The following is a 115343-nucleotide window of genomic DNA, read 5'->3' as shown; positions in this document are numbered from 1 at the left end:
TTGCTTTTCTGGCAATCACTCCTGCTTCCTTAGCAGTGCTGTGCTTGGTTTTATCGCAAAGATGGTGGTGTTCTTCCAAAAAAGTGGATTCGTGGTACAAAACGGTTGCGTTTTCAATTTGTGGCACCATCTCAGGGTTATAGGCCGTGTCACTGCAAAAGGCATAAGATTTTGGCTGCGGCGGATCAAAAGTGATCTCTTTATTTGGAATCAGTTTTCCAGCCTTGTTTTCAACATCAAAACCTTGTTTAATTTTGTTGTAATAACTAAGATCGATATTTAGTTTTCGGGCGGCTTCCACATTTAGTTTGCGATCATCTGGTTTTTCTTTGAAAAGGAATCCGTTAGTATAAACCCTGTGATCTAGTGGGATTGTTTCCACAGAAACTTTATCATCTTCAAAAATGATTTGAGGTGAAGTTTCTTCCAGTTCGTGAAAATATAATGGATAATTGGTATACGTTTTTCCCAATTTTAGAAGCAGTAAAATAGCTTCTTTTATGCCTTTGGGGCCATAAACATGAAGTTCTGCCTCCCTTCCTAAAAGAAGAAACGTAGAAATAAGTCCTGGCAAGCCGAAGAAGTGGTCCCCGTGTAAATGTGAAATAAAAATATGCTTGATTCTGGAAAACTTGACTTTATATCTCCGCAACTGAACCTGTGTACCTTCGCCACAATCAATCAAAAACAAATGCCCCTTCATTTCCAAAACCTGCGCCGTTGGATGCGCAGAGGCTGTTGGTGTTGCGGAATGGCATCCTAGGATTGTTAGATTCAAGAGTTAAAATTTAAGATTCAAGATTACCCTTCGGCTCCGCTCAGGGTTCAGTCGTTGAGCGAAGCCGAAACGACAATTTATTTAATATAGATTCTAATTAAAATCCAAGATCTCTCTCAATTTCTTCCATTTCTACAATATCACCTGCTTCTTGCAGTGTGGGCACTACTATCATTTCAAATGGAACTTCGTCAATATCGATCGCATCGTTAACAATAACGAAAGACTGCTTGCTTTTTCGGTGAAGATTAGATGTTTTAAGAAACTGTAATACTTGTGGAAGATCTAATGAGTCGTATTTCAAAAGGTTTAAAACTACGTTTTGTCCTTTGTATTTTGAAGGAATCTGGCTCTCAATAAACGAGGCAAAGTCTATAATATCGTCCTTTTCATCTTCAAGGACCACGAAATTTGGATGATTCTCAATCTTCATGATGTTTAATTTTTGAAGCCAATAAATAGATTACCGCCATCCTTATGGCAACGCCGTTCTGTACTTGTTCCAAAATGATGGATTGTTTACTATCAGCAACATCGCTGGTTATTTCCACACCACGATTTATCGGGCCTGGGTGCATAACTACAATTTCTTTACTTAACGAATCAAGAATCGCTTTATTGAGTCCGAATTGTTGCGTGTATTCTCTCGTTGTTGGGAAATAGCTAATATCCATTCGTTCGTTTTGCACTCTTAACATATTTGCCACATCGCACCATTCTAAAGCTTTACGAAGATTTGTTTCAACTTCAACATTAAGTTTTTCTATATATTTCGGAATAAGTGTTTTAGGACCACAAACCTTAACCTTTGCTCCAAGTTTTTGAAGTGCGAATATATTTGATAAGGCAACTCGTGAATGAAGAATATCTCCAACAATCACGACTTTTTTACCAGCTACATCACCCAACTTTTCACGAATGGAATAGGCGTCGAGTAATGCTTGGGTTGGATGTTCATGCGCACCGTCGCCAGCGTTTATTATACTTGCATCAACGTGTTTTGAAAGAAATATGCCCGCTCCAGGATTGGGGTGGCGCATAACCACCATATCTACCTTCATTGAGAGGATGTTATTTACCGTATCAATAAGCGTTTCGCCTTTGGTTACCGAAGAACTTGACGAAGCAAAATTGATAACATCTGCCGAAAGTCGCTTTTCTGCAAGTTCAAAAGATAGCTTGGTTCGGGTACTATTTTCAAAGAAAAGATTGGCAATGGTTATATCGCGAAGCGAAGGAACTTTTTTGATGGGACGGTTGATCACCTCTTTAAAATGATCTGCCGTTTCGAAGATGAGTTGAATATCGGCTTCGGTGATGTATTTTATTCCCAGTAAGTGATTTACACTTAGTTCGCTCATAGTTTTTAATTCTTTACTAAATATACAGCGTCCTCCCCATCATTCTCTTTCCAGCAGACCTTTACTTTTTCACCGTTAATGGCATCTACCTGTCTTCCCCGATAATCTGGCTGAATTGGTAAATGACGGCTAAAACGTCGGTCAATTAATGTAAGTAGTTCAATTTCTGAAGGCCTTCCAAATGACTGCATTGCTGTCAATGCAGAACGAATGCTTCTTCCTGTGAAAAGAACATCGTCAATAAAAACAACCTTCTTATCTTCAACGATAAAATCAATTTTGGTTTTATTGGCCTCCAAGGGTTTTTCGCTTCTACGGAAGTCATCGCGATAAAAGGTAATATCCAAATAACCGAGTTTGATGTTTTTTATTTTGTATTCGGTTTCCAGTAAAGTTTTAAGCCTTTCAGCTAAAAATACACCTCGCGGCTGGATTCCGATAAGTACGGTTTTGGAAAAATCGTCGTGTTTTTCGATCAATTGGCAAGCCAAACGGTTAAGCGCAATGTTTATCTCGGTTGCGTTCAGTAACACTTTTTGGCTCATAGGAAAGTCTGAATTGGATTCAGAAAGCAAAAATACATCTTTTTTGGCTTTTAAAGAAGATGTATTTGAAATTGATGCAAAAATGCTATGCCATTGGGTATCATAGCTGATTGAAGAGTTACGTTAAGAACAAAAAAAAGCCCCCCGTTTCCGAAAGGCTTTTCATTATTTATAAATGCAACGATTATTTTTTACCGTCCATTTTGTCTTTAAGCTCTTGTAATTTTGAGTTAGCATCACCTAAAGTTGGTTTTGCTTCCGCATCAGCTGATTCTTGTTTTTTAACAGCTTCTTTTACAATCTTCGCTTCTTCTTCTTTGTGAAGTATCATATGTGAAGCAACTACTTTCTTGAATTCTTTGTTGAACTCAATAATTTGGAATTCTGCTTCATCACCTTTCTTCAACATAGAACCATCTTCTTTTTCAAGGTGACGGCCTGGCACGAAAGCTACGATATCATCATTGAAGTTTATTGTCGCTCCTTTGTCCACTACTTCAGCAATTGTTGCAGTGTGCTTAGTTCCAACAGCAAATTCACCTTCGTATTTATCCCAAGGATTTTCTTCAGTTTGTTTGTGACCTAAACTAAGTTTACGGCCTTCAACATCCAATTCCAATACAACCACTTCTAACTCATCACCAATGTTAGTGAATTCGCTTGGATGCTTGATTTTCTTAGTCCAAGAAAGATCGCTAATATAGATAAGACCATCGATACCTTCTTCAAGTTCAACAAAAACACCGAAATTGGTAAAGTTGCGAACAATACCTTTATGGCGTGAACCAACTGGGTATTTAGTAGTAATATCAGTCCATGGGTCTGGAGTCATTTGTTTGATACCAAGACTCATTTTGCGCTCTTCCTTATCCATTGTAAGGATTATAGCTTCAATCTCATCACCAACATTTACGAAATCCTGTGCGCTACGCAAGTGCGTGCTCCAAGACATTTCGCTAACGTGGATAAGACCTTCAACACCTTCAGCAACTTCAATAAACGCACCGTAATCTGCAATAACAACTACTTTACCTTTTACTTTGTCACCAACTTTCAACTCTTCTCCAAGAGCTTCCCATGGGTGAGGATTCAATTGCTTAAGACCTAATTGGATACGTGTTTTATCTTCATCGAAATCAAGAATTACAACGTTCAATTTCTGATCAAGTTCAACAATCTCATTTGGATGATTGATACGTGACCAAGAAAGGTCTGTAATGTGAACAAGTCCATCAACACCACCAAGATCAACAAATACTCCGTATGAAGTGATGTTTTTAACAACACCTTCAAGTACTTGTCCTTTTTCAAGTTGGCCAATGATTTCTTTTTTCTGCTCTTCAATATCCGCTTCAATAAGCGCTTTGTGCGAAACAACAACGTTTTTGAATTCGTGGTTAATCTTAACAACCTTGAATTCCATTGTTTTACCAACGTATACGTCGTAATCACGGATTGGTTTAACATCAATTTGAGAACCTGGCAAGAAAGCTTCGATACCGAAAACATCTACGATCATACCACCTTTTGTGCGGCATTTTACGTAACCGTTTACGATTGTAGCTTCATCGTGAGCCGCATTTACGCGATCCCAAGCCTTAATAGTTCTAGCTTTACGGTGGCTAAGAATTAATTGACCAGTGCTGTCCTCACGAACATCGATCAATACCTCCACTTTGTCACCAACTTTTAAATCTGGATTGTAACGGAATTCGTTCAATGAAACAACACCTTCACTCTTCGCGTTGATGTCGATGATTGCATCACGATCTGTGATGTAAATCACTTTTCCTTCAACAACTTCGTCATCCAAGGTGTCAACGAAATTCTCTGCTACTAGTTTTTCAAATTCCTCTAACTTACCATCGTCGATAGGATCAATTCCTTCTTCGTAGTTGTGCCAGTTAAAATCTGCAAGAAATTTTTCAGGATTGCTTTCTTTTAGAGAAACTTCCTTTGCTGGTTTTTTGGTTTCCTCAGTTTGAGTTTCTTCAGTTGCTACTTCTGCAACTGCAGTTTCCTCTTGTTTTGTTGCAGCTTTTTCTTCAGCTACTTCTTTGTTTGCTTTATCAGCCATTTGTTTGTAGAATTGATTTTTTTAAGCTCCGAAGTTTCGGGAAAACCTTTTAAAATCAATGTTTTGTATTCTGCGCTGTTACAAGATTTTAATGCGACTATCCCACAGAAGGGTTTGTTTTTGTTTTGTTTTAATTCCTCTTATTCTTGACTCGTCGCTAAGAGGGGCGCAAAAATAATGTTTTTCTTTTGAAAATCAAAAGGTTTGCTGATGGAAAGTAGAATTTTTAATAGTTTCTTGAAAAGAATTAAAACAACAGCCCCTGCCCGCCTTCGTCCGTTTTTGAATCGTTTTCTTCATCAGAATCATTTTCAGTCTGTGGGTTTTCCTCGTCTGAAGCCATATCCTCTTCATCCACAACGTCTATATCCTCAGGTTCTACTGGTGTTGGCGGCTCGTAAGGCAATGATTCCATCGTGTTTATTTCCAAGACCTTATCTTTGGTAAGTTGGTTACCCATGGCGGCAATACCTTTAACAGCAATAAACTCCTCCAGATTAAGCTCTAGGTTTTCTTCCCGCTCCTGCCCTCTTTTTTTGGCGAAAATCACTTCGGCCATGGGGCGATAATCTGTGAATATTTTCTCCAAATAGGAACTTGGGTGCTCAGTAATAATTGTCTCTTCGCGATCGGGATGTTCAATAAAGAAACGCTTCACGTAAAATAATTCCTTTTCCCCTTCCCAATAAATAGCGCACAGTGGTTTTTTGGGATCCCACTTTTCTAGAATAATCATGTCGTCATCAAAACGAAGCTGAATGTCTGGAATTACTGTTTTCACAGTTCCTTTCTGATTGACAATAAGCAATCGATCTTCTTTGCGAAATTCACCCAAAAGCTCGCCTCTTTCATCCACGTTCAAACGTTGTACCGAGCCGTCAAACCATATTTTTCTCGGCTTTAATGTTGAAAGCCCTTTTTCTTTCAATTCAATTTTCTTAATGGAGTACTTTGTAACGATATTCCCTTTTGAATTTCTTCCCTTTACCAATTGGTCCGCAAAATCCAGATCAAACTTCAGTTTTTTAATGCTTCCTGTTTGACGAAGAAAAATGGTTACCACTTCCGCCTCACCATTTGCGTTAGCTGTAAAATAAAGTACTTTGGAGCCTTTCGTCGCATTGCCCATATCATACTCTTTATCTCTTGTAGTAGATGTTACAGCAAAACGTTTCACATAATTGGCGCCACGCGGACCGTCACGATACACCATATTATAAATAGTGCGTTTGTCCTTTTTCTTGAAAACCGCCACGTGGATAATGCCTTTACCCACAAAAGTTTTTTGATCCACCTTGGTGACCATCATTTTTCCATCCTCAGTGAAAACAATAATGTCGTCAATATCACTGCAATCGGCTACGTATTCGTCACGTTTTAGGCTTGTTCCCACAAAACCTTCTTCGCGGTTTACGTAGAGTTTTGTGTTACGGATTATAACCTTTGTAGCTTCAATATCATCAAAGGTTCTGATTTCGGTTTTACGCTCCTTTCCTGCTCCGTAATCCTTTTTCAATCTCTTGAAATAGTCAATAGCATATTCAATCAAATTTGCTAAGTAATGCTTTATTTGAGCAATGCTATCTTCCAGTGCATCAATCTTTTGCTGTGCTTTATCGATGTCGAATTTTGAAATACGTTTGATTCGAATTTCTGTTAAACGCGCAATATCTTCTTCAGTAACGGCTCGTTTTAAATGTTGGATATGTGGTTGCAAACCTCTATCAATTGCAGCAATAACACCCTCCCAAGTTTCCTCTTCTTCAATATCGCGATAGATTCTGTTCTCGATAAAAATACGTTCCAAAGAAGCAAAATGCCATTGCTCTTCCAATTCATCCAATTGAATCTCCAGTTCACTTTTTAGCAATTCCACCGTGCGGTCTGTACTTACTCGCAGCATTTCTGAAACGCCTACAAACAAAGGTCTGTTGTCTTCAATCACACAACCCAAAGGCGAAATGGAGGTTTCACAAGCCGTGAAAGCATAAAGCGCATCAATGGTTTTATCGGGTGAAATCCCGCTGGGCAAATGGATTTGGATTTCTACTTCGGCCGCGGTATTGTCCTCTATTTTTTTAATCTTTATTTTCCCTTTATCATTAGCCTTCAGAATAGTGTCTATCAGCGATGAAGTATTGGTGCCAAAAGGAATTTCAGTAATTATAAGGGTATTTTTATCAAGTTGGTTGATGCGTGCCCGACTGCGAATTTTTCCACCGCGCAAACCATCGTTATAATTGGCAACGTCCATAATCCCACCCGTTGGAAAATCTGGAAAAATTTGAAATTTTTTGCCCTGTAAATGCTTGATGGAAGCATCAATCAATTCAAGAAAGTTATGCGGAAGTATTTTAGTTGAAAGCCCAACAGCAATCCCTTCGCCACCTTGGTTCAAAAGTAACGGAAACTTTACGGGAAGATTGATTGGTTCCTTTCGTCGCCCATCATAAGAAGCTTGCCACCTCGTTACTTTTGGATGGTAAACCACATCCAACGCGAACTTTGAAAGTCGCGCCTCAATATATCGCGAAGCCGCAGCGCTGTCGCCTGTTAGAATGTTTCCCCAGTTTCCCTGGGTATCTATCAATAAATCTTTTTGTCCAATCTGAACCATTGCATCCGCAATACTTGCGTCTCCGTGAGGGTGATACTGCATGGTGTGACCAACAATGTTTGCAACTTTGTTGTACCGCCCATCATCCAAATCTTTCATGGACTGCATAATACGGCGTTGCACCGGCTTAAAACCGTCTTCAATGGCTGGAACTGCACGTTCTAGTATTACATAGCTGGCGTAATCCAAAAACCAGTCGCGGTACATTCCGGTTACCTTTTTTATGGATTCACCAGACGTATCGTCGTTTAAGCCCAAATAGTCTGGACCTGTGTTTTGTTGTTCTTCGTTATTTTCGAGTTTGTCACTCATTTGTTATAGTTCCTAGTTCCAGGTTTCAAGCTCAAAGCTCTCAAAATATTTATTTTCGAATGATATATGAATACGAATTATTATCCAATTGAATTTCTTCACCATTTATAGAAAAGGATTCCATAGATAAAAAATCAAAGCATTCACCTTCTAGATTTTTCAACCTTAAGTTTAAAATATCGATTTCTTGATCATTTAGTTTTAATTGATAATCTTTTTCAGATTCCATTTCTGGATAATAAAGCTTTATATAAGTTTCTTCATTATATTCATTAAATATCAAAAAAATTTCTTGACTACCTCTAGATAGTGTTATTTCCGAAGGCTTGTAAATATTGTTTTCACCAATTAATGAATTCCCTGCAGTATCAACAATCCTAATGTTAATAGCAGGTTCACGAGGATCTGTTGCAGCACAATCGTCATTGGTGTCACAAGACAGCATAAATAATAAACTGAAAATTATTAAAAATGTATTTTTCATAACATTATAATTGTGACATGTAAAAAAATTTAAGCCAACTGCAACTGCCCACTGAAAACTTTTTTATTCCTCCACTCTATCCAACTCAACCTTCAAATTATCAATAATAAATTCCTGCCTGTCCGGCGTATTTTTTCCCATATAAAAAGAAAGCAACTCTTCAATGCTCATCGACTTATCAAGCATTACAGGATCCAGACGAATGTCATTCCCGATAAAATGCACAAACTCATCCGGTGAAATTTCACCTAAACCTTTAAAACGGGTTATTTCTGGCTTTGGCTTTAGTTTTTCAATAGCATCTTTCCGTTCTTCTTCGGAATAGCAATAAATGGTTTCCTTCTTATTTCTAACTCGGAACAATGGTGTTTGCAAAATATACAAATGCCCTTCCTTTATCAATTCAGGAAAAAACTGAAGGAAAAATGTAATCAACAACAACCGAATGTGCATTCCATCTACATCAGCATCGGTGGCAATTACGATATTGTTATACCGCAAATCCTCCATAGAATCCTCAATATTCAAAGCTGCCTGCAAAAGATTAAATTCTTCGTTTTCGTAAACAATTTTTTTACTCATCCCGTAAGTATTCAACGGTTTTCCACGAAGTGAAAAAACAGCTTGGGTGTTTACGTCACGGCTTTTTGTAATACTTCCACTCGCAGAATCCCCTTCGGTGATGAATAAAGTGGATTCTAAATTTCTTTCATTTTTAATATCTGCCAAATGCACACGGCAATCGCGCAGTTTTTTATTGTGAAGATTCGCTTTTTTAGCACGATCCTTAGCCAACTTTCTAATCCCACTCAATTCTTTGCGCTCCCGCTCCGCTTGTACTATTTTACGCTGAATTCCATCAGCCGCCTCCGGGTTTTTATGAAGGTAATTGTCGAGTTGTGTTTTTAAGAAGTCGTTTATAAATGTTCGCACCGTAGGAAGTCCCCCGCCCATATCAGTAGAACCGAGTTTGGTTTTTGTCTGACTTTCAAAAACAGGCTCTGTTACTTTGATACTGATTGCCGAAACGATGGACTTTCGCACATCGCTGGCGTCATAATTTTTATTGTAGAATTCCCGAATGGTTTTCACCAAGGCTTCCCGAAAGGCAGCCAAATGCGTTCCACCCTGTGTCGTGTTCTGTCCGTTTACAAAACTGTGGTATTCCTCGCTGTATTGGGTTTTGCTATGTGTTATGGCCACTTCAATATCTTCGCCTCGAAGGTGGATTATTGGATACGCCATATCTTCATCACTGATCGTTTCCATCAAAAGATCTTTCAACCCATTTTCGGAATAAAACTTTTCGCCGTTGAAATCTATTGTCAGTCCCGGGTTGAGATAAACGTAGTTTTTCAGCATTTTTTGCACATATTCCGTGCGGTACTTGAAGTTTTTAAAAATACCCTCGTCCGGAATAAAAATTACTTTGGTCCCTTTTCGCTTTGTAGATTCTTCAATCGCGAGGTCGTTAGTGAGTTCACCCATGGAAAATTCCGCAGCTTTCATTTGATTGTCGCGAATAGATTCCACTTTAAAAAACGAGGAAAGTGCATTCACCGCCTTGGTACCCACACCATTTAAACCAACAGATTTCTTAAAGGCACGACTGTCGTATTTTCCACCAGTGTTCATTTTTGAAACCACATCGATCACTTTCCCTAATGGAATGCCTCGGCCAAAATCGCGAACTTTCACTTCTTTTTCCTTGATGCGCACTTCAATGGTCTTACCGGCACCCATCACAAATTCATCAATACAGTTGTCGATGACTTCTTTCAGAAGAATATAAATACCGTCATCAGGCGAAGAACCGTCGCCCAGCTTCCCAATGTACATACCGGGACGCATACGGATATGCTCTTTCCAGTCCAGCGAGCGTATGTTGTCTTCGGTATATTGTGTTTCGGCCATAAAGATTTGGTGTAGGGCTGCTAATATAAATATACGCGAGCACTTGTGAAACCAATACCTCAGAAAGTAATTAACAATAAAATGGCAGTTATTGTTAGTAATTAATTTTAATTCGCAATTACTAAATTTTTGTGAAGAAATATCACTTTGGCCGCCTTGTTCTATTTTCTTTTCATAATTTCATACACAAATAAAATACCTGAATGGAATTTATAGACTACTACAAGGTTCTTGGGCTGGACAAAAGCGCAACGGCAGCCGATATTAAAAAAGCATATCGCAAACTTGCTAGAAAACATCACCCAGATTTAAACCCAAACGATAAAACAGCACAACAAAAATTTCAGCAGATAAATGAGGCAAACGAAGTTTTGAGCGATCCTGAAAATCGCAAAAAATATGACCAATATGGAAAAGATTGGCAACACGCCGATGCTTTTGAGAAAGCCAAACAACAGCAGGGCTCGCAAGGATTTGGTGGACAGAGAACTTATTCCGGCGGAGGACAAGGATTTGACGATAGCCAGTTTTCAGACTTTTTTGAATCTATGTTTGGCGGTGGCCATAGCCGTGGTGGTGGAAGTAGCAGGCAAACTGCACAGTTTAAAGGTCAGGACTTGAACGCAACACTTCGATTGAATTTGACCGATGTTCTTCAAAGCCAGAAACAAACCATCAGCTTAGGAGACAAAAAAATTAGAATAACAATTCCAGCTGGAGTTGAGGATGGGCAAACCCTAAAAATTAAAGGGTACGGTGGCGAAGGAATGAACGGCGGGCCAAAAGGCGATTTATTTATAACTTTTGAAATTTTCAACAACACCCGTTTTAAAAGGTTGGAAAGCGATATTTATTCAACTGAAGAAATTTCACTTTACACCGCACTTTTAGGTGGTGAAATTACGGTTGAAACGCTCACAGGAAAAGTGAAGCTGAACGTAAAACCTGAAACCCAAAACGACACAAAAGTAAAATTGAAAGGCAAAGGATTGCCCAAATACAAAAAGGAAGATCAACACGGCGATCTGTTTATCACATATAAAATTGTGCTCCCCAACAATCTTTCGGACAAAGAAAAAGAACTTTTTACTGAACTTTCAAAACTGAGATAATGGCAAGAGAAAAATATATATTGGTTAGGCACTACTGCAAACATGCACAGGTTGAAGATGCTTTTGTAAATCGGCTTCACGAATACGGATTGATTGCTTTTGAAGAAAAGGAAAACGACCTTTTTATTGATGAAAAAGATATTTCGGAAATTGAAAGGATGTTTCGACTTCACAACGATTTAGGCATCAATTTTGAAGGCTTAGACGCTATAAAACAGATGCTAAAGCGCTTAAATAAAATAGAAAAAGAAATGAGTTTATACAAAAAGAGACTAAAATTGTATGAATAGGCGTTTATATAACTTATTTAAACTTTTATAATTGATATTCTCCCTTTTTATATGATCAAAACAATTTTATTGTTCTTCTCTTTTTTTCCTGCTTTTATTTATTCACAGCAAATTGATACAATTAAAAAAAACAATTCGGCATTGCTTTCTTTTCAATCATTTACTCTAAATGAACCAACTCCTCAAAATTTTAGCTACAATTTAAAAAAAGAAAGCACATTTAGTGTTTTAAAAAACAATCCAACTTATGAATGGAAGTGGCTGCGCGATGGTATTTGGACTGGAGCAGGCATTAGCGTTAGCACAGCCGGGTTAATACTTTCAAGCAGCAAAAATGGATTGTCATTGGCAGACCAAGAAAAATTTTTAAATAATGCAAGTCTTCAAAAAGAAATTGACAAAATTTCGTCAATAGATAGATGGGCAGCTGGAAAACATTCAGAAAGCGCACGCTCTTTAAGTGATGCTATTTTATACACTTCTCTTACTGCTCCTATAGCACTGCTTTTCAATGACAATATTAACGCCCAAGCAGGAGAATACATTGCCATCTATATTGAAAGTTTGGCCACTTCTTCCGCTTTATACTCCTTAACAGCTAGATTTGTGGATAAAAGTCGCCCTTTTGTTTATGACAATAGCGGCGAGACTTCAAATTATAAACGGTTTAATAATAGTGGGCAGCGTTCATTCTATTCGGGACATGTTGCAGCTACTGCAACTGCAACCTTTTTTGCGGCAAAAGCATATTGTGATTTTAATCCAGATACTAATGGAAAAGGATTTATTTGGGCTGGAGCAGCAACAATACCAGCAGTTGTTGGGTATCTAAGGATAGAATCTGGACAACACTTTTTAACAGACGTGGCTTTAGGCTATGCCTTAGGCGCAGCTACTGGAATTTTAGTGCCGGAACTACATAAGAAAAAGTACGAAAACATAGAGATCTACCCAAGCTCCAGTACTAGCTTTAATGGGGAAAAACTTAATGGAATGACTTTTAGGTATACTTTTTAAAGAAATCTTTAAAAAGTAAGCTACACTAATTCAACTGCTGTTTTAAACATTAAATCTAAAGTGCATCACATCGCCATCTTTCACGATGTATTCCTTCCCTTCTACTCCCATCTTTCCAGCTTCTTTCACTTTTGCCTCGCTGCCATAGGTTACGAAGTCGTCATACTTTATAACTTCGGCACGAATGAAACCTTTTTCAAAATCTGTGTGAATTACACCTGCAGCTTGCGGTGCCGTAGCGCCAACAGGAATGGTCCAAGCGCGTACTTCCTTCACACCAGCGGTAAAATAGGTTTGAAGGTTCAATAATTTATAGGCGCTTCTAATCAATTTTGCGGAACCTGCCTCATCCAGCCCCAAATCTTCTAAGAACATCTGGCGTTCTTCAAAAGTTTCCAGTTCGGTAATATCAGCTTCGGTGCCTACTGCCAACACCAAAACTTCGGCGTTTTCGCCAGCAACTGCTGCTTTTACTTTTTCAACATAAGCATTTCCAGTTGCAGCTGATCCTTCATCTACATTACAAACATACATTACGGGTTTGTCTGTGATAAATTGAGCGTCCACTATAAATTCTTCTCTTTCACTTTCGGTTAAATCGATGGCTCGAACTGAAACTCCAGCTTCCAAACCAGCTTTTACTTTCAATAAAGCCGTTTCTTCTTTTTGAGCTTCCTTATTGCCTGTGCGTGCAGCGCGTTTTACTTTTTCTAGCTTTTTGTCCACGGTTTCCAAATCCTTCAACTGAAGTTCAATATCAATCGTCTCCTTATCGCGTATTGGGTTTATGTTTCCATCCACGTGAACAATATTATCATTATCAAAACAACGCAATACGTGTAGAATTGCATCGGTTTCGCGAATGTTGCTCAAAAACTGATTCCCTAAACCTTCGCCTTTGCTTGCACCTTTTACCAATCCGGCAATGTCAACTATTTCAACAGTTGCGGGTAATACACGTTCCGGATTTACCAATTCTTCTAATTTCAACAAACGTTTGTCAGGAACGTTCACCACGCCCACATTTGGCTCGATGGTACAAAAAGGGAAGTTAGCACTTTGTGCTTTTGCATTCGACAAACAATTAAATAGAGTGGATTTTCCTACGTTTGGCAATCCTACGATACCTGCTTTCATTTATTATATTTTTTTCAGGGTGCAAATATACATCTTCAAAGCAGACTTTTCATATTTGATTTGAAATGCTTTGCTGAAAAAGATTGGGTTTTATTTCACTAAAGATTCACAAGAATTTAACGATAATAGCACTATGTTTACCCTTTAAACCTTAAATAACCAATAATTATGAAAAAATTAATGATGAGCCTAGCTGTTGCAGTTTTAAGCATTGCAGGTATTCAAGCACAAGTAAATAAATCAATAAAAGAAGAATCTACCACGAAACGCGTGATTACAAGAGATGGTAGCGATGTGAAAGTAATGGAAACAAAAGACATCGATACTGAATCAGGAGCTCTTATTATAGAAGACAGTAATAAAATTGACAGAAATTTTAGTGAGGTTACCAAAGAAGATAGCGACAAGAAAGTTTTAGTAGATGAAGTATATGTAGACGCGCAAAATGAGGCAATGATTGCTGAAAAAAAGAAACAGCAACAAGCTCAACTTGAAGCCTCCAAAAAGGAACAGGCTGAAATAGCGGCCAAAAAGAAAATGGAATACGAAGCAAAACAAGCGCAAATGCAGAAAGAACTTGCCGAAAGAAGAGCCCAATTAGAATCAAGACCAAAAGGAATGTCTAAACTTAAAAAGGACTAAACTTTTATTTTAAATATTTAAAGAAAATCCATCGATGGTCTAACCTCGATGGATTTTTTTATTCTAAAGGATTTTATCGAGTGTTCTTTTATAAACTTCATGATTACCCAAATTATGGTGTGTCCCCTCGGGAATGCTTATGAAATTAAGTTTACCTTTTGTTGGGATTTTTGAAAGTTTCTCGCTGTTTTCATAGTTAACCACCAAATCATCGGTTCCGTGGAAAATTGTAACAGGGCACGACACTTCCTTTAAGTATTGATATGTGGGAAAATTAAACTTCAAAAACCAACTTACGGGATAGATCGGAAAACGCTCGCTCGCCAATTCATTTAAACTATAAAATGGTGCTTCGAGAATTAATTGTTTTGGATGGTTTTTGGCTGCCACATAAGTTGCAAAAGTAGTTCCCAAAGATCTACCGTAAACCACAATTTCGTCTTCCCGATAATTTTTCAGAAGTTCATCATAAAATAATTGGGCATCATTGTACAAAGCTTTTTGGCTTAGTTTTCCCGTACTTTTTCCATAAGTTCTATAATCCATAACCAGAACATCGTATTGGAGTTCAACGAATTTTTGAACTATCATACCCCATCGCGATAGCTCGCCGGCATTTCCGTGAAAATAAAGCACAACGCCTTTGGGATTTTCAGCTTTAAAATGAAGTGCATTCAGTATTGCACCATCTGGTGTTCTTAAATTGATTTCGTCAAAATTTTCCGGGAATGAATAGGAATAATCCTGCGGAAGCGATTCTGGCATAAAAATCATTTTTTCCTGCAAGAAATAGAGCCCAATAAATATGAGTGCATACAGCGAAGCAATTATTATTAGAAATTTCTTTAGTCGTCGAATCATTATCGTGAAGAATGTTTTACCCCTATGCTGGTAGTGGAAAGGTCTATTTCCATTGGTTTAGACTTGATGATTTCTGTCAATATTTTATGATAGGATTCAAAGTTGTTCAAATTTTTATGGCCTCCCCCTATTATTGGGTGCAATCGAGTGAGTTTTGCGTTTATCTGCGATAATTTCACACTACTACTAAAAGGTATCAACTTATCTTTTGTACCGTGGATTATGTGGATTGGACATTTTACGTATTTCAGCCATTTATAGGTTGGCATTGGGTATTTTAAAATAATTGAAAGCGGCATAAACGGCATATAACGTCCGGTTACTTTGGTTAAACTATAATACGGCGCATCGAGAATCAACATTTTTGGGCTGTTCATTGAAGCGAGTTTTGTAGCGAAGCCAGAACCCATAGAGCGCCCATAAATGATAATGTATTTTTCCCCCACCTTCTCCCGGATTTTGTTGTAAATAAACTGCAGATCATGCTTTATGGCTTTTTGCGAACGCTTGCCTGTGCTTTTCCCAAAGCCTCGATAATCTACCATAATTACATCATAATTGTTTCGGGTAAAATCCACAGCGAACTTCCCCCAACCCTTAATGCTTTTTGAGTTTCCTTTTAAATAAAGCACCACGCCTAGTGGTTTTTCAACACTAAAATGAAGCCCGTTAATAATGGCACCATCACGTGTTTCAATATTGTATTCTGAAACAGTTTGGTTTTCGTAATAAAAATTGAAGTCCTTCGGAAGTTTTTCAGGCTTGAACAAAAAATAGTCTTGAAGATAGTATAGCAATATACTTATGGCTGCGTAAGCCACAAGCACGATAACCAAAATATACAACCAAAGAGGCATAAATTTCATTTCTTATAAAAGTACAATATTATGATCTTCCCAATCAAATTTGATTGCTTATGTGCAAAACCTTGTTTATAAATTGTAAATAAAACCGACTAACGGATGAGTTAATGATTTAACTTTAACAAATAACTAACATTATAAACAACAAACCAATGAAAAAAATTACATTACTCTTGTTTTTTATCTGCGGAATTGCATTTTCGCAAATAAACGTTTCCGGAACAGTAACTGATGACTCCGGTGTTCCTCTTTCCTTCGTGAATGTAGTTGAAAAAGGAACTACAAACGGAACCACTACAACCATAGATGGTGATTTTACAATTGAAGTAAAAGACAATGCCACTTTAAGCTTTAGCTATGTTGGGTTTAATAACCTAGAAATTGAAGTGAATGGACAAACCAATATTCAAGTTACACTTTCTAATGGAGAATCCCTGGACGATGTTATGATAGTAGGTTCACGTAGTCCAAAAAGAACCGCCGTAAATTCTGCTTCTCCTATTGATGTGATAGATGTTGAATCCACAACATTGCAAGTAGGTAAAGTGGAAATAAACGAACTTTTGCAATATGCAGCACCTTCTTTTAATGCAAGCAAACAATCTGGGTCAGACGGAGCGGACCATATTGACCCTGCTTCACTGCGCGGTTTAGGACCAGACCAAACCTTGGTTTTAATAAATGGTAAAAGAAGACATCAGTCTTCATTAATAAACGTATTTGGAACCCGTGGACGTGGAAATACCGGTACCGACTTGAATGCAATTCCTGCAACCTCCATTAAACGAATAGAAATATTGCGTGATGGCGCTTCCGCACAATACGGTAGCGATGCTATTGCAGGTGTTATAAATATTGTTCTGAAAGACAATGTTGATGAATTATCGGGTAGCGTTTCCTACGGAGCCTATAGCAACAATGCAGATGTTGATACAAGCCCTTATACAGAGGACGCATATGGTCTTTGGAATACAGACGGTTACCGTCTAGACACCGAAAAAGATGGAAATGCAATTGGAAAGGATAAAAGTTTCGATGGAGGCTCTGTAAAATTCGGCGCTAACTACGGATTTGCTATTGGTGAAAAAGGTGGTTTCGCAAACTTTACTACTGAATACATCAATAAAAATAAGACTTTGCGACCTACTTTCGATTTCAGAAAAGGTTTTGGCGAAGCTGCCATTGAAGGTTTCAACTTAATGGGAAATGTTGGGATTCCGGTAGGCGAAAAAACTGAAATTTATGCTTTCGGAGGAAGAAATTACAGAGATACCGATGCGTATGCTTTCACTAGAAATGGTGGAAATCGCGTTGTTGACTCAATTTATCCAAATGGTTACACCCCAAGAATTACATCGATAATCACAGATAATTCAATAGTTGCAGGTGTTAAAACAGAAACTGATTCTGGATGGAAAGTGGATATAAGCAACGCCTATGGTATCAACAATTTTCATTACTATATAAAAGGTACATTGAATGCTTCCTTGGTAAATCTTTCCCCAACTGAATTTGATGCTGGAGGCCATACATTGTCACAAAACACGGTAAATTTAGATTTTTCAAAATATTACGATGATGTTTTGAGCGGAATGAACTTAGCCTTCGGGGCGGAATACAGAACGGAAAACTTTAAAATTTTCGCAGGCGAAGAGGGATCTTACGCAACATACGACGTTAATGGAGTACCCGTAAATGCAAATACCCCAGAAGAAGATATTGTAATTTATAGAGACAGGGACGGAAACCCGATTCTTGACGATGATGGCAAAATTCAGTTAAGGCCAGGTGGTTCTCAAGGTTTCCCTGGCTATGGCCCTGCAAACGAAGTAGACAGAAGCAGGTCAAACATTTCCGTATATGCCGACAGTGAATTTGATTTAAGCAAAGCCTTTTTAGTTAGCGTTGCCGGACGTTTTGAAAATTACAGCGACTTCGGAAGCACCATCAACGGAAAGCTTGCTATGCGTTTTAAAGCAACTGAAAATATTAATGTTAGAGGTTCTTTAAGCACTGGTTTTAGAGCACCTTCCTTAGCTCAGATTTATTATAATCTGCGTTTCACCAATTTTATTGGTGGCGTGGCTAGCGATCAATTATTATCACCCAACAATAGTCCCGTTACTGCTTCTTTTGGAATTGGTCCTTTAAAAGAAGAGAAATCCACAAATGCTGGTTTAGGCTTCACTACTAATTTCTCAAAATTTACCGCAACTGCAGATCTTTATTACATAGATGTAAGAGATAGGATTGTTTTGACGGGTAATTTTCCTGCCCCACAAATTGAAAATGTAGATTCTGCACAATTTTTCGCAAATGGTGTGAATACAGAAACTACAGGACTTGACCTTGTGCTGACGTATAAAGATAATTTTGATGACAATATTATTGGTGTCTCGGTTTTGGCGAATTTTAACAATATGGTAATCAAAGATGTGAAAAACGGAAATTTGGATGAGCAAACATTTTTTGGGGAAAGAGACAAAGCATTTTTATTGGCTTCTGCACCTGAAAGCAAATTGGTTGGAATCCTTACTTATGAAAGAAATTGGTTAAGTGCAGCATTAACTGTTACACGTTTTAGTGAGGTAGAACTTTTGGATTTCCAAATGTTTGAAGATCCTGCAGATTATGGTGGTTTTGAAAATCAAGTTATTGCAGCGACAGATACTTATTCAGCAAAATTTGTAACTGATTTAAATCTTGGTTTTGAGCTTTCAAAAAACATAAAACTGAACGTCGGTTCTAATAACCTTTTCAATATTTATCCTGACCAGCAAGATGACTGGACAGAAGGTGGTGGATATTGGGATTCAGTTCAAATGGGATTTAGCGGAGCATTTTATTATGCACGTATAAATTACAGCTTTTAGATTTAGAATTCCAGAACACTCTTAAAACCCCTCATAATCAAATTATTGAGGGGTTTTTAGATAAAGTTTGTGAAATGATTATCAAGGTTTTATGGCTTTTTAACATCTGCGATTCTTAACTTTGAGTCTAACAAATAAATACAACCATTATGAAAAAAGTATTGATGATTTTTGCATTAGCAGCATTTACAACTGCTTTTGCTCAAGATAATAAAAATAAAAGTGAACAAACCGAAACTGTTACCACCAAAGTAACCGTTAAGGACAGTAAAGGACTGCATACTGATGTGCAGGAGGTAACCAGAACAGAAAGTCAACCCATTAAACTAGATCCTAATGATGCTGGAAAAATGGATCAGGATTATAACCTTGGGGCTACAAAAGTGCAAACTGATGTAACCTATAATTCCAATAACCATAATTACATGTTTGAGAATGAAAAAAACGGTTATAAAATATATGACACTAAAGCAGGAGAAAAAATGAATGCTGCAATCTTGCGCCCTACTTCTAAAGAAGGATATTATATTATGTCACAAGCAGGAGATAATTCTTTTGGTTATTTTAACGAAGACGGAAATTTTGTAGTTGAAAGTTATAATCCTTCAACAGATGCGGTTGAAAAAACCATCTATAAGCTGGAGATTAAAAGTAAAACATCTATAAAGCAGAATAAAATGTAAATTTATTTACTATCCCCACAATGGAAATCGCCCCTCACACTTATGTTTGAGGGGCGATTTTTTTGATTTATATTTATGAAAAAAATAATCCAATGATTATCCTTTGTGCATAAATGCCTGCTTCGCCAATAGTGTTTCCTCGCTTTCTACATGGTCATCATCTGGTATACAGCAGTCAACAGGACATACAGCAGCACATTGTGGCTCATCGTGAAAGCCTTTGCACTCGGTACATTTATCGGGAACTATAAAGTATATTTCGTCGCTAACAGGCTCTTGGGCCTCGTTGGCATTTACTTGTTTTCCGCTTGGAAGCACTACTTTGCCATCTAAATCGGTGCCATCAGCATAGCGCCAATCATCCGCACCCTCATAGATTGCTGTATTAGGACATTCTGGCTCACAGGCACCACAGTTTATACATTCATCCGTTATAATAATTGCCATAGCTTTTACTTTTTCTAACTTTGCGCAAATTTAAACCCTATTAGGGTAACACCAAAATAAGTATGCAATTAAAACAAAGAATTAACGCTTTTATCAAATTAGGGAAATTTCTCCGTGAAACTGAGGTTGAAACTGAAGCTGAAAAAGTTCTGAAAAAAGCTCAAGCAGAAAACGGATGGTTTACTCAGGAAAATATAAAATTTGCTCTAAAAAGCTGGGCAGAGGCACTTTCCGAAGAAAACCTGCAACAATGGGTTTCAAATTATAAAATTGAAGAAACTACACCGAAAGCCATTGCAGTTGTTATGGCTGGAAACATTCCACTCGTGGGCTTTCACGATTTTATTTCGGTTCTGATTACAGGAAATAAAGTTCTAACAAAACTTTCTTCAACAGATAAGACGCTCCTTCCTTTTCTTGCAAACTATTTAATTTCCATTGAGCCAGAATTCAAAAATTATATAGAATTTACAGAAGGAAAGCTTGAAAATTTTGATGCAGTAATCGCCACAGGTAGCAATAATACGGCACGCTATTTTGATTATTATTTTGGAAAATATCCAAACATCATTCGCAAAAACAGAAACTCGGTTGCAGTCTTGACCGGAACTGAAACCGATGCAGATTTAAAGCTACTCGCCGATGATATTTTTACATATTTTGGTCTTGGTTGCCGCAATGTTTCAAAATTATATGTTTCCGAAAATTATGACTTTGAAAAATTTTTCAAGGCAATGTTCAGTTGGAAAGAAATAATCCACAACCACAAATACATCAACAATTACGACTACAACAAAGCCGTTTATTTAATGGACAGCTTCCCGTTGCTGGACAATGAGTTTATGTTACTTAAAGAAGACACTGGCTTCTCCTCTCCTATTTCCGTGGTTTTTTATGAAAAATATGGTTCTTTGGAAACCCTACAAAAAGAACTAAATGCACAATCTGAAAACATACAGTGTTTCGTTTCAAAAGCTGGTTTACCCAATGAAATATACTACGGAAAAGCACAAAACCCCCAATTATGGGATTATGCCGACGGCGTGGACACGGTTGATTTCCTGTTGAAACTTCCTTGATAAAATATTTGTTATTCACAAATTTTTAGTAGCATAATCCGCATCTTTGTAGTATAAATTTTCATGCGATGCAAAAACATAATTTTAGTGCAGGACCCTGCATTTTGCCACAATCCGTTTTGCAAAAATCTGCCGAAGCGGTTTTAAATTTCAACGACCTAAACCTTTCCCTGATCGAAATCTCCCACCGGAGCAAGGATTTTGTGGAAGTGATGGATAACGCTCGCAATCTTGCTTTGGAGCATTTGGGTCTTCAAAATAAAGGATACCAAGCCCTATTTCTGCAAGGCGGTGCAAGTCTTGAATTTTTAATGGTTGCTTACAACCTTTTGGAAAAGAAAGCAGCTTATTTAAACACAGGAACTTGGAGCGATAAAGCTATAAAAGAAGCTAAATTGTTAGGTGAAGTTGTAGAAGTTGCCACTTCAAAAAGTGAAAATTTCAACTTTATTCCTAAAAATTACACCGTGCCGAAAGATGCAGATTATTTTCACTGCACCAGCAACAACACCATTTTTGGGACGCAAATGCAAAGCTTCCCAGAAACCAAAATTCCAATGGTCTGCGATATGAGTAGCGATATTTTTTCACGCCAGCTCGATTTTTCAAAATTTAGTTTGATTTATGCGGGGGCACAGAAAAATATGGGCCCAGCGGGAACAACTTTGGTTGTGGTAAAAGAAGATATTCTCGGGAAGGTTTCACGTGTTATTCCTTCTATGCTGAACTATAAAATTCATATTGACAAAGAAAGCATGTTCAACACCCCAGCGGTTTTCCCAGTATATGTTTCCATGTTGACACTACAATGGCTGAAGGATTTGGGCGGTATTTCAGCAATAGAAAAAATAAACAACCAAAAAGCCGAACTTCTTTATAATGAAATAGATCGAAATCCGTTATTTGAAGGCTTCGTGACCAAAAAAGAAGACCGTTCAAAAATGAACGCTACCTTCAACTTAAGAAATGACCAATTAAAGGCAACCTTTGACGATCACTTAAAACAAACCGGCATCAACGGCCTGAATGGCCACCGAAGTGTTGGTGGTTATCGTGCTTCAATGTACAACGCCCTGCCGTTGGAAAGCGTACAGGTTTTGGTAGATATTATGCAATCAATTGAAAAAGGAGCATAGCCCTAAAAGGGAACAACTGACCGTAAAGATGTTGCTGTGCAACATTCAATAATAGAAAATAATAATAGTCAATAAAATATATGAAGGTATTAGCAAACGATGGAATTTCACAAAGCGGAATAGATGCATTGAAAGATGCTGGTTTTGAAGTAATAACAGTTCAAGTGGCGCAGGAACAGCTTCAAAATTACATCAACGAACATAAAATTGAAGTGCTTTTGGTGCGCAGTGCCACAAAGGTGCGTAAAGATATAATTGACAATTGCCCTTCGTTAAAAATCATCGGTCGTGGTGGTGTGGGAATGGATAATATTGATGTGGACTACGCCCTTGAAAACGGGATTAATATAATAAATACTCCCGCAGCTTCTTCAGAATCGGTAGCCGAACTTGTCTTTGCACATTTATTTGGTGGTGTAAGGTTTCTGCACGATTCCAACCGGAATATGCCTTTGGATGGCGACACTAAATTCAAAGAGCTAAAGAAAAATTATGGAGCAGGCCGCGAACTACGTGGAAAAACATTGGGAATTATAGGTTTTGGAAGAATAGGACGCCAAGTGGCAAAAATAGCCTTGGGCTGTGGTATGAATGTAATTGCCAGCGATCATAAAGTGGGAGAAGCAGACATCACACTTGATTTTTACGACGGACAAAAAATAACTTTAAAAATAAAGACCGAACCAGTAGATCAATTAATCAAGCACAGTGATTTTATAAGTTTGCATGTTCCTTCCCAATCTGGATACATAATAGGCAAAGAAGAAATTTCAAAAATGAAGGTCGGCGTGGGTATCGTTAACGCTGCACGTGGTGGGATACTTGATGAAAATGCACTGTTAGATGGTATTGAAGATGGAAAAATTTCGTTTGCGGCACTTGATGTTTTTGAAAATGAACCTACTCCGTCAATAAAAATTCTTATGTGCGATAAAATTTCACTTACGCCACACATTGGTGCGGCAACAGACGAAGCACAAGACAGGATTGGAACAGAACTGGCCAACCAGATTATTTCTATTTTGCGCAAGTAATGTAGTGTTTTCAAATTTTTTATCTCCACAGTTCTTGTTGATTTTGATTAACTTACGCTCTTAATTTTAACATAAAGCAAATGTCAGGAATTTTAGACTTATTGAACAGTGACCTCGGAAAACAAATTATTGGCGGCATAAGCCAAGAAACAAATCAACCCGCAGATAAAACCGCTTCGGTTGTATCCATGGCAATGCCAATACTTTTAGGCGCTATGAAGCGTAATGCAAGTAGTGAAGGTGGTGCAGCCAATTTAATGAATGCTTTAAACAACAAGCACGATGGCAGCATTCTGGACAATTTAGGTGGCCTTTTTGGAGGTGGCGTTAATGAAGACGTAAAACAAGATGGCCTAGGTATTTTAGGACACGTTTTGGGAGGCTCTCAAAACAATGCGGTTCAAGCGCTTTCTCAAAAATCTGGATTAGATACTAATAGTGTTATGCAGATTTTGCAAGTGGCAGCACCTATTCTATTAGGTTATTTAGGCAAACAAAAAAAGCAGCAAAACGTAAATTCAGATTCCGGAATTGGTGACTTACTCGGAGGCCTAATGGGTGGCGGCAGTAAGCAACCACAGCAGCAATCACTTATTGAATCTATGCTGGACGGCAATAACGACGGAAGTGTTATTGACGATATTGCTGGAATGGTACTCGGTGGAGGTAACAAGAAAAAAGGTGGTCTTGGCGGCCTTTTGGGTAGTTTTTTTGGAAAGTAAAATTTTTATTCAATTATAAAAAATACCGTTCATTTTTATCAAGAACGGTATTTTTTTTAAATGAAAGTAAAATCCCTTATGCTTTGTGCTACATTGCTTAACTTTGTAAAAATTAATTTTATGAAAAATATTCTTATCATAGCTGCATTTTGTGTTGCATTATACAGTTGCGGAACTGGAAATAAAGCCATGAATAATTCGTCTGCAGACAATACAGAAAAAGATACTATACGCATAGCAAACGATAGTCTCGAATATGAAATAATGATAATAGAGCCAGGATTTGAATCTTGGCTTGCTTCCCAACCACCCCGTGGATTTTACGGTCAATCCCTTTTGGAATCCAAAAACCGTTCGTTCGTTTCTGAATATAACAACCGTGTGCTTCAGCCAGCCCGATATTTCCCTAATTTATACACTGAGCAAATAAACTATGATCCCACTGTAGATTATGGCTATGAAGTAAATTATCTACTCTATAATTACTTTGTATATTTTCAGAATAAGTACAATCAAAAATTCATAGGCGGAAGAAATTGAAAAAGCTAAAAACACGTTGGAACATCAAAACCAACGGACAACTTTTTATTGTATTTCTTGTTTTTGCCATTACGGGAAGTTCCGCGGCAAAGCTTGCAGCACCAATCACAGATTTGCTCGAAATAAAGAGAGAAATGGGCTGGTACATTTATTGGCCGTTCAGAATTTTGATAATTTTCCCAATTTATCAGGTGCTTCTGGTTTTTTTCGGTTGGGTGTTTGGAGAGTTTGCTTTTTTTTGGAACTTTGTAAAGAAAATGCTACGCGGGATGGGTCTCGGGTTTTTATTTAATTAATGAAAAAAAATATAAAGGAAATATTACGGATTTTTACGGTTGCGATTTTTTCGTTGGCGCTACTACTTCCTACTGCCGTAAAATTTGCACATACTCTTGAGGGTCACGAACATCAGGCTTGTACCGATTTTTCTGTACATATTCACAAAAAACAACTGGATTGCTCAATATGTGATTTTCACTTTTCAATATTTGATTTTAAACCTCAAGAACTCCCTGAATTTTCAGTCCTAAATGGTTTTCAAAAAACGGAAACTGTTTATTTATTACCTAAATTCAATAAAAATACTTCTCATTATTTCCTAAGAGGACCTCCGCAATTTTCTTGATTTCTTAACACTCCAATTACTCTACAATTAATTTTTTAAAATCAAGAAAGCATGAAAAATATTCTATGCTTGCTAGCGGTGTTATTTATATATACCGCGGCGAGCTCTCAAAATTCCTTAGCGGGAACCATAACTTTAAAAAACAATAACGAAACAGTCTCGGCAACAGTTTACATTCCACAACTTGAAAAAGGCACGACGGTAGATTTTGACGGAAATTATGAATTGAAAAACATTCCAGATGGAAACTACAACGTGGTTTTTTCTTCTTTGGGATACGCTACTGTTTCGAAAAAAATAAACTTTTCGAACAATCAAACCGTTATCGAGAATCTTCAGATGAAAGAAAGCGCTGTTGAAATGGAAGAAGTGATTGTTTCCACACCATTCCACAAATTGCAGAGCGATAACGTAATGAAAGTGGAACGCGTTTCCACAGACGATTTAAATTCCTCCGGTGCTGTAACACTCGCAGATGGAATAAAAAACATTGCAGGAGTTGACCTTATTACCACCGGAACCGGTATCGGAAAACCGGTTATTCGCGGGCTGAGTTCCAACCGTGTTTTGACATATACACAAGGTGTGCGACTAGAAAACCAACAATTTGGGGATGAACACGGACTTGGAGTTAATGAAGCTGGTGTTGAAAGCGTAGAAGTTATAAAAGGCCCAGCTTCCCTCCTTTACGGCAGTGATGCTTTGGGCGGCGTATTATATTTGAATCCCGAAAGGTTTGCTAATTCAGGCGAAACACACGGCGATTTAAGTAGTATTTATTTCTCAAATACCTTTGGAACGTCAACAAATTTGGGCGTAAAAACTTCAGGTGAAAAGCTGAAATTTTTGGCGCGCGGCTCTTATTCTTCATTTAGTGATTATAAGACTGGGGCAGACTATCGGGTGACTAATTCCCGTTTCAATGAAAAAGATTTAAAGACGGGCGTACAATATTTGGGAACAAAATTTAAGTCAACAATTCGGTATAATTACAACCGTTCAAACATTGGCATTGCTGAGGAAATTGGCGAACAAACCCGTTCACAGGATTTGGAGCTTCCTTTTCAGGAAATTGACAACCATATTTTAAGTTTTGATAATACGCTGTTTTTCAACAAATCCAGTTTGGATGTTAAAGCTGGGTATTTGTTTAATGATCGTCGCGAATTTGAAGATGATCCGGCCACGGCCGCACTTCGCCTAAAATTGAACACGTTTAACTATGATGTGAAATACAATCTGCCAGAATTGGGGAAATTTGAAACCATTATTGGTTTGCAGGGAATGTTTCAAAGCAACAAAAACGAAGCTGAAGAAATATTAATTCCTGATGCAAATACCACAGATGTCGGGGTTTTAGCAACATCTCATTATCATTTGGAAAAAATAGATTTGCAGGCAGGAATCCGTTTTGATTCGCGGAAAATTGAAAGTGAAGCCACGCGGAATCCTTCGGATACAGATTTTATTCCTGCTCTAGAGAAAACTTTTACCAGTTTTACTGCGGCATTGGGAGCAAAAATGGATTTTGTTAAAAATATTTCGGCACGGGTAAATTTCGCTAGTGGTTTTCGAGCCCCGAATTTAGCAGAACTGACTTCCAACGGAATTCACGAAGGAACAAATAGATATGAAAAAGGAAACACAAATCTATCCAACGAACAGAATTTTCAAGCAGATGTTTCTTTGGAATACAGAAACAAACACATCGAATTTTTTGCTAACGGTTTTTACAATGCGGTGAACGATTATATTTTTATTTCACCCACCAATGAAATGATAGATGAAACGCCGGTTTTTGATTATCTTCAAAACGATGCTGCGCTGTATGGTGGCGAATTTGGTTTTCACTTGCACCCGCATCCATTAGATTGGTTGCACTTTGAAAGCAGTTTTGAAACCGTTACCGGAAAATTGAGCAATGACGAATATTTGCCTTTAATTCCTGCCAATTCACTTCGGAATACGTTCCGTGTGGAATTGCATGATGGTAAAACTCGTAAATTTAGTTCAGCCTTTATAACACTAGAAAATACTTTAAACCAAAAAAATGTAAATGATTTTGAAACTAGAACTGGTGGCTATTCGCTTTTGAGCGCCGGAATTGAAAGTAGTTTTCAACTTCAAAAAGCAGTGTTAAAATTAGGTGTAAACGGAACAAATCTTACCGATAAGCAATATATTTCGCACCTATCGCGATTTAAACCAGATGGTATTTTCAATATTGGGCGGAGTGTAAATGTGAATTTAAAAGTAGAAATCTAAAAAAAAAGCCCCGATTGGGGCTTTTTTTTTAATCGTTTATTCTAATTTGAATGGTTTGCGGTGTAGGTTGTTTTTTCCATACAAATGTGTAAAACCACATTAAAGTAAAAGTTGGAATTACATCAGTGAAGGGCAACAGTTCTTCTACGAATACTAGAACTGAAGCTATTTTTCCTTCAGTTCCCTTGTACATGTCACTCATTTTTTTTGCTGCGAACGGCGCCCAAACAATATCTAATACTGGTCCAACGATTGGAATTGCCATCGTAGCCATTCCTACTAAATCAAAAATGATTCCTTGGCGTAGTAATTTATATTTTTCGTTTTTCATCTTTTGCTGTGTTTGATTTTCAGTATTTAAATCAAAAAACATTCCAAAAATGGTTATGACAAATCGTTACTTATCAATTTTAGAAATTCACTTCGGGTTTCAATCGCTTCAAACTGGCCACGGAAACCAGAAGTTGTGGTAACGCTATTCTGCTTTTGCACGCCGCGCATCATCATACACATATGCGAAGCTTCAATAACCACGGCCACTCCTTTCGGTTTCAAAGTATCGTTTATACATTCCAAAATATCATGGGTAAGTCTTTCTTGAACTTGAAGTCTGCGTGCGAAAACATCAACAATTCGAGGTATTTTGCTCAAACCTACAATGTATCCATCAGGAATATAGGCTATATGGGCCTTTCCGAAGAATGGCAGGATATGGTGTTCGCATAAAGAATAAAGTTCAATATCCTTAATAATTACCATGTCGTGATAAGCCTCGGCGAACATGGCACTTTTCAAAATTTCAGCGGGATCTTGGCAGTTGCCTGATGTTAAAAACTGCATTGCTTTTGCAGCTCTTTCTGGGGTTTTAAGTATTCCTTCACGGGAAACATCCTCACCAATTGTGCTTAAGATATTGCTGTAATTATCAATTAAACTGTCGGTTACCGGTTGGTCATACTCTTCAAAGTATCTATATGATGACATTCTTTTCTGTTTAAGATGTGGAAAACAAAAATAAACACATAAGTCCGAATAAAAACAATATAACCCATCGGATTGCATTATAGCACTATAAATAGTACTTTCACACTTTAAATTTTTGCGATGATAAAGGCTCAAAACATTCACAAATATTACGATAATCTTCACGTTTTAAAAGGGGTTGACCTTCATATCAAAAAAAGTGAAATTGTTTCCATTGTGGGTGCTTCTGGTGCCGGAAAAACTACATTATTGCACATATTGGGAACTTTGGATGCTTTTGACACTTCTAAAAGTAAATTAATTATAAACGACGTGAACATTGGTTCACTTTCAGGGAAAAAGTTGGCGAAATTCCGAAATGAAAACCTTGGTTTTATTTTCCAGTTCCATCAACTTCTGCCCGAATTTACAGCTCTTGAAAACGTTTGCATTCCTGCTTTTATAAAAAACACAGCTAAAACGGAGGCTATTAAAAAAGCGAAGGAATTGCTTTCATTTTTGGGGCTTTCGCATCGTGAAGACCACAAACCCAATGAACTGTCAGGGGGCGAACAACAACGCGTTGCAGTGGCACGAGCTTTAATAAATAATCCTGCAATAATTCTTGCAGATGAGCCCAGCGGAAACCTAGATACCGAAAGTGCTGAAAACCTGCACAACCTGTTTTTTAAACTGCGGGATGAATTTGGACAAACTTTCGTGATTGTTACCCACAACACAGAGCTTGCAAATATGGCTGATAGAAAGCTAGTAATGCAGGATGGGGTAATTGTGAAATAGTAATCAGTTTTTTGCGGAGTATTTATAAAATGAATAGAATCCAACTAAAAGAATTTCTTGACGAAAAAGTCATCCTTTACAACAATCCAAGTTTTATAGAAAGCGATCCAATTCAAATTCCGCATTTATTTACCTTAAAGGAAGATATTGAAATTGCGGGGTTTCTCGTTGCCACAATTGCTTGGGGAAACCGAAAGAGCATTATAAACAACGGGCATAAGCTGATGGAAATGATGGGCAATTCGCCTTATGATTTTGTTATGGATTTTTCAGAAAAAGATACAGAATCGCTTTCAAGCTTTGTGCATCGAACTTTTAATAGCAACGATTTACTATACTTTTTAAAAGCACTTCAAAATATTTATAAAAATCACGGTGGGTTGGAAAGCGTTTTTGCTCAAAATTCCGAAAAAGATTCGATGCAAACTGCAATCCATCATTTCAAAAAAACATTTTTTGAACTTCCACATCTTCCAAGAACGCAAAAACACGTTAGTGATCCTTTAAAAAATTCTGCAGCAAAAAGATTAAACATGTTCCTACGGTGGATGGTTCGCAATGACAATATCGGTGTAGACTTTGGGATTTGGGAAAGTATATCCCCTTCCCAACTTTCGTGCCCTTTAGACGTTCACAGCGGAAACGTGGCCCGAAAACTAAAATTATTGAACAGGAAACCAAACGATAGCAAAGCCTTGACCGAATTGGATATTTCACTTCGTAAATTAGACCCAAAAGATCCTGTGAAATATGATTTTGCGCTCTTCGGATTAGGGGTTTTTGAACGATTTTGATTCAAAGATTAATCCATTTCGAATTATTTTTTTCACTTTAACAATTCATTATAAATTATTGTACATTTACGGTTAATCCTTGAACACCGATCTTTTGCGGGTTTAAAATAAATTGAAAAAAGTCTTGATTGCACCACAATTTCCAGTTGATGAAGAGCAACGTCTGGCCTCAGTTCGTTCATATAATTTGTTGGATACTTTGCCTGAAAAGGATTTTGATAATATTACTTCATTAGTTGCAAGTATTTGTGATGTGCCAATTTCTTTGGTAACCTTAGTTGATGCAGACCGAAATTTTTTAAAATCATATTACGGTTTAAATTTTAATGAATCGCCCCGGAACATTTCTTTTTGCGGGCATGCCATTTTGGAAGATTCAAGCATTTTTATCGTTGAAGATGCCAGAAAAGATCCGCGTTTTATGAACAATCCCCTTGTAAAGGATATGCAGGCTATTTTTTATGCAGGAGTGCGGTTAATTAATTCTGATGGCTATCCGCTGGGGACACTTTGCGTTTTTGATACCAAACCTCGGACACTTACAAAGTCACAGAAAAATGCACTCATTTCAATGGCCTACCAAGTTGTGAATCTATTTGAAGCAAGAAAGCGTAATAGAATGTTAATGGCTGTTCAACAAGAACTCGAAGATAAAAACGAAGAGCTTAAAAATTTTGCAGGTATTGTTTCTCATGATATGAAAATGCCGTTGGCAAATATGATTATAACCTCCGATATGCTCCGCAGTAAATACGCTTCTCTTTTGGATAAGCAGGGAAATGAATATTTGGAGTACATAAAGCAATCATCTTTTACCCTAAGCGAATATATCACTGGGCTTTTGGAACATTATGAAAGTGATAATACCGCTTCCCTAACCGATGAGATTTTTGACAGCAACGACCTTTTGGAAGAAATAATTGAACTACTGAACATCAATATTGACTGTGAAATAAACCTTCCGGAGCAAAATATTGAAATGCAAGCCAATAGAGCCGCATTGGAACAAATTATACTCAACCTGGTGGGCAACTGTTTAAAATACAATGACAAGGAAAGAATAAAAATAGACATTGAATGTACCGAAGAGCGTGGATTTTATCATTTCTCAATTTCCGACAATGGTATGGGTATTCAAAAAAATAAACTCTCAGCTATTTTTGATCTTTTTGTTACAACGGGCATTCTAGATAGGAACGGAAAAAAAGGCAATGGCATCGGGTTATCCACTGTTAAAAAACTTGTAACAAAACTTGGTGGTGAAATAGAAGTTTCTTCAAAATTGGGAAAAGGAACCACTTTTCAGTTTAGTATCAAAAAAAAATAACTCCTTTTTACTGTTATATCCTGTTAATTTATTCCTTCAATAATTTATATCCAACTATATTTACGGGCATTAAAAAATAATATTGAAATGTTTTTATGATTTTCCCAAAATTCCCCGACAATGAAAAAGAGCGAATTGCCGAATTAAAAAAATACAATTTACTCGATACCCTTTCTGAAAACGATTTTGATAATATTACCGCGCTCGTTGCTACAATTTGTAATGTACCCATTTCATTAATAACACTTCTGGACAGTGATCGAAATTTTTTCAAATCACATTTCGGCCTTGATTTTAACCAATCTCCCAGGAACATTTCGTTTTGTGGACACGCCATTTTGCAGGATGAAGAAATATTTATAGTTGAGGACGCAACAAAAGATGTACGTTTTAAGGATAATCCCTTAGTTACGGAAGCCAATGCTTTGTTTTACGCAGGTGTTCCTCTTGTGAACAGCAACGGTTTCAAGCTAGGCACCCTTTGTATTTTTGACCATAAACCTAGAAAACTTACCAACGTTCAAATTACAACTTTAAAAGCCTTGGGGAAACAAGTGGTAATCCTTTTTGAGCTTCGGAAGAAAAATAAATTATTGACAGAGTTTCAAAAAGAATTGCAACAGCGCAATGAAAGATTGGTGAATTTTGCACACCTAGTTTCACACGACTTGAAATCGCCTTTGGCAAATATTACTTCGCTTACCCGTATGCTTCGCGAAGAAAACATTCAAAACCTATCAGAAGATTCAGAAATTTATCTCAATTACATTGAAGAATCATCATCTACATTAAAAAACTACATCAACGGAATTTTGAAATTTTACAAAACCGATGAGTTATTGGAAGCTGAAAAACAAGATGTTGAACTTAAAAATCTTTTTGAAGAAATCAATGAGATTTTAATAACGGACGATATTGTTTTTGGGTTTCCAACCGAAGGTGTTTTGCGAAATGTGAACAAGGCCGCGCTTACCCAGATTTTCCTCAATTTGATTGACAATAGTTTGAAGTATAATTTAAATGAACAAAGAATGGTGGTGGTAACTTACACCGAAGAGTCTGATTTTCATAAATTTTCAATCAAAGACAATGGTATGGGCATTGACCTTGGTGTACAGGAAGAGATATTCAACCTTTTCAAGACTACGGGAATAAAAGACCGCAACGGGAGAGAAGGGACTGGCATTGGTTTGGCAACGGTAAAAAGCTTGGTTTCAAAGCTCGGCGGAAAAATTTATTTGGAATCGGAACTCGGAAAAGGAAGTATCTTCACGTTTACCTTTCAGAAATAGCTGTAATTACGTTCCATTTTTTATCTTTGGACAATATTTATAGGAATGCAGTTTAAACACCCAGAAATTCTTTACGCCCTTTTCCTGCTGCTCATCCCCATATTTATTCATCTTTTTCAACTTCGGCGTTTCCAAAAGGTAGATTTCACCAATGTCGCTTTTCTAAAAAAAGTGACTATTCAAACCCGCAAAAGTTCGCAACTCAAAAAATGGCTCACATTGTTGATGCGCTTGCTAGCGCTGGCTTGCATAATTATTGCTTTTGCACAACCTTTTACGGCTTTAAAAACTGCCTTAAATTCCAAAAAAGAAACCATTGTTTACATTGATAATTCCTTCAGTATGCAAGCCAAAGGTCCTAAAGGGCCAATATTGGAGCGCGCTTTGCAAGATTTATTCGATAAAACTAGCGGCACAGAAAAATTAAGCTGGTTCACAAACAATTCCGATCGTAAAAATGTCTCGCCCCAAGATTTTAAAAATGAAGTGCTTTCAATAACATATTCACAAAACCAACTTACGCCAAGCCAAGTTTTGCTAAAGGTCAACCAGCTTTTTTCCAATGAAAAAGATGTATTGAAACGCTTGGTCTATCTTTCAGATTTTCAGCAAAAAGAAGCTTTTCCAAAAATTCCGGAAGATTTAATTGTAGATGTCGTACAACTGAAACCCGTAAAAGCATCCAACATTGCCATTGACAGTGTTTACATAACTTCAAAAAATGCTTCAACTACGCAGCTGAAAGTCCAAGTTTCGATGAGTGGTAACGAAACTTCGGAAGTACCGATTTCCCTTTTCAACAATGAAAGACTGATCGCCAAATCAGTTTTGGAATTTTCAGAGAATGCAAATGGAACCGTAAATTTTGACATCGACAATTCCGAAGAATTTATAGGGAAACTAGAGCTCAACGAGCCCAATCTTCCTTTTGACAACTCACTATTTTTCAGTCTCAACAAACCTGAAAAAATTAAGGTTTTGGCCATCAATGAAGCCGATGGTAAATTCCTACAACGCCTTTTTCAAAAAGAGGAGTTCCAGTTTACCCAGCAAACTTTCAAAACGCTGAATTACAACGAAATTCCTGATCAAAATTTCATTGTGCTTAACGAGTTGAAAGAAATTCCCGCTTCGCTGGCAACTGCTCTAAAATCATTTAGCGACGATGGAGGAAGTGTACTTGTTATTCCAGCTTCGGAAGTGGATTTGAGCAGTTACAATAACTATCTATTAACAATAGCTTTGGGAACACTTTCTGAAGAAAAAATACAGGAAAAAAAGATTACGAAAATCGTTTTTTCACACCCACTTTTTAATGATGTTTTTGAAAAGGAAGTTGCAAATTTTCAATATCCGAAAGTTAATTCCTTTTACGGTATTTCAACAAATGCCACGTCTGCAATTGGTTTTGAGGACAACCAACCATTTTTGCTTCAAAAGAACAAGGCCTATTTGTTCACTGCGGCAATCAACAAAATGAATTCAAACTTTCAGAATTCGCCTTTGGTGGTGCCAGCTATTTACAATATGGCCTTGCAAAGCTTGCCTTTGTCGCGATTGTACTATACCATTGGGGAACAAAATTCAATCGCAATTCCTGTGAAATTAGGAGCCGATGAAATTCTAACTATAAAGGACAGTACTGCGCAGTTCATCCCGCTTCAGCAGACAAAAGCCAATTTCGTTTTAATGACAACAACGCACGAACCCAATAAAGCCGGTAATTATCACATTGCGAAGGAAAATGAATTTTTGGAAAATATAAGTTACAACTATTCCAGAAATGAAAGTAAATTGCAATATCTGAATCCCGAAGATTGGCAAGGCGCTCAAACCTATAAAACCGTGGATGACCTTTTTGATTCTATTAATGAAGCTAATTCCATTAACAGTTTTTGGAAATGGTTTGCTATTTTTGCATTACTCTTTTTACTTTTTGAAATGCTTATCTTAAAATTCTACAAATGAAACTGTTACTGAAATCCGCCACCATAGTTGATCCTACTGGGAAGTATTATTTAAAGAAACGGGATGTTTTGATAGAAAATGGTATAATTTCAAAGATTGCTGCAAGCATTCCTTCTTCAGAAAAGATAAAGGAAGTCTCGCTGAAAAACCTCCACATTTCCCAAGGTTGGTTTGACAGTAGTGTTTCTTTTGGTGAACCAGGATTTGAAGAGCGGGAAACTATTGAAAACGGTTTGAAAACAGCTGCTTATAGCGGTTTTACGAGCGTCGCCGTGAATGCCAACAGCTTTCCAGTAACGGACAGCAAAGGACATATCAAATTTTTGAAAAGCAAAGCCGAAGGAAATGCGGTGAACCTCTACCCTATTGGAGCACTAACGGTTGGCAGCAAAGGAACGGACTTGGCGGAACTGTATGATATGCAGAATGAAGGTGCTGTTTCTTTTTATGATTATAAAAACCCAATTGCGAATGCAAACTTGCTAAAAATAGCATTGCAGTACACACAAAATTTTGATGGATTAGTACAATCGTTTCCTTTTGAGAAATCTGTCGCACGTAATGGAATGGTGAACGAAGAAGTAAATAGCACCCGACTTGGTTTAAAAGGAATTCCAGCACTTTCTGAGGAACTTCAAATAATCCGCGATTTGTATATTTTGGAATACACTGGTGGAAAACTTCACATCCCGACCATTTCAACCAAAAAATCTGTTGAACTGATTAAAGATGCCAAGAAAAAAGGCTTGAATGTAAGCTGTAGTGTTGCAGTCTTCAATCTAATATTGACCGATGATGTTTTGGAAGGCTTTGACACGATTTATAAATTGCTTCCCCCTTTACGTACAAAAGATGATACCAAAGCTCTCTTGAAAGGCTTAAAAGACGGCACCATAGACGGTGTTACTAGCGACCACAACCCCATAGATGTGGAACACAAAAAAACTGAGTTTGAACACGCCCTTTTTGGAAGTATTGGACTCGAAGGCTGCTTTGGAACAGTAAATGCTTTATTGGGCACCGAAGAAGCCGTTAAAGTACTTACGGGCTTAAAAAATACTTTCGGAATTGCTTCAGAAAAAATTGAAGAAGGAAACAAAGCTGAACTTACCCTTTTTAATCCTGATGAAAATTGGGAGTTTTCTGAAAAAGACATTCTTTCCACTTCAAAAAATGCCGCGCTATTGGGTATCAAACTAAAAGGAAAACCTTACGGAATATTTTCAAATAACCAATTGGAAATCAATAAATAATGAATGCTACTCCTCCCGGAAAAACCACGGCTTTAATTGCCTACGCTCCGTTTGTGGGGTTCTTGATTGCTTTTTTTATAAATAAAGAAGAGAATCATGAATTCGCAACTTGGCATATCAAAAATATGTTCGGATTGTTCATTTTGTTCATTATCTCGCTCATTGTGCAGTCGCAAGTTGATGTAACCGCCGGTGATATTTTGTGGCTTGTTTGCTGCATGCTTTGGCTATACTGCTGGGCGATGGCCTATTTCAATAAAGAAAAAGGTATTCCATTCTTAAGTGAAAAATTTCAAGATTGGTTTACGTTTTTGAATTAGAATGAATTATCTTTAGGTACATTTTCACCTTGTATAAACCTTAAGAACAGCGCATTATGAAAAAAATGTTTCTTCCAGGCATTGTCCTGTTGATGGGATGTTTCGCATGCGGAGCGCAAGACGATTCCCTAACTCTAGGCGCCGCCCTATTATTTAAAAATGTAGGTGGCAATCTGACCAATTCAGAAAAAAATGAAATTTTTAATTTGAGCCAATTCGAAATCTCCAAAGATGGGACACAGTTTGGTTCAATAGGTGATGAAGGGACGGCAGAATATCCTTTCGATGTGCGTATTTACCCCTTGGACATAAATTTAGACGGAACCGCGGAAGTAATCATTATCTGGGGAAATACCTATACCTCTGGTGATTACGGCCATAACACCACTATTTTTATAAAAAACACCGCCGGAAACTATGAAGCAAATTTTGGATTTCCCTGCGATTTAATTCTTACCGCTCCAAAAAACCGGCGCTATCCAGATATACTCCTCGGAGATCCTGGATTCGAGCCTTATACCATTTATCGATGGAATGGTATAGTATATGACTTTACACCAGACAAAATAGCGCAGGACAAGGCAGAAAAACTTGGGCCAATCTATGATATTGAAGATGCCAGTAAAAAATATATCGCTTCTTTAAAAAATTAACGATAATGAGCAATTATTGACTATATTCATTTTTTAATAAAAACCCTATCAATTAATTTACACCCAAATAAAAACCTTGAAAATATGGAAACAACTACAGACAATGGCAAAACAGTTGCCATCATTGCTTATATTACGCTTATTGGTTGGATTATCGCCCTTATAATGAATAACGGAAACAAAACTGCTTTAGGCTCTTTCCACGTACGCCAATCCTTGGGAATTATGTGTGTGGGGGTAGTTTTAAGTATTGTTATAAGTTTTCTTGGCATCTCATTACTTAGTTGGATTGTTCAACTTGCTATACTTGTGTTTTGGATTTTGGGATTGATCAGTGCGGTACAAGGCGAAATGAAACCAGTTCCAGTATTGGGCGAACAATTTCAAGAATGGTTTAAAGGCATTTAATTTTTTAATAATTTTTAACGAGACCTTTTGGGCTGAAAGACCTTCAGTTTAAAAGGTCTTGTTTATTTTTGCAAGCTATGGAAAAACAAACCTTACTTTTAGAACACAATTATAGACCTGCTAAAAATCCTTCGGAAAATCCACCCGTAATAATAATGCTTCACGGTTATGGAAGCGATGAAAACGATTTGTTTTCCTTCGCCAGCGAACTACCAGAAAAATATGCAATCATTTCTTTGAAAGCGCCAATAAGATTGGAGCCATACGGAAATGCTTGGTATAACATATATTTTGATAATTCCCAAGGAAAATTTAGTGATGACGAGCAGGCAATCGCTTCGCGGGAAATAGTTTCAAAATGTATCGATGAAATTATAGCGAAATATAAAATTGACAGTGAAAATATTACACTTCTCGGCTTTAGTCAAGGTACCATTTTAAGTTTCGCCCTTGCCTTGAGCTATCCTAAAAAAGTGAAAAATATAATTGGTTTAAGCGGATATATTAATGAAGAAATTTTAAAAAAAGATTATGCTGAAAATGACTTCAGCAGACTTAAAGTTTATACCTCCCACGGAAGTGTGGATCAAGTAATCCCTGTTCAATGGGCCCGAAAAACCGAGCCTTTCCTTAAAAAACTAAATATTGATGTAACCTACTCAGAATTTCCAGTAGGTCACGGCGTGGCACCTCAGAATTTTTATGAATTAAAGAATTGGCTGGATAAGCAGTAATCAGTGGTCAATAAATCAATTTGGATAGAGAAGTGAAGCGATTGGAGTCAACGCAAGTTCTTTCTTTTCATTAAAGTAATATTCCAAAATCATTTCGCCCCAATATTGTCCATCGGTAAAATCTGCTTGTATCCACTTGTGGTTCAGGAATTTTAATTTGTTAATTTTCATATCCCCGTTCATTCCATCAAAAGGCACCAAGGGATTATTTCCTTTCGTCAAATTGAAGTCATAAATTTGGTCTGAAACCATAGCTTCAACATCCGCTGCTTCATAGCCCATTTTTTCCAAATAGGTCATTGCATTGTCATTTCCCAGTAGCGTAAAATAATTTAAATCGCGAACCTGATTCTGCAAACTATCAATAGAATCAAGTTCTGTTTGAATTTTTGCCTCAAGTTTTTCTATTCTGGCTTCCTGCGATTCATAAATTTTCTTCTCATTCATATATTGATAAAAAATGAGAAGCAATGCGAAAAGAAACAGGTACATAAAAATTTTATTCCTCATAATCAAATAGTTATAGTAAGTGTATCATACGCCAAATGAACATTGTTCGGGAGTTTTTTTTCAACTTCTTCGTGAAAACCCATCATGTGGCTAATGTGTGTGAAATATGTTTTTTCAGGCTTCACTTTTTCAACAAAATCAAGTGCTTCAGAAAGATTGAAGTGCGAATAGTGTGGCTCTTCCTTAAGAGCATTAATGACCAAAACCTTGGTGCCCTTCACTTTTTCAGTTTCTTCTTCCGAAATGGTTTTTACATCTGTCAAATAAGTAAAATCACCCACACGAAAACCCAAAACTGGCAGGGTATCGTGCATGGCTTCAATAGGAACTACCTTTTTTCCTCCAATAATAAAAGGAGTGTCTTTATCAATTTCAACTTCTTCAATACTTGGTGCTCCTGGATATTTATTTACAGTGGCAAAAATATAGGCAAACCGTTCCCGTAATGATTCAAAAACCCGTTTGTGAGTGTAAAAGGGCATATTGCCCTGCATAAAATTAAACGGGCGAATATCGTCTAATCCAGCTGTATGGTCGCTATGCTCGTGGGTCAACAGTATTCCATCCACTTTTAAAACATTTTCGCGCAACATTTGCTGTCTGAAATCTGGGCCGCAATCAATTACATAAGAAAAATTGCCCCAACGCAATAAAACAGATACCCGTAAACGTTTATCTTTTGGGTCGGTGCTTAAACAAACTGGGTGTTTACTGCCAATTACGGGTATTCCCTGCGAAGTTCCAGTGCCGAGAAATGTAACTGTAAATGTTGTATCCATTCCCGCAAAAATACTGGTATTTTTTTTGTTTACCTATTGTAATCGCTACCTTTGTTGTTTAAAAAATAGAACGCTGCTATGCCAGAAACCATAATAGGAGACAAGGAGTTTGAAAATATTCCTTCCATAAAAAGTAAGGCTTTACGAATAAACCTGAACGAAAACATTTATGGCACTTTTGCTGAAATTGGTGCCGGTCAAGAAACAGTTCGTAATTTTTTTAGGGCTGGTGGTGCTTCTGGAACCATTGCCAAAACAATGTCAGCCTATGATAAGGATTTTAGTGACGCTATTTACGGAATAGAAGAAGACGGCAGATATGTTACAGAATCAAGGCTTCAGAAAATGCTTTCACATGAGTTCAACTTAATTGAAGAACGCATAAATCGTGATAAGCATCCCAATAGACTTTTCTTTTCATACGCCAACACGGTAGCTACAATTGATTTTGCAAAGAAATACAAAGGCCACGGTTGGGTTGGGATTCGATATCAAATTGACCCCAAAGAACCGTATAACGAAATAACACTCCACATTCGTTTTCACGAGAATGATGCACAATTACAGCAAATCACTTTGGGAACTTTAGGGGTAAACCTAATTTATGGTGCATACTATAAATATGACCAACCCAATAAACTGCTGCGCTATCTTTACGATCATATCGATAAGGATAAGATTGAAATTGATACTATAAATTTTTCAGGGCCGCGTTTTACCGAAGTTGACAACAGATTGATGAGTCTTCAACTAATTAAAAATGGCATGACAGATGCGGTTATGTTTGATCCGCAAGGGCATAACATCCTTCCTGCAAGAATTCTATATAAGAAAAATATATTGGCACTTCGTGGAAGTTTTAGACCAGTAACGAAGGTTAACATAGATATGTTTGAGCGTTCCTATGAAATGTTCCTCAATGAAAATAGAGTAGAAAAAGATAGAACTGAAGTTATTTTTGAGATTACACTCTCAAATCTTCGGGCCGAAGGCGAAATTGACGAAGAAGATTTTATGGACCGCGCAAGATTGCTATGCTCTTTAGGCCATACGGTTATGATTTCAAACTTTCAAGAATATTATAAGCTGGTTGAGTATTTCTCAAGATACACCAAAATGCGTATGGGTCTGGCCATGGGCGTTAACAACTTAGTAGATATTTTTGATGAAAAATACTATCGCCATTTAAGTGGTGGTATTTTGGAAGCCTTTGGAAAACTATTCTTTAAGGATTTGAAGGTTTACCTCTACCCTATGAAAGATTCGGAAACTGGAGAATATACCAACAGCGAAAACCTTAAAGTACACCCACGAATGAAAGAATTGTACAAATTCTTCAAATACAACGGAAAGGTTGTTGACATTACAGATTACAATCCTGAAAACATGGAGATTTTTTCACGCGAAGTGTTGTCAATGATCGAAAATGGCGAGGAAGGTTGGGAAGAAATGTTACCACTCGGGGTTTCAGAAATTATAAAAGACAAGCGTCTTTTCAATTACAAATCAACTCCAGTAAAAATAAACAACTAATTTAAATTTAGTATTTGTGCGGTGTGGTCTTTGGTCTTTACCTTATCTATCACGCGTTTAATGGTTCCCGTTTCGTCAATTAGAAAAGTTTTGCGATGTATGCCATCAAAGTTCCTTCCCATGAATTTTTTAGGCCCCCAAACACCAAAGGCATTGATAACTTCTTTGTTTTCATCGGCCAATAATGGGAAGGGGAAATTGTATTTTTCCTTGAAGTTTTTTTGGCGTTTTTCACCATCGGCACTTACCCCTAACAATTCAAAACCTTCTTTTTGAAGTTCTTTATAATTATCGCGAAGATTACAAGCTTCAGCAGTGCAACCAGGTGTACTAGCTTTTGGATAGAAAAAAACGACCCATTTTTTCCCTTTATAGTCTTCTGATGAAATTGTATTTCCATCTTGGTCATTTACTTTAAAATATGGAGCCTTATCTCCTGCCTCTAATGTTTTCATTATCTTTATTTTTGCATAAAAGTACTTAAAATGACCAAGCAAGAAAAGGTTACGTTTGTTATTGATACGTTAAATAAGCTCTATCCACAGGTTCCCATTCCTTTGGAACATAAAGACCCTTACACTTTATTGATTGCGGTCTTACTTTCTGCGCAAAGTACTGATGTTCGGGTAAACCAAATAACACCACTTTTATTTAAAATTGCCGACAATCCATATGATATGGCTAAACTTACCATTGCTGAAATCAGGGAAATTATAAAACCTGTAGGTCTTTCGCCAATGAAATCAAAAGGTATTCATGGGCTTTCAAAAATTCTAATCAAAAAATACAACGGGCAAGTACCCGCCGATTTTGAAGCACTGGAGTCTTTTCCTGCTGTGGGCCATAAAACTGCAAGCGTAGTAATGAGCCAAGCCTTTAATATTCCCGCATTTCCAGTGGATACACATATTCACAGATTAATGTACAGATGGGGTTTTTCAAATGGGAAAAACGTGGTCCAGACCGAAAAGGATGCAAAACGATTGTTTCAAGAAGATTTATGGAACAAACTCCACCTTCAAATTATATGGTATGGAAGAGAATATTCTCCCGCTAGGGGCTGGGATTTGGATAAAGATATAATTACCAAAACCATTGGTAGAAAAACTGTTATTAAAGACTATCTGAAAAAGAAAAGCCGATAAATTTAAAGGTATAATCAGCTAAACTTTTAAGCTTGTGAGAATAAAAAAAACCCCGAAAAGCTAATTCCAGGGTTTTTCCAAAGTTTAGTTTAGAAGTGCTTCAAACTTCATTTTATGGTAATCTATAACACTTAAAGCCATCGAATAATCCAGAAGAAACTTAATGGTTTCTTCTTTTGGAACAAGTTTTTTATTCACGTCGTCCACACGTGATGTTTCAGAGTATAATTTTTGCATATAATGTTATTTTGAGGTTTTATTTCCAAATAACGCAGCAAAAATCAGTTTATTGTATCAATTGGTTAATATAATATTATGTTTATCAATTACTTTGCGCAAATTAATGAGTGCATAACGCATCCGCCCCAGTGCAGTATTGATACTAACCCCTGTTTGAATACTTATTTCCTTGAAACTCATATCCTTATAAATCCGCATCATCAATACTTCTTTTTGGTCATCTGGAAGCTCTTCAATCAATCTTCTAACATCATTTTCAACCTGCCCTTTAATAATCTGCTTTTCAATATTTAAAGCATTATCACTCAAAACAGAAAATATATTGAAATCATTATTGTTTTCAAATTTCGGCATGCGATTGTTTTTTCTGAAATGGTCTATCACCAAATTATGCGCAATACGCATAACCCAAGGAAGAAACTTGCCTTCTTCATTATAGGCGCCTCTTTTAAGGGTTTTAATAACCTTAATAAAAGTGTCCTGAAAAATGTCTTCAGCGACATCCCGGTCAAAAACTTTTGAATAAATAAAACTGTAGATTCTTTGCTTGTGACGAGTTATCAACTCGTTAAGTGAAGATTCATTACCGTTCATATAAGCGTTTACTAGAAACGCATCAGAGTTTGTGCTTTGCTTCATATCAATAACTTTTTAAAAAATAAACAACTATGGATTTGGTTGCTTAGTTACAATGTTTATTTGTTTAAAAGTAATGATTTGCTATAGGCAATAATTTTTTTATATGACGTTATGAGCCGTAAATATAACAACAAAGAATTCACAAATGCAAAAAAAAGGTTAAATATTTCTATAAAAAATAATAATAAGCTCGAAGGTGCATTGCTGAAACCGATATAGTATCTTTGCGAAAAGCTATAAAAAAGGAGATAATAAATTGAGTACAGAAACTTTAGATACAAAAAAATATATCCTGATTCAGGGTGCAAAACTTCATAATCTTAAAGACATTTCGGTTGCTATTCCGCGAAACAAATTAGTTGTTATTACTGGTCTTTCCGGTAGCGGGAAATCCAGCTTGGCTTTTGATACGCTTTATGCAGAAGGCCAACGCCGCTATGTGGAAAGCCTTTCTAGCTATGCCCGCCAGTTTTTGGGAAGGTTGGACAAACCAAAGGTAGATTCCATAAAAGGCATTTCTCCAGCCATTGCAATAGAACAGAAAGTAAACTCCACAAATCCTCGATCAACCGTGGGTACTTCCACTGAAGTTTATGATTATTTAAAATTGCTCTATACTAGAATTGGAAAAACCATTTCTCCAATTTCTGGAAAGGAAGTTAAAAAAGACACTACTACAGATGTTATAAATTTTATAAAAAACTTTTCTGAAGGTGAAAAACTACTCCTCCTCGCCCCTATTAATTTGGAAGAAGGCCGGACAATGGAAAACAAAATCCAGGCTTTAGCGCAGCAAGGATACTCAAGAATTAAAATTAAAGATGAAGTTTTAAGGATTGATGAATTAGACGGAAAGTCCTTTCCAAAGAAAATAGATTTGGTCATTGATCGAATCATAACAAAAGACGAAGAAGATTTTTACAACCGTCTTGCCGATGCTATTGAAATAGCCTTTTTTGAAGGAAAAGGAGTTTTATATATCGAGGAACTCTCTTCAAAAAAAATAACCGAGTTCAACAACCGTTTTGAAGCGGATGGAATGGTTTTTATGGAGCCGAACGCGCATCTTTTCAGTTTTAACAACCCCTACGGTGCCTGCCCAACATGCGAAGGCTATGGTGACGTCATTGGCATAGATGAAGATTTGGTAATCCCGAACACTGCGCTTTCAATCTTTGAAAACGGAATATTTCCATGGCGAGGCGAAAGCATGAGTTGGTATCGGGATCAGTTGGTAAACAATGCCTATAAATTCGACTTTCCAATCCACAAGCCGTGGTTCCAACTTACGGAAGAGCAAAAACAATTGGTTTGGACCGGGAATAAATATTTTGAAGGATTGGATTCTTTCTTTTCATTTTTAGAGTCGAAAAGCTATAAAATCCAAAACCGAGTGATGCTTTCCCGCTATCGCGGAAAAACAAAATGCGCAACTTGTAAAGGAAAACGACTTCGTCCCGAAGCTGGTTATGTAAAAATAAATGGGACCGCAATCCAAGAATTGGTAGAGCTGCCATTGGATAAAGCTGCTGAATTTTTCAAAAACATTGAACTTTCAGAATTTCAAGAAAAGGTTGCAAAACGTTTATTGCTTGAAATTAACAATCGTTTGAAGGTTTTGAAAGATGTTGGTTTGGGTTATTTAACATTAAATCGAAAATCGAACACACTTTCTGGTGGCGAATCACAACGTATCAACCTTGCAACTTCCTTGGGAAGTAGCCTCGTTGGCTCCATGTACATCCTCGACGAACCCAGCATTGGTCTCCATCCAAAAGACACCGAAAGACTTATCGTGGTTTTGAAATCGCTTCGTGATTTGGGAAATACAGTTATTGTAGTAGAACACGATGAAGACATAATGAAAGCTGCCGACGAAATCATTGATATTGGCCCAGAGGCTGGAACCTTGGGTGGCGAAGTAGTAGCACAGGGAACTTATGCCGAAATCTTAAAGTCAGATTCGCTTACCGCAAAATACCTAAACGGCGAAATGGAAATTGAAGTACCAAAGAAACGGCGAACTTCAAAAAACAAAGTTTCCATCACTGGCGCGCGACAAAACAATCTTAAAAATATAGACGTTACTTTTCCATTGAACGTTTTTACAGCAGTAACTGGTGTTTCTGGTAGCGGCAAGAGTACGTTGGTTAAAAAAATACTCTACCCTGCCCTGCTGCGCGAAATTGGCGGTTATGGCGAAAAACCTGGCCAATTTTCAGAAATAAAAGGAGATTTTGGAACTATTAAAAGTATTGAATTCATTGACCAAAATCCCATTGGTCGTTCCAGCCGAAGCAATCCAGTTACGTATATTAAAGCGTATGATGACATTCGGAACTTATACGCTTCACAAAAACTTTCGGACATCCGTGGATACAAAGCCAAACATTTCAGTTTCAATGTAGATGGGGGCCGCTGCGAAACATGTAAAGGGGACGGTGAAGTAACTATCGAGATGCAGTTTATGGCCGATGTTCATTTGATTTGTGATACTTGCAACGGCAAACGTTTCAAAAAAGAAGTGTTAGAAGTAACATTTCAAGGTAAAAACATAGATGATATCCTCACGATGACCGTGGATGATGCTGTTTTATTTTTCGGAGAACACAAGCAGGACAAAATAGCGGCAAAATTACAACCATTGCAGGATGTGGGACTTGGTTATGTTCAATTGGGCCAAAGCTCCTCTACCCTATCTGGTGGCGAGGCACAGCGGATTAAACTTGCTTCCTTTTTAGTGAAAGGAACCTCAAAAGAAAAAACTGTTTTTATATTTGACGAACCCACAACAGGGCTCCACTTCCACGACATAAAAAAATTATTAGCTTCATTTTATGCATTATTGGACAGAGGACATACGGTAATTGTAGTTGAGCACAATTTAGATCTAATAAAATGTGCAGATTATATAATCGATTTAGGCCCAGATGGAGGTGAAACGGGCGGGCAAGTTATAGCAGAAGGTACTCCTGAAGAAGTAGCGAAAAGTAAAGAATCATTTACGGCTTCCTACTTAAAGGAGAAACTTTAAGAATTTTAAACTTTTTTTGGCACACTAATTGAAATCAAATAAATAGAAAATAAGACTTTTAGTTTTTTGGTTGGTTAGTTTTTAAAGTCCGTTGAATTGGTAAAACAGTTCAGCGGATTTTTCATTTAAGTGCTTCGAAAATTTCATTTGCTTTTTCAAAACCACAAAACAACTACTGAAAACCAACAGTTTAAAATCTTGGCACGGTCGTTGGTTATTTAAAAGCGTACTCAGCTGACCAAAGAATTATAGCAAGTACGAACCTTTTAAATTTTAAAACTTATGAAAAATCTAGCCCTAATTTTCAGCATCCTTATAATAGGATTTTCTGCAAATGCAACTTCTAACGAAAGTGAAAACAACCTCAGAAGAGGTTATGATGGCAACGCCTACATCTTTGTTGAAGGCGATGTAGAATTCTCCGTTTTCCCCGATGGTCAATTCGACTTTGTATATGTTGGGCCACAAACTGGTTCGCAAGTAACAATTAGCTCTCCAAACGTAAATATAAGTTTCAACTCAGGTTATGATTATGAAACTTATGTTCAATATGACGATTACGGCGCCGTGATTCAAGTGGAAAGTGTTCCCGTTTATTATGACGAGTATGGACGCATTACCCAAGCGGGAAATGTTGATATACGCTACAACGACAGACGTATTGTTCGCGTTGGTGGATTGAACGTAATCTATAACAATTATGGTTATTTCTCACATTGTACAGGCGTAATAAATATGTACAATCCTTATTATGTTTACCGCCCTTGGCACGTATATTACGCACCTCCCGTTTATACTCACTGCGTAGTTTATGACATGCCTTACAGAAGATATTACAGCCCTGTGCGTTATAGCTACCATGACCACGTGGTATATTACAAAAAAAGAAATCACGTAGCCTATCAAAACGGTCGAAGAGATTTCTATCGCCCAGGAAGTCGGGTTTATGATAAAAAAGGAAGATCTTCTATAAACAAGGAATACAATCCGAGCAGAAGAAACACTATGGTCGCTTCTAATAATTCACGTAACGATAGTTCAATACGAAGTAATAATTCGCGAAACAATGCTGTTAGCCGAAGCAGCAGCACTAATAGCAAAGGAGCCGCAAATGTTGATAGAAACTCACGTAACACTCGAAATACTTCTGAAAACGTTTCTCGTAATAACACCGTTAACTCGCGCAGTAACAGCACGACAAGGGCGAGTAACGATAACACAAACAGAAATGTTGAAAAAGGTAATTCTCAAAATAGCGTGAGAAATGCGCGGAGTGAAAATACAACCCGCTCAAATGATTCAAGAAATGCGTCTACAGCTAGAACAGTTCAAAAGCAACAAACTCGCACTGCTTCTTCAAACAACAGAAGCAGTTCTGCGACAAAAAAGACAACACAGGCTCCCAAAAGAGAAACAGCGAGCCGTAGTACAGTAAATAAATCCAGCACTCCTTCACGAAGCAGTTCCAAAGTGAAAACTTCAAGAGGTAATTCTTCAAGAGAAGTTAGCTCAGGAGGACGCGGATAAAAGATAGTTTTTTGGTTGGTTGAAAACCTTCGTGAATCTATATAATAACAGAGGATCGGAGGTTTTTTTTATTTAAGAACTAGGGAAGCCATTCTTTTCGTCAATTCCCTTCTGCTGTATTTCTCGATACCTTCGGAAGCAATTTTTAAATCTCCATTTTGGAATTGTTCATAGAGTTGAAGAATTTCAAGCTTTAATTCCTCATCATCCCAATAACCGAAAAAAGTACCAGATTTAGTTTCAGAAATAATTCCTTCGATATCACTTTCCTTTGGCCCTAAGGCAATTATCGGACGTTTAGCAGCCAAATATTCAAAGAGTTTTCCAGGAATAATGGCGCGAGTTTCAGCGCTGTTTATTTCAACCAAAAGCAGCACTTGGCTCTTATGTTGCAGTGTTAAAGCTTCTGAATGGGAAACATATCCCAAAAAATCACAATTCTCAATTAGCTGAAAACTTTCAAGACTTTTCTTTACTTCATCACTCACAACTCCAGCAAATTCAAGCCGTAAATCATTTTTGAAGGAATTATTTTCCTTGCAAATTTCAGCAAGTACTTTCCATAAAACTTCTGGATTTCGTTCGCTTAGTAACGATCCAATATGTGAAATCGAAAAGTTAGTATCCATCGTAAAATCGATTTTCTCTGAAACATCATAACCATTTGTAATTACAACGATGGGGGTTTCAGTAATCATCTCAAACTCTTTTTTTGTAGTTGGACTGGTTACCGTAATAATATCTGCCCGTTTTAATACCGATGCTTCCAACTCTTTGTGTTTTCGTTCCGAAGATTTGTTTAAACGAAGTGATTTATGGTAGTGAATCGTCGTCCACGGATCACGAAAATCTGCAATCCATTTTACGTTTAATTCTTTTTGAAGTTGCATCCCAATAAGATGTAGACTGTGCGGCGGACCTGTAGTTATTATAACATCCACCGGGTTTTTAGCAATATATTCTGAAAGAAATACAACAGAAGGGTTCACCCACCCCACACGAGCATCGGGTATGAAAAAATTACCGCGAACGTAGAGCATCAACTTTTCCATAGCCGAAACTTCCTTTTTTGAAATAATGCCACTGCTTATCTGCTTGGTTTTCTTTTTTGAAAAAAGCTTTGCGAAACGATATGGCTCGTTGATTGGCTGTTTTATAATTTCAATATCGAAAGGGATTTCAGAAGAAAAATTTTCATCAACCAAAGGATAGTTTGGGTTTTCAGGCACGTAAACAATGGGTTCCACACCAAATTCGCGGAAATATTTCACAAACTTCAACCATCGCTGTACGCCTGGACCGCCCGCTGGAGGCCAATAATATGTAATGATTAGGGCGCGCTTCATTTATACTTTTAATTCTTTTTTTCGAAAGGCGAAATATAAGCCACTCAATAAAATTAAAAGAAAAATGATACTGCTCACCAAAGAAATGGTACTTCCGGTTTGGATTACTTTCGGTTCAAATTTGAACTCTATTTTATTATTTCCGGGGGGAATTACCATTGCTCTTAAAACATAATCAGCACGGAAATATTCCGCAGGCTTTCCGTTAATATAAACATTCCAACCCTTCGGATAATAAACTTCCGAAAAGATTGCCAATTGAGCTGACTTTGTGGAAGCTTCATAAACTAAATGATTTGGCTTATAGCTGAAAAGTTCAATAGTTGCTGTGCTGTCCCTTTCTATTTTTTGGCTCGGTATTTTTGAAAGCAATTCTTTATTTATAATTGCCGTTTTTTTGGTATCCAAACTGTCCAAAAGCTGGATTTCTTCATTTGCATTTTCAGCAGGAAGCACATTTTCAACAAACCAAGCATCGCCGTTTGCATACGGGTTGCGCTGCGCTACTGCCCCACCGTTTTTGTTTTGGACAATAATATAGCGCACGTTCATCATATTTAGAATCCCGATGTTTCCTTTGCTTATGTAGAACTCGTTTAAATCCTGCATTCGCCCTGGTTTAGCTGCATGATAACCACCCAAAGCGTTGTGATAATAACTGGCGCGACCACTGTTAAAAGCGTTGGTAGTAGCGTCATAAACACGATAATGACCATCGTCTTCCAAGATTTGAATGTCAGCACCATTTTTTTGAAATGGTTCATCAACCAATTTTGCTTGCACGAAATCGTCTTCATTTACATACCTTCTATCAACGCCTACTAAATCAACTAATACCAAAACACAAAGCGCAGCAACTGCAAATCCTTTTTTGAGTTTTCCTTTTATAAAAAACCAAAGAACTGCAGCAGTCAAAAGCACAAATATCAAGGAACGGATTGCGTCAGAAGTAAAAAGTGACATTCTATCTTCGCGAATGGCCTCCAAAAACGGCAAGCCCATTTCATCTCTAAAATAGCTGTCATACGGACTCGCAAAATCGAAAAGTGAAGATTTGAAGAGAATAAATATTAAAGTAATTCCGCCAACAATTCCCGTAGAATATAGAAGAGCCTTTTTCTTTTCATCTTCCTTTTCAAATTGGCTGAAAAACTGGTGCAGTCCAACGATAGCAAGAATTGGAAGTATCAATTCAATAATAACCTGAATTGAAGAAACCGCCCTAAATTTATCATACAACGGCACATAATCTATAAAAAATTCTGTAAGTCCGCTGAAGTTTTTACCCCAAGAGAGAAGCAATGTTAAAACAAAGGCTGAAACGATCCACCATTTCAATCTTCCTCGAATTAAAAACAATGCTAAAACTGCAAAAAATATAATAATTGCTCCCACATAAGCAGGTGCACCCACAAAAGATTGGTCGCCCCAATACATCGGGATTTGGTTTAAAACTTGGTTTGCTTCCTGTGAAGAAGCACCCATCCGCATCATGCTTTCAACTGTTTTAGAATCTTTTGGAAATGCTTCGGTAGAACTTCCACCCATAAAACGGGGAATAAAAAGATTGAAGCTTTCCAGCTTTCCGTAGCTGTATTCGGTTATATAATCGAAATCGAGACCAGTTTTGTTGTCTTTTGGAGTACTATCAGCATTTACAGTAAGTTCGGTTTTACCACGTGTTGAAGTGTCTGCATACTCTTTAGTGGCTAAAATATTTGTGGCATTTAAGCCTATTGCTATTAAAACTCCAACAGCCATTACCCCAACTGCTTTAAAATAATGCGGTAATAATTTCTTTTTGAAAGCATCAATTGCATAAACGATGCCGATGATTACAACCAAAAGCATCAAATAATAAGTCATTTGGAAGTGATTTGCAACCAGCTCTAAAGCCATTGAAACCGTCAGCAATAAAAAGCCCCAGAGATATTTTCCACGAAAAGTGAGAAATATTCCGCTTAAAACAAACGGCATATAAGCTATTGCGTGGGCTTTTGCGTTGTGCCCAACGCCTAAAATAATTATTAAATAAGTTGAAAAACCGAACGCTAGAGCACCTAGAAAAGCCAATTTATAATCTACTTTAAGCACTAAAAATAGGATATACATTCCAATAAAATAAAGGAACAGATAATCCGCAGGACGAGGCAGAAAACGAATGGCAAGATCGAGTTGTTTAATGTAATTGTTTGGGTATTTTGCACCTAGCTGGTAGGTTGGCATTCCCCCGAAAGCCGCGTCAGTCCAATAGGTTTCTTCACCTGTAGCTTTTCGGAAATCGTTTTGCTGCTTTGCCATTCCTGTATATTGCACAATATCACTTTGGAAAATTTTCTTGCCCTGCAAAACAGGATTGAAATAAGCCAAGGAGGCAACGATAAACAAAATGAAAACAACTAAATGAGGAAGAAATTTTTTATAGTTGAACTGCATAATTGGGCTTGTGAATATGAAGTGGGGAAATTAGGGATTTTTTTGGAAACACGAAGCACGAGTGATTGGAAACACAAAGTACACGGGTTTGAAACATGAAAAAAAAGGATACACGAATCACGACGGTTGGATGCACGACTAACCAAAGAAACACAAACCACAACGGTTTGATGCACGACTTAAAAATTGTGTCTATTCGTCGTGGGTCAAAAAGTCGTGGTTCTAAACGTCTTTTATTCTACTTCCTCATATTCCACATATTCCCCAACTTTTTTACTAGATTGGGAATTTTGTGATGGGTTTTTATCAATAGTAATACTTCCCTCCTTTTCACGCTGTGAGTTCATATTTGGATTGTTTCCAAAAAATTGCTCAAACTGCTGCCCAGCTTTATTTGAAATATAGCGCATTAAATAAGGGGTGGCGAGCCTAATAAGAAACTTTAACCCAAAATATACCAGAAGAACGATTAATATCGTTTTTAGGAATGTTATCATAATTGTCAAATTCTTTTCAAAAATAAGAATTGATGTAGAAAAAGACGAATGTTCACTATTAAATAAATGGTAAATTCTTATATCTTTGAACTAAACCCATCTTTCCATGAATATCAAAACCCCCTTTCTATTTCTGCTGTGCTCTATTTCATTTTCAACCGTATTAGCACAATATACCGAAGAGATAAACACCAACCGGCCAGGCGGTTCACAGGGAGCTTTTTCGGTGGGCACCAACGTGCTTCAGTTTGAATCTGGATTTAGCTACGGAAAGGAGAAACACGATCTTTTAGAAACCGAGACCAATGGTTTGGCTATTGACTATTCCATTCGTTATGGTTTTTGGAAAGAGCGACTGGAAGTAAACCTTATGGGTGAGTTTCAATCGAACAAGGTTACCGATAATCGTTCATCATCAGCAAGAGAATACAGTCTTTCAAATTTTAAAAGCAATACCCTTGGAGCAAAATATTTAATTTACGATCCATACCGAAAACGCGATTTAGAGGGTCCAAATTTATACAGTTGGAAAGCTAATCACAAAACACAATGGGCAGACCTAATTCCTGCAATATCAGTTTATGCAGGAGCTAATTTTGATTTTGCAGACAATCCCTTCACTCCCGAATTAGAAGGTAAAATAAGTCCGAAATTTGTCCTTTCAACCCAAAATAATTTTATGGGTGGCTGGGTCTTTGTTACCAATATAATCGTTGACCGAGTTACTACAGATTTTCCAACTTATGGCTATATACTAACACTAACGCATGCCACCAATCGCTGGTTCTCTGTTTTTCTTGAAAACCAAGGTTTTAAAAGTGATTTCTACTCAGACCAATTGCTTCGCGGCGGCGCGGCGGCATTGATTAATGAAAATTTACAAGTGGACCTTTCCCTTACTTATGGTTTTAAGGATACCCCTTCAAAATTTTATGGACGTGCCGGAGTTGCCTATCGATTCGATATGCACGACACGGACGAATATTTGGAGGATAAAACTATTAAAGAAGAAAAGAAGAAGGAAAAAGCAAAAGATAAAAAAGAAGAGCGCCAAGAAGAATTGAATTTGGATGAAAACGGCGAAAAATAAGGTTTTATATATGATAACAATAAAACAACTAACCTCCAAAAGTGATCTTAAAAAGTTTGTCACTTTTCCTTTTAAGCTTTATAAAGAAAGTAAATACTGGGTTCCATCCTTGATTAAGGATGAAATGGAGACGTTAGATTCTAAAAAAAATCCTGTTTTCAAAAATGCCGAGGCTTGGTATTATTTGGCTTATAAAAATGATGAAATAGTTGGGCGCATCGCTGTTATTTTAAACCATTTGGAGGTAAACGAACAGGGAAAGAAAAAAATTCGTTTCGGTTGGCTTGATATGGTGGACGATATTGAAGTAACCAAAGCGCTTCTGGAAAAAGCATACGAAAAAGGTCGTGAGCACAATTTAGAATATGCAGAAGGCCCCGTAGGTTTCAGTAATATGGAAAAAGCTGGAATCCTCACTATGGGGTTTGAAGAAATGAACACCATGATTACTTGGTATCATTACCCATATTACGCTGAACATCTGGAAAGACTCGGTTATGAAAAGCAGGCAACTTGGGTGGAATACCGATTAAAGATTCCAGAAGCAATTTTTGAAAAGGTGGCGAAATTTTCCAAAATTATACGAGAACGCTACAAACTTTCAGTAATTCGTTTTAAGGATAAAAAAGAAATTCTTCCTTATGTGGATGAGATGTTCGGTTTGTTGAACAAGACCTACAATACGCTTCAGACTTTTGTACCCATTCAGCAATATCAAATTGATTATTACAAAAAAAAATACTTCAGTTTCATTCATCCAGATTATATCTGCTGTATAAAAGATGAAACCGGAAAACTGATTGCTTTCTCAATAGTGATGCCTTCCTTTTCCATAGCCTTGAAAAAAGCAAACGGAAAACTGTTTCCAATTGGCTGGAACTATGTGCTTCAAGCACAGAAAAAGAACGATACCGCCGCTTTTTATTTAATAGGAATTGACCCCGAATACCAAGGAAAGGGTGTTACGGCAATTATATTTGAAGAGATGCAATACCTTTTCAACTCCAAAGGAATACATACCGTTGAAACCAACCCTGAGTTAAAGGAAAACACTGCCGTACAGTTGCTTTGGAAGGATTATAATCCTATGCAGCATAAGGAGCGGAGTACTTTTAGGAAAGATATTTAATTGAAAAATCCACCATAGAAGGTGGATTTTTCAATATATAAATTTAACTTCTTAGATTTTCTCTCCCATCGCTTCAGCAACAGCCGCAGAAAGACGTTTGTAAATTCCATTCTCCAATCGCTCACGGATTGCTGAAAACGCTTCCAAGGTCTCTTCAATATCTTGTAAATTATGTGAAGCTGTCGGAATCATTCTTAAAAGAATCAATCCTTTTGGAATTACTGGGTAAACAACGATTGAACAGAAAATTCCGTGGTTTTCACGAAGGTCTTTTACCAATGCCATTGCTTCTGGAATACTTCCCTTCAAATAAACTGGCGTTACGCAACTTTGCGTTGTTCCAATATCAAAACCTCTCTTTTTTAGTCCGCCTTGCAGTGCGTTTACGTTCTCCCAAAGTTTTTCTTTCAATTCAGGCATAGTGCGAAGCATATCCAAACGCTTCAAAGCACCTTCCACCAAAACCATCTGTAATGATTTTGCAAACATTTGTGAGCGCAAATTGTATTTTAGGTAATTCATTATTTCTTCATCACCAGCAATAAATGCTCCTGTACTTGCCATTGACTTTGCGAAAGTGGCAAAATACACATCAATTCCATCTTGTACACCTTGTTCCTCACCTGCTCCGGCTCCTGTTTTACCAAGAGTACCAAAACCATGTGCATCATCCACAAAAAAGCGGAATTTGTACTTTTTCTTAAGTTCAATAATTTCTTTCAATTTTCCTTGCTCCCCGCGCATTCCGAAAACACCTTCAGAGATAAGAAGAATTCCACCGCCAGTTTTTTCGGCAACTTTTGTAGCGCGCTGTAGGTTTTTTTCGATACTTTCCATATCGTTGTGCCTGTAGGTGAAGCGTTGCCCCAAGTGAAGGCGAACCCCGTCAATAATACAAGCATGGGCATCAACATCATAAACAATCACATCGTCTTTTGAAACCAGTGCATCTATTGTTGAAACCATTCCTTGGTAACCAAAATTCAGTAAATATGCCGCTTCTTTACTCACAAATGCTGCGAGCTCTCTTTGAAGTTGCTCGTGAAGATCTGTGTGACCGCTCATCATTCGGGCGCCCATTGGATAAGCTGAGCCCCATTTGGCAGCTGCTTCGGCATCTACTTTTCTAACTTCGGGATGATTTGCAAGACCTAAATAATCGTTGATACTCCAAGTGATTACATCTTTGCCCTTAAATTTCATCCTATTGGAAATGGGACCCTCCAGTTTTGGGAACACAAAATAGCCTTCCGCTTGTTCAGCCCATTTTCCCAAAGGGCCTTTATCTTTATAAATTTTATCGAATAAATCTCTCATCAACGTTTATTGTTAAAATACGGGACAAAATTAATTAAATTATTGTAAGATTTTAGGTTTTGGACATGAGATTTTAGAAAGCAATCAACTTAAAAATCAAAAATCCCGATGGCGAATACCAATCGGGATTTAAAAAAATCTATTTTGTAATTTATTTTATATATTCAATTTGATGAATTTCAGCAGTTTCGGAATCGAAGAAACCTTGCTGTTGCATCCATTCGTCATTGTAAATTTTACTCATATAGCGAGAACCGTGATCTGGGAAGATTACAACAATGTTGCTGTTTTCGTTAAATTCACCTTCTTCCTCAAGTTGTTTTATACCCTGCATAGCTGCGCCGCTGGTATAACCTACAAAAAGTCCTTCTGTCTTTGCAAGCTCGCGTGCGGTATGCGCACTGCTCTCATCAGTTACTTTTTCAAACTTGTCTATAATATTGAAATCTGTAGCGGTAGGAATCAAATTTTTTCCTAAACCTTCAATGCGGTAAGGATAAATTTCATTAGCGTCAAACTCTTTGGTTTGATGGTATTTCTGAAGAACCGAGCCGTAAGCGTCAATTCCGATTACTCTAATATTTGGATTTTTTTCTTTTAAGAAACGTGCCGTTCCAGAAATGGTTCCTCCAGTTCCGCTGCATGCTATCAAATGTGTGATTTTTCCTGCGGTTTGTTCCCAAATTTCAGGGCCAGTGGTCAGATAATGCGCATCAATGTTTAGTTCGTTGAAATATTGATTGATGTAAACCGAACCTTTTATTTCGCTGTGAAGTTTTTTTGCTACTTCGTAATACGAACGTGGATCATCCGCACTAACGTGAGCTGGGCATACATATACCTTCGCGCCCATTGTTTTCAGCATATCAATTTTATCCGCCGAAGATTTTGAACTTACCGCCAAAATACATTCGTATCCTTTAATAATGCTTACCATCGCAATACTGAAACCGGTATTTCCACTTGTGGTTTCAATAATGGTATCGCCTGGTTTAAGGATTCCTTTTCTTTCGGCTTCTTCAATAATATAGAGTGCAATACGGTCTTTGGTAGAATGACCAGGATTGAACGCTTCTACTTTTGCGAAATAATTACCCTTCATCTTTTGGGTAATTTTGTTAAGCTTTATCAACGGTGTGTTACCTATAAGTTCCAACACGTTATTGTGGGCTTTTATTTCTTCTTTCATAAAGAGGGAGTTCGTTTTAAAATGACTTCAGTTTGAAACTGAAAATTTTAACCGCACAAAGGTAAGCAAATATTTTTATTACTTCTTAATTCCTTCCAAATCCAATAAAAAGGCATAATCCATCGCTACTTCCTTTAAAGCTTCAAAACGCCCAGAAGCCCCGCCGTGTCCTGCATCCATATTCGTTTGTAATAAAAGAATGTTATTGTCGGTTTTTAAATCTCTAAGCTTGGCAACCCATTTTGCAGGTTCCCAATATTGCACTTGGCTGTCGTGTAGACCAGTTGTTACAAGCATATTTGGATAGGCTTTCACTTCTACATTATCATACGGTGAATAACTTTTCATATAATTATAATATTCCACCTCATTTGGGTTTCCCCATTCGTCATATTCGCCTGTGGTTAATGGAATTGAATCGTCGAGCATAGTCGTAACAACATCCACGAACGGAACTGAAGCTATTATCCCGTTATATAACTCGGGAGCCATATTCGCAATGGCACCCATCAAAAGTCCGCCAGCAGAACCACCAGAAGCGTATAGATGTTCTTTGGAAGTATAACCTTCGGCAATCAAATATTTTGAAGCATCAATAAAATCAGTAAAAGTATTTTTCTTTTTTAGCAGCTTGCCATCCTCGTACCATTGTCTTCCCATATACTCTCCACCACGAACGTGTGCGATTGCAAAGATAAATCCGCGGTCCAAAAGACTTAATCTTACAGTTGAAAAATATGGGTCAATCGTGGCTCCATATGAGCCATAACCGTAAATCAATAATGGGTTTTTGCCGTCTTTTTTGATTCCTTTTCTATATATAACCGACATCGGTATTTTGGTTCCGTCAGAGGCCGTTGCCCATAAACGCTCGGTTTCATAATTATTTTTATCAAACTTGCCGCCCAAAACCTCAGTTTCCTTTAAAACTGTTTTCTCTTTGGTTTCCATATTGAAATCAATAACCGAAGCAGGCGTATTCAATGAATTGTATCCGTAACGCAATATTTTTGTATCGAACTCTGGGTTTTGCGAGGAATAGGCTGTGTAGGTTTCGTTATCAAAAGGAAGGTAATAATCTTCTTTACCATCCCATTTTTTTATACGGATTTGCGTAAGCCCGTTGTTTCGCTCACTAACAACCAAATAATCCTTGAAAATGTCAATGTCTTCCAACAAAACATCGGTTCTGTGCGGAATCATATCAACCCAATTTTCTTTGGAAGTTTTACCTTCCGAAGTTTTCATCAATTTAAAATTGAGTGCTTTATCTTTATTGGTCAAAACGTACCAATTGTTTTCATAATGCGAAATACTGTATTCCAAACCTCTTTCACGCAGTTGAAATATTTTAAATTCCCCCATTGGATTATTGGATTCTAAAACACGATATTCTGAAGTAAGCGTACTGTAACAACCGATTACGATAAATTTTTTCGACTTTGTTTTGTAAACATAGGTTCCAAAAGTTTCGTCTCCTTCAGTAAAAACAAGTTCATCCGTAATTGGGTCCGTTCCCAAAATGTGACGGTAAATTCTATCTGCTCGAAGGGTTTTTTCGTCCTTTCGAGTGTAAAAAAGTACTTTGTTATCGCTATCCCAGGTAGCGCTTCCAGTTGTTAAAGGAATTCTTTCTGGATAAATTTCGCCTGTTTCAATATTTTTAATGAAGATGTCGTATTTCCTTCGGCTTAAAGTGTCAACACCAAAAGAAACCAGTTTGTTGTCTTCGGAAACATTCAGCCCGCTAAGATTGTAATAGGAATGGTCTTTCGCCATTTCATTTACGTCAAAAAGAATTTCTTCTGTTGCGTCCAGCGAACCTTTTTTTCGCGTATAAATCGGGTAATCCTTTCCAGTTTCAAAACGAGTTATATAATAATAACCGTTCAGTTTGTAAGGAACAGATTCGTCATCTTCTTTTATTCTTGCCTTCATTTCCTCAAAAAGATCTACTTTGAACTTTTTGGTGTTTGCGGTCATCTCCTCATAATAATTGTTTTCTTCCTTTAAATAGTCAATTACTTTTTCGTCTTCGGGATTGTTGAGCCAATAATAATTATCAATGCGAACGTCGCTTTGGGTTTTTAATTCCTTAGCGATTTTTTCGGCTTTTGGGGGAGTAATTTTCATAATAGCTGTTGAAGTTTCCTGCGCATTTATTGAAGCTGCAAAAATAAGGGAAGCAATTGAAACTAAGGCGAATTTTTTCATCATTATAAGGTTGTTGAATAGCGAGACAAATTAGTAAATTTGCAGCAAACTAAAACAAAAAAATATGTTTGGAGATTTAATGGGAATGATGGGCAAACTGAAAGAGACACAGGCAAAAGTGGAGGCCACAAAAAAACGATTGGATACAGTGCTTATTGACGAATGTAGCAGCGACGGACTTTTGAAAATAACGCTAACCGCAAACCGAAAAATTAAAACTATTGAAATTGCTGATAGCCTTTTGGAAGACAAAGAACAGTTAGAGGATTACCTAGTTTTGACATTGAACAAGGCCATTGAAAAAGCCACAAACGTAAACGAAACCGAAATTGCTGCAGTTGCCAAAGATGGAATGCCAAATATTCCAGGGTTGGATATGTTTAAATAAATAATGAAATTATTAATAAAAAAGCTTTCAGTTATTTTTAAAACATCTCGTTTTTCACGATATTGAGCTTTCAAATATTCAGTAATCTTTAAACACCTAAATTATGTTTGAACTCAAAAAAAGCGGTGATAAATTTCACTTTACTTTAAAAGCAAGTAACGGGCAAGTAATACTCTCAAGCCAGATGTATGCTACTAAAGCTTCAGCAATGAACGGCATTGAATCTGTTCAAAAGAACTGTGGAAAGGATGACAGTTTTGAAATGAAAACTGCCAAAAACGGGAAAATCCATTTCAATATTAAAGCTACAAATGGTCAGATTATTGGCAGTAGCCAAATGTATGCTGCAGAAAGTGGCGCTAAAAATGGAATTGAATCTGTACGCAAAAATGCTCCTGGAGCTTCTGTAAAAGAAGTGGAGTAATTTTTTTTCATAAATGAAATCCTTGGTTCGCCGAGGATTTTTTTATACCTCAAACCTTTTCAAATGTTAAATAAACAAATTTGACACACTGAGCTTGTCGAAGTGTCGAATTAACCAATCTCAGCATGCAACTATTAAACAACTGGCGCATCATCATCCTTCTTTGCCTCACGCTGGGGCTGGCCCCTTTCCTCCCAGAGCCACACATTTGGGGGAAACTAAAATGGATTGCTGGCGGTGCCCAAGGGATGCAAGCCGCAGATTGGTTCGATGTTTTGTTCCATGGATTGCCTTTCGTCCTCTTGATTAGATTATTGATACTTAAGCTAGTTCCGACCAAAAAAGCTTGAGTTCATAAAACTATTTCTTTTCAAAAATCACCTGTGCAAAGCGTTGTGAAACACCCTCAATTTCGCTATTTTTGCAAATATCAAAACCATTTCTAATGCAGACAAACCCAAAAACCAACGGAGAGATTTCTTTTGACGATTTTAAGGAAACCGTTATTAACGATTATAAAATAGCAGTAACCAGCCGTGAATGTAGTTTGTTGGGCCGTCGCGAAGTGCTTACCGGTAAGGCAAAATTTGGAATTTTCGGTGACGGAAAAGAAGTGCCACAACTGGCTTGGGCCAAAGCATTTAAAAATGGCGACTGGCGTAGTGGGTACTACAGGGACCAAACCTTTATGATGGCCATTGGAAAGCTGACTATTGAACAGTTTTTTGCAGGGCTTTATGCACATACAGACATAAAAGCAGACCCAATGAGCGCGGGAAGACAAATGGGAGGCCACTTCGCCACTCACAGTCTGAACGAGGATGGTAGTTGGAAAAACCTTACACAGCAAAAAAATAGCAGTGCCGATATTTCACCTACTGCGGGGCAAATGCCACGTTTGCTGGGCTTGGCACAGGCTTCAAAGATTTTTAGAAACATAAAAGGAATTGAAAACAAAACCAATTTCTCCATCAATGGTAACGAAGTTGCTTGGGGAACTATTGGAAACGCCAGCACCAGCGAAGGCCTTTTCTGGGAAACCATAAACGCCGCCGGTGTTTTGCAAGTGCCAATGGTAATGAGTGTTTGGGACGATGAATACGGAATTTCAGTTCACGCAAAATATCAAACCACCAAAGAAAACATTTCTGAAGTATTAAAAGGGTTTCAACGCAATGAAGAAGAAGATGGTTACGAAATAATCCGTGTAAAAGGTTGGGATTACCCCGAATTGATCGAGGTTTACAACCGTGCTTCAAAAATTGCAAGAGAAGACCACGTTCCCGTTTTAATTCACGTGCAACAGTTAACCCAACCACAAGGCCACAGTACTAGCGGCTCTCACGAACGCTACAAAAGCAAGGAACGTTTGGAATGGGAAGCAAAATACGACTGTAACGTAAAAATGCGCGAGTGGATGATTAGTAGCGATATTGCCACGGAAGAAACCCTCGTAGAAATTGAAAACGATATAAAGAAAAAAGTTCGCGATGGTAAAAAAGCGGCCTGGGCGGCTTTTCTAGCTCCTCAGAAAAATGAGCAAGAGGAAGCCATTTTATTGCTTGGCAATTTAGCTGAGAACAGCGCAAACAAAAATTTCATTGAAAAAATAAAAAACGAATTGGCTTCTGAAAAAGAACCACTTCGTAAAGATATTATCGCCTCAACCAGAAAAGCGCTGCGCTATGTGGTGGGCGAAGATTCTTCAGAAAAGAAACAGCTTCAGGATTGGATTGAAAATTATTTCGAAATAATTCAACCCAAATACAGCGCGCACCTTTATAGTGAAGCAAAAGAGAACGGAAAAACCATAAAAGAGGTACTTCCCTCCTATGCTAAAGATGCAGAAGAAGTAGATGGACGTTTAATTATTCGTGACAACTTTGATGCTATTTTCACAAAACATCCCGAAGTATTAATTTTTGGGGAAGACAGTGGCGAGATTGGCGACGTAAACCAAGGTTTGGAAGGCATGCAAGAAAAATACGGCAAACTAAGAGTTGCCGATGTTGGAATTCGTGAAGCTACAATTCTCGGTCAGGGAATTGGGATGGCATTACGCGGACTGCGCCCTATTGCTGAAATTCAATACTTAGATTATATATTGTATTGCCTCCAGATAATGAGTGACGATTTGGTAACCACGCGCTACCGCACAAATGGCACCCAAAAAGCACCATTGATTGTTAGAACCCGTGGTCACAGACTAGAAGGAATTTGGCACAGTGGTTCGCAAATGGGAGGTTTAATCCACTTACTACGCGGAATGTATATTCTTGTGCCGCGAAATATGACCAAAGCTGCAGGTTTTTACAACACTTTGCTTGAAACTGACGAACCTGCATTGGTTATTGAATGTTTGAACGGCTACCGTTTAAAGGAAAAAATGCCGAACAACCTCGGCGAACTTAAAACCCCAATTGGTGTTGTTGAAACCATTAAAGAAGGAACAGATATTACTTTGGTTTCTTACGGAAGTACATTGCGAATTGTAGAAGAAGCCGCAAAAGAGCTGCAACAAGCAGGAATAGATGTCGAAATTATTGACGTGCAATCTTTGCTTCCTTTAGATCTTAATCACGATATGGTAAAAAGCGTAGCCAAAACTAACCGTTTACTCGTTATTGACGAAGACGTGTCTGGTGGGGCTTCAGCTTATATACTTCAAAACATTTTAGATGTTCAAGGTGGATACAAACATTTAGACAGCAAACCACAAACGCTTGCCGCTAAAGATCACCGTCCCGCTTATGGAACGGATGGCGATTATTTCAGCAAACCTTCTGTGGAAGATGTTTATGAAAAGGTTTATGAAATTATGCACGAGGTAAATCCCTCAGAATTTCCAAAGCTTCGTTAAGCATAGCTTTAAGAATAATTTTATTTTTTTTAGTTTAAAAATTTATATTACTTTAGTAACTCATTAAATAAATAAAAACGAGTTTATGTTACATTTCAGCCTAAATACAAATAATAATAACGTGCTGCCGTAACAAAAACTTGTCGCGATATACAGCCCGTCAGGTTTTTTTCCTGACGGGCTTTTTTTTTACTTATAAACGAACCATTTAAAAATTAGAGATTATGTGTGGAATTGTATGTGCATTCAAACTTAAAGAGCCCGCAGAGGCACTCAGACTTCAAGTATTGTCAATGGCAAAATGTATCCGTCACCGTGGGCCAGACTGGAGCGGAATTTTTAGTAACGACAAAGCTATTATGGCGCACGAGCGGCTTGCTATTGTAGATCCCACTTCAGGAAAGCAACCGCTTTTCAGCAGTGATGGCAATCTGGTTTTGGCCGCCAATGGCGAAATCTATAATCATATGGCACTTCGCAAACAATTCAAAAACTATAACTTTCAAACCAAGAGCGACTGCGAGGTAATCCTTCCTTTATACAAAGAAAAAGGCGCTGGGTTTTTAGATGAAATGAACGGCATCTTCGGCTTTGCGCTTTATGATATTGAAAACGATAATTACTTTATAGCCCGCGACCATATGGGCATTATTCCTTTGTATATAGGCTGGGACCAAAACGGAACCTTTTATGTTGCTTCAGAATTAAAAGCTTTGGAAGGTATATGCACAAAAATTGAGCTCTTCCCTCCAGGCCATTACTTGGACAGCCGCGAAGGCGAACTGAAACGCTGGTACTCCCGTGATTGGATGGACTATGAGAACGTAAAGAACAATGCAACCGAAATCGCCGAGCTTCGCAAAGCTTTGGAAGCCGCCGTACACCGCCAACTGATGAGCGATGTACCTTATGGCGTTTTACTTTCTGGCGGATTGGATAGCAGCATCACTTCTGCCATCGCAAAGAAGTATGCCGAAAAGCGTATTGAAAGCGAAGACACTGAAGGTGCTTGGTATCCACAGCTCCATAGTTTTGCTATCGGACTTGAAGGCAGTCCTGATCTTGCCGCCGCACAAAAAGTGGCAGATCATTTAAAAACCGTACACCACGAAATAAAATTTACAATCCAGGAAGGAATTGATGCCATTCAAGATGTAATCTATCATCTGGAAACCTATGATATTACCACCATCCGCGCTAGCACACCTATGTATTTAATGGCGCGTGCCATCAAAGCGATGGGCATAAAAATGGTACTCAGTGGCGAAGGCGCTGATGAAATTTTTGGAGGTTATCTCTATTTCCACAAAGCGCCAAACGCAGAGGAATTCCACAAGGAAAACGTGCGCAAACTGGACAAACTGCATATGTATGATTGCCTGCGCGCCAACAAATCGCTGGCTAGTTGGGGGATTGAAGGGCGCGTGCCTTTCCTCGATAAAGAATTTATGGACGTAGCCATGCGCATCAACCCACAGGACAAAATGATAAACGGCGAACGCATGGAAAAATGGATACTCCGCAAAGCTTTTGAAGATATGTTGCCTGCAAGTGTGGCTTGGCGCCAAAAGGAACAATTTAGTGATGGCGTGGGCTACAGTTGGATAGACACTTTAAAAGAAATGGTAAACGAAAAAGTAACCGACGAGCAGTTGGCAAACGCCAAATACAAGTTCCCGCTACAAACGCCAAGCAGCAAGGAAGAGTTTTATTACCGAAGCATTTTCGCTGAACACTTTCCAAGCGATACCGCGGCGCTGAGCGTGCCTTCAGTACCCTCTGTGGCGTGTAGCAGCCCCATTGCGTTGGAATGGGATGCAAGCTTTAAGAATATGAACGACCCAAGTGGACGGGCTGTTAAAAATGTGCATGCGGATGCTTATGGGAAATAGTGAACAGTTACAAAAATGATAGATATTTAAGTTACTGGCTTTTTATGAATTTTCATAAGAAAACGTTTATAAGTTCGCATAAGTTAAATTTCAATAGGTAAGGTTTTTGGGTAAATTTGAGAGAAATAAAAAGCATTTTAGAAATGAATAGACTTGTAATAGTAGGTAATGGTTTTGATTTAGCACATGGATTACCTACATCCTATGCAGATTATATGGATAATTTTTGGGAATCATTGCATAAAAATTATAATGATGATTTTATAAAAAAAATGGTAATGGTCAATGATAGTTATAATGGTTTTTTAACTTATGAGGATTATCCCGTCAAGAATTATAAAGACTTAGTTAAGAATATGGTTGGATATGCCAAAGAATATGGTATGAAATTCGAACCAACTAGAAATGTTCTATATGGACCAAATTCCTCAGCAACAAGAATTTTTGAATTTAAAAATGATTTTTTTAAAATTATTACTTTAGAATCAGTTAGTAAATGGGTAGATATCGAATATATATATTATGAAATTTTAATTGGTATTGTAAATCCAGAAAAAAATAAACATAACTACAAAGGGACTATATCTAAGTTAAATCGTGAGTTTGACGATGTAAAAAGTACTTTAGAATTTTTTTTAAACCAGATGGTTTTAGAAAAATTTGATTTTAATAATTTATCTAGAAATTCTTCCGAATTGTTGGAACATTTTCGCTTGTATGTGCGCCATCTTTCAAAAATTAAGGATCACCCATATTTTAATGAATTTCCTCCAGAAGACAAGAAAGGGATAATAGAATTTGATGAATTATTGTTGGCAAGTAGAAATGAATATCAACAAAAAGAATTGGACTATTTGCCTGATAATCTTTTTCTAAACTTTAATTACACATCTAGCGTAGAGAAATATATAAAGCTAATAAACGCTCAGATTGAGAGTTATGGAACCGCTTCACAAATTCATATTCATGGTGAAATTAATTCTAAAGAAAATAAAATAAATTTTGGATTTGGAGATGAAATGGATGACCATTATAGTGTTATTGAAAAAACTAACGATAACCAATATCTAACAAACATTAAATCATTTTAATATTTACATTCTTCAAATTATAGACAACTACTTAACTGGATTAATTCAGATAAAAAATTTCAAGTATACATTTTTGGACATTCCTGTGGTTTATCAGATCGTAAATTACTCAATACTATTTTCGAAAATTCAAATTGTCGTTCAATTAAAATATTCTATCACAAAAATGGAAACGGTGACAACTACACTGAATTGACTCAAAATATATCTCGTCATTTTAATAAAAAAGCATTGATGAGAGAAAAGATTGTTGATAAAACCTTGAGTGTTGAACTTCCTCAAAATATTAGGTTTACCGAAAAGAAAAATTAATACACCATAGCTGACACGAGCGTCCCATTCGTTAAAGGTTTATTATCATTTCAACCCAATGGGTACAATATTCCTTTGCCATTTTTATTCCACACAGATTTCCAAAATGGAATGATTTATTGATTATCTTTAGTTTAAGCAATTCACATACAGTGCTTTGAAATTGTTTAAATAATCTTCAAATATTTAAAACATGAAAAGAAAAGGATTCATTGCAGGGCTTCTTGTGTTTATAACACTACCAATGTGGGCATTTTCACCACTTGAAAAAATTACAAAAAGAAAAGACAAAGGGTTTAAAATAAGTAGCGGCGAAGGCAGATTGCACGGCCACTTAAAACTAAAAGGCGTAAATGCCAATATTTTGGACGTAAAAATTTCCGGCAAAGATACCGATGGCGACTTGGCGATTTTTGAGCAGACTTCGCTTTCGCAAGGTCGAGGAACGCCACTGCATATCCATAATTCGCAGGACGAAATATTCTATGTTAGGGAAGGTGCATACTATTTTCAGGTGGGCGATGAAAAGTATGATATGACCGTAGGCGATAGCATATTTTTACCCCGCAAGGTGCCACACGCTTGGACACAAAAATCTGAAACCGGTAAAATGACCGTGATTGTGCAACCCGCTGGAAAGTTGGAGGATTTTTTTGTAACAATGGCGGCATTGGATCACGAACCTACCCAAGAAGAAATCAAAAAGATATTTGCTGATAATGATATGGATGTAATTGGGCCACCATTGAAATTGAAATAGAACAATTCTCTAATGTAGCAAAGCTTTCCATGGTCTGTTTCAAAATTAAATGTTTAAAAAAGTTTATCAAACCACATAAACGTTTACTCCATAGAAAGCCCCATCAACACAAGAATCCAAATAATACTGCCAACAATAAGTAATATTAACTGCCGAGCATTAAAGCTTTCGGTGTCCCTCACCTCATAGCCAACACTATTACGGATGCCAAAATTTAATGCTTCCACCGCAGGCAAGAAAAACAAAAAGGAAAGAAAGGAAATCAGAAAATAAGGCTCTGGCAACTTCCCCGCAAAATTTAAACCTATTACCCCAAGAAAACACCCAATCGACGAAAAGGTTTTTTTATAGCCTTTAGACTGTGCAAACTCCTGCACCCTATCAAAAAGACCATTCAAAAAGAAGATGGCAAAAAGGGCACGTGGCACTGGCATTATATCTAGGTTATCCTTCTCTTTAAAAAACTTCCAGGTTTTATACATCCACCAAATAGCGTAAAGACCAAAACTGATAATGCTAAGGATAACAAATTTTTGAAGCGTGACAATTTCTATTTTGGTAGTTTCGGTATCGTTAAGCGTAATAGTTTCTTCCATAGATGAAGGTATTTGTTTAAGAAAAACAAATATATCTTTTTATATAAAAAAATGCTATTTCAGAGGAATATTTTAAAACTTACCTATCTTTAAAAAACCTAACCAAATCGCTAAGCTATGAGTATGTTCCATTACTATGACTTCAAAGATTCTGAAGTCTTCATTTTTGATAATTTCCTCGTCAATCAGATAAAGGAAGGAGTCACCGTAATTCCTGCCCACAATGATAAACTGCGAAAGGTGCTAGATGATCATTTTGCAAACAAAAAAATAGTGTATATCTCAAACAGACATTTCAATTACGCTGTAGATCCCCTCACCTATCTAGAAACCTCAAAAATCCACAACCTTGTGGCCATGGCCATAGTAGCCAATACCGAGATGGCAAAATCAAACGCCAAACTGGAAAGCATGTTCTACAAAAAGAAATTTGAAATCTTCGACACCCTAAGCGAAGCAATGGGCTGGGTTCAAAAACAATTGGCAGAAAGTGAAGCCACTCATGGAAATTAACCAAAACGTTTCACTACTCACTTCTCAATACTCAATACTCAATACTAAATTAAGGCAACCACTTCTTATCAAAATTCGGCTTCCGTTTTTCAAGAAAAGCATCACGCCCTTCTTTTGCTTCGTCCGTCATATAGGCAAGACGGGTAGCTTCGCCTGCAAAAACCTGCTGGCCCACCATGCCATCATCAGTTAAATTCATAGCGAATTTCAACATTTTTATTGAAGTTGGACTCTTCGCAAGGATTTCCTGCGCCCATTCGTAAGCTGTATTTTCCAATTCATCGTGCGGAACCACAGCGTTCACCATCCCCATTTCAAAAGCTTGCTGTGCGCTGTAATTTCTTCCGAGGAAAAAGATTTCGCGCGCCCGCTTCTGCCCTACCATTTTGGCTAAATAGGCACTTCCGTAACCGCCGTCAAAGCTGGTAACATCGGCATCGGTCTGTTTAAAGATTGCGTGCTCTTTGCTAGCAAGAGTAAGATCACAAACCACATGCAAACTATGTCCACCACCAACAGCCCAGCCTGGAACAACACAAATAACTGCTTTCGGCATAAAGCGAATCATACGTTGCAAATCAAGAATATTCAATCTGTGATATCCATCATCCCCCACATATCCTTGATGTCCCCGCGCCTTTTGATCACCGCCACTACAAAAACTATACACGCCATCTTTGGAAGAAGGTCCTTCCGCAGAAAGCAGAACAACCCCAATGGACGTATCTTCCTGTGCATCGTGAAAAGCATCTAGCAATTCGAAAGTGGTTTGTGGGCGAAAAGCATTGCGCACATCGGGCCTGTTGAAAGCGATTCGCGCCACGCCATTTGATTTTTTATAGGTTATATCAGAATATTCTTTAACGGTTTTCCAGTTGGGTGAAGACATAATTATTACTTTTGTTTCCAAAGATATAAATTGTTTGTGGTTTATGGTTTGTTGTTTAGCCGTTGAAGACCACAAACTATAAACAATAAACCCAAAACAAAAATGAAACATTTTCTTCTCTTCTTCGGAATTCTTTTCACATTAAACCTAACTGCCCAAGAGGCTTATAAATTCACAACCGTTACAGACCTTGAAACAACGCCCGTAATAAGTCAAGGAGCAACAGGAACTTGCTGGAGTTTTAGCAGTACTTCTTTTTTGGAAAGCGAAATCATTCGCCTTACAGGAAAACCTATTGATTTAAGTGAAATGTACCAAGTGCGAAATACCTATCCCGCAAAAGCTGAAAATTATATTATGCGGCAGGGACGAACCCAATTTGGCGAAGGCGGATTGGCGCACGATGTGATGAATTCCGTAGAAAGAAATGGTTTGGTTCCCGAAGAAGCCTTCAGTGGTTTGTTTTTTGGGGAAACCACTTACAACCACGCAGAAATGGCTGCGGTACTAGAGGCCATGCTTAAAACCTACGTAGATAATCCAGGTAGGAAACTAAGCAAAAAGTGGAGGGCGTCAATTGAAAGTATTTTGGACATTTATATTGGAAAAAACGTCAACAGTTTCACTTTTGAAGGAAAGCAATACACTCCGCAAACCTTTTTGGCAATGACCAAAATTCAACCAGCGGATTATGTGAACATCACCAGTTTTACCCAAGCACCATTCTATTCAAAATTCATTCTGGACATTCCTGACAATTGGAGCAACGGCAGTTTTTACAACGTGCCATTGGACGAAATGATAGCGACCATAGACAATGCTTTGGATAAAGGTTTCACCGTAGAATTGGATTGCGATGTAAGCGAGCGCACTTTTTCATCTAAAGATGGTGTGGCGATTATCCCGGAAAATGCTGATAATAATGTGAAAGCACTTCAAGGCATCTATCCAGAAAAGAAAATCACCCAAGATTACCGTCAAGATGAGTTCGAAAACTATGAAACCACCGACGACCATTTAATGCATATCACAGGAATACTTCGCGATCAAAACGGTACTAAATATTACAAAGTAAAAAACAGTTGGGGTACAGATGAGACTCGTGTTGCCAACGGCGGTTATGTGTATTTCAGTGAAGCATATATGCGCTTAAAGGCCATAAGTATTACCGTCCATAAAGGTGCACTACCAAAAAATACAGCTAAAAACTTAAGTTTATAATAACATAACCCTTTCATCCTCTAGAAAGCTGAAAGGGTTCTTAATTTTATTTATAAACTATCAACCATATACAGCATTCTAACCTCTTTAAAGTTGGCTCAACTTTTGCTATCTTTGTGGAGATGAAAAAATTGCTGCTTCTTTTATTATTCTTTCCGCTAATACTTTCGGCCCAGCTGGATTATGAGTCCAATAAATTTAAATTGGATTTTGTGAAACTACCTGAGGTTGAAAGTTTAATGAGTATTTCCCTACCTTCTAATTCAAGTTTTTCCAAAACAATTCCAAAAAAACTTCCTTCTTTTAAATTGAGCAAAGAAAACTACAGAGAGGCTGTAAGTATGTTTGACGTGATGGCCACAAACGAAAGCTACGTAAAATCTGACATTAAAATTTCTTTAGATCCAAAAGAATATGGTGTTTATGGCGGTAACAGCAGTTATACCGCAGATGGCTCAACGGCCGTTAAAAACATTTCCTATAAAGAGTCCCGAGGATATTTAAGACCAGAGCTTATGCCGTATACTTACGGTTTTTACCAGCGCCCTACTAGGCGTAGCGGTTTCCATGTAGGCTATGGGATTTATGGAACGCCTTCACAATAATTCTATCCCGTCTTCCTTAATCGTAATCTGCTTGTCTTTATAGAGCGTGCCAATTGCTTTTTTGAAACTTTTCTTGCTCATCCCCAACATATTCTTAATAGTATCTGGGTCTGATTTATCGTGAAGTGGCAAAAACCCTCCAGCTGCTTCCAATTCTTCACGAATAAAGTTTGCATTGGGCTCAATGCTTTTGTAGCCCGGCGTTTGTAGCACAATGTCAATTTTATTATCCTCACGAATCTTTTTAATATAAGCTTTCATACGGTCGCCCGTGCGAATGTCTTCAAAAATATCTTCAATATAAATCAATCCTTTGTGAACACCGTTTACAATAACATTTGCGCCTTTTTCCGTTAGATGTGTAACCAAAATTGCTACTTCTTGAAAAGGTTCAACAGTCAATGTTTCGTTTTGAAGAAAATGATTTGTCTTGCTGGAACCCACCAAACGATTGGTTTTCTCGTCTATATATAGGTAGACAATGTACCAATTACCTTTTTTCATTGGGCGCGCCTGTTCTTTAAAAGGAACGAAGAGTTGCTTTTCCAATCCCCAATCCATAAAGGCGCCATATTCCGTTACATCGCTACAGTGTAGGTATCCAAATGTGTTCAATTGCAAAAAAGGGTCCAAAGTTGTGGCAATGGGCCGCTCTTCGTTATCAAGATAGATGAAAACCGAAATTTTATCGCCAATTTCATATTCTTCTGGCTTATATCTATGTGGCAAAAGCACTACATTTTCCTCATCATCGCCCAAATAAAGACCCGGTTCGGTTTCCCGAAGAATCTCTAAAGTATTGTATTCACCCAGTTTTATCATAGTTGCAAAGGTACTATATTATTGTTAAAAAATAATAGAACACGTATATACAAATCAAACTTAAAATGTAAATTCACGCTGAAATGGAAAAAATTCATATACATAATCTTCCTCCTGGTTTCCGACTGAAAAAAACGTTGGAAACAGAGATTGGAATGGTTTATTTTTATGAAAATATTGTTGTTTTCGAAGCAAAAGAAGGCATTATTATGTCATATAAAACTGGTTTTTCCATTTTGCTTAAAGGTCTTAATTATTTGGGAGCCAAACCATGGGTTTATCTTTCAAACAGAGTGCATTCTTATTCCATCAAGCCTATGGATTATAAGTACCTAAACAAAGTACCTACTTTACGGGCTGTGGGAGTTGTCAATTACTATGAGCTAGGTCATTCCAATGCCGAACTGGAGGCTAAATTCTGCAAAAAACCGTTCCAAATGTTTGATAATCTTACTGAAGCCGTTGTTTGGGGCAAGGGATATTTATAAAATAAACTTGAAGTAATCCAAAAGCACTTTGTCATTCACTGTTGAAGGCGTGAAGATTTCCAACAAGGCAGGACCATCATTCTTACTGAAGAAATCGTTAACCTTTTCTAAAAGTTCTTCTTTCTTGAAAATAGTTTGGTATTTGAAACCGTACATTTCTGAAAGTTGTTTTGCACTTAAATTGTGTTTCGTTTCAAAAAAAGTGTCAAAAAGCTCTGTATCCTTTTCTCCAGGAAGTATTCTGAAAATACCGCCACCACCATTGTTCACTACTACTATTTTGAAATTTTTAGGAATATAATTATTCCAAAGCGCATTGCTGTCATAGAAAAAACTAAGATCGCCCGTTAAAAAAACAGTCGGTAGTTTTGAAGCGTAAGCCGCTCCCACTGCAGTGCTTGTGCTTCCATCAATTCCGCTAGTTCCTCGATTACAAAATACTTTTGCTGAGGTGTTTATATCAAAAAGTTGCGCATACCGAATAGTAGCACTGTTGCTCAATTGCAGCTGGACATTTTGAGGAAGTTGTTTAAATATTTCAGAAAAAACCATGAAATCTGCATATGGAATTTCGGATACGTAGGTTTCATGGCGTTGTAATCTATGACGTTTTATTGCAAGCCACTGGTTTCTATAATCAGTTTGCACCGGCACGGTCTTTAGAAGAAATTCAGCTAAAAAAGAATTAATACTTGTTTTGAAATGATGTTTCAAAACAAAAAAAGTATCGTATGCTTTTTTTGAATCTACATGCCAGTGTTCTCTTGGTGAAAAACTGCGTAAAAATGCTTTTATCTTCTTTGAAACCACCATTCCGCCAAAGGTGAGCAATATATCGGGTTGTAGTTTCTTGAAATCCTCGTCCGTTAAAGGAGCGATAAGTTGATCAATTGCTGAAATGAAATTTATATTGTGAAGATTTGAAGTGGTTTCTGTCAAAACCAAAACGCTTTCATCTTTTGCAAGTTGCTCCACAAAGCGCTGTTCCAAACTATTTGGAGGCAAAACTCCAACCAATACTATTTTACGTTTGCTGCTACTCCATTGCTTGATGAAAGGGTTTAAATCTTCCTTCAAAGTTTCAACATCCATTCGTGGTATTACGTTCTGCGGCCAAACTAATTGACTTTCCGTGGTATGGTATAAAGGTTCTGTAAAAGGAATGTTGATGTGTACTGGCCCGTTCAGCTCTATTGCCGTGTTCAATGCAATATTTATTTCGGTTTCATTTTTAATCTGAAATTCCTCGCCTTCGATGCAATTGGCACTATAAAGAATGTGGTTTTCAAAAACATTCTGCTGGCGAATGGTCTGTCCATCACCTATATCAATTCGATCTAAAGGTCTATCCGCAGCAATGACCACCAATGGAATATCGCTGTAAAATGCTTCCGCTACGGCGGGATAATAATTGAGTAAGGCAGATCCAGAAGTGCAAATAACAGCCACTGGCTTTTTTATTTGCTGTGCCATACCCAAAGCGAAAAACGCAGCACAACGCTCATCTACAATACTGAAGCACTTAAAGTCTGGATGTTCTCCAAAACCAATTGTGAGCGGGGCATTTCGTGAACCAGGCGAAATTACAATATGTTCAATGCCCTTGTCAAAACATAATTGTACGAGAGTCTGGGAGAGGATTTTGTTTGAAAATTTCATGCTGCACAAAGGTACGAAGACGCCGAAAATATTACAGCATAGGCTGCAATACTTGTAGCATAGTTTGCATTTTATTTTGGGTTTCATTCCATTCATCCTGCGGTTGTGAACCCAATGTTATGCCGCCGCCCACAAAAACATGGGCGATATTACCTTCAATTTTCATACATCGAAGATTTACCATTAATGAAGCAGACTGACCATTTTCAAGAATTGGCCCCAGGAATCCTGTATAAAACTCGCGATTATATCCTTCATTTTCAAGTATAAACTCATTTGCAAATTTCTGTGGACTTCCACAAACAGCCGGTGTTGGATGTAGTGCAGCAGTAATTGTGGTCAATGTAGCTTTGCCGTTTTTTAGAACCCCAGTAATGTCTGTCCGGAGGTGCAACAAAGATCCCGCCTGATATGTAAACGGATTGGAAACTTTCAAAACAGAGGTAACCCGCTGCAGACTATCAATTATTACATCTGTTACCAGTTGTTGTTCGTCTAGTTCTTTCGACCCCCAAAATACGGGCACTCTATTCGTAAAGGGCTGTGTGCCTGCCAACGCCATTGTTTTGAAGGAATTGTTTTCAATTTGCACCAGTGTTTCCGGTGTGGCACCACACCATAATCCAGTGTTGGGATGGTACCATATATATCTAAAAGCAGTGGGATACGATGAAAATAGTCTTTCTATAAGTTTTTCAATGGAGAAATCTTTCAACTCAAAATCTTTTTGACGAGAAACAACAATTTTATTCGCACTTCGCTTTTTTATAGCTTCAATTGCTTTATCGACTAATTTAATGTAGCTTTCTTTCTCTTCTATATCGTCTGAAACAGTAACTGAAGTCAATTCAATATTGTGATTTATGAACTCACATTGCAAACTTTCAGAATCATTTTCAGGAATAAAAAAAGTGGTGTCTTTATAATCAAAAGGAGCAAAAACAAAGCCATTTTCTGTAAGCTTATTAACAGTGCACAACTGCATATCTTTTTGAAAAAAGGCATTCATGCTATTGCTTTCGGGTAATGAAAAAACGACAAAAGGCAAATTTTTGCTATGATGCTTTAAAAGTTTTTCGATCAGTAGGTTATAATCCATCAATTCTTTTTTGGTAAGGTAAGGGTTGTAAGCTTTACGAGCGAGACGAGCTCTCCTGCTTCATTTGTAATTTTTATTTGCCAGAGCTGCGTGGTTCTTCCTTTGTGAACAATAGTAGCGTGGGCATAAACATAGCCGTCACGGACGCTTTTAACGTGGTTGGCAGCTATTTCAATTCCGCGTATAACAATTTCATCTGAATTCAAGAAAAAGTATGCGCCGGCACTGCCCACACTTTCTGCCAAAGCTACAGAAGCTCCACCGTGCAAAACACCATCAGGTTGATGAATTCTTGGGGTTACGGGCATTCGAGCAACAATGAAATCATCACCTACTTCAGTGAATTCTATTCTCAAGGTTTCCATTAGGGTGTTTTGGCACATTTTGTTGCAGCCGGCCAAAATTTCTTCGTTGGTGTACTTCATTCTATTCGTTTACATTTGTAAAAGTACAAAATTGAATTCAACAAAATGAGCAACGAAAAAGAAGCTTCCTACAATACTACAAATACCTATTCCACCCTAAATACTTTAACTGAGAAAACTAAAAATGTTTGGATGGTTTTCCACGGAATGGGCTATTTGAGTAAATATTTCATCAGCTATTTTTCAGAATTGAATGCTGAAGAAAATTTCATTATTGCGCCGCAAGCCCCTTCAAAATATTATCAAGGGAAGAATTTTAAACATGTGGGTGCGTCCTGGCTGACCCGAGAAAATACTATCACAGAAACCCAAAATATTTTGAATTATGTAGATGCGGTTTTTGGAAAGGAACTTTCTGACGTTAAACCTAATTTAATTGTTTTGGGCTACTCGCAAGGAGTTTCCATTGCTATGCGCTGGGTTGCAAGCCGAAAAATTCAGTGTGATACATTGATACTCCATTCCGGGGGAATTCCAAACGAATTACAAACCCAAGATTTTGAGTTTTTGAAACCTACTGCACAAGTAATTTATCTCTACGGAAATAAAGATCAATACATAACCGAAGCCCGAGAAACCGAGGAAAAACTAAAAGGTAGCAAACTCTTCCAAAATCGTTTAAAAATTGAGGTTTTTGAAGGAATTCACGAGGTTAACAGAGAATTCTTACTGAAATTTTCAAATTGATTTAACATTTATTGTGCATTTCAACGAATAAGTTTGTTCTTTAACTTGTTTTGCCGTTCTTTTACTTCGCTTTAAAAAAACAATAGCCCCAAACTATGAAAAAGGCGTTACTAACCGGTGGATTTCTGTTCATAGCTACTTTAATGGTAGCTCAAGTGAGCAAACAAGAAAAACAAGTTCTTTTAGATTTTTATTCAGCGACCAATGGGCAAGCTTGGAACATTACTTGGAATTTGGAAGAGCCTGTGTCAAATTGGTATGGTGTAACGGTGGAAAATAATACGGTAACAGACATCCATATGTTATTCAACAATGTTGATGGATCACTGCCAGCATCTTTGGGCCAATTAAAGGGCTTAAAGAAACTAGAACTTTCCTTCAATCCAATTTCAGGGAACATTCCTGCAGCATTGGGCAATTTGGAAAACTTGGAAGTTTTGGCATTAAATGGCACTGAAATTCAAGGAAACATTCCCGCTGAATTGGGTAAACTTTCGCATTTAAAACAATTGCATTTAAGTAGTAACAAATTAAGCGGAAACATTCCTGAAAGTTTGGGAAACCTTAATGAAATTGAAGTCTTCAATGTTTTTGATAACGATCTGTCGGGAATGTTGCCAACGCAACTGGCCAAATGTCCAAACCTAAAACAACTAATGGTTGCAGAAAATAATTTTAACAACCCCAATGATTTTTCAGTAGTGCTACTGTCTAATTCTGGAGCTAATATAGATTTACTCAACACCTCCCCACATATTGAACCCGTCCGATCCATAATAGCTGTGGAACGGGACGAATCTGAAGATTAACACTATTCTATTTCCTCATTTCCAAACGGCCCGAAAGGGCCGTTTAACTTTTAAAATCACGTTAAAAAGCATAATTTATCGCCAAAAGACATTGCCAACTTAGAAAATAATAGTAGATTGCGGTCAGGTCTTTGAACCTAGTGGCCCCCACCCACTTCAAAGACCCTAAAGCTTAATATTTGGTTAAAATAGCTTTTAAATCGAGCGACCTTTTTAGGTCGCTCTTTTTTTTATTTAAAATGAAATGCAGTAGCTTAAAAATTTCAATGGGAAATTTTATTATTTTTGAATAAGCCCATTGTTTTTCAAAATCTCTTGCTATGAGTACAACAAAAATCACTGTAGAAAGCACGGTAAACGCTGGACCCAAAAAGGTTTGGGAATACTGGAACCAACCCAAACACATTACAAACTGGAATTTTGCCAGCCCAAATTGGCATTGCCCAAAAGTCACAAACGACCTACGTGTGGGTGGTAAACTTTCTTCTCGGATGGAAGCCAAAGACGGCAGTTTTGGGTTTGATTTCAATGTAATATATGATGAAGTAGTGCCACAAAATAAAATCAGTTATACCATGGAAGACGGAAGAAAATCCACCACCACTTTTGAAGAGCTTGGTGGCAAAACGAAAGTAATCACCACTTTTGATTCTGAAAGTGAAAACCCTTTGGAAATGCAGCGCAGTGGTTGGCAAGCCATTTTGGATAATTTTAAAAAGTATACGGAGCATAATTGATTATAAATAACTCAGATGAATATGCTTTCTGTTTCCTCCATCTTTTAAATAATTCATTTTTAGTTATATTTATACAATGATATTAACTTCCAAATCATCATTGGTAAAATACGCAAGCTTCCTATTCATTATTTTATTATTCGCTTGCCAAGACAAACCAGCTTCCATATCAAAAGATAAAATAGAACCAAGCATTAGTGATACTTCAATCGTTCTTTTGGGAACCATCCAAGATGGTGGCTCCCCGCACATTGGCTGCAAAAAGGAATGCTGTAAAAACCTTTTTAAAAATCCCGATCCAGACAGGCAAGTGATTTCTTTGGGACTGTTTGACAGTTCCACCAAGAAGAAATATCTAATTGATGCTACCCCAGACATTACAACACAAATGAAAGCTTTAAAAAACTTTAGTGTGCAAAGCGATACCGAACTCGCGGACGGTATTTTTTTGACCCACGCACACATGGGCCATTACACTGGGCTAATGTTTTTAGGAAGGGAAGCGACAAATTCAAAAAATGTACCGGTCTATGCAATGCCGCGGATGAAGACTTTTCTGGAAAACAATGGACCTTGGGGTCAGCTTGTTAGTCTGAACAATATTTCTATAAAATCTTTGGAAAATGAAGAGCCTGTGCAACTTTCCAGCAAACTAGAAATCACACCCTTTCTCGTGCCACATAGGGATGAATATTCCGAAACAGTTGGTTACCGTATAAAAGGGCCAAACAAAAGCGCCCTGTTTATCCCGGATATTGACAAATGGGACAAGTGGGATAAAAACATTGTCGAGGAAATTAAAAAAGTGGATTATGCCTTTTTAGACGCCACCTTTTACAGCGGCGAAGAAATAAGCGCTCGCGATATCTCTGGAATCCCCCACCCTTTTGTTATTGAAAGCATGGAACGCTTTAAAGACCTAAGCCCAAATGAAAAAAGCAAAATAATCTTTATCCATTTTAACCATACCAATCCGTTGATTGATTTTAATAGCGAAGAGGCCAAGAATGTTTTGCAGCAAGGCTTTCGGGTTGGGCAGATTGCTGAGGTTTTTAAATTATGATGTTCTTTTAATTTTAAAAAATACCTAAACAAAAAAAACCGCAACCCTTTCAGGTTGCGGTTTTGCATAAATCTATAATAATTTTGCTTGTAAAGATCCCGAATCGACTTCGGGATAAGCGATTCGCACATTTCCGCTTAATGCGAAAAAGGCTCTCTGCTTACTTCACTTCTTCAAAATCTATCCTTCGGCTTCGCTCAGGACAGGCTACTTGACTTCTTCGAAGTCTACGTCTTCAACATCGCTGTTTTCAGATCCGCCTTCTTTGCCGCCTTGCTCTGCTCCTTTTTCGGCATCACCAGCTGGGGCGCCTTGGCCATCGGCTTGGGCTTTGTACATTTCTTCAGAAGCAACTTTCCAAGCTTCATTTATTTTATCTAAAGCTGGTTGAATGGTTTCAACTTCCTTGGTCTCGTAAGCTTTTTTCAGTTCTTCCAAAGCATCTTCAATTGGTTTCTTTTTATCGTCAGATAATTTTTCACCAAACTCTTTTAGTTGCTTTTCAGTCTGGAAGATCATTCCATCAGCTTCGTTCAACTTTTCTACTTTTTCCTTGGCAGCCTTATCGCTTTCAGCATTTGTTTCAGCATCTGCTTTCATCTTTTTGATTTCATCTTCGGTCAATCCTGAAGAAGCTTCAATACGGATGTCTTGCGTTTTGTTGGTAGCTTTATCTGTAGCGCTTACTTTAATGATACCGTTGGCATCAATATCAAACGTTACTTCAATTTGTGGCGTACCGCGTTGTGCTGGTGGAATTCCGTCCAAGTGAAAACGACCTATTGTCTTGTTGTCATTCGCCATTGGGCGCTCTCCTTGCAATACGTGAATCTCAACACTCGGCTGATTATCTGCCGCAGTAGAGAACACTTGGCTTTTCTTGGTAGGAATGGTTGTGTTGGCTTCAATTAAATGAGTCATTATACCTCCCATAGTTTCAATACCAAGAGAAAGTGGTGTTACATCTAAAAGTAGTACGTCTTTCACATCTCCGGTCAATACACCACCTTGAATAGCAGCACCTACGGCAACTACTTCATCTGGGTTTACACCTTTGTGTGGTTTTTTTCCGAAGAACTTCTCAACAGCTTCCTGAACTGCAGGAATACGGGTAGAACCACCTACAAGAATTACTTCGTCTATATCGCTTTTGCTCAAACCAGCAGCTTTCATTGCCGTTTCGCAAGGCTTCATTGTTCTTTTTACCAAATCATCAATCAATTGCTCAAACTTTGCACGAGTCAAAGTTTTTACCAAGTGTTTTGGTCCGCTGGCGGTAGCCGTAACATATGGCAAGTTGATTTCAGTTTGCGTTGCGGAAGAAAGTTCAATTTTTGCTTTCTCAGCAGCTTCTTTCAAACGTTGCAATGCCATTGGGTCTTTGCGAAGATCAAAATCTTCTTCAGCCTTAAACTCGTCTGCCATCCAGTTGATAATTTTCTGGTCAACATCATCACCACCTAAGTGTGTATCACCATCGGTAGCAAGTACTTCAAAAACGCCATCACCTAATTCAAGGATACTAACATCGTGTGTACCACCACCAAAGTCAAATACTACAACTTTTTGGTCTGTACCTTTTTTGTCAAGTCCGTACGCAAGTGCCGCAGCAGTTGGTTCGTTAATGATTCGCTCTACTTTAAGACCGGCAATTTCACCTGCTTCTTTAGTAGCGTGGCGCTGGCTGTCGTTAAAATATGCAGGAACGGTAATTACCGCACGGGTTACTGGTTGTCCCAAATAATCCTCAGCGGTTTTCTTCATTTTCTGAAGAATCATCGCGCTCAATTCCTGTGGCGTGTATAAACGACCGTCTATGTCAACACGGGCGGTATCGTTGTCACCTTTCACTACTTTATAAGCAGCGCGTTCCGCTTCAGATTTTGATTCTGAATACTTGTTCCCCATAAATCTTTTAATGGAGCTAATGGTCTTTGTAGGGTTTGTAACGGCCTGACGTTTTGCAGGATCACCTACTTTAATTTCGCCGCCTTCCACAAATGCAATTACGGAAGGGGTTGTTCTTTTTCCTTCGGCATTAGGAATAACCGTTGGCTCGCTACCTTCCATTACGGCAACACAGGAGTTGGTTGTACCTAAGTCGATTCCAATTATTTTACTCATATCTATTGTTTATTGTTATTAATATAATTATTTATTTCTGAAATTTTTATTTACATTCTGTACAAGACAATGATTGTGCCAGCGGAAAGATTATGACATGATGGCAGTAATTAAGTCGAAATTTTATTTCGTAGTTTTATGGCACTTAAAACATTGTTTTTGAAAAAAGAATTTATTAAAATAAGTCCTGTAACGGTAGGCTTAGCTTCGGGACTCTATCCCTTCCTTTATAATTATTGGTCAAATTTCACATTGGTAGATTCCTTAAGTCAGCTATTATTTTTCGTGGTATTCTTTTTAGTTTTTCCTATTACGGTAAACATTATCCTGAAAATTTCTTCAAAAAAATCAATCTTCATTTCCAAAAACTATACGTTATTATTAACGCTTTCAAACCTAATAGGCTTTGCCACATTTATTACCTTTAGTATGGTAGGGGCTAAGAAAAAACTTATTCTTTTAATTATAATCCTTACCATTGGACTTGCATTTCTATTAAAAAAACATTTAAGCAAGGTTTTATTAATTGAATATTCACTTGCAATAATTGTAAGCGTTCAATTAATCTATTATGTTAATAGTAATATTAATTTTTCTTCAGAGTGGAAGCAACTTCCCGATAACATTGCGGAAGCTTCCTTTAAGAAAAAACCAAATGTTTATATTATTCAACCCGATGGTTATGCCAATCCAAGCAGTTTAAAAAAGGAACCTTACAATATTGACAATAGTGAGTTTGAACGTTTTTTAACTGAAAGAGATTTCAAGATTTATCCCAACTTTCGAAGCAATTATTCCAATACAATTACTTCCAACAGTTCGTTGTTTGCAATGAAACATCACTTTTACAAAAACCCGAAGCCAAACACGAATGAACCATACGGATTGCGCAAAAGTATTGCGGGCAATAATGCGGTTGTGTCTATCTTCAACAACAATGATTATAAAACATCCTTAATCATTGAGTCTCCATACGTTATTGTAAACAGGCCCACCCTGGGCTATGATTATTGTTCCATTTCTTATAAAGAACTTTCTTTTTTATCTCGTGGGTTTGATATGGCAGTAAACAGCCTTGATGAAATGGAAAAGGCTCTGGAAGAAAATAAAGATCAAGCTAACTTTTATTTTATAGAAAAGATAATTCCAGGGCATATTTCGGTCACAAAAAACCAATCCAAAGGCAAGGAGGAGGAAAGAAAAGTTTACATTGAAGACTTTAAAAAAGCAAATATTTGGCTACGCGAAATGATTACCCTAATAACTAAAAACGATCCTTCCGCATTAGTGGTCATTATTGCTGACCATGGAGGATATGTTGGTTTAAATTATACTGGCGAACGTCGTAAAAATTTAACCGACCCAAAGCTTATCAATTCTATGTTTACTGCTATGCTCGCCATAAAATGGCCCAATAATGAAGCACCTCATTTTGATGACGAACTTAAAACCAATGTCAACTTATTCAGAGTTTTATTTTCATACCTCGCGGAAAATGATGCTTACTGCAACTATCTTGAAAATGATGAAAGTTTTTTAATCATTAACGAAGATGCCCCTTTTGGGGTATATAAAGTAATTGATGGAAACGGAAACATTGTTTTTAAGAAGGTTTCTCTTTAAAATTTACTTATTACTACCAACTTTAAGAAGCTCTCCCCATTGCGTCGTATAACGCGGACTTCGTTCTTTTTTGATAAGTTCCCACTCTTTCACGCGCGTACCTACCAAACCTGAAGAAATGGTTGCCTTTCCAAATTTCCGGTTGATGGCGTCAAAAGTTTTGATAAGCTTATCATTGTTCAGTTTTGAAGGCTGGTGAAACAAATTGCCCTGCACGTAATCTTGGGGAATAATGCCAGTAAGGTTCACTCCTACTTTCTTGTAGCGATAGCCAGGTTTATAAATTTCAATTAAAGCTTTTCGCGCAACCGCAATAAGTTTGAAAGTATCGTTTGTTGGAATATCCAGAGTTATCGTACGACTGTTGGAATATTGTTTGTCTACATTACTGTGATAATTGGTTACAATAAAAACCTGAACATAGGTAGCACAGGATTTTTGCGCACGCAATACTTCGCTCACTTCGCTGATGTAATAAGCGCAAGCTTCTTCAATACGTTCTAAATCCGGCAATTTTATACCGAAGGATTTTGCGGTGCCTATTCCTTTTTTAGGAGGCGGTTGTATTACAAATTTATTACACGGTTCGCCTTTCAGCTCTCGCCAAGTGCGCTCGCCCACTACGGTCATTTCTTTGCGGACCCACTTCAGTGAGATCTCGGTAAACTGGAAAGCATTATAAACACCTATGTTTTTTAATCGCTCTGCGTGTTTTCTGCCAATACCCCATACATCGCCAATCTTGCACCATTTTAGCGCCTCAATTCTTTTTTCTTCGGAATCGATGACAAAAACGTGGTTGTTTTCTGTGATTTTTTTGGACATTTTGTTGGCAAGCTTTGCCAATCCTTTGGTGGGTGCAATGCCTACGCCTACTGGTAATCCTGTGTTTTTGAAGATAGTGTCTTTTATTAAATGTCCATATTCATTCAATGAAACATTTTTCATCCCCGAAAGATCTGCGAAAGCTTCATCAATACTATATACTTCTACATTTGGGGAAAACGTTCCGAGAATGTTCATCACCCGCTGCGACATTTCGCCATAAAGCGTATAATTTGAGGAGAAAAAGTTCACTTTATGTGCCATCAATTGATCTTTTATCTTGAAGACAGGCTCGAACATTGGAATGTCTGTAATTGCCTTCGCCTCTTTGTTTGCGGCAATTATACAACCATCATTGTTGCTGAGTACCACGACGGGTTTTCCCAAAAGATCGGGGCGGAAAACCTGCTCGCAGCAGGCGTAAAAGCTGTTGCAGTCTACCAAGGCAATCATCGGGCGTAATGGATTATATAGGTAATAATTCCCCAAACGGTGAATTCTTCTTCAGTAAAACCAAAAGGTATGCGGCGCATTTTAAATTCCCCATCCTGAATAACCAATGCCAAAACGTCAAAATCTGGTGATAATGATCGGTCAATAATCAACACATCTTTATTGAGAATGTTGTGTTCTTTAAAAGCGTCTCCATCAACCCGTACAAAAAAAGTAGCGTCGCGGTTCACAATAAGTTCTTGATTCAAATCAATGGTGGGTTCTAAATAATGTGTGGCAGGGCTTGCAAAACCAGTCTGTTTTGAAACACCTGGCTCGTGCCTACTTTTTACTTTTGTGAGTTTTCCTGAAGTGAAGGTTTCCATACTTCAAAAATAGGAATATTTCCTATTATTTGGAATATTTCCAATATAAATTATAAACAATTCCTTGTTTCCTTTTAGCAAGATCCCTTAAAATTTCTTAGGTTTGAATTAAGATAAAATTTATGGAAAGCATCAGTGTTTTTGACATGTTAAAAATAGGAGTTGGTCCATCCAGCTCCCACACATTGGGACCGTGGCGTGCTGCGCTACGTTGGATTGGCGAATTGAAAGAAAAAAATCAATTCGAAGATGTTGTAGAAATTTCAGTGGACCTTTATGGCTCGTTGTCTCTTACCGGAAAGGGTCACGCAACAGATATTGCTTTAATGTTGGGGCTTTCAGGCTTTGACCCGGTAACTTTTCCTATTGAAAACATCGAGAAAGAAATTGATTTTATCACTTCGGAAAATAAACTGAAGCTGAATGGCGAATTGAAAGTTCCCTTTTTTCCGAAACAAAACATCATCTTCAACCGAAAGTTTTTAGAGTTTCACCCCAACGGAATGACTTTTACGGCAACATTGAAAGATGGTTCCAAAAAATCTTCATCGTTCTACTCCATCGGTGGTGGTTTCACTGTGAAGGAAGAGCGGAAACGCAAAAAAATAAAAATGGCGAAATTTGCTCTGTTTCCCTTCCCTATTGAAAAAGGAACTGAACTTCTAGCATATTGCAAAGCCGAAGGCAAAAGTATATCTGAAGTAGTTTTCGAAAATGAAAAATCACTCAGAAGCGAAGCTGAAATAAACGACGGCTTAAAGAAAATCTGGGATGTAATGCTCGATTCAATGTATGTTGGCGCCCATACCGAAGGCATCTTGCCAGGCGGACTCAATGTTACACGAAGGGCTTTTGACATGAACAAAAACCTTATTGGCGATAACAAATATACAAATGCAGATGAATGGATTGCTGCAATAAGAAACACCGAGGTGAAATTTCGACAAATCCTGAAATGGGTTTCGTGTTTTGCACTCGCTGTAAACGAAGTGAATGCTTCCCTGGGTCGCGTAGTTACCGCGCCAACCAACGGAAGTGCAGGCGTAATTCCTGCCGTGATGATGTATTATATGGTAATTGAAAACCACGACGCCAATTTTGAGGATGTCCGTAAATTTTTGCTCACTTCGGGTGAAATTGGTAGTATTTTCAAAAAAGGGGCTACCATTTCGGCGGCGATGGGCGGATGTCAAGCCGAGATTGGCGTTTCCTCCTCAATGGCTGCTGGTGCACTTTGTGAATTGATGGGCGGAACCCCCGAACAATGTTTAATGGCTAGCGAAATAGCAATGGAACATCATTTGGGAATGACTTGTGACCCGATTGCAGGTTTGGTACAAATTCCTTGTATTGAACGCAATGCGATGGGTGCTATAAAAGCTATAAATGCGTGTGAAATGGCTTTGGATAGTGATCCTTCAAAAGCAAAAGTACCATTGGACAAAGTGATTGCTACTATGTGGGAAACGGCGAAAGATATGACTTCAAAATATAAAGAAACCAGTGAAGGTGGATTAGCGGTTCAGGTGAATATTAGCGACTGTTAGGAAAGGCCTTATTCTTTATTACAACTTCCTATACGAACGGAATCTATTAAATTAAAAATTTTCCAACTTTCATCGGTATAGATTAATGTGAAAGAATTTGCACCACAATGACTGAATTTTCCATCCGTATAGAATTCATAGGAAGTCCAAACATGGGCTACGTTTCCATCGCTATTAACAACATAATCCGTCAGCTTTTCATCCCATTCTTGGTTTTGTCCAGATGTAGCCGCGTATTTTAAAAAATCAGATGGTTTTATATAAATCAACACATTTTGCTGCTCTTTGTTAAGATAAGCCCTCTGCATTGTCATATTGGGATGCATTACAGATTTCATCTTTAAGGTATCTCCAGCTTTATAACCATTCATAAAAATATCAACAATTATTTTTCCATTTGCCGTGGAAAGTGATTCTTGAGAAAAACAAATGGTACATATAAAAAATGAAAAAAGTAATAAAGCAGATTTCATATTCAAAAATTTAAGTGGTTACTACTCAAAAATAGTATTTTTACACTCTAATATATATATATTTTAGAAATATGTCAACAGCCAAAAAAGAATACAAGCGTATTACCACAAAGACGTTGGTAGATATGAAAAAGAAAGGTGAAAAAATTTCGATGCTTACGGCATACGATTTTACAATGGCCAAGATTGTGGATAGTGCAGGGATAGATGTTATTCTGGTAGGCGATTCGGCTTCAAATGTAATGGCGGGTCACGAAACTACATTACCTATTACTTTGGATCAAATGATTTACCATGCAGCTTCGGTGGTTCGAGGAATTGAGCGCAGTTTGGTAGTTGTGGATTTACCTTTCGGAAGCTATCAAAGCGATCCAAAGGAAGCATTGCGTTCTGCTATTAGGATCATGAAAGAAAGTGGCGGGCACGCTGTAAAGCTTGAAGGCGGAAAGGAAGTAAAAGAATCCATAAAACGAATTCTGAACGCGGGAATTCCCGTGATGGGCCACTTAGGTTTAACACCACAATCCATTTATAAATTCGGAACCTATACTGTTCGCGCGAAAGAGGAAGAAGAAGCTGAAAAATTGATTGAAGATGCTATCTTGCTTGAAAAAACGGGCTGTTTTGCAGTGGTTTTGGAAAAAGTTCCCGCTAAGTTGGCCAAAGAAGTTGCCGAAAAAATAAGTATTCCCGTAATTGGCATCGGTGCTGGAAATGGTGTTGATGGTCAAGTTTTGGTAACGCACGATATGCTTGGCATGACTCACGAGTTCAATCCACGTTTTCTCAGAAGGTATTTAGATTTATATACCGATATGAAAAATGCTTTCAGCCAATACAGCACTGACGTGAAAAGTGGTGATTTTCCGAATGACAGCGAGCAATATTAGTTGCGAAGATTGTTAGATTATTGGATTTTCAGATAATTAGAAAAATTTTAAAATTCATCAATCTAAAATTCCAAAAATCCAACCATCTAAAAACCCAACCATCCAAAAATCCAATATACATAGCACCAAAGACAATCTTCAAGTTCTGTTTGAAGACAACCATTTAATTGTGGTCAACAAACGCCCAGGCGATATTGTGCAAGGCGACAAAACGGGCGATGCTCCACTTTCAGAAGTAGTAAAGGAATATATTGGTGAAAAATACGATAAGCCGGGAGCTGTTTTTCTTGGCGTAGTTCACAGATTGGATCGTCCCACGAGTGGGATTGTGGTTTTTGCAAGAACTTCAAAAGCCTTAACTCGTTTGAACAAAATGTTTTCCGAAAGAGAAACCGAAAAAATATATTGGGCAGTTGTAAAAAACCATCCACCCAAACCGGAAGATACTTTAATACATTATTTAAAAAGAAATCCGAAGCAAAACAAATCTTACGCCCACATCAAAGAAGTACCAGACAGTAAAAAAGCGATACTCCATTATAAAATTCTGAAAAAATTAGATAATTATTATCTATTGGAAGTGGTTCTTGAAACTGGAAGGCATCATCAAATACGGTCTCAACTTTCGGCTATTGGTTGTCCGATAAAAGGAGATTTGAAATATGGTTTTGATCGAAGCAACCCAGACGGCAGCATTCATCTTCACGCAAAAAAGTTAACGTTAATCCATCCGGTCCAAAAAGAAGAGATTACTATTGAAGCACCAACGCCCGAAGATTCTATCTGGAATGCGTGCAATTAAAGCTTTATCAAATTTTTCTTCAAAGCAAAAATCACTAGTCCTACCCTATTTTTAATTTTAAGTCGGTTGAAAAGATCATGTCTGTAGCCATCAATAGTTTTAGGGCTCAGATTCATTATTTCTGCAATTTCTTTGTAGGTCATCTCAGAACACGCCAATTGGATGAAGGTGAGTTCATTTTCTTTAAAATCCAGTAGCGCCGACTCTTCATCAGGATTTAAGGAATGTAAAAGAGTTTCGGAAACTTTTTCAGAATGGTAATATCCTTTATCCATCAATTCTTCTAGGGCAGTGTTCAAGATTTCTGGATGAATGTCCTTCAGTAGATATCCTTTTACACCTTTGCGCAACATTCGGAGTATGGTCTGTTCATCATCTTCCATAGAAAGTGCGAGAGTTTTTATTCTAGGATGATTTTGCATTAACCATTCAGCTGTTTCAAAACCATCCATTACTGGCATATTGATATCGAGCAAAATAATGTCGGGCAAATCATTTCCGTTTTCAATGCGCTCCTGCAATTCCACACCATTCTTTGCATGAAAAAGCACCGTGAAATTGGGAAAAGAATTGATAAGTTTTTCCAAAGAACCGGCAAAAAGAGAGTGATCGTCAACTATAGCTACAGTATGTTTTTTTTCTTTGGTCATTATATGCTTTTATAGGGATATTTTATAAATAACCTTGTACCCTTTCCTATCTCCGAAACAATAGAAAATTCAGCGTTCAGTAGCTCAGCACGACTATTCATTGTTTCCATTCCGGAACTGTCTGTTTTCTTTGAGGTATTGAAACCAACTCCATCATCTTTGGCTGATATTTCAAGTGTTTTATCTTTATAATCTAAATGTACGAATAATTTTGAAGCCTTTGCGTGTTTGATAACGTTTGAAAGGAATTCCTGGATGATACGAAAGATAATGATTTCGCTAGCATTGTTCAATGGTACTATATCTCCGGAGATTTCCAAGGAAGCTTTCAAATAGTCCAAACGGTTAAATCGGTCAAGTTCCACTTGTAGTGATTTTATTAGCCCATTTTTCAGGACTACATCGTTATTGAGTACTTTAGAAAGCGATCGTATTTCCTGCACGGTTTCTTGTACCACACCCTTTGTTTCCTTTATTTGGTTATGATACGTTTCTGGGACTGAATTCATCAATACATTCAATTGAATATTGATAACAGATAGCAACTGCCCCACATTGTCATGTAATTCCCAAGCAATATTTTTAAGGGTTTGTTCTTGTATTTCAATTTGCGAATTGGCAAGTTCTCTTTGGTAGCGTTTCTCAGCTTCATATTGTTCTTTGAGAAATTTATTTTTTTTTCGCTGAAAGACTATTACAAAAACTATAGCAAAGACCGTAAAAAACAGTAGTACTGCAATAAAGTAAACTATTAAAAGTTTTTCTTGGGGGAGTAAGGGTCCTTTTTCCGTAAGCATATTAAAAATCCAGCAATGTAAATAGAATATAACAAATAGTTGGCACTAAAGATAATTAGCTTGTATAAGCTAACAAAACTTGGGTCTACAGAATTACTGAAATAAATACTATAAATAAATATAGGCGTAGTGCAAAGGTGAAAAAGCAATGCGCCCACAGATATATAGAATGGCAAGGTTTTTTGTACTTGCAGAATTTGGTCGCTTTTCAGTAATTCTAAATAGTAAAAAGAGATGCTCAAGAAAACGAACAATGTTCCAATAACATTGGAAATGGGCATAAACCTTATAAAAAAGCCTTCAGAAAAAATAATTTCCAAAATGCTCACTACAAACACTATGACCGAAACACTGTTAAGAATGCTTATTGACCTTTTGGCTGACAAATACCATTTAAAATAATTTATATAGAATAAATAGCTTATTATGGAATACATATTTCCCCACCAGTAATTCATTTCCAATCGAGTGCCTTTTAAAAAATGTAAAAATCCGCTTTCGACAAAATAAGTATACCAACTAAAAAGTTCGGAAAACACAGTTATACCTAAAAACCAAACCAGATATAATGTAGGTTTGGTTTTATTTTTCTGATAATAAAATATTCCGGTAAGAAATGCTAAAATTTCAAAAAAGTTTATAAGTAGCCCTGCTATCACTGAATTAATAATTTTTTGGGGGAAACCCAGTTATTCCTTTATTCAAAGGCTCCAAATTATAATTGTTAGGTGATCCTGCAGTTATTCCACTGGTTGGCGCCAAAAAAACTGTTGCTTTATCTGAAGTAGCATTGTCGTAAGCCGCAAAATAAATGCGAACGCCCGGCTGTGGGCCTATACCAGATCCAGAACTTATATAATCTAAAAACTGCTGAAGTTCAGCAACGCTGAATAAAAACTCGCGGGTGTCGGCAGAGCCCATGGCGCGTTCAATATCCACGGCACGTGTTGCTACCCAGTTATCTTGCAATTGCCTTGCTTCGGCTACGGTAATACAGTTTGATGGTTTTGACATAATTGAAATTGATTTAATTGGTTTATAGGAACGAATGTAGTAAAAACAATCAAAACGCCATTTTTTGAAGTCAACAAATAGGAAAAATCCCTTTAAAAAAAAGGGTTTTTCCTATGCCTTTGTAAGGGTTTTCTCTACATAGAAAAAAGTAAAAAAGCCTATTCTAATTCAATTAAAGCACTGTCTTAAAACAGATAATCACGTAAAATATTTATCTATATGTTTTAAAAAAAAATTAGCTCCAAATTGTAATTAGCGTAGAAAACTGTTCTTGTTCAAAAATTATTTTCCGTGCAATATATTCAGTGCATAAATAGCGAAACTGCCCAGCCAATGACCACCTTCGTAGCTATCGCCTACAAGATTTGGATATGAATATGCCACGTGTTCATTGGCAAGATTCAGAAGGTGTTTATATTTAGGGTATTGTTTCGCCAAGCCATAAAAAACCCAAGCTCGGCTGAAGTTCAATCCATCCAAATGCACAAGTTTGCCATCGGTGCGGTCGCTCACCTCCCCTACTTTTAAATGATAGTATTCATCAGCAAGCTGTGGCAAAAAAACATCCATCCATGCCGTGAATTCTTGCGAAGAAAGCACCCGGCGCATAACATCCACTTCTTCCAAACAGGGCGAAAGAAAATCATAGCCACTGGGTTCCCAAGTTATCGGGCAGTTTTCATCATTGAAATAGAAATCGCGAGCACGCTTTTCTATGAGTTGTTTCAGTTCCAAATCTTTCAGCGTTTCTGCATAATCATATGCAAATGTTAATCCAAAAGCAGTATTGGTGTGCTCTCCAACACGGATTGGGTAATTCAGTTTTGGTAGGAATTCTTTATACCGAAGCACAATAATATCAGCCAACGGTTTTAGGTTTTGTTCCAGTTCTTTTGCCATTGGGTCGTCCCAACTGTGAAGTTCTTCGGAAAGTTTTAAAAGCCACGCCCAGCCATACGTTCTTTCAAAAGATTTATTGATGGACTTTTCAAAATATTTAACTTCAGTAGCCACATTTTCAGCTGTGATTTTTTCTTTCAGCAATTTTCTTACTTCATCAGCTTTGTCTATTTCTGGGAATTGCTTTAGTAACGAAACCATAGACCAATACCCATGCACAGCGCTGTGCCAGTCAAAACAGCCGTAGAATATAGGATGGACGGCAGTTGGCTCCACCAAATCTGCTTTGCTTTCCAAAGTTTCACCAGGCTTGTACGGATATTCTGTACCTACGCAATGCAAGGGAAGTTCTATAAGTTTATTGGCTTCGGCCAAAGTGAATATGGGCTCAGGAAACTTTTGAACAGCTATAACTTGGTCTTTGGTAATCTCAGAAATATCGGATTTTTTGTCTTTACAACTGAAAAGAAGGGGTGTAAAGAAAAAAAGCAGAAAAAATTTATTCATAGCACTGAAAATTTCAAATAAAGATAAAATATAAAACCACGAATACACGAATTAAAAAAGTATTCGTGCATTCGTGGTAAATTTATTCCTAATCGGAATTTTTACAATTTTACATCCTCAAGTTTCACTTCTTCTCCATTTTTATCAAGAAGCTTTACTTCATCAAAGCCCATATTTTTGAACTGTGCATATTGGGTTGCGGCATCACCAACCACCAAATAGGCCATTTTGGAAGCATCCAAATATTTATTGGCCAACGCTTTGTGCTGCTCCAATGTCATATTATTGATTGTGGCTTCTTCTTTTTCAATATAATTTGCTGGAAGATTATACTCATTGATATCCTGCAACATTCCCAGAAGTGAACCTTGTGTTTCAAAACGTCGTGCATTTGATTTTATAAGTGCATTTTTCGTAAACTCAAGATCTTCTGGCGAAATTCCTTCTTTGTATTTTGAAATTTCATCTTTAAAAATCTGGACAGATTCACCAGTCGTGTTTGTTCTTACACTTGACGAAGCAGTAAACGTCCCCGGAATTTTACTTCCACTGAAACCGGTGCGAGCACCATAAGTATATCCTTTTTCTTCACGTAGAATTAAATTTACATTTCCAGAAAAAGAACCGCCCAATTTATAGTTCATTACTTCTGCTGGATAAAAATCTGCATCGGTTCGCGGTAACCCAATATAGCCAATGCTGATAACAGATTGTTTGGCATTTGGGATATCCACGAAGTAAAGCGAAGCCTTATCGCGATTGTTGGCTACAGGATAATCTGGTATATTAACTTCTTTGGCAGCCCAACGCTCTTCCAAACCTTTTAAATCCTTTAAAACAGCGTCTTTGTCAATTTTTCCAACAACTTGAAAGGTGCTTATTGAAGGTGAAAAATTCTTGTTGTAGTATTCCTTCAAATCATTCATTGTTATACTTCTTACAGATTCCACGGTACCCACAGTTGGATAGCTAAAAATATGGTCATCACCGTAAAGAACTTTATTGTATACCCGATTTGCCACAGTGTTTGGGTTGGCATCGGATCGTTCAATCTGGTTAATTGTTTTGGTTTTTATACGTCCAAGCTCTTCTTCGTCCCAACGAGGATCCAAAAGGATTTCGGTTACTAAATCCATCGTTTTATCGAAATTGCGTGTTAGTGTGTTTCCACGAATTACGATAGACTCATCTGTAGTGTACATTCTGATGCTGGCACCCAAAAGATCTATTTCCTCTTCCAATTCTTCGGGAGTTTTATTGGCAGTTCCTTCCATCAAGATGTCGCTCATTAAATTTGCTACACCGTTCTTTTTCATGTCATCAAGTAAATGACCACCTTCAACCACCAAGCTGAAGTTTACGGTTGGAATCTCGTTTTGCTCAATTCCTAATACTTTTATACCATTTTCCAAGTTAGCAGTCCACATTTCAGGGATGGAAAGTTCTGGAGAAACACCTTGGGTTGGCGGTATAGAACGGTCAAAGTTTGAAGGAGTTTTTGCTATTTCAGTGTTTGTTTCTTCAACTGTTTTACTTACATTTTCTTTAATTTCTTCCTCTACAATATTTGCTTTTTCAGAATTTTCTGTAATAAGCTCCAGCTGTCCTTTAGGAACAAAACTGGTCATTACATAAGGTTTATCTTTAATGTATTTGTTATAAACCCGCATCACATCTTCTTTTGTGACTTTTTTGATGTTTTCGATATCTTTGGTTATAAAACCAGGATCGTTAGTAAATACATTGTATTGCGCCAATTGAAAGGACTTACCTAAAACACTGCTGATTCCATTGTAAAATTGCGTTTCCAAGCCAGCTTTAATTCTTTCAATATCACGATCTGTAACTCCATCTTTTTCAAAAAGAACAAAGGCTTCATTTATCCCGCTTTCAACAGAATCTAAATCAACGCCATTATTTGCGGTTATAGAAATTTGAAAATCTCCGGCCAATTCATTTGAACTATTATAGGCTGTTGTTCTAGCAGTTAAATCTTTTTCTTTTACCAATACTTTATAAAGCGGTGCCTTTTTCCCTTGAGAAAGAATTTCCCCCAAAAAGTCCAGTGCATAAGCATCTTCAGTGTATTGTTCTAGAGTTGGCCAAACCATATTCAATTGTGGGGCAGTTGCAAAATTGTCTTCATGATAAAGCCTTTTGGTTTCAGCCAATGTTACAGGTTGTGCCTTTAACGGTTCCACTTCTTGGCGGCGTTTAATTTCACCAAAATATTTTTCTATCATTTTTTTGGCTTCGGCTGTGTCAAAATCACCTGCCAAAACTAAAGTAGCATTATTAGGGCCGTAAAATCTATCGTAAAACTCTTTTACGTCCTCCACGGTTGCATTTTGAAGATCCTCCAATTCGCCGATTACTTGCCAATTATATGGATGGCCCTCTGGATACAGATTTTTGTCTATCACCCAACTTGTATGTCCGTAAGGATTGTTGTCTACACGCTGGCGCTTTTCATTTTGAACCACTTCCTGTTGATTTTCAAAAGCAGCTTCGGTTACGGTGTTTATCAAATAACCCATTCGGTCGCTTTCAAGCCACATTACAATTTCCATTGCGTTTTTTGGAACAATTTCATAATAAACGGTTCCGTCTTTCCAAGTTCCTCCGTTAAGTGTTCCTCCGGCATCTTGGATTGTTTTGAAGAATTGATCCTGTGGTACGTTTTCAGACTCCTGAAAAAGCATGTGTTCAAACAAGTGAGCAAACCCTGTTCGTCCTGTTTTTTCACGATTGGAACCTACGCCGTACTGTATGGCGAGTGAAACAATTGGGTCGCTTTTGTCCTGGTGAAGAATTACATCGAGCCCGTTTTCAAGCTCGTATTTTTCGAATTCCACCGAAAGTTTAGCATTATCATCTGTAGTAGCTTCTTGGTTCGTTTTACAAGAAAAAACGATTAGCGAGGTCAAAGCGAAGACTAAAACACTAGTTTTTAAAGAATTTTTAAACATAATTAATGATTTTTTTTAGAAAGTTTTAAAGATACTATCCGAAGTAGCTTTTACTCTTAAAAAAAAGTTAAAACGAGGCTGATATTTTTCAGAATGATATTCTACCCAAACCACCCACTCCTATCCAAACTTCTATATTGGATTGCTTCGGAAATATGGTTGCCATTAATTTCTTCGGAAGCTTCCAAATCGGCAATGGTTCTTGCAACTTTTAAAATTCGGTCATAAGCACGCGCAGAAAGATTCAAACGTTCCATCGCCGTTTTTAAAAGTTGAAGTGAAGTTTCATCCAGCTTGCAAAATTGGCGAATTTGTTTCACACCCATTTGGGCGTTGTAGTGTATGTTTTCAAATTCTGAAAATCTTTCTGATTGAAGTTTCCTAGCATTAGTAACCCGTTTACGGATAATAATACTAGACTCTCCGCGGCGTTCGTCGCTTAATTTTTCAAAAGGTACTGGGGTTACTTCTATGTGAATATCAATCCTGTCTAATAAAGGTCCTGAAATTTTACTCAAATAACGCTGCATTTCAGCAGGCGATGACATTACAGGCGCATCAGGATCGTTGAAATAGCCACCGGGACTTGGGTTCATACTTGCAACCAACATAAAACTGGATGGATAGGTAACTGTAAATTTTGCACGCGAAATGGTTACATCACGATCTTCAAGCGGTTGGCGCATCACTTCCAAGACACCGCGTTTAAATTCGGGCAGTTCATCTAAAAATAAAACGCCGTTGTGCGCCAAACTTATTTCGCCCGGCTGAGGATATTGTCCGCCGCCCACCAAAGCAACATCACTTATTGTGTGGTGTGGGCTTCGGAAAGGCCGCGAAGTCATAATTCCGCCTTTTTCCATGGTACGCCCTGCAACACTGTGGATTTTTGTGGTTTCCAAACTTTCTTGCAAGGTCATCGGAGGCAAAATGCTTGGCAAACGCTTTGCAAGCATTGTTTTTCCTGAACCAGGCGGGCCAATTAAAATAATGTTATGACCGCCTGCTGCGGCAATTTCCATGCAACGTTTTATAGACTCCTGCCCTTTTACATCTGCAAAATCGAATTCGGGATGTTCTAGGTGGTCATAGAATTCCGCTTCCATATCCACTAAGGTTTTTTCTAGTGGTATATTTTCATTGAAAAAATCGATTACTTCTTTTATGTTCTCTATTCCAAAAACTTCTATTCCTTCAACAATAGCTGCTTCTTTTGCATTTTGCTTCGGAAGAATAAACCCTTTAAAGCCTTCTTCTTTCGCTTTTAAGGAAATGGGCAACGCGCCTCTTATGGGCTGTAAGTTCCCATCGAGTGAAAGTTCACCCATAATGATGTACTCCGAAAGTGGATTTCGCTCTTCAATTTGTTCCGTAGCAATGAGGATTCCCATAGCCAACGTAAGATCATAGGCAGAGCCTTCTTTCCGAAGGTCAGCTGGTGACATATTGAGAATTAATTTCTTTCCAGGAATTTTGTAACCGTTGTTTTGTAGCGCGGCGGCTATACGAAAATTGCTTTCACGAATGGCATTATCGGGCAGGCCAACCAAATGGTACCCTACCCCTTTATCAACATTTACTTCAACTGTAATTGTTGTGGCCTCAACGCCAAAGACGGCGCTTCCATAAACTTTTGTGAGCATAATTCATTAAGTATAAACGGGGAGTTTACAAATGTAAGATACTAAAAAAGTTTGAAAGTTTCGAGATTGTGGTTTGCTGTTTATTGTTGATTTTTTAGAAAAAATCTTAAAAGATTTGCTGTGGAAGGATTTCCAATCTTCGCGGGCTTCTTATTATCAATGGCACTTAAAGTTTCTTCGGCAACCGTTTTACCAAGCTCTACACCCCATTGGTCGTAACTGAAAATATTCCAAATAATACCTTGGACAAAAAGTTTGTGCTCATACATTGCAATCAGACTTCCGAGGTTTTTGGGGGTCAGCCTTTTTATGAGTATAGTATTGGTTGGTTTGTTGCCATCAAAATATTTGAATGGATTCTCAACATTTTTGTTGTATGTTCCTTCCCACAAAGCCTCAGTTTGGGCGAAAAAGTTTGCCATCAGGATATTGTCATTTTTAACGTTGCCGTGCAAGGATTCCGAAAAACCTATAAAATCAGTAGGGATGAGTTTTGTACCTTGATGCAAATGCTGAAAAAAAGCGTGTTGCGAATTACTACCCACATTTCCCCAAACTATAGTTCCAGTTTGGTAATTTATCCTTTCGCCATTTCTGTCCACGCTTTTTCCATTGCTCTCCATTACGGCTTGCTGAAGGTAGGGAACAAGTTTATTGAGATATTGTGAATACGCAACAACTGATTCACTTTCAGCTTGAAAAAAGTTGTTGTACCAAATTGAAATTAAAGCAAGTTTGACAGGAATATTTTCGTCAAAATTTTCATTTTTAAAGTGATTGTCCATTTCAAAAGCGCCTTTCAGCATTGCTTCAAAATTCTTAAAACCTATGGCGCAGCAAATGGAAAGACCCACTGAGCTCCAAAGTGAAAATCTACCGCCAACCCAATCTTGCATCGGGAAAATATTTTCTTCGGAAATACCAAAATCTTTTGCGCCCTCAACATTGGCCGAAACAGCTACAAAATGTTTTTGAATGTCCTCATCACTTCCTTTTTCCAAGAACCAATCTTTTATAAACGAAGCATTTGCAATGGTTTCCTGTGTGGTGAAACTCTTGGAAACTATAATGAAAAGTGTTGTTTCGGGATTTAAATTTTTGAGTTTTTCAGCTACCCCATCGCCATCAATATTTGCTATGAAGTGCGTTTTTAAATGATTTTTATAAAACAAAAGGGCTTCCGCAACCATTTCTGGTCCCAAATGACTGCCACCGATGCCAATGTTAACTAAATCTGTAATCGCTTTACCTGTGAAACCTTTGTGGGCACCACTAATCACTTCTCCTGAAAAATGTTGCATTTTTTGAAGTGTGTCCTTCACTTCTGGCTTCATATGCTCAAAATCGCGCAGGGCAGTGTGCAGTACGGCTCGATCTTCAGTTTGATTTATTTTTTTTCCTGAAAATTGTTTTCCGATTGCTTCCTTCAACTTTAATTCCTCAGCGAGCTTTAATAAAAGTGAAAGGGTTTCGTCTGTAATTCTATTCTTAGAATAATCTATATAGAAATCCTGCCATTCAATCTTAAAACGAATTGCTCGGTTGGCATCCTTTTCAAAAACATCCTGCATTTGTTGCTCTTTGATTTCTTGAAAATGTTTTTCAAGAGCTATCCAAGATTCTGTTTTTGTAGGGTTTACGGAGTGTAAAGACATTTAGGAGTTATTATTTAGGCCTCGATTGCACTCGACCATACATTATAGTTTATTTGTTTCTGTAATACTCAATTAAGCCATCGATGGGACGTTGAACGATATTTCCAAGTTCAAGATTGTGTTCTTTAAAACATTCTTTTATTATTTCTTCTGAAAAATGTGCTATGGAACCAATAAAATGAACGGGGACTTCGTGTGCTTTTTCATAACAAAGAATTCGACATTCTATAAAATTTGAAATGCCTTCTTTAATGAGCGTGTAAAAGTATGGGTTTATTTCTTTCTGTGTAAAAATGAATTGTGCAAATGATGCCAAATATGCATTCGGGTTCGGTTTTTTGTAAAGATTCATCTTTATTTCGTCAGCTTCCAAATTAAATCGCTTTTCAAATTCTGAAGCTATTTTCAAAGGCATTCTGTTGTAAAAAAAATCGCGGATCAATCTTTTTCCAAAATAGTTTCCGCTGGCCTCGTCCATCAAAATATAGCCTAAAGCTGGAATTGGCGCTTGTATTTCAGTTCCGTCAAAATAGCAACTATTGCTTCCCGTACCTAAAATACAAACTATTCCTGGTTTAGTAGTCGCGGCAAAAACAGCGGCCGACATATCTTCGGAAACGTTAACTTTCGCATTTATAAATAATTCTTCCAACACTTCCTTTAAAATACTTCTTGGTGTTGTAGTACCACAACCCGCACCATAAAAATCAAGTATTTCAGTGTTTTCGAATACATCTTTCAAAACTTCATTTGAAGAAATGCGAAGTAGTAATTCTTCTTTTGGAACAACTGTGGGATTCAACCCTAAAGTAACAGTTTTAAAGACGACTTTGCCAGAATGATCCAGCAATACCCAATCACATTTTGTAGAACCGCCATCGGTTATTAGGGTCATAATTTATAGAGTTGCAACGTGAGCGGCCAAATCTACCAATTTTGCGGAGTAGCCGTATTCGTTATCGTACCAGGCCACTAACTTAAAGAAATTATCGTTAAGTGCAATACCAGCGTTGGCGTCAAAAGTACAAATATGTGGGTCGGACACAAAATCTTGCGAAACTACTTCATCCTCTGTATAATTCACAATTCCGTGGTAATCATTTTCAGAAGCTTTTTTGAAAAGCGCTTTTATTTCTTCGTAAGTCGTTGGTTTTTCTGTGCGAACAGTTAAATCTACCACAGAGACGTCTGTAGTTGGTACACGGAATGCCATTCCAGTTAGTTTCCCTTTTAATTCAGGAAGAACTTTGGTAACAGCAACTGCGGCGCCAGTAGTTGTTGGAATAATATTGCTCAGTGCGCTTCTGCCCATACGATAGTTTTTCCTTGAAGGTTGGTCCACCGTGGACTGCGAGGCCGTTACGGAATGAATCGTGGTCATCAATGCTTCAACAATACCGTATTCGTCGTTGATTATTTTTGTCATTGGTGCAAGACAGTTGGTGGTGCAGGAGGCGTTCGAGATTATTGTATCTGTTGCCTTTACTTTTTTATGATTCACGCCCATAACAAACATTGGTGCCGTTTTGGATGGCGCTGAAAGAATTACTTTATTGGCACCAGCCTTTAGGTGCGCCGATGCTGAATCAACTTCCTTGAAAACTCCAGTGCAATCAATTATGATTGTTGCGTCAACTTTATCCCATTTTAAATTTTCTGGATTTTTTTCGGCAGTAACCCTTATTTTTTTTCCGTTAACAATTAAATTTCCTTCCTTCACTTCAATGGTACCAGGATATTTTCCGTAAACGGAATCATATTTCAATAAATATGCGAGATGATCTACTTCTAGTAAATCGTTTACTGCAACTATTTCAATATCATTTCTTTGGGATGCTATTCTAAATGCTATACGCCCTATTCGGCCAAAGCCGTTGATTCCTATTTTAGTTTTCATTCCTGAATTTTTCTGTTTTTTTTTATATTGAAATGATATCTGCAACGCGTATCAATTCTTCGTCAATTTCATTGCTTCCTTTTATTGCTTCGGAAAAAGGTACCGAGGTTACCCTATTGTGAACAATACCAATCATTATGTTTGTTTCGCCTCGCAAAAGTGCATCTACCGCCCCAACCCCCAAACGACTAGCAAGCACCCGGTCATAACAACTGGGAGACCCACCGCGCTGAATATGGCCGAGTACAGTAACTCTTACTTCGTATTCTTTCAAGTTTTCTTCAATATATTCCGCAAGGCCAAAAATATTTTTTCCTATTTGGTCGCCTTCGCAAACTACAACGATACTGGAAGTTTTTCCAGATTTTTTACTTCGGCTTAATGATTCCAGCAAACGTTCGCGGCCCAGGTTTTGCTCGGGAATTAAAATTTCCTCTGCGCCTGCGGCAATGCCTGCATTCAAAGCTATATCGCCTGCATCTCGCCCCATTACTTCCACCAAAAAAAGACGATTGTGTGAATTTGCGGTGTCTCGAATTTTATCAATCGCTTCAACAGCAGTATTCAAAGCAGTGTCATAGCCTATGGTATAATCGGTTCCGTTAATATCATTGTCAATAGTTCCCGGAATGCCAACAATGGGAAAATTGAATTCTTTTATAAATACCGAAGCTCCTGCAAATGTTCCGTCGCCACCAATAACAACTAAGGCATCGATGTTTTCATTCTGCAGGTTATTGAAAGCCTTTTTTCTCCCTTCAAAAGTCAAGAAATCTTTAGACCTAGCCGATTTAAGAAAAGTACCGCCACGATTGATTATGTTTTTTACAGAACGTGCATTCAGATCTTCAAAATCTCCTTCTATCAAACCTTGTAAGCCACGGTATACCCCAACACATTCAAGATTATAATACGTGCAAGATCTAACTACCGCACGGATTGCAGCGTTCATTCCAGGGGCATCTCCCCCGCTAGTTAGAACCCCAATTTTTTTTGGTATTTTCATAAATGGAAAGTTACTATTATTGTTTACAAATCAAAATGATATTAATCACAAAAATATACGTGTAAGTACGTATGGTGTAGATTAAATTCCTGCCTTATATTTGAACCATAGAATTAGTGGATAATGCACAAAGCAATATTTTTTGTGGGGATAGAAAATATTCTTAGTGCACTTTAAAGTTTACTAAGTTAGGTTTGTTAAAGAGTCCCGGCCAATGGTCGGGATTCTTTTTATATATATTCAATTCCAGAAAGTTATCTTCAAAATCCTTTTTGTGTTTTTATTTACTTTGAAACGGTCATCCATTCTGTGTCCAATTACCCAAACTATTTTTTCGTCATTTAAAAGTAGCCAGATTTTTTTCTTTTCATTTAAAGCAATTTTTTCGTCTTTGAAAAATTTACTCAACTTCTTTTTCCCCTCCATTCCGAAAGGTTGAAAACTATCACCACTCCTCCATTTTCTAAGTTTTAAAGGAAATTTTAATTTTTCAGAAGCAACATAAATCAAGTTTTTCTCGGTTTCGCCTATATATTTTGATGTTTCAATCTTTAAGTTTATTGGTGAACTGATTCCTTTTTCGGAAACTAAAAATTCATCATTCCTTATTTCTAAATCAATCGCTGTTAGTAATAGTTCATTTCTATTCTTTAAAAGCCGATGCGTCTTAGACAAAATCTGTTTGCCCGTTTGCGCATCCAATAAATTCGAAATATCTTCCCATTCGGTAAATCCGAAACCATTCAACAATTCATAAAGTAATGCACTGGTATGCGGCAGTTCTTTGATTTTTTGAATATTGATTTTATAGGAATCCGTATCTTCTGTAACAACCAAGTTATAAACTAAAGCCATGTAATCTTCTATAAGATTCTGTGAAGCTTGCATGTTCTGCTGTGTTTTCTGAAAATTTTTCAAAAGCGCTTCATTAGTCTCTTTGAATTGCGGCAAAACTTCCAAACGCAACTTATTTCGAAGGTAGTCTGTTTTTTTATTGCTACTATCTTCGCGCCACTTTAAATTGTTTTGTTCTGCATATTGTAAAATTTCGACACGCGAAAAACTTAAAAGTGGTCGGACTATTTTATTGTTTTTTTTCGGTATTCCAATAAGTCCGTTTAAGCCTGTTCCTCGTGAGAGATTGATGAAAAAAGTTTCCAAATCGTCGTCTAAATGGTGGGCTGTCAATAAATATTCGTATTTAAAATCTTTTAAAATTTCGGAAAACCAATTATAGCGAAGGTCGCGCGCCGCCATTTGGGTGGAAATTTTGTGTTCTTCGGCATACTTTTTCGTGTCAAAGGTTTCGGCAAATACTGGTATTTCTATGCTTTTTGCCAAGCCAATAACAAACATTTCATCACCATCGCTTTCTTTTCCGCGGAGCGAAAAATTGCAGTGTGCCAAAGCAATCTCGCAATCTATTTGGTTTATTAAATGTGTCAAGACCACACTGTCCAACCCTCCGCTGCAAGCAACAAGCAGTTTTTTTCCTATTAAAAAAGAAAAATTAGTTTCAATATTTTGTTTGAAGCGAACGAGCAATTATATGATTATTTTAAAAGAGATTAATAATAATTCCAGCGATAACAGCAATTCCGAAGCTAAGCATAGTGCCAATAAGCACGTATTCTGTTTTTAAAGTTTCATTATTGCCATAGCGCAGAATGGATTTGGCCGCAATTAAAAAGCCTACCGCCGAATATTGTGAAACTATTATAAATGTGACTGTTAAAATACGTTCTAAAACACCGATAACCTTTCCAGCGTTTGGCATTTCATTGTCGCTGCTAACCTGTATTTCTGTGACTTTAAAAATTTCTCTTATAAATATATTGGCCGGTTTTAGGCACACCAAATATCCAGTTATCATCAGTAAATATTTAAAATTGATGGCAATATCAAATGAAGGATGTATTCCATGCCATTGAGAATACAGCATTACAACTATCGCAATAATAGCCAAATGCATGGCTTGGTCTATAAAAAATGCATAGCGCCCAAAATGTTTACTACTGATGAGGTGGCGTTTAAACCCGTCCGTCAGGAAATGAGTTATGGCGATAATTGCCGCGGCTAAGGCGAAGCCAAACTGCAAAGAGAAAAGCCAAGATAGTGCAAAACACGTCAGCGCGTGCCAATACAAAAAAAGACTCTTAAAACCGATTGTATTTTTTTGCTTTGCCAATTTGCCGGTCTGAAAAAAGTAATCCAAACACAGATGCGCAATAAATTGGAGCAGTAATAATTCTTTTAATCCCATAGCTTCTACTTTGAAATCACCATTTTAAAATAGTTTACAGCTTCATCAATAGCGTTCCAGCCTACGCTTGTGGAATGTTGATTGACGGCAGATTGCCCTATACCAAGGCGTTTTGCTATTTCTTCCTCTTGTTTGTTCATTAGTTTTAAATATAAAACTTCGCATTGCCTTGATGTTGCTTTACTGAACAAAACGTCCAGCAAAGCCAGTAAAGGTTGGAAATTTTTATTTAAATCTTCGTTTTTTGAAGCAAAAAACAAGGTGTTCTTTATAACAATACGTTCCTTATTGTATGTGGTTTCACCGCTAATTTCACGACCCGATAAATAGATTGCTTCGCCGTCAATCACTCCTTCTTCGGGGTTGTAACGGCTTAATTCGCCATAGCCTATTGCGAGTCTTATTCCGTGTATTTTAAATTGTTTTACACGGTTGTCTTCCTTTTTATATTTTTTGGTTTCTACGGGAATTGCTTTCACAAAACTTTTAATGGCCAAAGCTACTTGCAGACCTTCAGCGGCGTTTGGGACTACACATTCCAGATAATCACCTTTTATGATGCGCCCATAGACATTGAATTCTCGCCTTAGATCAATGAGCATATTTTTTAAGTTGTCTTCAACAAACTTGCTGTCTTTAACGCTTAAACTTGTTGATGAAACAATATCTCCAGATATAACTGAATAATTCATTCCTAATAATTTTATTCAAATATATAAATTTATTAGCTTTTAAACTAATAAAGTGTATTTATAAGCGTAAAGACTAATAAGTACGGTTTATAAGCGTAAAGACTAATAAAATTATTTATGAATTCCGAACATCATAAAGCAGAATTCAATACTTCCCGCATTGCTTTTGCTTTGAGCAAACATTCCTCGTATTCCATTTCGGGAATAGAATTAATGGTAATGGCACTACCTACAGAAAAACTAACGTATTTTTTTGAAGAATTATAGAGAATGCTTCTTATAACAACATTGAAATCAAAATCTCCCGAAGGTGAAAAATAACCAATAGCACCGCTGTAAAGTCCGCGTTTGGCATCTTCTATTTCTTCAATAATTTGCATTGCAGAAATTTTTGGCGCACCTGTCATACTGCCCATTGGAAAGGTATTTCTTAAAATTTCAACGCTGGAAGTATTTTGCGCAACGCTACAAGTAACCGTGGAAATCATTTGGTGCACTTGTTCAAAAGTATAAATGGTGCAAAGTTCTTCCACAGAAACACTGCCTTTTTCGGCAATTCGAGAAAGGTCATTTCGCACCAAATCTGTAATCATTATATTTTCGCTGCGCTCTTTGGGATCTTTGGCCAATTGCTGAGCCATTTTTATATCTTCCTCTTTATCTTTTAAACGCTTTGCCGTTCCTTTTATGGGTTGGGATATAACAGAGGTTCCAGTTCTTTTTATATAGCGCTCTGGTGAAGCTGAAAGCGCAAAAAAATTGTTCAGCTTCAGAAAAACTGAAAAGGGTGGCTTTGAAATTTTATTAAGGTGAAGAAATGTTTCCAACGGATTGATTTCAACATCTTCGGAATAAAATTCCTGACAGATGTTCACTTCATATATATCTCCACGTTTAATATGTTCAAGCACCTCTCCCACTTTCTGAAGATAACTGTCTTTGGAAGTTCGGATGCTTATTTTTATAGTCGTTGAGATTTCGGATTCCTCGGGTTGTTGGATAATTTCAGAAATAGCATTGAAATCCGCTTCCATTTCATCGGCAACCATATTCAAATAAAGCACTTCAACACTATTTTCAGAAAAAAGAAACATTTTTTTTGGTTCGAAAAAATACAAATCGGGAAAATCTAGACTATCAAAATTGTTGGAATGAAGTTTTTCCATATCGTTTTTAAGATCGTAGGAAAGATATCCAAAAATCCAGTCAGCCGTAATGGCTTGATATTCCTTCAGCTTATTAAAAGCATTTTGGGAATCGGTTTTTAAGGCCGTAAAGGCATCAACCGCAAGAATTGCTTGATAGGTTTCATGGTTTTGCGAATAGTTATTGCTGTCCAGCCAAACAACTTCTTCAAACTGCTGCGCCCATTGGAGCAAGCAATTTTTAGAATCTTCAGTTAAAGAAAAAGGATATTTCTTTACAGCTCGCATTATTGCTCAATTTGATGCATAAAATTTTGGAGTACATCGGTAAATCCCAATAACAGAATTTCATTTGAAATTGACTGGGTTTCTTCAGAAAAATTCTCTGAAAAGGAAGGGAAACTAAAGCTTTCAACAACGGTAGCTCCAAATCTTGGAAGCACATTTTTTGTATATTCTAAAGCCGATGCAGCGCCGCGTTTTCCATTGGAAGTGCTCATCAACAATACTTTTTTATCTTCCAAAAAGTTTCGATCTAGCCTTGAAAGCCAATCAATTGTGTTTTTGAAATATGCTGAAACCGTTCCATTGTGTTCGTTTACTGAAATAACGAGCGCTTCGGCATCTTTTATTTTGTTGTAAAGCATTTTCAAATCTACGGAATAACCTTTTTCGCGTTCAATATCTTCACCAAACATGGGGAGATCGAAGTCTGTTAGTTTAATAATTTGAACTGTCTGTTCTGCAAATTGAGAAGCCGTAAAAACAATAAGTTTATAATTGATGGATTTACTGCTGTTGCTCCCAGCGAGGAATAGAATTTTTTTCATCTGTCAAAGTTATTGAAATGGAGTGTTTAAAAAAACCCACGTCAAAAAAAATGACGTGGGTTTCTAAAAAAATTGAATATTTAATTTACTATAGCTTCACAATGCGTTTTACAACACTTGTGTTTTCAGCATTTATTTTCACAAAATACATTCCTGTTGCAAGGTCATCCAATGAGAAATTGGTTTCTAAACCAGCTTCGGAAAGGTCTATATTTTTAATAATTCTACCTTTCACATCCGTAATGACTAGGTTGCTCAATTGTGCTGTTGTATTATTTTTCAGTGTGAGTTCACCAGTAGTTGGGTTTGGATAAAGCAACAAGTTGTTGGCAAATTCATTTTCGCCAATTCCTATTAATTCATCCACAGTAACTGTGAAAGTACACGTATCGTCATTACCTGCAGCATCGGTTGCAGTCATTGTCATGGTTGTAACACCCACACCAACCATAGTTCCTGCGACAGGGACTTGTGTTATAACTGGGTCTGGGTTACAGTTGTCTGTTGCAGATGCATCACCTGTGTAATCTGGCAATGTATATTGCTGACCAGAAGGTACCGAAACGGTAACATCGGCAGGACAAGTAATCACAGGGTCTACTGTTTCAGCGATAACTTCGGTAAGCGTACGTTCGCCTGCGCAACCTGAAGCTCCTAAATTAATATCGCTGTTTGGTGTGCCAAAATCTGAGGTTTCACAAGTTCCAGACCAGTCTGCTGCAGAATCTGTATCACCAGTTCTCCTGAAAGAATCAGAACCGCATTCTGAAACCAGAGAAGCACCTGTACCATTCCAATCAAGATCAGCGGCGGTAACATTAAAACCTGAGACTGTAACGTTAAAACCAGCGATTTCACCAGCACTAAAATTCCAGAATACGGAATCAACTACATCTCCACTTGGATCTAAAATCAATATCCATCCTGTTCCAGAATTGTCCCAGAATAAATTATTACCCCAATATCCTGCACCCGAATCGTCATTCCAATCAACAACAGTGTTTGCACCCATATTTCCAAGGGTTTTCACTATTGTATTTACAGTATTAATATCAGCATATGGAGTATCACTAACTGCAACTTTATAGCCGGTATAATCAGTAGCTACACCTACATTTTGAATTTCAAATCTATCAGGGGATTCCAAACTGATCTCTGAAATAACCAATTTTGACAATGGTCCAGGAGCACTTTCCTGTGCATATACATCTATAGTCCCTGTTGGTGTAAACGTATATGATGTACCTTCAAAAAGGAAGTTACCTCCTGTTGGGGCATCAAACCATCTGATTACGTTGTTAGGGTCGTTTAGCGTAGCTGTTACGGTTACGGGATCACCAACACAGAAATCTGTTACTCCTGTAGTAGTTGGTCCAGCAGGTACTGATAATACTTCTATAGTATCTGTGGCGGATGATGCTATAGAGCAAGGGCCAGCTTGAACATCATAAGTAATAGTGTGAACACCTACACCTGCTGCTGCTGGATCAAATGTGAATGTAGATCCATTTCCATCATCAGTAACTCCAGGCCCACTATAAGTACCACCACTAGGAGTTCCTCCCGTTAAACCAGTCAGTACATCAGAAGTAGCACAAACTTCTTCCAAAACAGATAAAGTAGCTGTTTGTGAAGGAGTGTCAAATGCTTGAGTTCCGTCACTTCTGCTTCCAGAAGATCCTTGACTTGCACTGTAACCTAAACCTCTTTTTGCAAATGCGTCCCAAAGTAAACATTCGTTCGCACCACCATAAAGAGCTTGGTCTGCGGCTAAAATTGCATCACGACCATCTACAAAACCAGGACTACAAGGTTGCAATTTCATACCCTCGGTAACCAATGCCAATGCTTGAATGTTTCCAGCATCTTGGTTAACATTACCTGTAAAATTGTATGGGTTTGGATCAACTCCGTGCTCATCAATTAATGCCCAGGTTACTTCCCATAGCATTTGTGCCCAAACAGAGCCTACTCCGTGAGGAACGGCTGCTGTTTTAATAAAATCATACGTCTGTGGATTCACGCCCATATCTGTACTGTATGGGTAATCACGAATACCACCACCTCCTTGGCCTTGGCCAAAAAGGTAGGTTCCTACGGCACGAGAATCTGTGCCTACATCACCAGGCTCAATAGTCAATATTACTCCGAAAAAGTCACTCCATCCTTCTCCCATCTGCTCTTGGTTTTGCAAACAATTAGATGCATTAGGACCTCCTGTTAAACGGTTTGAAATTCCATGACCATATTCGTGAAGAATTACCAAGTTGTCAAAATCACCATCTTTATCATTGCAAATGTACATTTGCATTGTTGGGTTACTACCATCTGGAGGAGTTCCAAAGTTAGCGTTACAACTACCTGAACCATCTTGTGCTTCTGCATTTACAGAATCACTTCCGGCGCCACCGTTTCCATAGTTATTTTCTTGAAAGTTACCACTCACCTCATCAAAACCATATTGATACATAATGTCATGAAAAACATTGTTCATATAGAATAGGTTGGTTATTGCAGCGTCCTCATATTGGTTTCCATTAGTATAAATTTGACTAAAAGGATAGCCTGTAAATTCCAAATTTGATCCTGCATCTGGTTGATAGCCCGAGTTGTTCCCATCTTCGTATGCGTTTACGTTGTTTCCACGTGTTGTAGTAAATTCAGCACCAGCAGCACCATTGGTATCATGCCATCCAAACGGTGAGGCAGTTGCATCTGCAGGTTGAACCTCAATGGTTCGCGCTCCGTAATATGGGCTTTCAAGTGGTAATGCTATAACTTCATAACATTCTGTACAGGCCGCAGGTTGGTTAGCCACAACTTCAGCATAATTTGGAATATCATATAAATTGGTGTTGAAGTTCATCTCTTTCACGTCATTACTATGATCGTGATGAATTGCACAACTAACCATCCAGTTCGCTTTATTTACAATCTCGCCTGTAGTTGCATTAACTCTTAGGCTCCACCAGTCTTGTTGGCTTTTTTCCTGAATTGAAATATCCCAGCATAAAACCAATTGGTCAGTTTCTGAAAGAGCATACATCAATTTTGCAGGTATCGGGCTTAAAGAAATTCCGCCATCACTAAGCAATGTTTCCTTGGCAATTCCTCTAGAACCTTCCAGTACAGACAGGGAACCGTTGATAGAATATCCCAGTTGCATAGCTGCAGCTTGTACTGCTTGTGCAGCAGTAAGTCCAGGTTGGTTGGATCCTGACAATTTTTCTGCAGTACTTTTTATAAATTTGTTGTCTTTTGAAATTACTTCTCCGTTCGCTAAAGTATGGATGCCTGATTCGGTTCCATAAATTTCGATTCCGTTTAATAATTGTCTGAAATATAAGTGCTGAATACCACTTGTCTTACTAACAGATTCACTTGTTATTTGCCACTGAACATCTTGTGGCAATAATTCATTTTGCTCTAGAAAATGATTCAACTGTTTGTTGATCACTCCTGAAAAGTTTTGTGCAATCATAGTGCCCGAAAACACCAACATAATTGCCAGGAAGAAACTCCGGGTAACTTTTTTCATTTTTTTTGATTTGTTTGGATTAATATTAGTTTTTAGCAGGTTAAGTTTTTGTAAAGCTATTAAAAAATATTTTTTTCACAACTTTATCTTAAAATACAAAGGAAATTTAACATATCTATATTTAAAATACTACCTATTTTACAGAACAATCAAAAACTCTTTAAGTTCCAAAGTAATAATTTCATTACTTTTACTCTCAAAAAAAAGTTCTATGGAACAACCCAACGATCTCATTATAGAGATGCAAAACGGAAGCGAAAAAGCTTTTTCACGTTTGTATACAATGTATAGCGAAGCCACCTATGGTATCATTTATAGTATTGTTTTGGACGAAAATACTGCAGAAGAATTGTTGCAGGATGTTTTCATAAAAGTCTGGAATAATGCTTCTTCATATTCTGTCAATAAAGGTCGTTTCTTTACGTGGCTTTTAAATATTGCACGAAATACGGCTATAGACGAAACCCGTTCCAAAGCATTTAAAAATTCCAGAAAAAACCTAAGTACCACTAACTTCGTAGATATATTATCATCCTCAGATAGTTTAAACATAGCGACAAACGCCATTGGATTAAAAAAGTTTGTGAATGCCCTTAAACCTGCGTGTATTAAGATAATTGATCTTTTATATTTTAAAGGGTTCACACAGGCAGAGGCTTCAAAAACACTGGATATACCGTTAGGAACAATAAAAACAAGAAACAGAACCTGCATCAATGAATTGCGGGTAATGGTTTTAGGATAAAATATTATGACCCCAGAAGAAATCATAGCATCAGGAAATTTAGAGCTTTACGTATGTGGCGCATTGTCACCAGAGGAAGCTATTGAAGTGGAAGTAGCAATTGCCGCGCATCCCGAAGTGAAGCGTGAAATTGAACTTATTGAAGAGTCTCTCTTGCACCTAGCCGAAACAGTAGCACCACCAGTACAGGCAATGTCTTGGACCTATATTTTAAACTCAATTAGAAATGTAAAAGATTTAGGAGACAATAAAGTAAGAACCCTTAATTGGCCAACAATCACAGGCTGGGCTGCTGCCATCTTGTTTATGGGCGGAATTTTGTGGATGTTGAAGCAAACTAATGATTTAAACAATTCAATACAAGTAACTACAATCGAAAACACGGTTTTAAAGGAAGAAAATTCAACTTTTGAAAATCAACTTGCTGAAAACAACGAAATTCTTGAGGTTTTAAGATCTAAAGATTACCAAGCATATACGCTTCCGGGAAATCAAGCAGTTGCGCCCGAAGCTTTTGCCAAGGTATATTTGAACAAAAAGGAAAATGTGGCTTATATAGATGTTAAAGGTTTACCTACTCCCCCCCGCGGAAAGGTTTACCAAGTGTGGTCCCTCAAAATGGAACCGCTTACTCCAACCAGCGTTGGTTTGATCGCTTCCCAAAATAAAGCTGGCGAAGGAATCTATAAGTTTGTAAACTTCCCAACTCCTGAGGCTTTTGGAATAACCTTAGAGCCTGAAGGCGGAAGCGAAACACCTACCCTCTCCCAATTATATACCTTGGGAATGATAACCATTTAAGAAGAAATAATAACTTGAATTAAAAACCTGGACAGACTCGTTCAGGTTTTTTTTATAAGGACAGACACGACTGCATGAATTTATCAGAAAATTCATGCAGTCGTGGTAAAAAGGAGTCCATAAAAAAGCGCCCGCCAATAATGGCGGACGCTTCAACTAACAAAAAACTCTGTAAAACCGGAAAACCGGTTTTGTAAAATCTATCAACTTCTTGATAGATAACCAACCTCAACTCTATTTACGTAAAAAGTGTAAGGTTGGTTTTCAATTTATTATAATCTTTCTATTTCTTTAGATTTTACCGGTCCCAATTCATAAGCAGCACCCATCAATTCTTCTTTTAAAGAAGCCACTTTATCCTTCATCCCATTTGCTTTATAAATCAAAGCGGAGTGAAAGAGTGCTTTCGGCTCCGAAGTTTTGCCTTCTACATATTCCTCAATTGTTTTCAGTGCAGCTTCTTTGTCGCCAGCTTTTAATTGTGAATACGCTAATAACTGATATGTTTCCGGTGTAGCGCGGTTTGTAATTTCTTTTGCTGCTAATTTCAGTGCTTTTTGCGGCTCAAGATCTGCGTAAAGATCTATGAGATAAGCATTGTACATTCCTCCATAATCAGGGTTTTCCGTCGCCTTTATGAACATATCGTATTCTTTGTTCGCTTCGGAAGTATTGCCTTCATATGCTGCTATTTGCCCTTTTAAAAGGTAATAATCAGGCGCTTTGTGGTTTACCATTACGGAATCCAAAATGCGATTTGCTTCTTTGGTGTTTCTTTCAGAAGAATAAACCATCCACGCAAGTTGTTTTTTCACATAATGATTGTCTGGCTCAATTGCCAAGGTTTTCAAATAGCTATTGTATGAATCCTGAAGTCTTCCGGCATGGCCATAAAAATCGCCAATGTTGCTATATACCCAAACCTTTAACCCTTTATTGTCGCGCTCTTCAGCTATTTGTTTAGCCTGTTCCATATATTTTATAGCTGCATCAAGATTGCCATTGTGATCGCTCCATTTCGCCAAACGAATTAAATAATTGAAATCTTTTGGGTCTTTAATTTTTCCCAATAAAGTATCTGCACGGCTGTATTCACCCATTTCCATTGCAACATCAAAAAGCATCATTTCGGTATCTTTATGATTATCGGGATAAGTATATGCGCTATCCAGCAAAACCTGTGCTTCTTTAAAACGATGTTGCGAGACGTAATTATGCGCTAAACTTCGCAAATAGGAATCTTTGTTTCTAGCCGAAACATCGTGCGATTTCTTAATGAGTTTTTCCGAAGTTTTCAATTCGGTAATATCTCCTGAGCTTGCAAACATTGCTGCGTGAATGCCTGACAAACGGCTCATTTCCATCAAATGTGTAGAATCGTTATCGAATTCTTTCTGCCAATACTCAAACTCTTCCTGAATGAGATCTTTGGAAGGAGTATTGTTCGTAATCAAATAGGGGTCGTAATCTTTACTGTCAGTAATATTTTTGGGCTTTTCTTGACATCCAAAAAGAACTGCGACAAGTAGTAATGTTATTATCTTTTTCATCTTTTTAAAATATTTTTTTTGGTTGCGCTTTTTTTAAAATACGTTTTAAACCAAAAAAGAGAACAAAACGTTCTCTTTTTTGAATTAAAATCAACCTAATTAAAATGGTCCAACCATATAAGGGAAAGTGCTGGAGAAAGCAACATCATTAGCTGGTACTCCATCGCTTGTCAAAGTAGGATTTTCGGTTCCATCAGGACCACCAAAAATCAACAATAACGATACATCTATTACGTCATCACTCAATGCTCTTCCTGTCAATATTTCGGTTCCGTTGAAATAGGTGGTTATTCCAGTTTGTGCCAACCACAATACATCGTTTGAAAGTACTGTTGTAAATACTTCTGCATTTAAGCCTAAAGCATTTGTTGTATAACCTGCATTCAATGTAAGAAGGTTCGTCTGGAACTTGCTTTGGAATGCCGCCTGCATTTCAGAAGGCACAGTTACGTTAAAGGCATCCTTAAAACCAGTAGATCCAAATACGGTATTGATACCTGGACGACCCATTTGATCTTCCTGTATATAGGTTCCACTGAAATCCAGTACTTCGCCACAAGGCAAACAAGCCGTTCCTCCACAGTCAATGCCCGTTTCGTTCCCATTCAATATTCCATCTGAGCAGGTAGCATTAATAATTACGTTATCGTCTTCATCTTTACATTGCACAAACAATAGTGATGTTGTTATTGCGGCAAAAAGGGTTATATATTTAAATGTTTTCATCTTTTTATAATTTTTTAAGGTTAGCAATTCTTATTGTTTTCTTTTGGTTTCCACCCAAACATTATACATAGGAGTGCTGGAGGCAAACGGATTTACGCCTGCAGTTCCATTGGGAAGCATGGATTTTGGAAATTCAACTACTATACTTAAAACATTTTTACCTGCAAAAGTATCGTCACCTGGATTATCAAAACCTGTAGCTGTTCCTGCAAGAACTTCGTTATACTTATTAAAGTCAAAGAAGAAAGGATCTTCCCGAGGCCCCGCAAAAAACTTCATTCCGTTTTTATCTGCTATTTGAACATCGTCTCTAGTAGAAATCTTTACACTGTTAGGCGCTGAAGTAGCAATAATACTTTTAATACCTTCCGAACCGCTAAAAGCTGGAGCCGAAGGACCAAAGAAATACATAGAGTCACCACGCTTTATGGCTTGGATCACTAAGTCTTCTTTAAGATCATTGTTGTAATCTATATTGAACTCAATCAATATGGTTTCGTCAAACGTTGCTTGGTCTGTAGGTGTCCCTGGAGGTAAAAGCCCTTGTACGTTAGCAGCAAAAACAAAATTACTGCTGTTCGATCCCTGAAAGGCATAAAAGTCTGTAATATCTGCTTTTGTACCTGTAACAGACGGTGCATCAATGTGATCTGCCGATATTAAAAATATCGATAGTGTGGCTATACCGAGTCCACCGATTATTGCAAAAATTTTTGATTTTTTCATCTTTTTTGTTGGTTTTAATTAATTATTTTTACTTGTTCGCTATACTTACGTTTAATTGTAAGTTCATGGTTTTTATAAAAGCGTTAATCTTTTGTTAACAAGGAAAACTGTGGTTTAAGAGCCCTAAAATAACCATAAATAATTCAATGAACCCTTCTGCATCCGATTGGATTTTAAAATTTCTGAATCTTTTTGAAAAAGAAGAACTTATAGATGCCTTTAAAAACAACCACCAGTTTTATGAAGCCTTAAAACAAACCGGTTTCATTTATGGAGTCTCTGTTTCCGCCCTGCCCAAAAAATCTCTTGGCAATTTGAAACTTACCAAAGAAGAGATTACTAAAATAAATCTATTTCATGCATTGCTATTTCAGTTTTTTCAAACAAACAAAAATAGCTCTTATGAGGAAGCCATCAGTAATATTTTGCTGTTTTACAATCAACTTGAAAAGGGAAAAACGGGCTTCTTTCAAAAATTTTCACTTTCGCATAGCCCTTCAAACTCATTAGAGCATATATTGTCTGCTCGCTTGCAGTCGGCCAATTCACTTTTAAAGAAAAACACAATTTCCCTGCTTACCCATGCCCTGCTCTATCTGGATATACTGTCCTATAAGTATTGGCAAAAAGATCCAAATTCAGCTAAAAAATACTACAGACAGCAAGAAACCATTGTGCTGACTGCTTGTTTTTACACTTTAAAGTCCAAAAAGAAAAAATCAAAATACGACAAGTTGTTGATTGAACTTTTTGAAACCTCATCGGGATATATAATTGATGAAAGCGAAGGTGGTTCTGCAACTTTTTTAGATAGTCTCAATTATTTAGACAATGATGAGGATTCCTTGGAAAAAAAATATATACTGGACCTATGTTACCTCACAGTTTGGGAAGATTTAAAACTTGACCCTTCCGAACAGCAGTTTTTGCAACAATTATTGGTAACGCTAAATCTTTCTGAAGAGGAACTGCGGAAAAGTCTTTCTGACTTGGCTATGTTTTCAGAAAGATATACCGAAAAAATCCTTCTTTTTGAATATTCAAATCCTGTGAAGCAGTTTTACAAGCAATCTGCCGCAACGGTTAAGCTTTTGATTATAAGGAATAAAGACCGCTTAGCACGCGAGCTAGAGGAAAGCGGTGAGTTGGTGGTCCTTTTGGGCCACTCCACTGTGCGCGATCTGTCTGCTGAGGAAAAAACAAAAGTGAAAGAACAATTGCTAGATGTTTGCAAAACCATTCCGTCACTCACCATATTCTTGCTTCCAGGCGGAACAGTACTTTTACCCCTTTTAGTGAAATTTATCCCGAAGCTTTTACCATCTTCATTTCAGGAAAATAGAATTGAAGTTGACAAAAAGAAAAAATAAAGTTATTCCAGCCAGAGTTTAAAATCCTTCACACGCTCACGAGCAACAATTACTTCTTGAACTTTGTAACTGTTCAATTTTAGTTGAAGTCGAGAATTGGTATAAGAAATTATATCTTTTATTGAATTTATGTTTATATAGAATTTCCGGCTAATACGGAAAAACGTTTCGGGTGAAAGTTCCTGTTCCAACTGTTCTAGCGTAGTTTCCAAAAGATAATCACGTCCGTCCACTGTATGTGCGTATGTACCTTTATTTTCAGAATAGAAACACTCAATTTCATCTACAGATATCATTTTTATATGCTGCCCAATTTTTGTGGTAAAACGTTTTTTGTAGTCGCGTTCCATAGGATTAACGAGCAGTTTTTTGATATCTTCAAAATTGAACTGTACATTTTGGGTTGCAGGTTTTAGGAATTTGTATTTTTTAACAGCAGCCTGTAATTCATCTTCGTCAATCGGTTTCAGTAAATAATCTATACTGTTCAATTTGAAGGCTTGAAGCGCATATTCATCAAAAGCGGTGGTGAAAATGATGGCGCTATTCACTTCAACAATATCAAAAATCTCAAAAGAAAGGCCATCGCTCAACTGGATGTCAAGAAAAATAAGATCTGGATGTGGATTGTTTTGGAACCAATTCACAGCTTCTTCCACACTGTGCAACATTTGGTTCACTTTCACATCCTGTTTCTCAAGCATACGCTGAAGATAGCGAGCGGAAGGTTTTTCGTCTTCAATGATTAGTACATTCATTAGTTGGTTGGTTGGTTGGTTGATGGTTGATGGTTGATGGTTTGAGCTTGCCTGATTAAGGTTGCCTTTTTTCTGGTTAATAGTTTATCTTATATTTTGGTTTATGCTTATTGGTTAAGCTATCAACATAAGTTTCAAATTCTGTTGGTTTCATTTTATTTAATGAA

General features: G+C 37.5%; 107 protein-coding genes (1 of these 107 running past the window's edge). 52 read left to right on the top strand and 55 right to left on the bottom strand.

The genetic code is table 11. From position 1 onward, the window contains the following. The 8 genes from ESU54_RS03110 to ESU54_RS03075 form a co-directional block, all read right to left on the bottom strand. Positions 1-778, bottom strand: the 5' portion of a protein-coding gene (locus tag ESU54_RS03110; RefSeq protein ID WP_111843687.1) for a ribonuclease Z. It extends 128 nt beyond the left edge of the window; the window shows 778 of its 906 coding nt (coding positions 1-778); its start codon is at positions 776-778; the stop codon falls past the left edge of the window. A 97-nt stretch (positions 779-875) separates the two neighbouring features. Next, positions 876-1211 (bottom strand): ribonuclease Z, encoded by a 336-nt coding sequence (locus ESU54_RS03105; RefSeq protein ID WP_111843686.1) that lies wholly within the window; start codon positions 1209-1211, stop codon positions 876-878. Then, positions 1201-2139 (bottom strand): aspartate carbamoyltransferase catalytic subunit, encoded by a 939-nt coding sequence (locus ESU54_RS03100; protein ID WP_111843685.1) that lies wholly within the window; start codon positions 2137-2139, stop codon positions 1201-1203. The genes ESU54_RS03105 and ESU54_RS03100 overlap by 11 nt, the downstream gene beginning before the upstream one ends. A 5-nt stretch (positions 2140-2144) precedes the next feature. Beyond that, entirely contained in the window at positions 2145-2684 is a 540-nt protein-coding gene (pyrR, locus tag ESU54_RS03095; protein ID WP_111843684.1) for a bifunctional pyr operon transcriptional regulator/uracil phosphoribosyltransferase PyrR, read from the bottom strand. Between the two features lie 184 nt (positions 2685-2868). After that, complete coding sequence (gene rpsA / locus ESU54_RS03090) at positions 2869-4761, bottom strand: 30S ribosomal protein S1 (RefSeq protein ID WP_111843683.1); 1893 nt, start codon at positions 4759-4761, stop codon at positions 2869-2871. 247 nt (positions 4762-5008) lie between these two features. Further along, positions 5009-7690: a DNA gyrase/topoisomerase IV subunit A gene (locus ESU54_RS03085; protein WP_235004543.1), complete on the bottom strand. Its 2682-nt coding sequence runs from the start codon at positions 7688-7690 to the stop codon at positions 5009-5011. Between the two features lie 49 nt (positions 7691-7739). After that, on the bottom strand, positions 7740-8174 hold the full coding sequence (locus tag ESU54_RS03080; protein WP_111843682.1) for a hypothetical protein: 435 nt from the start codon (positions 8172-8174) through the stop codon (positions 7740-7742). Positions 8175-8237: 63 nt separating this feature from the next. Then, positions 8238-10088: a DNA topoisomerase IV subunit B gene (locus tag ESU54_RS03075; RefSeq protein ID WP_111843681.1), complete on the bottom strand. Its 1851-nt coding sequence runs from the start codon at positions 10086-10088 to the stop codon at positions 8238-8240. 203 nt (positions 10089-10291) lie between these two features. Between ESU54_RS03075 and ESU54_RS03070 the strand changes: the two genes are divergently transcribed. Genes ESU54_RS03070 through ESU54_RS03060 form a run of 3 tightly spaced genes read left to right on the top strand, consistent with a single transcriptional unit; the run spans position 10292 to position 12507 of the window. After that, complete coding sequence (locus tag ESU54_RS03070) at positions 10292-11200, top strand: DnaJ C-terminal domain-containing protein (RefSeq protein ID WP_111843680.1); 909 nt, start codon at positions 10292-10294, stop codon at positions 11198-11200. Continuing rightward, positions 11200-11490 (top strand): chaperone modulator CbpM, encoded by a 291-nt coding sequence (locus tag ESU54_RS03065; RefSeq protein WP_111843679.1) that lies wholly within the window; start codon positions 11200-11202, stop codon positions 11488-11490. Before ESU54_RS03070 ends, ESU54_RS03065 begins: the two co-directional genes overlap by 1 nt. 51 nt (positions 11491-11541) lie before the next feature. Then, positions 11542-12507, top strand: coding sequence for a phosphatase PAP2 family protein (locus tag ESU54_RS03060; RefSeq protein WP_111843678.1), 966 nt, complete (start codon positions 11542-11544; stop codon positions 12505-12507). Between the two features lie 42 nt (positions 12508-12549). On the opposite strand, the gene ychF is transcribed toward ESU54_RS03060, so the two are convergent. Next, complete coding sequence (gene ychF, locus ESU54_RS03055) at positions 12550-13644, bottom strand: redox-regulated ATPase YchF (RefSeq protein ID WP_111843677.1); 1095 nt, start codon at positions 13642-13644, stop codon at positions 12550-12552. Positions 13645-13812: 168 nt separating this feature from the next. Here ychF and ESU54_RS03050 point away from each other — a divergent pair, with 168 nt between their 5' ends. After that, positions 13813-14286 (top strand): hypothetical protein, encoded by a 474-nt coding sequence (locus ESU54_RS03050; protein WP_111843676.1) that lies wholly within the window; start codon positions 13813-13815, stop codon positions 14284-14286. Positions 14287-14349: 63 nt separating this feature from the next. On the opposite strand, the gene ESU54_RS03045 is transcribed toward ESU54_RS03050, so the two are convergent. Beyond that, on the bottom strand, positions 14350-15147 hold the full coding sequence (locus ESU54_RS03045) for an alpha/beta hydrolase (protein ID WP_111843675.1): 798 nt from the start codon (positions 15145-15147) through the stop codon (positions 14350-14352). Further along, positions 15147-16004 carry an alpha/beta hydrolase gene (locus ESU54_RS03040; protein WP_111843967.1) on the bottom strand — a complete coding sequence of 286 codons (858 nt, stop codon included), beginning with the start codon at positions 16002-16004 and terminating at the stop codon, positions 15147-15149. Before ESU54_RS03040 ends, ESU54_RS03045 begins: the two co-directional genes overlap by 1 nt. Before the next feature lie 158 nt (positions 16005-16162). Between ESU54_RS03040 and ESU54_RS03035 the strand changes: the two genes are divergently transcribed. Both ESU54_RS03035 and ESU54_RS03030 read left to right on the top strand, forming a co-directional pair. Next, positions 16163-18883: a TonB-dependent receptor gene (locus tag ESU54_RS03035; RefSeq protein WP_111843674.1), complete on the top strand. Its 2721-nt coding sequence runs from the start codon at positions 16163-16165 to the stop codon at positions 18881-18883. A gap of 149 nt (positions 18884-19032) precedes the next feature. Continuing rightward, on the top strand, positions 19033-19566 hold the full coding sequence (locus ESU54_RS03030; protein WP_111843673.1) for a hypothetical protein: 534 nt from the start codon (positions 19033-19035) through the stop codon (positions 19564-19566). Between the two features lie 96 nt (positions 19567-19662). Here the strand turns inward: ESU54_RS03030 and ESU54_RS03025 are convergent, their stop codons facing one another. Then, entirely contained in the window at positions 19663-20013 is a 351-nt protein-coding gene (locus tag ESU54_RS03025) for a 4Fe-4S dicluster domain-containing protein (RefSeq protein ID WP_111843672.1), read from the bottom strand. A gap of 62 nt (positions 20014-20075) precedes the next feature. Between ESU54_RS03025 and ESU54_RS03020 the strand changes: the two genes are divergently transcribed. The 8 genes from ESU54_RS03020 to ESU54_RS02985 all read left to right on the top strand — a co-directional run bounded on the left by ESU54_RS03020 (position 20076) and on the right by ESU54_RS02985 (position 27414). After that, entirely contained in the window at positions 20076-21092 is a 1017-nt protein-coding gene (locus ESU54_RS03020; RefSeq protein ID WP_111843671.1) for an acyl-CoA reductase, read from the top strand. A 68-nt stretch (positions 21093-21160) separates the two neighbouring features. Then, positions 21161-22228: a 3-phosphoserine/phosphohydroxythreonine transaminase gene (gene serC / locus ESU54_RS03015; protein WP_111843670.1), complete on the top strand. Its 1068-nt coding sequence runs from the start codon at positions 21161-21163 to the stop codon at positions 22226-22228. 80 nt (positions 22229-22308) lie between these two features. After that, complete coding sequence (locus ESU54_RS03010; protein WP_111843669.1) at positions 22309-23262, top strand: D-2-hydroxyacid dehydrogenase; 954 nt, start codon at positions 22309-22311, stop codon at positions 23260-23262. Between the two features lie 80 nt (positions 23263-23342). Continuing rightward, positions 23343-23984: a DUF937 domain-containing protein gene (locus ESU54_RS03005; RefSeq protein WP_111843668.1), complete on the top strand. Its 642-nt coding sequence runs from the start codon at positions 23343-23345 to the stop codon at positions 23982-23984. A gap of 120 nt (positions 23985-24104) precedes the next feature. Beyond that, positions 24105-24524 (top strand): DUF6146 family protein, encoded by a 420-nt coding sequence (locus ESU54_RS03000; RefSeq protein WP_170253253.1) that lies wholly within the window; start codon positions 24105-24107, stop codon positions 24522-24524. Next, on the top strand, positions 24521-24820 hold the full coding sequence (locus ESU54_RS02995; RefSeq protein ID WP_111843666.1) for a DUF6787 family protein: 300 nt from the start codon (positions 24521-24523) through the stop codon (positions 24818-24820). Before ESU54_RS03000 ends, ESU54_RS02995 begins: the two co-directional genes overlap by 4 nt. Next, complete coding sequence (locus ESU54_RS02990) at positions 24820-25149, top strand: hypothetical protein (protein WP_111843665.1); 330 nt, start codon at positions 24820-24822, stop codon at positions 25147-25149. The genes ESU54_RS02995 and ESU54_RS02990 overlap by 1 nt, the downstream gene beginning before the upstream one ends. Before the next feature lie 51 nt (positions 25150-25200). After that, positions 25201-27414, top strand: a complete 2214-nt coding sequence (locus ESU54_RS02985; protein WP_111843664.1) for a TonB-dependent receptor — start codon at positions 25201-25203, stop codon at positions 27412-27414. A 28-nt stretch (positions 27415-27442) separates the two neighbouring features. Here ESU54_RS02985 and ESU54_RS02980 read toward each other — a convergent pair whose 3' ends face one another. Both ESU54_RS02980 and folE read right to left on the bottom strand, forming a co-directional pair. Beyond that, on the bottom strand, positions 27443-27745 hold the full coding sequence (locus ESU54_RS02980) for a hypothetical protein (RefSeq protein WP_170253252.1): 303 nt from the start codon (positions 27743-27745) through the stop codon (positions 27443-27445). A gap of 53 nt (positions 27746-27798) precedes the next feature. Next, positions 27799-28398 (bottom strand): GTP cyclohydrolase I FolE, encoded by a 600-nt coding sequence (gene folE, locus ESU54_RS02975; protein ID WP_111843662.1) that lies wholly within the window; start codon positions 28396-28398, stop codon positions 27799-27801. Between the two features lie 120 nt (positions 28399-28518). Between folE and ESU54_RS02970 the strand changes: the two genes are divergently transcribed. The 10 genes from ESU54_RS02970 (at position 28519) to ESU54_RS02925 (ending at position 37927) form a co-directional block, all read left to right on the top strand. Further along, positions 28519-29178 (top strand): ABC transporter ATP-binding protein, encoded by a 660-nt coding sequence (locus ESU54_RS02970; RefSeq protein WP_111843661.1) that lies wholly within the window; start codon positions 28519-28521, stop codon positions 29176-29178. Positions 29179-29207: 29 nt separating this feature from the next. Further along, positions 29208-29972 (top strand): TIGR02757 family protein, encoded by a 765-nt coding sequence (locus tag ESU54_RS02965; protein WP_111843660.1) that lies wholly within the window; start codon positions 29208-29210, stop codon positions 29970-29972. Positions 29973-30084: 112 nt separating this feature from the next. Further along, complete coding sequence (locus ESU54_RS02960) at positions 30085-31299, top strand: GAF domain-containing sensor histidine kinase (protein ID WP_235004541.1); 1215 nt, start codon at positions 30085-30087, stop codon at positions 31297-31299. A 95-nt stretch (positions 31300-31394) separates the two neighbouring features. Then, a complete protein-coding gene (locus tag ESU54_RS02955; RefSeq protein WP_111843659.1) occupies positions 31395-32591 on the top strand; it encodes a sensor histidine kinase in 1197 nt (398 codons plus the stop codon). A 45-nt stretch (positions 32592-32636) separates the two neighbouring features. After that, a complete protein-coding gene (locus tag ESU54_RS02950; RefSeq protein WP_111843658.1) occupies positions 32637-34559 on the top strand; it encodes a BatA domain-containing protein in 1923 nt (640 codons plus the stop codon). Then, complete coding sequence (locus ESU54_RS02945; RefSeq protein ID WP_111843657.1) at positions 34556-35812, top strand: dihydroorotase; 1257 nt, start codon at positions 34556-34558, stop codon at positions 35810-35812. Before ESU54_RS02950 ends, ESU54_RS02945 begins: the two co-directional genes overlap by 4 nt. Beyond that, positions 35812-36132 carry a hypothetical protein gene (locus tag ESU54_RS02940; RefSeq protein WP_111843656.1) on the top strand — a complete coding sequence of 107 codons (321 nt, stop codon included), beginning with the start codon at positions 35812-35814 and terminating at the stop codon, positions 36130-36132. Before ESU54_RS02945 ends, ESU54_RS02940 begins: the two co-directional genes overlap by 1 nt. Before the next feature lie 56 nt (positions 36133-36188). Beyond that, positions 36189-36785, top strand: coding sequence for a hypothetical protein (locus ESU54_RS02935; RefSeq protein WP_111843655.1), 597 nt, complete (start codon positions 36189-36191; stop codon positions 36783-36785). Between the two features lie 84 nt (positions 36786-36869). After that, positions 36870-37193, top strand: a complete 324-nt coding sequence (locus ESU54_RS02930) for a DUF4870 domain-containing protein (protein ID WP_111843654.1) — start codon at positions 36870-36872, stop codon at positions 37191-37193. Positions 37194-37270: 77 nt separating this feature from the next. Further along, positions 37271-37927 carry an alpha/beta hydrolase gene (locus tag ESU54_RS02925; RefSeq protein ID WP_111843653.1) on the top strand — a complete coding sequence of 219 codons (657 nt, stop codon included), beginning with the start codon at positions 37271-37273 and terminating at the stop codon, positions 37925-37927. 15 nt (positions 37928-37942) lie between these two features. Here ESU54_RS02925 and ESU54_RS02920 read toward each other — a convergent pair whose 3' ends face one another. Both ESU54_RS02920 and ESU54_RS02915 read right to left on the bottom strand, forming a co-directional pair. Further along, on the bottom strand, positions 37943-38437 hold the full coding sequence (locus ESU54_RS02920; protein WP_111843652.1) for a hydrolase: 495 nt from the start codon (positions 38435-38437) through the stop codon (positions 37943-37945). A 2-nt stretch (positions 38438-38439) separates the two neighbouring features. Next, positions 38440-39216 (bottom strand): MBL fold metallo-hydrolase, encoded by a 777-nt coding sequence (locus tag ESU54_RS02915; protein ID WP_111843651.1) that lies wholly within the window; start codon positions 39214-39216, stop codon positions 38440-38442. Positions 39217-39294: 78 nt separating this feature from the next. Between ESU54_RS02915 and ESU54_RS02910 the strand changes: the two genes are divergently transcribed. After that, positions 39295-40749 carry a TonB-dependent receptor gene (locus ESU54_RS02910; protein ID WP_111843650.1) on the top strand — a complete coding sequence of 485 codons (1455 nt, stop codon included), beginning with the start codon at positions 39295-39297 and terminating at the stop codon, positions 40747-40749. Here ESU54_RS02910 and bcp read toward each other — a convergent pair. Beyond that, a complete protein-coding gene (gene bcp, locus ESU54_RS02905; protein WP_111843649.1) occupies positions 40746-41204 on the bottom strand; it encodes a thioredoxin-dependent thiol peroxidase in 459 nt (152 codons plus the stop codon). The genes ESU54_RS02910 and bcp overlap by 4 nt on opposite strands. A 30-nt stretch (positions 41205-41234) precedes the next feature. Here bcp and ESU54_RS02900 point away from each other — a divergent pair, with 30 nt between their 5' ends. Continuing rightward, positions 41235-41894, top strand: coding sequence for an endonuclease III domain-containing protein (locus tag ESU54_RS02900; RefSeq protein WP_111843648.1), 660 nt, complete (start codon positions 41235-41237; stop codon positions 41892-41894). Positions 41895-41978: 84 nt separating this feature from the next. Here ESU54_RS02900 and ESU54_RS17755 read toward each other — a convergent pair whose 3' ends face one another. Together ESU54_RS17755 and ESU54_RS02895 are read right to left on the bottom strand one after the other, a co-directional pair. Further along, on the bottom strand, positions 41979-42131 hold the full coding sequence (locus ESU54_RS17755) for a hypothetical protein (RefSeq protein ID WP_170253251.1): 153 nt from the start codon (positions 42129-42131) through the stop codon (positions 41979-41981). A 57-nt stretch (positions 42132-42188) separates the two neighbouring features. After that, entirely contained in the window at positions 42189-42773 is a 585-nt protein-coding gene (locus ESU54_RS02895; RefSeq protein WP_111843647.1) for an RNA polymerase sigma factor, read from the bottom strand. A gap of 256 nt (positions 42774-43029) precedes the next feature. Here ESU54_RS02895 and uvrA point away from each other — a divergent pair, with 256 nt between their 5' ends. Both uvrA and ESU54_RS02885 read left to right on the top strand, forming a co-directional pair. Beyond that, on the top strand, positions 43030-45807 hold the full coding sequence (gene uvrA, locus ESU54_RS02890; protein WP_111843646.1) for an excinuclease ABC subunit UvrA: 2778 nt from the start codon (positions 43030-43032) through the stop codon (positions 45805-45807). A 282-nt stretch (positions 45808-46089) separates the two neighbouring features. After that, complete coding sequence (locus ESU54_RS02885) at positions 46090-47334, top strand: hypothetical protein (RefSeq protein WP_111843645.1); 1245 nt, start codon at positions 46090-46092, stop codon at positions 47332-47334. Between the two features lie 68 nt (positions 47335-47402). Here ESU54_RS02885 and ESU54_RS02880 read toward each other — a convergent pair whose 3' ends face one another. The 3 genes from ESU54_RS02880 to ESU54_RS02870 form a co-directional block, all read right to left on the bottom strand. Further along, entirely contained in the window at positions 47403-48680 is a 1278-nt protein-coding gene (locus ESU54_RS02880) for a glycosyltransferase family 4 protein (RefSeq protein ID WP_111843644.1), read from the bottom strand. Further along, positions 48681-51116, bottom strand: a complete 2436-nt coding sequence (locus ESU54_RS02875; RefSeq protein ID WP_111843643.1) for a YfhO family protein — start codon at positions 51114-51116, stop codon at positions 48681-48683. A 233-nt stretch (positions 51117-51349) separates the two neighbouring features. Continuing rightward, the gene (locus ESU54_RS02870; protein WP_235004540.1) at positions 51350-51613 is read right to left on the bottom strand and encodes a DUF4834 family protein; all 264 of its coding nucleotides are present in this window, start codon (positions 51611-51613) and stop codon (positions 51350-51352) included. A gap of 106 nt (positions 51614-51719) precedes the next feature. On the opposite strand from ESU54_RS02870, the gene ESU54_RS02865 reads away from it, so the two are divergent. Together ESU54_RS02865 and ESU54_RS02860 are read left to right on the top strand one after the other, a co-directional pair. Further along, positions 51720-52703: a transporter gene (locus ESU54_RS02865; RefSeq protein WP_111843642.1), complete on the top strand. Its 984-nt coding sequence runs from the start codon at positions 51720-51722 to the stop codon at positions 52701-52703. 10 nt (positions 52704-52713) lie between these two features. Further along, the gene (locus tag ESU54_RS02860) at positions 52714-53832 is read left to right on the top strand and encodes a GNAT family N-acetyltransferase (RefSeq protein WP_111843964.1); all 1119 of its coding nucleotides are present in this window, start codon (positions 52714-52716) and stop codon (positions 53830-53832) included. Between the two features lie 51 nt (positions 53833-53883). Here the strand turns inward: ESU54_RS02860 and ESU54_RS02855 are convergent, their stop codons facing one another. The 3 genes from ESU54_RS02855 to ESU54_RS02845 all read right to left on the bottom strand — a co-directional run bounded on the left by ESU54_RS02855 (position 53884) and on the right by ESU54_RS02845 (position 58555). Then, positions 53884-55149 (bottom strand): aminotransferase class I/II-fold pyridoxal phosphate-dependent enzyme, encoded by a 1266-nt coding sequence (locus ESU54_RS02855; protein WP_111843641.1) that lies wholly within the window; start codon positions 55147-55149, stop codon positions 53884-53886. Between the two features lie 151 nt (positions 55150-55300). Continuing rightward, positions 55301-56338 carry a PLP-dependent cysteine synthase family protein gene (locus tag ESU54_RS02850; RefSeq protein ID WP_111843640.1) on the bottom strand — a complete coding sequence of 346 codons (1038 nt, stop codon included), beginning with the start codon at positions 56336-56338 and terminating at the stop codon, positions 55301-55303. A gap of 78 nt (positions 56339-56416) precedes the next feature. Continuing rightward, entirely contained in the window at positions 56417-58555 is a 2139-nt protein-coding gene (locus ESU54_RS02845; RefSeq protein WP_111843639.1) for a S9 family peptidase, read from the bottom strand. 61 nt (positions 58556-58616) lie between these two features. Between ESU54_RS02845 and ESU54_RS02840 the strand changes: the two genes are divergently transcribed. From ESU54_RS02840 to ESU54_RS02805, 6 genes are all read left to right on the top strand, one after another. Next, the gene (locus tag ESU54_RS02840) at positions 58617-58940 is read left to right on the top strand and encodes a YbaB/EbfC family nucleoid-associated protein (RefSeq protein WP_111843638.1); all 324 of its coding nucleotides are present in this window, start codon (positions 58617-58619) and stop codon (positions 58938-58940) included. Between the two features lie 103 nt (positions 58941-59043). Beyond that, positions 59044-59364: a YegP family protein gene (locus tag ESU54_RS02835; RefSeq protein ID WP_111843637.1), complete on the top strand. Its 321-nt coding sequence runs from the start codon at positions 59044-59046 to the stop codon at positions 59362-59364. 445 nt (positions 59365-59809) lie between these two features. Continuing rightward, positions 59810-62224 (top strand): alpha-ketoacid dehydrogenase subunit alpha/beta, encoded by a 2415-nt coding sequence (locus ESU54_RS02825; RefSeq protein WP_111843635.1) that lies wholly within the window; start codon positions 59810-59812, stop codon positions 62222-62224. Between the two features lie 224 nt (positions 62225-62448). Beyond that, the gene (gene asnB / locus ESU54_RS02820; RefSeq protein WP_111843634.1) at positions 62449-64116 is read left to right on the top strand and encodes an asparagine synthase B; all 1668 of its coding nucleotides are present in this window, start codon (positions 62449-62451) and stop codon (positions 64114-64116) included. 143 nt (positions 64117-64259) lie between these two features. Further along, complete coding sequence (locus ESU54_RS02815) at positions 64260-65207, top strand: AbiH family protein (RefSeq protein WP_111843633.1); 948 nt, start codon at positions 64260-64262, stop codon at positions 65205-65207. A gap of 505 nt (positions 65208-65712) precedes the next feature. Then, positions 65713-66279, top strand: a complete 567-nt coding sequence (locus ESU54_RS02805) for a cupin domain-containing protein (RefSeq protein WP_111845534.1) — start codon at positions 65713-65715, stop codon at positions 66277-66279. An 83-nt stretch (positions 66280-66362) separates the two neighbouring features. On the opposite strand, the gene ESU54_RS02800 is transcribed toward ESU54_RS02805, so the two are convergent. Beyond that, on the bottom strand, positions 66363-66875 hold the full coding sequence (locus ESU54_RS02800; RefSeq protein WP_111845535.1) for a DUF4234 domain-containing protein: 513 nt from the start codon (positions 66873-66875) through the stop codon (positions 66363-66365). Between the two features lie 117 nt (positions 66876-66992). Between ESU54_RS02800 and ESU54_RS02795 the strand changes: the two genes are divergently transcribed. Then, positions 66993-67388 carry a hypothetical protein gene (locus tag ESU54_RS02795; RefSeq protein WP_111845536.1) on the top strand — a complete coding sequence of 132 codons (396 nt, stop codon included), beginning with the start codon at positions 66993-66995 and terminating at the stop codon, positions 67386-67388. A gap of 49 nt (positions 67389-67437) precedes the next feature. Here ESU54_RS02795 and ESU54_RS02790 read toward each other — a convergent pair whose 3' ends face one another. Next, complete coding sequence (locus ESU54_RS02790; protein WP_111845579.1) at positions 67438-68277, bottom strand: 1,4-dihydroxy-2-naphthoyl-CoA synthase; 840 nt, start codon at positions 68275-68277, stop codon at positions 67438-67440. Between the two features lie 102 nt (positions 68278-68379). Here ESU54_RS02790 and ESU54_RS02785 point away from each other — a divergent pair, with 102 nt between their 5' ends. Together ESU54_RS02785 and ESU54_RS02780 are read left to right on the top strand one after the other, a co-directional pair. Continuing rightward, positions 68380-69498: a C1 family peptidase gene (locus tag ESU54_RS02785; RefSeq protein WP_111845537.1), complete on the top strand. Its 1119-nt coding sequence runs from the start codon at positions 68380-68382 to the stop codon at positions 69496-69498. 122 nt (positions 69499-69620) lie between these two features. Continuing rightward, on the top strand, positions 69621-70103 hold the full coding sequence (locus ESU54_RS02780) for a hypothetical protein (RefSeq protein WP_111845538.1): 483 nt from the start codon (positions 69621-69623) through the stop codon (positions 70101-70103). On the opposite strand, the gene ESU54_RS02775 is transcribed toward ESU54_RS02780, so the two are convergent. Continuing rightward, on the bottom strand, positions 70095-70925 hold the full coding sequence (locus tag ESU54_RS02775) for a CvfB family protein (RefSeq protein ID WP_111845539.1): 831 nt from the start codon (positions 70923-70925) through the stop codon (positions 70095-70097). The two genes, ESU54_RS02780 and ESU54_RS02775, sit on opposite strands and share 9 nt — an antisense overlap. 83 nt (positions 70926-71008) lie before the next feature. On the opposite strand from ESU54_RS02775, the gene ESU54_RS02770 reads away from it, so the two are divergent. Further along, the gene (locus ESU54_RS02770) at positions 71009-71413 is read left to right on the top strand and encodes a hypothetical protein (RefSeq protein ID WP_111845540.1); all 405 of its coding nucleotides are present in this window, start codon (positions 71009-71011) and stop codon (positions 71411-71413) included. Here ESU54_RS02770 and menD read toward each other — a convergent pair. Genes menD through ESU54_RS02755 form a run of 3 tightly spaced genes read right to left on the bottom strand, consistent with a single transcriptional unit; the run spans position 71408 to position 74596 of the window. Beyond that, the gene (gene menD, locus ESU54_RS02765) at positions 71408-73072 is read right to left on the bottom strand and encodes a 2-succinyl-5-enolpyruvyl-6-hydroxy-3-cyclohexene-1-carboxylic-acid synthase (protein ID WP_111845541.1); all 1665 of its coding nucleotides are present in this window, start codon (positions 73070-73072) and stop codon (positions 71408-71410) included. The two genes, ESU54_RS02770 and menD, sit on opposite strands and share 6 nt — an antisense overlap. A gap of 31 nt (positions 73073-73103) precedes the next feature. Next, positions 73104-74171: an isochorismate synthase gene (locus tag ESU54_RS02760; RefSeq protein WP_111845542.1), complete on the bottom strand. Its 1068-nt coding sequence runs from the start codon at positions 74169-74171 to the stop codon at positions 73104-73106. Then, positions 74171-74596: a PaaI family thioesterase gene (locus ESU54_RS02755; RefSeq protein WP_111845543.1), complete on the bottom strand. Its 426-nt coding sequence runs from the start codon at positions 74594-74596 to the stop codon at positions 74171-74173. Before ESU54_RS02755 ends, ESU54_RS02760 begins: the two co-directional genes overlap by 1 nt. A 45-nt stretch (positions 74597-74641) precedes the next feature. Between ESU54_RS02755 and ESU54_RS02750 the strand changes: the two genes are divergently transcribed. The 4 genes from ESU54_RS02750 to ESU54_RS02735 all read left to right on the top strand — a co-directional run bounded on the left by ESU54_RS02750 (position 74642) and on the right by ESU54_RS02735 (position 77892). Next, positions 74642-75283 carry an alpha/beta hydrolase gene (locus tag ESU54_RS02750; protein ID WP_111845544.1) on the top strand — a complete coding sequence of 214 codons (642 nt, stop codon included), beginning with the start codon at positions 74642-74644 and terminating at the stop codon, positions 75281-75283. Positions 75284-75378: 95 nt separating this feature from the next. Next, complete coding sequence (locus ESU54_RS02745) at positions 75379-76092, top strand: leucine-rich repeat domain-containing protein (RefSeq protein WP_111845545.1); 714 nt, start codon at positions 75379-75381, stop codon at positions 76090-76092. A gap of 320 nt (positions 76093-76412) precedes the next feature. After that, a complete protein-coding gene (locus ESU54_RS02740) occupies positions 76413-76829 on the top strand; it encodes an SRPBCC family protein (RefSeq protein WP_111845546.1) in 417 nt (138 codons plus the stop codon). A 76-nt stretch (positions 76830-76905) separates the two neighbouring features. Further along, positions 76906-77892, top strand: coding sequence for an MBL fold metallo-hydrolase (locus tag ESU54_RS02735; protein ID WP_111845547.1), 987 nt, complete (start codon positions 76906-76908; stop codon positions 77890-77892). Positions 77893-78099: 207 nt separating this feature from the next. Here ESU54_RS02735 and dnaK read toward each other — a convergent pair whose 3' ends face one another. Continuing rightward, on the bottom strand, positions 78100-80016 hold the full coding sequence (dnaK, locus tag ESU54_RS02730; RefSeq protein ID WP_111845548.1) for a molecular chaperone DnaK: 1917 nt from the start codon (positions 80014-80016) through the stop codon (positions 78100-78102). Between the two features lie 159 nt (positions 80017-80175). On the opposite strand from dnaK, the gene ESU54_RS02725 reads away from it, so the two are divergent. Continuing rightward, positions 80176-81639, top strand: a complete 1464-nt coding sequence (locus ESU54_RS02725) for a hypothetical protein (protein ID WP_146744033.1) — start codon at positions 80176-80178, stop codon at positions 81637-81639. Positions 81640-81642: 3 nt separating this feature from the next. Here the strand turns inward: ESU54_RS02725 and ESU54_RS02720 are convergent, their stop codons facing one another. Together ESU54_RS02720 and ESU54_RS02715 are read right to left on the bottom strand one after the other, a co-directional pair. Beyond that, the gene (locus tag ESU54_RS02720) at positions 81643-82917 is read right to left on the bottom strand and encodes a Y-family DNA polymerase (protein WP_111845550.1); all 1275 of its coding nucleotides are present in this window, start codon (positions 82915-82917) and stop codon (positions 81643-81645) included. Beyond that, positions 82914-83282 carry a S24 family peptidase gene (locus ESU54_RS02715; RefSeq protein ID WP_111845551.1) on the bottom strand — a complete coding sequence of 123 codons (369 nt, stop codon included), beginning with the start codon at positions 83280-83282 and terminating at the stop codon, positions 82914-82916. Before ESU54_RS02715 ends, ESU54_RS02720 begins: the two co-directional genes overlap by 4 nt. Positions 83283-83404: 122 nt before the next feature. On the opposite strand from ESU54_RS02715, the gene ESU54_RS02710 reads away from it, so the two are divergent. Further along, positions 83405-84829, top strand: coding sequence for an L-serine ammonia-lyase (locus ESU54_RS02710; RefSeq protein WP_111845552.1), 1425 nt, complete (start codon positions 83405-83407; stop codon positions 84827-84829). 8 nt (positions 84830-84837) lie between these two features. Here ESU54_RS02710 and ESU54_RS02705 read toward each other — a convergent pair whose 3' ends face one another. Beyond that, the gene (locus ESU54_RS02705; RefSeq protein WP_111845553.1) at positions 84838-85302 is read right to left on the bottom strand and encodes a hypothetical protein; all 465 of its coding nucleotides are present in this window, start codon (positions 85300-85302) and stop codon (positions 84838-84840) included. 71 nt (positions 85303-85373) lie between these two features. Between ESU54_RS02705 and panB the strand changes: the two genes are divergently transcribed. Beyond that, positions 85374-86192, top strand: coding sequence for a 3-methyl-2-oxobutanoate hydroxymethyltransferase (gene panB / locus ESU54_RS02700; RefSeq protein WP_111845554.1), 819 nt, complete (start codon positions 85374-85376; stop codon positions 86190-86192). A 166-nt stretch (positions 86193-86358) separates the two neighbouring features. Further along, positions 86359-86994, top strand: a complete 636-nt coding sequence (locus ESU54_RS02695) for an RluA family pseudouridine synthase (protein WP_394348862.1) — start codon at positions 86359-86361, stop codon at positions 86992-86994. Here the strand turns inward: ESU54_RS02695 and ESU54_RS02690 are convergent. Both ESU54_RS02690 and ESU54_RS02685 read right to left on the bottom strand, forming a co-directional pair. Further along, entirely contained in the window at positions 86991-87644 is a 654-nt protein-coding gene (locus ESU54_RS02690; RefSeq protein ID WP_111845556.1) for a response regulator transcription factor, read from the bottom strand. The two genes, ESU54_RS02695 and ESU54_RS02690, sit on opposite strands and share 4 nt — an antisense overlap. Next, complete coding sequence (locus ESU54_RS02685; RefSeq protein WP_111845557.1) at positions 87644-88441, bottom strand: sensor histidine kinase; 798 nt, start codon at positions 88439-88441, stop codon at positions 87644-87646. The genes ESU54_RS02690 and ESU54_RS02685 overlap by 1 nt, the downstream gene beginning before the upstream one ends. A gap of 234 nt (positions 88442-88675) precedes the next feature. Between ESU54_RS02685 and ESU54_RS17750 the strand changes: the two genes are divergently transcribed. After that, positions 88676-88843 (top strand): hypothetical protein, encoded by a 168-nt coding sequence (locus tag ESU54_RS17750; protein WP_160113301.1) that lies wholly within the window; start codon positions 88676-88678, stop codon positions 88841-88843. A 261-nt stretch (positions 88844-89104) separates the two neighbouring features. Here ESU54_RS17750 and ESU54_RS02680 read toward each other — a convergent pair whose 3' ends face one another. From ESU54_RS02680 to ESU54_RS02615, 14 genes are all read right to left on the bottom strand, one after another. Further along, positions 89105-89455: a hypothetical protein gene (locus tag ESU54_RS02680; RefSeq protein WP_111845559.1), complete on the bottom strand. Its 351-nt coding sequence runs from the start codon at positions 89453-89455 to the stop codon at positions 89105-89107. Positions 89456-89737: 282 nt separating this feature from the next. Then, entirely contained in the window at positions 89738-90862 is a 1125-nt protein-coding gene (locus ESU54_RS02675; protein ID WP_111845560.1) for a DUF2891 domain-containing protein, read from the bottom strand. A 101-nt stretch (positions 90863-90963) separates the two neighbouring features. Beyond that, the gene (locus ESU54_RS02670) at positions 90964-93831 is read right to left on the bottom strand and encodes a M16 family metallopeptidase (RefSeq protein WP_111845561.1); all 2868 of its coding nucleotides are present in this window, start codon (positions 93829-93831) and stop codon (positions 90964-90966) included. 101 nt (positions 93832-93932) lie between these two features. Further along, the gene (locus ESU54_RS02665) at positions 93933-95474 is read right to left on the bottom strand and encodes a YifB family Mg chelatase-like AAA ATPase (RefSeq protein WP_111845562.1); all 1542 of its coding nucleotides are present in this window, start codon (positions 95472-95474) and stop codon (positions 93933-93935) included. An 80-nt stretch (positions 95475-95554) separates the two neighbouring features. Further along, the gene (gene pgi, locus ESU54_RS02660) at positions 95555-97129 is read right to left on the bottom strand and encodes a glucose-6-phosphate isomerase (protein ID WP_146848075.1); all 1575 of its coding nucleotides are present in this window, start codon (positions 97127-97129) and stop codon (positions 95555-95557) included. 49 nt (positions 97130-97178) lie between these two features. After that, positions 97179-98024 carry an N-acetylglucosamine kinase gene (locus ESU54_RS02655; RefSeq protein WP_111845564.1) on the bottom strand — a complete coding sequence of 282 codons (846 nt, stop codon included), beginning with the start codon at positions 98022-98024 and terminating at the stop codon, positions 97179-97181. Positions 98025-98027: 3 nt separating this feature from the next. Next, positions 98028-99026, bottom strand: a complete 999-nt coding sequence (gene gap / locus ESU54_RS02650) for a type I glyceraldehyde-3-phosphate dehydrogenase (protein ID WP_111845565.1) — start codon at positions 99024-99026, stop codon at positions 98028-98030. A 22-nt stretch (positions 99027-99048) separates the two neighbouring features. Then, complete coding sequence (pfkA, locus tag ESU54_RS02645; RefSeq protein WP_111845566.1) at positions 99049-100032, bottom strand: 6-phosphofructokinase; 984 nt, start codon at positions 100030-100032, stop codon at positions 99049-99051. 240 nt (positions 100033-100272) lie between these two features. After that, positions 100273-101577: a tRNA lysidine(34) synthetase TilS gene (gene tilS / locus ESU54_RS02640; RefSeq protein ID WP_111845567.1), complete on the bottom strand. Its 1305-nt coding sequence runs from the start codon at positions 101575-101577 to the stop codon at positions 100273-100275. A gap of 13 nt (positions 101578-101590) precedes the next feature. After that, a complete protein-coding gene (locus ESU54_RS02635) occupies positions 101591-102295 on the bottom strand; it encodes a DUF3307 domain-containing protein (protein ID WP_111845568.1) in 705 nt (234 codons plus the stop codon). A gap of 5 nt (positions 102296-102300) precedes the next feature. Next, positions 102301-102987: a fumarate hydratase gene (locus ESU54_RS02630; protein ID WP_111845569.1), complete on the bottom strand. Its 687-nt coding sequence runs from the start codon at positions 102985-102987 to the stop codon at positions 102301-102303. Between the two features lie 131 nt (positions 102988-103118). Further along, positions 103119-104420, bottom strand: a complete 1302-nt coding sequence (gene pabB / locus ESU54_RS02625; RefSeq protein ID WP_111845570.1) for an aminodeoxychorismate synthase component I — start codon at positions 104418-104420, stop codon at positions 103119-103121. Beyond that, entirely contained in the window at positions 104420-104962 is a 543-nt protein-coding gene (locus ESU54_RS02620; RefSeq protein WP_111845571.1) for an NADPH-dependent FMN reductase, read from the bottom strand. Before ESU54_RS02620 ends, pabB begins: the two co-directional genes overlap by 1 nt. Positions 104963-105050: 88 nt before the next feature. After that, complete coding sequence (locus tag ESU54_RS02615) at positions 105051-108500, bottom strand: M36 family metallopeptidase (protein ID WP_111845572.1); 3450 nt, start codon at positions 108498-108500, stop codon at positions 105051-105053. A gap of 211 nt (positions 108501-108711) precedes the next feature. Here ESU54_RS02615 and ESU54_RS02610 point away from each other — a divergent pair, with 211 nt between their 5' ends. Then, positions 108712-109245, top strand: coding sequence for an RNA polymerase sigma factor (locus ESU54_RS02610; RefSeq protein WP_111845580.1), 534 nt, complete (start codon positions 108712-108714; stop codon positions 109243-109245). 6 nt (positions 109246-109251) lie between these two features. Beyond that, on the top strand, positions 109252-110046 hold the full coding sequence (locus ESU54_RS02605; protein ID WP_111845573.1) for an anti-sigma factor: 795 nt from the start codon (positions 109252-109254) through the stop codon (positions 110044-110046). A 272-nt stretch (positions 110047-110318) separates the two neighbouring features. On the opposite strand, the gene ESU54_RS02600 is transcribed toward ESU54_RS02605, so the two are convergent. The 3 genes from ESU54_RS02600 to ESU54_RS02590 form a co-directional block, all read right to left on the bottom strand. Then, entirely contained in the window at positions 110319-111596 is a 1278-nt protein-coding gene (locus ESU54_RS02600; protein WP_111845574.1) for a tetratricopeptide repeat protein, read from the bottom strand. Between the two features lie 99 nt (positions 111597-111695). Then, positions 111696-112322, bottom strand: a complete 627-nt coding sequence (locus ESU54_RS02595) for a DUF4331 family protein (RefSeq protein WP_111845575.1) — start codon at positions 112320-112322, stop codon at positions 111696-111698. A 30-nt stretch (positions 112323-112352) separates the two neighbouring features. Then, positions 112353-113048, bottom strand: coding sequence for a DUF4331 family protein (locus tag ESU54_RS02590; RefSeq protein WP_111845576.1), 696 nt, complete (start codon positions 113046-113048; stop codon positions 112353-112355). 146 nt (positions 113049-113194) lie between these two features. Between ESU54_RS02590 and ESU54_RS02585 the strand changes: the two genes are divergently transcribed. Continuing rightward, positions 113195-114418 carry an LETM1-related biofilm-associated protein gene (locus ESU54_RS02585; protein WP_111845577.1) on the top strand — a complete coding sequence of 408 codons (1224 nt, stop codon included), beginning with the start codon at positions 113195-113197 and terminating at the stop codon, positions 114416-114418. A 2-nt stretch (positions 114419-114420) separates the two neighbouring features. Here the strand turns inward: ESU54_RS02585 and ESU54_RS02580 are convergent, their stop codons facing one another. Continuing rightward, complete coding sequence (locus ESU54_RS02580) at positions 114421-115176, bottom strand: LytR/AlgR family response regulator transcription factor (protein WP_111845578.1); 756 nt, start codon at positions 115174-115176, stop codon at positions 114421-114423. Positions 115177-115343: the final 167 nt, after the last annotated feature.

This window comes from Aequorivita antarctica (assembly GCF_007997155.1).
Taxonomy (GTDB): Bacteria; Bacteroidota; Bacteroidia; order Flavobacteriales; family Flavobacteriaceae; genus Aequorivita; species Aequorivita antarctica.
This window is presented reverse-complemented; position numbering and strand designations above follow the sequence as displayed.

What these genes read in the sequence shown, in the direction of transcription:
- ESU54_RS03030 (WP_111843673.1), top strand. Translation starts at nt 19,033, where the DNA reads ATGAAAAAAGTATTGATGATTTTTGCATTAGCAGCATTTACAACTGCT.
- ESU54_RS03045 (WP_111843675.1), bottom strand. Translation starts at nt 15,147, where the DNA reads ATGATTCGACGACTAAAGAAATTTCTAATAATAATTGCTTCGCTGTAT.
- ESU54_RS02740 (WP_111845546.1), top strand. Translation starts at nt 76,413, where the DNA reads ATGAGTACAACAAAAATCACTGTAGAAAGCACGGTAAACGCTGGACCC.
- ESU54_RS03080 (WP_111843682.1), bottom strand. Translation starts at nt 8,174, where the DNA reads ATGAAAAATACATTTTTAATAATTTTCAGTTTATTATTTATGCTGTCT.
- ESU54_RS02825 (WP_111843635.1), top strand. Translation starts at nt 59,810, where the DNA reads ATGCAGACAAACCCAAAAACCAACGGAGAGATTTCTTTTGACGATTTT.
- ychF (WP_111843677.1), bottom strand. Translation starts at nt 13,644, where the DNA reads ATGAAAGCAGGTATCGTAGGATTGCCAAACGTAGGAAAATCCACTCTA.
- ESU54_RS02815 (WP_111843633.1), top strand. Translation starts at nt 64,260, where the DNA reads ATGAATAGACTTGTAATAGTAGGTAATGGTTTTGATTTAGCACATGGA.
- ESU54_RS02800 (WP_111845535.1), bottom strand. Translation starts at nt 66,875, where the DNA reads ATGGAAGAAACTATTACGCTTAACGATACCGAAACTACCAAAATAGAA.
- ESU54_RS02685 (WP_111845557.1), bottom strand. Translation starts at nt 88,441, where the DNA reads ATGCTTACGGAAAAAGGACCCTTACTCCCCCAAGAAAAACTTTTAATA.
- asnB (WP_111843634.1), top strand. Translation starts at nt 62,449, where the DNA reads ATGTGTGGAATTGTATGTGCATTCAAACTTAAAGAGCCCGCAGAGGCA.
- menD (WP_111845541.1), bottom strand. Translation starts at nt 73,072, where the DNA reads ATGAAATTTTCAAACAAAATCCTCTCCCAGACTCTCGTACAATTATGT.
- ESU54_RS02835 (WP_111843637.1), top strand. Translation starts at nt 59,044, where the DNA reads ATGTTTGAACTCAAAAAAAGCGGTGATAAATTTCACTTTACTTTAAAA.
- ESU54_RS17750 (WP_160113301.1), top strand. Translation starts at nt 88,676, where the DNA reads ATGCTCAAGAAAACGAACAATGTTCCAATAACATTGGAAATGGGCATA.
- ESU54_RS02860 (WP_111843964.1), top strand. Translation starts at nt 52,714, where the DNA reads ATGATAACAATAAAACAACTAACCTCCAAAAGTGATCTTAAAAAGTTT.
- ESU54_RS02630 (WP_111845569.1), bottom strand. Translation starts at nt 102,987, where the DNA reads ATGAATTATTCAGTTATATCTGGAGATATTGTTTCATCAACAAGTTTA.
- ESU54_RS03075 (WP_111843681.1), bottom strand. Translation starts at nt 10,088, where the DNA reads ATGGCCGAAACACAATATACCGAAGACAACATACGCTCGCTGGACTGG.
- ESU54_RS02680 (WP_111845559.1), bottom strand. Translation starts at nt 89,455, where the DNA reads ATGTCAAAACCATCAAACTGTATTACCGTAGCCGAAGCAAGGCAATTG.
- ESU54_RS03005 (WP_111843668.1), top strand. Translation starts at nt 23,343, where the DNA reads ATGTCAGGAATTTTAGACTTATTGAACAGTGACCTCGGAAAACAAATT.
- ESU54_RS02880 (WP_111843644.1), bottom strand. Translation starts at nt 48,680, where the DNA reads ATGAAGCGCGCCCTAATCATTACATATTATTGGCCTCCAGCGGGCGGT.
- ESU54_RS02610 (WP_111845580.1), top strand. Translation starts at nt 108,712, where the DNA reads ATGGAACAACCCAACGATCTCATTATAGAGATGCAAAACGGAAGCGAA.
- ESU54_RS03025 (WP_111843672.1), bottom strand. Translation starts at nt 20,013, where the DNA reads ATGGCAATTATTATAACGGATGAATGTATAAACTGTGGTGCCTGTGAG.
- ESU54_RS02935 (WP_111843655.1), top strand. Translation starts at nt 36,189, where the DNA reads ATGAAAAAAATGTTTCTTCCAGGCATTGTCCTGTTGATGGGATGTTTC.
- ESU54_RS02895 (WP_111843647.1), bottom strand. Translation starts at nt 42,773, where the DNA reads ATGAAGCAAAGCACAAACTCTGATGCGTTTCTAGTAAACGCTTATATG.
- ESU54_RS02585 (WP_111845577.1), top strand. Translation starts at nt 113,195, where the DNA reads ATGAACCCTTCTGCATCCGATTGGATTTTAAAATTTCTGAATCTTTTT.
- ESU54_RS02795 (WP_111845536.1), top strand. Translation starts at nt 66,993, where the DNA reads ATGAGTATGTTCCATTACTATGACTTCAAAGATTCTGAAGTCTTCATT.
- ESU54_RS02670 (WP_111845561.1), bottom strand. Translation starts at nt 93,831, where the DNA reads ATGTTTAAAAATTCTTTAAAAACTAGTGTTTTAGTCTTCGCTTTGACC.
- ESU54_RS03070 (WP_111843680.1), top strand. Translation starts at nt 10,292, where the DNA reads ATGGAATTTATAGACTACTACAAGGTTCTTGGGCTGGACAAAAGCGCA.
- ESU54_RS02715 (WP_111845551.1), bottom strand. Translation starts at nt 83,282, where the DNA reads ATGGAAACCTTCACTTCAGGAAAACTCACAAAAGTAAAAAGTAGGCAC.
- ESU54_RS02665 (WP_111845562.1), bottom strand. Translation starts at nt 95,474, where the DNA reads ATGCTCACAAAAGTTTATGGAAGCGCCGTCTTTGGCGTTGAGGCCACA.
- ESU54_RS02655 (WP_111845564.1), bottom strand. Translation starts at nt 98,024, where the DNA reads ATGACCCTAATAACCGATGGCGGTTCTACAAAATGTGATTGGGTATTG.
- ESU54_RS02750 (WP_111845544.1), top strand. Translation starts at nt 74,642, where the DNA reads ATGAGCAACGAAAAAGAAGCTTCCTACAATACTACAAATACCTATTCC.
- folE (WP_111843662.1), bottom strand. Translation starts at nt 28,398, where the DNA reads ATGTCATCATATAGATACTTTGAAGAGTATGACCAACCGGTAACCGAC.
- ESU54_RS02900 (WP_111843648.1), top strand. Translation starts at nt 41,235, where the DNA reads ATGACCAAGCAAGAAAAGGTTACGTTTGTTATTGATACGTTAAATAAG.
- ESU54_RS02840 (WP_111843638.1), top strand. Translation starts at nt 58,617, where the DNA reads ATGTTTGGAGATTTAATGGGAATGATGGGCAAACTGAAAGAGACACAG.
- ESU54_RS02870 (WP_235004540.1), bottom strand. Translation starts at nt 51,613, where the DNA reads ATGATAACATTCCTAAAAACGATATTAATCGTTCTTCTGGTATATTTT.
- ESU54_RS02710 (WP_111845552.1), top strand. Translation starts at nt 83,405, where the DNA reads ATGGAAAGCATCAGTGTTTTTGACATGTTAAAAATAGGAGTTGGTCCA.
- ESU54_RS02635 (WP_111845568.1), bottom strand. Translation starts at nt 102,295, where the DNA reads ATGGGATTAAAAGAATTATTACTGCTCCAATTTATTGCGCATCTGTGT.
- ESU54_RS02690 (WP_111845556.1), bottom strand. Translation starts at nt 87,644, where the DNA reads ATGACCAAAGAAAAAAAACATACTGTAGCTATAGTTGACGATCACTCT.
- ESU54_RS03010 (WP_111843669.1), top strand. Translation starts at nt 22,309, where the DNA reads ATGAAGGTATTAGCAAACGATGGAATTTCACAAAGCGGAATAGATGCA.
- ESU54_RS02595 (WP_111845575.1), bottom strand. Translation starts at nt 112,322, where the DNA reads ATGAAAACATTTAAATATATAACCCTTTTTGCCGCAATAACAACATCA.
- bcp (WP_111843649.1), bottom strand. Translation starts at nt 41,204, where the DNA reads ATGAAAACATTAGAGGCAGGAGATAAGGCTCCATATTTTAAAGTAAAT.
- ESU54_RS02875 (WP_111843643.1), bottom strand. Translation starts at nt 51,116, where the DNA reads ATGCAGTTCAACTATAAAAAATTTCTTCCTCATTTAGTTGTTTTCATT.
- ESU54_RS02925 (WP_111843653.1), top strand. Translation starts at nt 37,271, where the DNA reads ATGGAAAAACAAACCTTACTTTTAGAACACAATTATAGACCTGCTAAA.
- ESU54_RS02600 (WP_111845574.1), bottom strand. Translation starts at nt 111,596, where the DNA reads ATGAAAAAGATAATAACATTACTACTTGTCGCAGTTCTTTTTGGATGT.
- ESU54_RS02790 (WP_111845579.1), bottom strand. Translation starts at nt 68,277, where the DNA reads ATGTCTTCACCCAACTGGAAAACCGTTAAAGAATATTCTGATATAACC.
- ESU54_RS02910 (WP_111843650.1), top strand. Translation starts at nt 39,295, where the DNA reads ATGCCAGAAACCATAATAGGAGACAAGGAGTTTGAAAATATTCCTTCC.
- ESU54_RS02775 (WP_111845539.1), bottom strand. Translation starts at nt 70,925, where the DNA reads ATGATAAAACTGGGTGAATACAATACTTTAGAGATTCTTCGGGAAACC.
- ESU54_RS03040 (WP_111843967.1), bottom strand. Translation starts at nt 16,004, where the DNA reads ATGCCTCTTTGGTTGTATATTTTGGTTATCGTGCTTGTGGCTTACGCA.
- ESU54_RS02615 (WP_111845572.1), bottom strand. Translation starts at nt 108,500, where the DNA reads ATGAAAAAAGTTACCCGGAGTTTCTTCCTGGCAATTATGTTGGTGTTT.
- panB (WP_111845554.1), top strand. Translation starts at nt 85,374, where the DNA reads ATGTCAACAGCCAAAAAAGAATACAAGCGTATTACCACAAAGACGTTG.
- ESU54_RS02865 (WP_111843642.1), top strand. Translation starts at nt 51,720, where the DNA reads ATGAATATCAAAACCCCCTTTCTATTTCTGCTGTGCTCTATTTCATTT.
- ESU54_RS02950 (WP_111843658.1), top strand. Translation starts at nt 32,637, where the DNA reads ATGCAGTTTAAACACCCAGAAATTCTTTACGCCCTTTTCCTGCTGCTC.
- ESU54_RS03000 (WP_170253253.1), top strand. Translation starts at nt 24,105, where the DNA reads ATGAAAAATATTCTTATCATAGCTGCATTTTGTGTTGCATTATACAGT.
- ESU54_RS02785 (WP_111845537.1), top strand. Translation starts at nt 68,380, where the DNA reads ATGAAACATTTTCTTCTCTTCTTCGGAATTCTTTTCACATTAAACCTA.
- ESU54_RS02770 (WP_111845540.1), top strand. Translation starts at nt 71,009, where the DNA reads ATGGAAAAAATTCATATACATAATCTTCCTCCTGGTTTCCGACTGAAA.
- ESU54_RS02855 (WP_111843641.1), bottom strand. Translation starts at nt 55,149, where the DNA reads ATGAGAGATTTATTCGATAAAATTTATAAAGATAAAGGCCCTTTGGGA.
- ESU54_RS02885 (WP_111843645.1), top strand. Translation starts at nt 46,090, where the DNA reads ATGAAAAATCTAGCCCTAATTTTCAGCATCCTTATAATAGGATTTTCT.
- ESU54_RS03100 (WP_111843685.1), bottom strand. Translation starts at nt 2,139, where the DNA reads ATGAGCGAACTAAGTGTAAATCACTTACTGGGAATAAAATACATCACC.
- ESU54_RS02965 (WP_111843660.1), top strand. Translation starts at nt 29,208, where the DNA reads ATGAATAGAATCCAACTAAAAGAATTTCTTGACGAAAAAGTCATCCTT.
- ESU54_RS02745 (WP_111845545.1), top strand. Translation starts at nt 75,379, where the DNA reads ATGAAAAAGGCGTTACTAACCGGTGGATTTCTGTTCATAGCTACTTTA.
- ESU54_RS02675 (WP_111845560.1), bottom strand. Translation starts at nt 90,862, where the DNA reads ATGAATAAATTTTTTCTGCTTTTTTTCTTTACACCCCTTCTTTTCAGT.
- ESU54_RS02735 (WP_111845547.1), top strand. Translation starts at nt 76,906, where the DNA reads ATGATATTAACTTCCAAATCATCATTGGTAAAATACGCAAGCTTCCTA.
- ESU54_RS03020 (WP_111843671.1), top strand. Translation starts at nt 20,076, where the DNA reads ATGCAATTAAAACAAAGAATTAACGCTTTTATCAAATTAGGGAAATTT.
- ESU54_RS02945 (WP_111843657.1), top strand. Translation starts at nt 34,556, where the DNA reads ATGAAACTGTTACTGAAATCCGCCACCATAGTTGATCCTACTGGGAAG.
- ESU54_RS02590 (WP_111845576.1), bottom strand. Translation starts at nt 113,048, where the DNA reads ATGAAAAAATCAAAAATTTTTGCAATAATCGGTGGACTCGGTATAGCC.
- ESU54_RS02920 (WP_111843652.1), bottom strand. Translation starts at nt 38,437, where the DNA reads ATGAGGAATAAAATTTTTATGTACCTGTTTCTTTTCGCATTGCTTCTC.
- ESU54_RS02970 (WP_111843661.1), top strand. Translation starts at nt 28,519, where the DNA reads ATGATAAAGGCTCAAAACATTCACAAATATTACGATAATCTTCACGTT.
- ESU54_RS02850 (WP_111843640.1), bottom strand. Translation starts at nt 56,338, where the DNA reads ATGAAAGAAGAAATAAAAGCCCACAATAACGTGTTGGAACTTATAGGT.
- ESU54_RS02620 (WP_111845571.1), bottom strand. Translation starts at nt 104,962, where the DNA reads ATGAAAAAAATTCTATTCCTCGCTGGGAGCAACAGCAGTAAATCCATC.
- pgi (WP_146848075.1), bottom strand. Translation starts at nt 97,129, where the DNA reads ATGTCTTTACACTCCGTAAACCCTACAAAAACAGAATCTTGGATAGCT.
- rpsA (WP_111843683.1), bottom strand. Translation starts at nt 4,761, where the DNA reads ATGGCTGATAAAGCAAACAAAGAAGTAGCTGAAGAAAAAGCTGCAACA.
- ESU54_RS02930 (WP_111843654.1), top strand. Translation starts at nt 36,870, where the DNA reads ATGGAAACAACTACAGACAATGGCAAAACAGTTGCCATCATTGCTTAT.
- ESU54_RS02985 (WP_111843664.1), top strand. Translation starts at nt 25,201, where the DNA reads ATGAAAAATATTCTATGCTTGCTAGCGGTGTTATTTATATATACCGCG.
- ESU54_RS02755 (WP_111845543.1), bottom strand. Translation starts at nt 74,596, where the DNA reads ATGAAGTACACCAACGAAGAAATTTTGGCCGGCTGCAACAAAATGTGC.
- ESU54_RS03050 (WP_111843676.1), top strand. Translation starts at nt 13,813, where the DNA reads ATGAAAAAATTAATGATGAGCCTAGCTGTTGCAGTTTTAAGCATTGCA.
- ESU54_RS17755 (WP_170253251.1), bottom strand. Translation starts at nt 42,131, where the DNA reads ATGCAAAAATTATACTCTGAAACATCACGTGTGGACGACGTGAATAAA.
- ESU54_RS03085 (WP_235004543.1), bottom strand. Translation starts at nt 7,690, where the DNA reads ATGAGTGACAAACTCGAAAATAACGAAGAACAACAAAACACAGGTCCA.
- dnaK (WP_111845548.1), bottom strand. Translation starts at nt 80,016, where the DNA reads ATGAGTAAAATAATTGGAATCGACTTAGGTACAACCAACTCCTGTGTT.
- serC (WP_111843670.1), top strand. Translation starts at nt 21,161, where the DNA reads ATGCAAAAACATAATTTTAGTGCAGGACCCTGCATTTTGCCACAATCC.
- pabB (WP_111845570.1), bottom strand. Translation starts at nt 104,420, where the DNA reads ATGCGAGCTGTAAAGAAATATCCTTTTTCTTTAACTGAAGATTCTAAA.
- ESU54_RS02940 (WP_111843656.1), top strand. Translation starts at nt 35,812, where the DNA reads ATGAATGCTACTCCTCCCGGAAAAACCACGGCTTTAATTGCCTACGCT.
- gap (WP_111845565.1), bottom strand. Translation starts at nt 99,026, where the DNA reads ATGAAAACTAAAATAGGAATCAACGGCTTTGGCCGAATAGGGCGTATA.
- ESU54_RS02990 (WP_111843665.1), top strand. Translation starts at nt 24,820, where the DNA reads ATGAAAAAAAATATAAAGGAAATATTACGGATTTTTACGGTTGCGATT.
- ESU54_RS02980 (WP_170253252.1), bottom strand. Translation starts at nt 27,745, where the DNA reads ATGAAAAACGAAAAATATAAATTACTACGCCAAGGAATCATTTTTGAT.
- ESU54_RS02720 (WP_111845550.1), bottom strand. Translation starts at nt 82,917, where the DNA reads ATGATTGCCTTGGTAGACTGCAACAGCTTTTACGCCTGCTGCGAGCAG.
- ESU54_RS02705 (WP_111845553.1), bottom strand. Translation starts at nt 85,302, where the DNA reads ATGAAATCTGCTTTATTACTTTTTTCATTTTTTATATGTACCATTTGT.
- ESU54_RS03065 (WP_111843679.1), top strand. Translation starts at nt 11,200, where the DNA reads ATGGCAAGAGAAAAATATATATTGGTTAGGCACTACTGCAAACATGCA.
- ESU54_RS03060 (WP_111843678.1), top strand. Translation starts at nt 11,542, where the DNA reads ATGATCAAAACAATTTTATTGTTCTTCTCTTTTTTTCCTGCTTTTATT.
- ESU54_RS02805 (WP_111845534.1), top strand. Translation starts at nt 65,713, where the DNA reads ATGAAAAGAAAAGGATTCATTGCAGGGCTTCTTGTGTTTATAACACTA.
- ESU54_RS02915 (WP_111843651.1), bottom strand. Translation starts at nt 39,216, where the DNA reads ATGGATACAACATTTACAGTTACATTTCTCGGCACTGGAACTTCGCAG.
- ESU54_RS02760 (WP_111845542.1), bottom strand. Translation starts at nt 74,171, where the DNA reads ATGGATTATAACCTACTGATCGAAAAACTTTTAAAGCATCATAGCAAA.
- pyrR (WP_111843684.1), bottom strand. Translation starts at nt 2,684, where the DNA reads ATGAGCCAAAAAGTGTTACTGAACGCAACCGAGATAAACATTGCGCTT.
- ESU54_RS02955 (WP_111843659.1), top strand. Translation starts at nt 31,395, where the DNA reads ATGATTTTCCCAAAATTCCCCGACAATGAAAAAGAGCGAATTGCCGAA.
- ESU54_RS03035 (WP_111843674.1), top strand. Translation starts at nt 16,163, where the DNA reads ATGAAAAAAATTACATTACTCTTGTTTTTTATCTGCGGAATTGCATTT.
- ESU54_RS03105 (WP_111843686.1), bottom strand. Translation starts at nt 1,211, where the DNA reads ATGAAGATTGAGAATCATCCAAATTTCGTGGTCCTTGAAGATGAAAAG.
- pfkA (WP_111845566.1), bottom strand. Translation starts at nt 100,032, where the DNA reads ATGAAAATACCAAAAAAAATTGGGGTTCTAACTAGCGGGGGAGATGCC.
- ESU54_RS02605 (WP_111845573.1), top strand. Translation starts at nt 109,252, where the DNA reads ATGACCCCAGAAGAAATCATAGCATCAGGAAATTTAGAGCTTTACGTA.
- ESU54_RS02580 (WP_111845578.1), bottom strand. Translation starts at nt 115,176, where the DNA reads ATGAATGTACTAATCATTGAAGACGAAAAACCTTCCGCTCGCTATCTT.
- ESU54_RS02845 (WP_111843639.1), bottom strand. Translation starts at nt 58,555, where the DNA reads ATGATGAAAAAATTCGCCTTAGTTTCAATTGCTTCCCTTATTTTTGCA.
- ESU54_RS02780 (WP_111845538.1), top strand. Translation starts at nt 69,621, where the DNA reads ATGAAAAAATTGCTGCTTCTTTTATTATTCTTTCCGCTAATACTTTCG.